This is a genomic window from Paenibacillus phoenicis, from assembly GCF_034718895.1.
GTDB lineage: Bacteria > Bacillota > Bacilli > Paenibacillales > Paenibacillaceae > Fontibacillus > Fontibacillus phoenicis.
In genome coordinates, this window is the sequence record NZ_JAYERP010000001.1 from 1,667,684 (window position 1) to 1,783,026 (window position 115,343).

125 protein-coding genes, 1 riboswitch and 1 other annotated feature (2 of these 127 running past the window's edge) are annotated in these 115,343 nt (G+C 51.9%); of the genes, 15 read left to right on the top strand and 110 right to left on the bottom strand.

The annotated features are described in order from the left end of the window. The 10 genes from rpsA to U9M73_RS07910 all read right to left on the bottom strand — a co-directional run. Positions 1-364, bottom strand: partial view of a 30S ribosomal protein S1 gene (gene rpsA / locus U9M73_RS07865; RefSeq protein WP_016311778.1) — the 5' end (the start) only. The gene continues 872 nt to the left of window position 1, outside the view; only the first 364 of its 1,236 coding nucleotides appear in the window; it begins with the start codon at positions 362-364; its stop codon lies beyond the left edge, outside the window. A 200-nt stretch (positions 365-564) separates the two neighbouring features. Next, positions 565-1,146, bottom strand: coding sequence for a lysophospholipid acyltransferase family protein (locus U9M73_RS07870; RefSeq protein ID WP_323076738.1), 582 nt, complete (start codon positions 1,144-1,146; stop codon positions 565-567). Between the two features lie 6 nt (positions 1,147-1,152). Next, positions 1,153-1,851: a (d)CMP kinase gene (gene cmk / locus U9M73_RS07875; RefSeq protein WP_009225862.1), complete on the bottom strand. Its 699-nt coding sequence runs from the start codon at positions 1,849-1,851 to the stop codon at positions 1,153-1,155. 115 nt (positions 1,852-1,966) lie between these two features. Next, positions 1,967-2,176, bottom strand: coding sequence for a hypothetical protein (locus U9M73_RS07880; protein ID WP_323076740.1), 210 nt, complete (start codon positions 2,174-2,176; stop codon positions 1,967-1,969). Positions 2,177-2,284: 108 nt separating this feature from the next. Continuing rightward, a complete protein-coding gene (locus U9M73_RS07885) occupies positions 2,285-2,938 on the bottom strand; it encodes a flagellar brake protein (RefSeq protein ID WP_323076741.1) in 654 nt (217 codons plus the stop codon). Positions 2,939-3,085: 147 nt separating this feature from the next. Next, a complete protein-coding gene (gene ypeB / locus U9M73_RS07890) occupies positions 3,086-4,453 on the bottom strand; it encodes a germination protein YpeB (protein ID WP_323076743.1) in 1,368 nt (455 codons plus the stop codon). Between the two features lie 80 nt (positions 4,454-4,533). Next, on the bottom strand, positions 4,534-4,686 hold the full coding sequence (locus U9M73_RS07895) for a hypothetical protein (protein WP_260071251.1): 153 nt from the start codon (positions 4,684-4,686) through the stop codon (positions 4,534-4,536). A 91-nt stretch (positions 4,687-4,777) separates the two neighbouring features. After that, positions 4,778-5,470 (bottom strand): glutamic-type intramembrane protease PrsW, encoded by a 693-nt coding sequence (gene prsW, locus U9M73_RS07900; RefSeq protein ID WP_260071252.1) that lies wholly within the window; start codon positions 5,468-5,470, stop codon positions 4,778-4,780. A gap of 85 nt (positions 5,471-5,555) precedes the next feature. Further along, on the bottom strand, positions 5,556-6,176 hold the full coding sequence (locus U9M73_RS07905; RefSeq protein ID WP_009225856.1) for a genetic competence negative regulator: 621 nt from the start codon (positions 6,174-6,176) through the stop codon (positions 5,556-5,558). A 201-nt stretch (positions 6,177-6,377) separates the two neighbouring features. Further along, positions 6,378-6,773 carry a hypothetical protein gene (locus U9M73_RS07910; protein WP_036645806.1) on the bottom strand — a complete coding sequence of 132 codons (396 nt, stop codon included), beginning with the start codon at positions 6,771-6,773 and terminating at the stop codon, positions 6,378-6,380. Positions 6,774-6,869: 96 nt separating this feature from the next. Between U9M73_RS07910 and U9M73_RS07915 the strand changes: the two genes are divergently transcribed. Continuing rightward, the gene (locus tag U9M73_RS07915; protein WP_323079091.1) at positions 6,870-7,769 is read left to right on the top strand and encodes a polysaccharide deacetylase family protein; all 900 of its coding nucleotides are present in this window, start codon (positions 6,870-6,872) and stop codon (positions 7,767-7,769) included. 55 nt (positions 7,770-7,824) lie between these two features. On the opposite strand, the gene U9M73_RS07920 is transcribed toward U9M73_RS07915, so the two are convergent. Together U9M73_RS07920 and U9M73_RS07925 are read right to left on the bottom strand one after the other, a co-directional pair. Continuing rightward, positions 7,825-8,493: a hypothetical protein gene (locus U9M73_RS07920; RefSeq protein WP_323076746.1), complete on the bottom strand. Its 669-nt coding sequence runs from the start codon at positions 8,491-8,493 to the stop codon at positions 7,825-7,827. Positions 8,494-8,510: 17 nt separating this feature from the next. Further along, complete coding sequence (locus U9M73_RS07925; RefSeq protein ID WP_260071254.1) at positions 8,511-9,104, bottom strand: CPBP family intramembrane glutamic endopeptidase; 594 nt, start codon at positions 9,102-9,104, stop codon at positions 8,511-8,513. 69 nt (positions 9,105-9,173) lie between these two features. Between U9M73_RS07925 and U9M73_RS07930 the strand changes: the two genes are divergently transcribed. Both U9M73_RS07930 and serA read left to right on the top strand, forming a co-directional pair. Next, positions 9,174-10,091, top strand: coding sequence for a hypothetical protein (locus tag U9M73_RS07930; RefSeq protein WP_009225851.1), 918 nt, complete (start codon positions 9,174-9,176; stop codon positions 10,089-10,091). A 181-nt stretch (positions 10,092-10,272) separates the two neighbouring features. Further along, positions 10,273-10,500 (top strand) — a binding site (T-box leader). A gap of 227 nt (positions 10,501-10,727) precedes the next feature. Continuing rightward, positions 10,728-12,317, top strand: a complete 1,590-nt coding sequence (gene serA, locus U9M73_RS07935; RefSeq protein WP_009225850.1) for a phosphoglycerate dehydrogenase — start codon at positions 10,728-10,730, stop codon at positions 12,315-12,317. Positions 12,318-12,443: 126 nt separating this feature from the next. Here serA and U9M73_RS07940 read toward each other — a convergent pair whose 3' ends face one another. The 17 genes from U9M73_RS07940 to ribD form a co-directional block, all read right to left on the bottom strand. Next, on the bottom strand, positions 12,444-13,883 hold the full coding sequence (locus U9M73_RS07940) for an ATP-binding protein (RefSeq protein WP_323076747.1): 1,440 nt from the start codon (positions 13,881-13,883) through the stop codon (positions 12,444-12,446). Beyond that, positions 13,884-14,600 carry a response regulator transcription factor gene (locus tag U9M73_RS07945; protein WP_323076748.1) on the bottom strand — a complete coding sequence of 239 codons (717 nt, stop codon included), beginning with the start codon at positions 14,598-14,600 and terminating at the stop codon, positions 13,884-13,886. 66 nt (positions 14,601-14,666) lie between these two features. After that, on the bottom strand, positions 14,667-15,932 hold the full coding sequence (gene ccsA / locus U9M73_RS07950; RefSeq protein WP_323076749.1) for a cytochrome c biogenesis protein CcsA: 1,266 nt from the start codon (positions 15,930-15,932) through the stop codon (positions 14,667-14,669). Next, complete coding sequence (gene resB / locus U9M73_RS07955; protein ID WP_323076751.1) at positions 15,929-17,599, bottom strand: cytochrome c biogenesis protein ResB; 1,671 nt, start codon at positions 17,597-17,599, stop codon at positions 15,929-15,931. Before resB ends, ccsA begins: the two co-directional genes overlap by 4 nt. A gap of 22 nt (positions 17,600-17,621) precedes the next feature. Further along, positions 17,622-18,149: a peroxiredoxin family protein gene (locus tag U9M73_RS07960; RefSeq protein WP_260071258.1), complete on the bottom strand. Its 528-nt coding sequence runs from the start codon at positions 18,147-18,149 to the stop codon at positions 17,622-17,624. Between the two features lie 463 nt (positions 18,150-18,612). Next, positions 18,613-19,359, bottom strand: coding sequence for a pseudouridine synthase (locus U9M73_RS07965; protein WP_260071259.1), 747 nt, complete (start codon positions 19,357-19,359; stop codon positions 18,613-18,615). 134 nt (positions 19,360-19,493) lie between these two features. After that, complete coding sequence (locus U9M73_RS07970) at positions 19,494-20,027, bottom strand: spore maturation protein (protein ID WP_009225843.1); 534 nt, start codon at positions 20,025-20,027, stop codon at positions 19,494-19,496. A gap of 6 nt (positions 20,028-20,033) precedes the next feature. Continuing rightward, positions 20,034-20,663 (bottom strand): nucleoside recognition domain-containing protein, encoded by a 630-nt coding sequence (locus U9M73_RS07975; RefSeq protein WP_260071260.1) that lies wholly within the window; start codon positions 20,661-20,663, stop codon positions 20,034-20,036. Positions 20,664-20,708: 45 nt separating this feature from the next. Next, a complete protein-coding gene (locus U9M73_RS07980; RefSeq protein WP_323076753.1) occupies positions 20,709-21,908 on the bottom strand; it encodes a D-alanyl-D-alanine carboxypeptidase family protein in 1,200 nt (399 codons plus the stop codon). Between the two features lie 139 nt (positions 21,909-22,047). Beyond that, complete coding sequence (gene ytfJ, locus U9M73_RS07985; protein ID WP_323076755.1) at positions 22,048-22,539, bottom strand: GerW family sporulation protein; 492 nt, start codon at positions 22,537-22,539, stop codon at positions 22,048-22,050. Continuing rightward, positions 22,512-23,195 carry a DUF2953 domain-containing protein gene (locus tag U9M73_RS07990; RefSeq protein WP_323076757.1) on the bottom strand — a complete coding sequence of 228 codons (684 nt, stop codon included), beginning with the start codon at positions 23,193-23,195 and terminating at the stop codon, positions 22,512-22,514. Before U9M73_RS07990 ends, ytfJ begins: the two co-directional genes overlap by 28 nt. Positions 23,196-23,398: 203 nt before the next feature. Beyond that, positions 23,399-24,064 carry an SMC-Scp complex subunit ScpB gene (gene scpB, locus U9M73_RS07995; RefSeq protein WP_323076758.1) on the bottom strand — a complete coding sequence of 222 codons (666 nt, stop codon included), beginning with the start codon at positions 24,062-24,064 and terminating at the stop codon, positions 23,399-23,401. Then, entirely contained in the window at positions 24,033-24,830 is a 798-nt protein-coding gene (locus U9M73_RS08000) for a segregation and condensation protein A (protein WP_323076760.1), read from the bottom strand. Before U9M73_RS08000 ends, scpB begins: the two co-directional genes overlap by 32 nt. 118 nt (positions 24,831-24,948) lie before the next feature. Further along, positions 24,949-25,416 carry a 6,7-dimethyl-8-ribityllumazine synthase gene (ribH, locus tag U9M73_RS08005; RefSeq protein WP_323076762.1) on the bottom strand — a complete coding sequence of 156 codons (468 nt, stop codon included), beginning with the start codon at positions 25,414-25,416 and terminating at the stop codon, positions 24,949-24,951. Between the two features lie 66 nt (positions 25,417-25,482). Next, the gene (locus U9M73_RS08010; RefSeq protein ID WP_323076764.1) at positions 25,483-26,724 is read right to left on the bottom strand and encodes a bifunctional 3,4-dihydroxy-2-butanone-4-phosphate synthase/GTP cyclohydrolase II; all 1,242 of its coding nucleotides are present in this window, start codon (positions 26,722-26,724) and stop codon (positions 25,483-25,485) included. 147 nt (positions 26,725-26,871) lie between these two features. Further along, positions 26,872-27,546 carry a riboflavin synthase gene (ribE, locus tag U9M73_RS08015; protein WP_260071264.1) on the bottom strand — a complete coding sequence of 225 codons (675 nt, stop codon included), beginning with the start codon at positions 27,544-27,546 and terminating at the stop codon, positions 26,872-26,874. Next, positions 27,546-28,667: a bifunctional diaminohydroxyphosphoribosylaminopyrimidine deaminase/5-amino-6-(5-phosphoribosylamino)uracil reductase RibD gene (ribD, locus tag U9M73_RS08020; RefSeq protein ID WP_323076767.1), complete on the bottom strand. Its 1,122-nt coding sequence runs from the start codon at positions 28,665-28,667 to the stop codon at positions 27,546-27,548. Before ribD ends, ribE begins: the two co-directional genes overlap by 1 nt. 292 nt (positions 28,668-28,959) lie before the next feature. Further along, a riboswitch (FMN riboswitch) is annotated at positions 28,960-29,122 on the bottom strand. Between the two features lie 188 nt (positions 29,123-29,310). Between ribD and tlp the strand changes: the two genes are divergently transcribed. Further along, positions 29,311-29,538, top strand: a complete 228-nt coding sequence (tlp, locus tag U9M73_RS08025) for a small acid-soluble spore protein Tlp (RefSeq protein ID WP_009225832.1) — start codon at positions 29,311-29,313, stop codon at positions 29,536-29,538. Positions 29,539-29,605: 67 nt separating this feature from the next. Here tlp and U9M73_RS08030 read toward each other — a convergent pair whose 3' ends face one another. The 6 genes from U9M73_RS08030 to deoD form a co-directional block, all read right to left on the bottom strand. After that, positions 29,606-30,043: a peptidylprolyl isomerase gene (locus tag U9M73_RS08030; protein ID WP_009225831.1), complete on the bottom strand. Its 438-nt coding sequence runs from the start codon at positions 30,041-30,043 to the stop codon at positions 29,606-29,608. 142 nt (positions 30,044-30,185) lie between these two features. Then, the gene (lysA, locus tag U9M73_RS08035; protein ID WP_323076769.1) at positions 30,186-31,514 is read right to left on the bottom strand and encodes a diaminopimelate decarboxylase; all 1,329 of its coding nucleotides are present in this window, start codon (positions 31,512-31,514) and stop codon (positions 30,186-30,188) included. Positions 31,515-31,626: 112 nt separating this feature from the next. Further along, positions 31,627-33,273: a spore germination protein gene (locus tag U9M73_RS08040; protein WP_323076770.1), complete on the bottom strand. Its 1,647-nt coding sequence runs from the start codon at positions 33,271-33,273 to the stop codon at positions 31,627-31,629. A 25-nt stretch (positions 33,274-33,298) separates the two neighbouring features. Continuing rightward, entirely contained in the window at positions 33,299-33,721 is a 423-nt protein-coding gene (locus tag U9M73_RS08045) for a stage V sporulation protein AB (RefSeq protein ID WP_260071267.1), read from the bottom strand. Next, positions 33,721-34,362 (bottom strand): stage V sporulation protein AA, encoded by a 642-nt coding sequence (locus U9M73_RS08050; protein ID WP_260071268.1) that lies wholly within the window; start codon positions 34,360-34,362, stop codon positions 33,721-33,723. Before U9M73_RS08050 ends, U9M73_RS08045 begins: the two co-directional genes overlap by 1 nt. A gap of 142 nt (positions 34,363-34,504) precedes the next feature. Then, positions 34,505-35,212, bottom strand: coding sequence for a purine-nucleoside phosphorylase (gene deoD / locus U9M73_RS08055; protein ID WP_260071269.1), 708 nt, complete (start codon positions 35,210-35,212; stop codon positions 34,505-34,507). 239 nt (positions 35,213-35,451) lie between these two features. Here deoD and chrB point away from each other — a divergent pair, with 239 nt between their 5' ends. Then, entirely contained in the window at positions 35,452-36,054 is a 603-nt protein-coding gene (chrB, locus tag U9M73_RS08060) for a chromate efflux transporter ChrB (protein ID WP_009225825.1), read from the top strand. Next, on the top strand, positions 36,051-36,593 hold the full coding sequence (gene chrA / locus U9M73_RS08065) for a chromate efflux transporter ChrA (protein ID WP_323076772.1): 543 nt from the start codon (positions 36,051-36,053) through the stop codon (positions 36,591-36,593). Before chrB ends, chrA begins: the two co-directional genes overlap by 4 nt. Before the next feature lie 78 nt (positions 36,594-36,671). Here chrA and sigF read toward each other — a convergent pair whose 3' ends face one another. The 13 genes from sigF to U9M73_RS08130 all read right to left on the bottom strand — a co-directional run bounded on the left by sigF (position 36,672) and on the right by U9M73_RS08130 (position 48,085). Continuing rightward, positions 36,672-37,427 carry an RNA polymerase sporulation sigma factor SigF gene (sigF, locus tag U9M73_RS08070; RefSeq protein WP_016311742.1) on the bottom strand — a complete coding sequence of 252 codons (756 nt, stop codon included), beginning with the start codon at positions 37,425-37,427 and terminating at the stop codon, positions 36,672-36,674. 11 nt (positions 37,428-37,438) lie between these two features. Continuing rightward, positions 37,439-37,867, bottom strand: a complete 429-nt coding sequence (gene spoIIAB / locus U9M73_RS08075) for an anti-sigma F factor (RefSeq protein WP_260071275.1) — start codon at positions 37,865-37,867, stop codon at positions 37,439-37,441. A 29-nt stretch (positions 37,868-37,896) separates the two neighbouring features. After that, a complete protein-coding gene (spoIIAA, locus tag U9M73_RS08080; RefSeq protein ID WP_260071271.1) occupies positions 37,897-38,250 on the bottom strand; it encodes an anti-sigma F factor antagonist in 354 nt (117 codons plus the stop codon). Between the two features lie 90 nt (positions 38,251-38,340). Beyond that, positions 38,341-39,531, bottom strand: a complete 1,191-nt coding sequence (locus U9M73_RS08085; protein ID WP_260071272.1) for a D-alanyl-D-alanine carboxypeptidase family protein — start codon at positions 39,529-39,531, stop codon at positions 38,341-38,343. A gap of 380 nt (positions 39,532-39,911) precedes the next feature. Then, positions 39,912-41,243: a pyrimidine-nucleoside phosphorylase gene (locus U9M73_RS08090; protein ID WP_009225819.1), complete on the bottom strand. Its 1,332-nt coding sequence runs from the start codon at positions 41,241-41,243 to the stop codon at positions 39,912-39,914. A gap of 21 nt (positions 41,244-41,264) precedes the next feature. Beyond that, a complete protein-coding gene (locus U9M73_RS08095) occupies positions 41,265-42,101 on the bottom strand; it encodes a purine-nucleoside phosphorylase (protein WP_009225818.1) in 837 nt (278 codons plus the stop codon). Between the two features lie 51 nt (positions 42,102-42,152). Continuing rightward, the gene (gene deoB / locus U9M73_RS08100) at positions 42,153-43,340 is read right to left on the bottom strand and encodes a phosphopentomutase (protein ID WP_260070656.1); all 1,188 of its coding nucleotides are present in this window, start codon (positions 43,338-43,340) and stop codon (positions 42,153-42,155) included. A gap of 33 nt (positions 43,341-43,373) precedes the next feature. Further along, positions 43,374-44,345 carry a site-specific tyrosine recombinase XerD gene (xerD, locus tag U9M73_RS08105; protein ID WP_323076773.1) on the bottom strand — a complete coding sequence of 324 codons (972 nt, stop codon included), beginning with the start codon at positions 44,343-44,345 and terminating at the stop codon, positions 43,374-43,376. Between the two features lie 106 nt (positions 44,346-44,451). Then, positions 44,452-44,688, bottom strand: a complete 237-nt coding sequence (locus U9M73_RS08110; protein WP_036645787.1) for a DUF4227 family protein — start codon at positions 44,686-44,688, stop codon at positions 44,452-44,454. 198 nt (positions 44,689-44,886) lie between these two features. Further along, a complete protein-coding gene (fur, locus tag U9M73_RS08115) occupies positions 44,887-45,360 on the bottom strand; it encodes a ferric iron uptake transcriptional regulator (protein ID WP_009225814.1) in 474 nt (157 codons plus the stop codon). A gap of 227 nt (positions 45,361-45,587) precedes the next feature. Further along, positions 45,588-46,214 (bottom strand): stage II sporulation protein M, encoded by a 627-nt coding sequence (spoIIM, locus tag U9M73_RS08120; protein ID WP_009225813.1) that lies wholly within the window; start codon positions 46,212-46,214, stop codon positions 45,588-45,590. A gap of 99 nt (positions 46,215-46,313) precedes the next feature. After that, positions 46,314-47,522 (bottom strand): endonuclease Q family protein, encoded by a 1,209-nt coding sequence (locus U9M73_RS08125; RefSeq protein WP_009225812.1) that lies wholly within the window; start codon positions 47,520-47,522, stop codon positions 46,314-46,316. After that, entirely contained in the window at positions 47,519-48,085 is a 567-nt protein-coding gene (locus U9M73_RS08130; protein ID WP_260070653.1) for an NUDIX hydrolase, read from the bottom strand. Before U9M73_RS08130 ends, U9M73_RS08125 begins: the two co-directional genes overlap by 4 nt. A 108-nt stretch (positions 48,086-48,193) precedes the next feature. On the opposite strand from U9M73_RS08130, the gene mciZ reads away from it, so the two are divergent. Together mciZ and U9M73_RS08140 are read left to right on the top strand one after the other, a co-directional pair. Beyond that, entirely contained in the window at positions 48,194-48,373 is a 180-nt protein-coding gene (gene mciZ / locus U9M73_RS08135; protein WP_009225810.1) for a Z-ring formation inhibitor MciZ, read from the top strand. Between the two features lie 3 nt (positions 48,374-48,376). After that, positions 48,377-48,940 carry a tetratricopeptide repeat protein gene (locus U9M73_RS08140; RefSeq protein ID WP_323076774.1) on the top strand — a complete coding sequence of 188 codons (564 nt, stop codon included), beginning with the start codon at positions 48,377-48,379 and terminating at the stop codon, positions 48,938-48,940. Positions 48,941-49,027: 87 nt separating this feature from the next. Here the strand turns inward: U9M73_RS08140 and U9M73_RS08145 are convergent, their stop codons facing one another. Further along, a complete protein-coding gene (locus U9M73_RS08145) occupies positions 49,028-50,158 on the bottom strand; it encodes a M20/M25/M40 family metallo-hydrolase (RefSeq protein ID WP_009225808.1) in 1,131 nt (376 codons plus the stop codon). Positions 50,159-50,233: 75 nt separating this feature from the next. Here U9M73_RS08145 and prli42 point away from each other — a divergent pair, with 75 nt between their 5' ends. Continuing rightward, a complete protein-coding gene (gene prli42 / locus U9M73_RS08150) occupies positions 50,234-50,332 on the top strand; it encodes a stressosome-associated protein Prli42 (protein WP_085982549.1) in 99 nt (32 codons plus the stop codon). Positions 50,333-50,353: 21 nt separating this feature from the next. Here prli42 and lipB read toward each other — a convergent pair whose 3' ends face one another. The 5 genes from lipB to lpdA all read right to left on the bottom strand — a co-directional run bounded on the left by lipB (position 50,354) and on the right by lpdA (position 56,050). Then, entirely contained in the window at positions 50,354-51,040 is a 687-nt protein-coding gene (lipB, locus tag U9M73_RS08155; RefSeq protein ID WP_260070649.1) for a lipoyl(octanoyl) transferase LipB, read from the bottom strand. A gap of 30 nt (positions 51,041-51,070) precedes the next feature. Further along, entirely contained in the window at positions 51,071-52,468 is a 1,398-nt protein-coding gene (locus U9M73_RS08160; RefSeq protein WP_323076778.1) for a dihydrolipoamide acetyltransferase family protein, read from the bottom strand. Positions 52,469-52,486: 18 nt separating this feature from the next. Then, complete coding sequence (locus tag U9M73_RS08165; protein WP_009225805.1) at positions 52,487-53,473, bottom strand: alpha-ketoacid dehydrogenase subunit beta; 987 nt, start codon at positions 53,471-53,473, stop codon at positions 52,487-52,489. 2 nt (positions 53,474-53,475) lie between these two features. After that, entirely contained in the window at positions 53,476-54,501 is a 1,026-nt protein-coding gene (locus U9M73_RS08170) for a thiamine pyrophosphate-dependent dehydrogenase E1 component subunit alpha (protein WP_036645781.1), read from the bottom strand. 127 nt (positions 54,502-54,628) lie between these two features. After that, a complete protein-coding gene (gene lpdA / locus U9M73_RS08175) occupies positions 54,629-56,050 on the bottom strand; it encodes a dihydrolipoyl dehydrogenase (protein WP_323076779.1) in 1,422 nt (473 codons plus the stop codon). Positions 56,051-56,212: 162 nt separating this feature from the next. On the opposite strand from lpdA, the gene U9M73_RS08180 reads away from it, so the two are divergent. Further along, positions 56,213-56,539 (top strand): DUF2627 domain-containing protein, encoded by a 327-nt coding sequence (locus tag U9M73_RS08180; protein WP_323076781.1) that lies wholly within the window; start codon positions 56,213-56,215, stop codon positions 56,537-56,539. A 61-nt stretch (positions 56,540-56,600) separates the two neighbouring features. On the opposite strand, the gene U9M73_RS08185 is transcribed toward U9M73_RS08180, so the two are convergent. The 34 genes from U9M73_RS08185 to U9M73_RS08350 all read right to left on the bottom strand — a co-directional run bounded on the left by U9M73_RS08185 (position 56,601) and on the right by U9M73_RS08350 (position 85,513). Then, positions 56,601-56,810: a hypothetical protein gene (locus U9M73_RS08185; protein WP_009225801.1), complete on the bottom strand. Its 210-nt coding sequence runs from the start codon at positions 56,808-56,810 to the stop codon at positions 56,601-56,603. Positions 56,811-56,838: 28 nt separating this feature from the next. Next, positions 56,839-57,786, bottom strand: coding sequence for a cation diffusion facilitator family transporter (locus tag U9M73_RS08190; protein WP_009225800.1), 948 nt, complete (start codon positions 57,784-57,786; stop codon positions 56,839-56,841). Positions 57,787-57,797: 11 nt separating this feature from the next. Beyond that, positions 57,798-58,106 carry an ArsR/SmtB family transcription factor gene (locus U9M73_RS08195; protein WP_009225799.1) on the bottom strand — a complete coding sequence of 103 codons (309 nt, stop codon included), beginning with the start codon at positions 58,104-58,106 and terminating at the stop codon, positions 57,798-57,800. A 241-nt stretch (positions 58,107-58,347) separates the two neighbouring features. Continuing rightward, positions 58,348-59,151, bottom strand: a complete 804-nt coding sequence (gene spo0A / locus U9M73_RS08200) for a sporulation transcription factor Spo0A (protein ID WP_323076784.1) — start codon at positions 59,149-59,151, stop codon at positions 58,348-58,350. A gap of 380 nt (positions 59,152-59,531) precedes the next feature. Then, entirely contained in the window at positions 59,532-60,863 is a 1,332-nt protein-coding gene (spoIVB, locus tag U9M73_RS08205) for a SpoIVB peptidase (RefSeq protein ID WP_009225797.1), read from the bottom strand. Positions 60,864-60,962: 99 nt separating this feature from the next. Next, positions 60,963-62,702, bottom strand: a complete 1,740-nt coding sequence (gene recN / locus U9M73_RS08210) for a DNA repair protein RecN (protein WP_323076786.1) — start codon at positions 62,700-62,702, stop codon at positions 60,963-60,965. A 30-nt stretch (positions 62,703-62,732) separates the two neighbouring features. Beyond that, positions 62,733-63,182 carry a transcriptional regulator AhrC/ArgR gene (gene ahrC, locus U9M73_RS08215; protein WP_009225795.1) on the bottom strand — a complete coding sequence of 150 codons (450 nt, stop codon included), beginning with the start codon at positions 63,180-63,182 and terminating at the stop codon, positions 62,733-62,735. A 59-nt stretch (positions 63,183-63,241) separates the two neighbouring features. Further along, positions 63,242-63,721: a hypothetical protein gene (locus U9M73_RS08220; RefSeq protein ID WP_028538372.1), complete on the bottom strand. Its 480-nt coding sequence runs from the start codon at positions 63,719-63,721 to the stop codon at positions 63,242-63,244. A 156-nt stretch (positions 63,722-63,877) separates the two neighbouring features. Further along, a complete protein-coding gene (locus tag U9M73_RS08225; protein WP_028538373.1) occupies positions 63,878-64,741 on the bottom strand; it encodes a TlyA family RNA methyltransferase in 864 nt (287 codons plus the stop codon). Positions 64,742-64,753: 12 nt separating this feature from the next. Next, entirely contained in the window at positions 64,754-66,664 is a 1,911-nt protein-coding gene (dxs, locus tag U9M73_RS08230) for a 1-deoxy-D-xylulose-5-phosphate synthase (RefSeq protein ID WP_009225792.1), read from the bottom strand. A gap of 176 nt (positions 66,665-66,840) precedes the next feature. Beyond that, entirely contained in the window at positions 66,841-67,716 is an 876-nt protein-coding gene (locus U9M73_RS08235) for a polyprenyl synthetase family protein (RefSeq protein ID WP_036645822.1), read from the bottom strand. Between the two features lie 47 nt (positions 67,717-67,763). Further along, a complete protein-coding gene (xseB, locus tag U9M73_RS08240) occupies positions 67,764-68,045 on the bottom strand; it encodes an exodeoxyribonuclease VII small subunit (RefSeq protein WP_009225790.1) in 282 nt (93 codons plus the stop codon). Then, entirely contained in the window at positions 68,020-69,402 is a 1,383-nt protein-coding gene (gene xseA / locus U9M73_RS08245; RefSeq protein ID WP_028538375.1) for an exodeoxyribonuclease VII large subunit, read from the bottom strand. Before xseA ends, xseB begins: the two co-directional genes overlap by 26 nt. 247 nt (positions 69,403-69,649) lie before the next feature. Then, positions 69,650-70,507, bottom strand: coding sequence for a bifunctional methylenetetrahydrofolate dehydrogenase/methenyltetrahydrofolate cyclohydrolase FolD (folD, locus tag U9M73_RS08250; protein WP_009225787.1), 858 nt, complete (start codon positions 70,505-70,507; stop codon positions 69,650-69,652). A gap of 42 nt (positions 70,508-70,549) precedes the next feature. Beyond that, complete coding sequence (gene nusB, locus U9M73_RS08255) at positions 70,550-70,999, bottom strand: transcription antitermination factor NusB (protein WP_009225786.1); 450 nt, start codon at positions 70,997-70,999, stop codon at positions 70,550-70,552. 288 nt (positions 71,000-71,287) lie between these two features. Beyond that, entirely contained in the window at positions 71,288-71,521 is a 234-nt protein-coding gene (locus tag U9M73_RS08260; protein ID WP_009225785.1) for a DUF2273 domain-containing protein, read from the bottom strand. A 14-nt stretch (positions 71,522-71,535) separates the two neighbouring features. Beyond that, positions 71,536-72,075: an alkaline shock response membrane anchor protein AmaP gene (gene amaP, locus U9M73_RS08265; protein WP_009225784.1), complete on the bottom strand. Its 540-nt coding sequence runs from the start codon at positions 72,073-72,075 to the stop codon at positions 71,536-71,538. Between the two features lie 105 nt (positions 72,076-72,180). Continuing rightward, entirely contained in the window at positions 72,181-72,588 is a 408-nt protein-coding gene (locus U9M73_RS08270) for an Asp23/Gls24 family envelope stress response protein (RefSeq protein ID WP_009225783.1), read from the bottom strand. A gap of 112 nt (positions 72,589-72,700) precedes the next feature. Beyond that, positions 72,701-74,044 (bottom strand): acetyl-CoA carboxylase biotin carboxylase subunit, encoded by a 1,344-nt coding sequence (accC, locus tag U9M73_RS08275; RefSeq protein WP_009225782.1) that lies wholly within the window; start codon positions 74,042-74,044, stop codon positions 72,701-72,703. Positions 74,045-74,131: 87 nt separating this feature from the next. Beyond that, a complete protein-coding gene (gene accB / locus U9M73_RS08280) occupies positions 74,132-74,629 on the bottom strand; it encodes an acetyl-CoA carboxylase biotin carboxyl carrier protein (RefSeq protein WP_016311706.1) in 498 nt (165 codons plus the stop codon). A gap of 164 nt (positions 74,630-74,793) precedes the next feature. After that, positions 74,794-75,585: a SpoIIIAH-like family protein gene (locus U9M73_RS08285; protein WP_009225780.1), complete on the bottom strand. Its 792-nt coding sequence runs from the start codon at positions 75,583-75,585 to the stop codon at positions 74,794-74,796. 62 nt (positions 75,586-75,647) lie between these two features. Beyond that, the gene (spoIIIAG, locus tag U9M73_RS08290; RefSeq protein WP_009225779.1) at positions 75,648-76,295 is read right to left on the bottom strand and encodes a stage III sporulation protein AG; all 648 of its coding nucleotides are present in this window, start codon (positions 76,293-76,295) and stop codon (positions 75,648-75,650) included. 20 nt (positions 76,296-76,315) lie between these two features. Next, a complete protein-coding gene (spoIIIAF, locus tag U9M73_RS08295; protein ID WP_009225778.1) occupies positions 76,316-77,155 on the bottom strand; it encodes a stage III sporulation protein AF in 840 nt (279 codons plus the stop codon). A 47-nt stretch (positions 77,156-77,202) separates the two neighbouring features. Then, the gene (gene spoIIIAE, locus U9M73_RS08300) at positions 77,203-78,399 is read right to left on the bottom strand and encodes a stage III sporulation protein AE (RefSeq protein ID WP_009225777.1); all 1,197 of its coding nucleotides are present in this window, start codon (positions 78,397-78,399) and stop codon (positions 77,203-77,205) included. 34 nt (positions 78,400-78,433) lie between these two features. Next, entirely contained in the window at positions 78,434-78,823 is a 390-nt protein-coding gene (spoIIIAD, locus tag U9M73_RS08305) for a stage III sporulation protein AD (protein WP_009225776.1), read from the bottom strand. An 11-nt stretch (positions 78,824-78,834) separates the two neighbouring features. Next, the gene (gene spoIIIAC / locus U9M73_RS08310) at positions 78,835-79,038 is read right to left on the bottom strand and encodes a stage III sporulation protein AC (RefSeq protein ID WP_009225775.1); all 204 of its coding nucleotides are present in this window, start codon (positions 79,036-79,038) and stop codon (positions 78,835-78,837) included. Positions 79,039-79,098: 60 nt separating this feature from the next. Next, positions 79,099-79,617, bottom strand: coding sequence for a stage III sporulation protein SpoIIIAB (gene spoIIIAB, locus U9M73_RS08315; protein WP_009225774.1), 519 nt, complete (start codon positions 79,615-79,617; stop codon positions 79,099-79,101). Next, positions 79,610-80,608 carry a stage III sporulation protein AA gene (spoIIIAA, locus tag U9M73_RS08320; protein ID WP_323076804.1) on the bottom strand — a complete coding sequence of 333 codons (999 nt, stop codon included), beginning with the start codon at positions 80,606-80,608 and terminating at the stop codon, positions 79,610-79,612. The genes spoIIIAB and spoIIIAA overlap by 8 nt, the downstream gene beginning before the upstream one ends. A gap of 128 nt (positions 80,609-80,736) precedes the next feature. Then, positions 80,737-81,003 carry a YqhV family protein gene (locus U9M73_RS08325; RefSeq protein ID WP_260070618.1) on the bottom strand — a complete coding sequence of 89 codons (267 nt, stop codon included), beginning with the start codon at positions 81,001-81,003 and terminating at the stop codon, positions 80,737-80,739. Between the two features lie 135 nt (positions 81,004-81,138). Beyond that, complete coding sequence (locus tag U9M73_RS08330) at positions 81,139-82,392, bottom strand: aspartate kinase (RefSeq protein ID WP_260070617.1); 1,254 nt, start codon at positions 82,390-82,392, stop codon at positions 81,139-81,141. A 200-nt stretch (positions 82,393-82,592) separates the two neighbouring features. Beyond that, complete coding sequence (gene efp / locus U9M73_RS08335; protein WP_260070616.1) at positions 82,593-83,150, bottom strand: elongation factor P; 558 nt, start codon at positions 83,148-83,150, stop codon at positions 82,593-82,595. Between the two features lie 164 nt (positions 83,151-83,314). Continuing rightward, positions 83,315-84,388 carry a M24 family metallopeptidase gene (locus U9M73_RS08340; RefSeq protein ID WP_036645773.1) on the bottom strand — a complete coding sequence of 358 codons (1,074 nt, stop codon included), beginning with the start codon at positions 84,386-84,388 and terminating at the stop codon, positions 83,315-83,317. Between the two features lie 52 nt (positions 84,389-84,440). Continuing rightward, positions 84,441-84,884: a type II 3-dehydroquinate dehydratase gene (aroQ, locus tag U9M73_RS08345; protein WP_036645771.1), complete on the bottom strand. Its 444-nt coding sequence runs from the start codon at positions 84,882-84,884 to the stop codon at positions 84,441-84,443. 68 nt (positions 84,885-84,952) lie between these two features. Further along, on the bottom strand, positions 84,953-85,513 hold the full coding sequence (locus U9M73_RS08350; RefSeq protein WP_323076805.1) for a YqhR family membrane protein: 561 nt from the start codon (positions 85,511-85,513) through the stop codon (positions 84,953-84,955). 184 nt (positions 85,514-85,697) lie between these two features. Here U9M73_RS08350 and U9M73_RS08355 point away from each other — a divergent pair, with 184 nt between their 5' ends. Next, positions 85,698-86,696: a DUF1385 domain-containing protein gene (locus U9M73_RS08355; RefSeq protein WP_009225766.1), complete on the top strand. Its 999-nt coding sequence runs from the start codon at positions 85,698-85,700 to the stop codon at positions 86,694-86,696. A gap of 5 nt (positions 86,697-86,701) precedes the next feature. Then, entirely contained in the window at positions 86,702-87,028 is a 327-nt protein-coding gene (locus tag U9M73_RS08360; RefSeq protein WP_036645769.1) for a hypothetical protein, read from the top strand. A 44-nt stretch (positions 87,029-87,072) separates the two neighbouring features. Here U9M73_RS08360 and U9M73_RS08365 read toward each other — a convergent pair whose 3' ends face one another. The 7 genes from U9M73_RS08365 to U9M73_RS08395 all read right to left on the bottom strand — a co-directional run bounded on the left by U9M73_RS08365 (position 87,073) and on the right by U9M73_RS08395 (position 93,848). Next, entirely contained in the window at positions 87,073-88,044 is a 972-nt protein-coding gene (locus U9M73_RS08365; RefSeq protein ID WP_323076806.1) for a patatin-like phospholipase family protein, read from the bottom strand. Between the two features lie 124 nt (positions 88,045-88,168). Further along, positions 88,169-89,806, bottom strand: coding sequence for a family 10 glycosylhydrolase (locus U9M73_RS08370; RefSeq protein ID WP_009225762.1), 1,638 nt, complete (start codon positions 89,804-89,806; stop codon positions 88,169-88,171). A gap of 133 nt (positions 89,807-89,939) precedes the next feature. Next, a complete protein-coding gene (mntR, locus tag U9M73_RS08375) occupies positions 89,940-90,365 on the bottom strand; it encodes a transcriptional regulator MntR (protein WP_323076811.1) in 426 nt (141 codons plus the stop codon). A 131-nt stretch (positions 90,366-90,496) separates the two neighbouring features. Continuing rightward, the gene (locus U9M73_RS08380) at positions 90,497-91,210 is read right to left on the bottom strand and encodes a cytochrome c biogenesis CcdA family protein (RefSeq protein WP_323076813.1); all 714 of its coding nucleotides are present in this window, start codon (positions 91,208-91,210) and stop codon (positions 90,497-90,499) included. Between the two features lie 26 nt (positions 91,211-91,236). Further along, positions 91,237-92,040, bottom strand: coding sequence for a metal ABC transporter permease (locus U9M73_RS08385; RefSeq protein ID WP_009225759.1), 804 nt, complete (start codon positions 92,038-92,040; stop codon positions 91,237-91,239). Positions 92,041-92,052: 12 nt separating this feature from the next. After that, on the bottom strand, positions 92,053-92,814 hold the full coding sequence (locus U9M73_RS08390) for a metal ABC transporter ATP-binding protein (RefSeq protein WP_009225758.1): 762 nt from the start codon (positions 92,812-92,814) through the stop codon (positions 92,053-92,055). Positions 92,815-92,849: 35 nt separating this feature from the next. Further along, positions 92,850-93,848, bottom strand: coding sequence for a metal ABC transporter substrate-binding protein (locus U9M73_RS08395; protein ID WP_323076814.1), 999 nt, complete (start codon positions 93,846-93,848; stop codon positions 92,850-92,852). 161 nt (positions 93,849-94,009) lie between these two features. Between U9M73_RS08395 and U9M73_RS08400 the strand changes: the two genes are divergently transcribed. After that, positions 94,010-95,335: an ISNCY family transposase gene (locus U9M73_RS08400; RefSeq protein ID WP_323076815.1), complete on the top strand. Its 1,326-nt coding sequence runs from the start codon at positions 94,010-94,012 to the stop codon at positions 95,333-95,335. A gap of 587 nt (positions 95,336-95,922) precedes the next feature. On the opposite strand, the gene U9M73_RS08405 is transcribed toward U9M73_RS08400, so the two are convergent. From U9M73_RS08405 to U9M73_RS08415, 3 genes are all read right to left on the bottom strand, one after another. Further along, positions 95,923-97,043 (bottom strand): IS3 family transposase gene (locus U9M73_RS08405; RefSeq protein ID WP_157274695.1). Its coding sequence is split into 2 segments (ribosomal slippage): positions 95,923-96,794 and positions 96,794-97,043, totalling 1,122 coding nucleotides; the frame shifts between segments, so codons are not numbered across the junction. Positions 97,044-97,281: 238 nt separating this feature from the next. Continuing rightward, positions 97,282-97,560 (bottom strand): hypothetical protein, encoded by a 279-nt coding sequence (locus tag U9M73_RS08410; protein WP_323076816.1) that lies wholly within the window; start codon positions 97,558-97,560, stop codon positions 97,282-97,284. Positions 97,561-97,637: 77 nt separating this feature from the next. Beyond that, a complete protein-coding gene (locus U9M73_RS08415; RefSeq protein WP_323076818.1) occupies positions 97,638-98,465 on the bottom strand; it encodes a hypothetical protein in 828 nt (275 codons plus the stop codon). A gap of 870 nt (positions 98,466-99,335) precedes the next feature. Here U9M73_RS08415 and U9M73_RS08420 point away from each other — a divergent pair. Further along, entirely contained in the window at positions 99,336-99,668 is a 333-nt protein-coding gene (locus U9M73_RS08420) for a hypothetical protein (protein WP_323076820.1), read from the top strand. Positions 99,669-99,685: 17 nt separating this feature from the next. Beyond that, positions 99,686-100,519: an IS4 family transposase gene (locus U9M73_RS08425; protein WP_323076821.1), complete on the top strand. Its 834-nt coding sequence runs from the start codon at positions 99,686-99,688 to the stop codon at positions 100,517-100,519. 138 nt (positions 100,520-100,657) lie between these two features. Here the strand turns inward: U9M73_RS08425 and tnpA are convergent, their stop codons facing one another. The 12 genes from tnpA to nagZ all read right to left on the bottom strand — a co-directional run. Continuing rightward, a complete protein-coding gene (gene tnpA / locus U9M73_RS08430; RefSeq protein WP_323079095.1) occupies positions 100,658-101,083 on the bottom strand; it encodes an IS200/IS605 family transposase in 426 nt (141 codons plus the stop codon). A 167-nt stretch (positions 101,084-101,250) separates the two neighbouring features. After that, positions 101,251-103,272 (bottom strand): methionine--tRNA ligase, encoded by a 2,022-nt coding sequence (gene metG / locus U9M73_RS08435; protein ID WP_323076822.1) that lies wholly within the window; start codon positions 103,270-103,272, stop codon positions 101,251-101,253. Between the two features lie 414 nt (positions 103,273-103,686). After that, positions 103,687-103,968 carry a membrane protein insertion efficiency factor YidD gene (yidD, locus tag U9M73_RS08440; RefSeq protein WP_028538267.1) on the bottom strand — a complete coding sequence of 94 codons (282 nt, stop codon included), beginning with the start codon at positions 103,966-103,968 and terminating at the stop codon, positions 103,687-103,689. 1 nt (position 103,969) lies between these two features. Beyond that, complete coding sequence (locus tag U9M73_RS08445) at positions 103,970-104,431, bottom strand: Fur family transcriptional regulator (RefSeq protein ID WP_016311681.1); 462 nt, start codon at positions 104,429-104,431, stop codon at positions 103,970-103,972. 151 nt (positions 104,432-104,582) lie between these two features. Next, positions 104,583-105,866: a cellulase-like family protein gene (locus tag U9M73_RS08450; RefSeq protein WP_036645275.1), complete on the bottom strand. Its 1,284-nt coding sequence runs from the start codon at positions 105,864-105,866 to the stop codon at positions 104,583-104,585. Between the two features lie 52 nt (positions 105,867-105,918). Next, the gene (locus tag U9M73_RS08455) at positions 105,919-106,722 is read right to left on the bottom strand and encodes a carbohydrate ABC transporter permease (protein ID WP_009225322.1); all 804 of its coding nucleotides are present in this window, start codon (positions 106,720-106,722) and stop codon (positions 105,919-105,921) included. Next, positions 106,719-107,657: a carbohydrate ABC transporter permease gene (locus U9M73_RS08460; protein WP_323076828.1), complete on the bottom strand. Its 939-nt coding sequence runs from the start codon at positions 107,655-107,657 to the stop codon at positions 106,719-106,721. Before U9M73_RS08460 ends, U9M73_RS08455 begins: the two co-directional genes overlap by 4 nt. Positions 107,658-107,726: 69 nt before the next feature. Further along, complete coding sequence (locus U9M73_RS08465; protein ID WP_323076830.1) at positions 107,727-109,121, bottom strand: ABC transporter substrate-binding protein; 1,395 nt, start codon at positions 109,119-109,121, stop codon at positions 107,727-107,729. Positions 109,122-109,196: 75 nt separating this feature from the next. Continuing rightward, positions 109,197-110,960: a sensor histidine kinase gene (locus U9M73_RS08470; protein WP_323076831.1), complete on the bottom strand. Its 1,764-nt coding sequence runs from the start codon at positions 110,958-110,960 to the stop codon at positions 109,197-109,199. Further along, positions 110,953-112,545, bottom strand: a complete 1,593-nt coding sequence (locus U9M73_RS08475; protein ID WP_323076833.1) for a response regulator transcription factor — start codon at positions 112,543-112,545, stop codon at positions 110,953-110,955. Before U9M73_RS08475 ends, U9M73_RS08470 begins: the two co-directional genes overlap by 8 nt. A gap of 153 nt (positions 112,546-112,698) precedes the next feature. Beyond that, positions 112,699-114,891, bottom strand: coding sequence for a stalk domain-containing protein (locus U9M73_RS08480; RefSeq protein ID WP_260070606.1), 2,193 nt, complete (start codon positions 114,889-114,891; stop codon positions 112,699-112,701). Positions 114,892-115,205: 314 nt separating this feature from the next. After that, positions 115,206-115,343 carry the final stretch of a beta-N-acetylhexosaminidase gene (gene nagZ / locus U9M73_RS08485; RefSeq protein ID WP_323076834.1) on the bottom strand. Its footprint extends 1,497 nt past the window's final position, so only the last 138 of its 1,635 coding nucleotides appear in the window; its start codon lies beyond the right edge, outside the window; the stop codon is at positions 115,206-115,208.

The following is a 115,343-nucleotide window of genomic DNA, read 5'->3' on the forward strand; positions in this document are numbered from 1 at the left end:
TAACTTCGAAGACTTCGCCGTTTTGGAACTTCTTCTCCAGCTCTTCCCAAGCGTTTTCGCTGTCAATCGCACGTTTGGAGAGCACCAGGCGTTCCTTCTCGTCGTCGATGCTGACCACTTTCGTTTCTACCTCTTGGCCTACTTGCACAGCATCCGCCGCATTGTCGAGATGTACGGAGGACAGCTCGCGAATAGGAATAACACCGTCGTATTTATATCCAATGCTTACATAAGCTTGGTTATCTTCGATTTTGACGATCGTTCCTTTGACGGTGTCCCCTTTTTTCAAAGAGACGATTTGCTCCATCTCATCCTGGCTAGCGACTTCCGCAGCCTCTTGAACATTTTTTGTTTCTTCCGACATGTCAATAACCTCCTCAATTCAAAAACCCATTTATTTAAACCCGCTCTAAAGGTTGTTCAAAAAGCCAGCTTTCGATCACAAAGTAAAAAATTGACTTTTTGAGCTTCCACTTGTAGCGAAGTTCAAAACAATCCATTAAGGTATAGCTTCCCAAATGTTATCAGCCTTCATGCATCCCATCTGGCAAAGGCATGAAAAAATTAACGCTTCTTCAGCTCGGCGATGCTGGCCATGATTTTCTCCGTAGCTCGCTCGGCTGCGTCAGGTCCGCCATTCTCCTTGAACTCCGTCAGATCAACCGGCGGTCCGTAAACGACGCGCAATTTCCGAAACAATTTATAAGTGCCAATAATCGCAACCGGAATCACCGCTGCGTCACTGCGAAGCGCGAACGTCGCCGCACCTTTCTTGCCGATCATATTCGCTTCGGCGTCTTTCACCCGACGGCCTTCCGGGAAAATCCCGATGACGTGACCGTTACGGAGCAAGGTCAGCGCGGTTTTGATCGATTCTTTGCTTACGCCCCCCCGCTTTACAGGGAAAGCTCCTAGCTGCCGAATCAGCCAACTGAAGCCGAAAATGTTGAACAATTCCTGCTTGGCCATAAAATGCACCTTGCGTTCCAACATGATGCCGATGGTCGGCGGATCAAGCAAAGTTAAATGGTTGGAGCACAAGAGCACTCCGCCTTCTTTGGGGATATGCTCCAAGCCGCTTACCTCAAAGCGATACAACAGCTTATAGAGGATGCGAAGCACACTTCGACAAAAACGATAGATCATCCAGGCTCAACTCTCACTTCCATAGGTTCTGCACATTGCTACGATGTGGTCGGCCACTTCGTCCAAGGACATCTGCGTCGTATCCAGCAGCTGAGCATCCTCTGCCTGCCGCAGCGGGGAAACCTCCCGCTCCCGGTCCAGCCGGTCTCGCTCTTCAATCGATCGCACGAGGTCATCGAAGGAAATCTTGTCCTGCTCCTTCATTTCCTTGTAACGCCGACGTGCCCGTTCCTCAACGCTCGCGGTCATGAACACCTTCACTTCCGCATCAGGTAATACGCAAGTGCCGATATCGCGTCCGTCCATGACGACGCCTTTGCGCAAAGCCATTTGCCGCTGCAATGAGACAAGCCGATCGCGCAGCCCCTCGATTTGCGCATATCGGGACACTTGGGCATTCACGGCTAACGAGCGAATCTCTTCCGTGACGTCTCGACCGTTCACCCGGACCTGTTGCCCCTGTTCTCCAGGCAGCAATTCGATATCCAATTCAGGTAAATGCTGCAGCACTTTGTCCACTTCGTCTGGTCCGATCCCTAGCTGCAGAAAATACCAAGTTGCCGCCCGGTACATCGCCCCGGTATCGACGTAGACATAATGCAGTCTACCGGCAACCATTCGAGCTATCGTACTTTTCCCTGCCCCCGCAGGACCGTCGATGGCGATGTTGATTTTCTCATGGGTTGTAGACGTCTCGCTTGCCAAAGGGGCATTCCTCCTCAAAACAAATCCTCAAGAAAAAAGCAGGCATTGCCTGCGACGTGAAAATTATACCACAGATAACAAAGGGATGCAAAAGAAACGCGCTTGCTTTTCCCGATTAATTCCCTTGTTCTCTGTGAATGGGCACCCCTTCATATTTGTCTGCAGAGGCTAGAACATATCGCAATTCTGGAATCCGTAGCAAGAGTTGAAACAGGCATAATGCTGCCAATAAAACCAGTAAACTCCGTTTTATCCATCTTTCCACCTTGTCCGAGAAAGACAGAAACAGTTCCGTATAAATTTCGTCGTCTTGCGTTTTTTTCATTTCGATTCCCTCCCTGGTTAGCCACACGAACACGGGTGGATTTCAATGCGTTAATGTATAGCTTATCCATATTGGGAAATCGGAAATACCTCCATTGAGCGGATGAAATCAGCGATTTTTGAAATCAAACTGTCGCTCGAAGCAATACCGAATCAGCTTTTGCCGTTCAAGGTCCGAAATGCTTACGAATTTCAGCATGACAATCGTGCGCCCGGTTTCCAGCTTCTTCATCCGAACAACTTCCGCTTCAAAAGGCACATGGTCGATCGTACCATTTTTGAACGGGATGAGCAGCCAGCAAAAGAGCAGATCCCCCTGAGCCAGCTTAAATTCGCTGCTGCAGCTGAAGGAGACCCCGCCGCCGCCAACATCCTCCGTATATGTTACAAAGCGCACGCCGTCCTTCATGAGCACGGCGATTTCCAATTTGGCGACCACTCGCAAAAAATTGCGCCGTTGGATTTTCGTAATCGTTTCCGGCTCAGGCTTGCAAATACGCACTAATTGAACAACGTCGTCGGCAAAACCGAGCACATATGTATTAAAGTAGTTTTTCACTCCGTTTTCTGTCAGGAAATACACGGATAATTCGTCCCCGATGTACAGCTTTCTGATGCGTCCGCTCCCGATCTCGATCGGCACTTCGATCAATAACGATTCTTCTTCCACGTCCGCGATCCGTGATTTACATTCCTTCTCATCATTCGGCTTCTCCACCGAGGCGACTTGAATGTATACAAGATCGTTCACTTTAGGAAACAAGCTTGCCACCGTCCTATGTCATGGTTGTACTTCTATCTTTTGATTATAGCACGGCGCGAGGCGGCTGGACTTAAATAATTCGTTGAAAAATCAAAAAGGAATCTTCCGGACAACCGGAACATTCCTTTGAAGTTGCCGCGCAGAGAATCAGGAAGACTTCGTTTCTCCTTGATTGTTGCGGCTGCGAATCTCTTCGATCATCTCTTCATTGCCGTTCTCAGCGTTGATGAAGATTTTGTACTGCGATCCGTTAATCGAACCGCCGAATTCGTAGGTGAGCACCTTCTCTGCTTGCTCGTTCTCGATGAGCGCGAGACGATGATATTTCTCTTTGTACTCCGGATTCAGAAATTTACGCGCTTGCTGCAAAGTCAGTTTAGGTTTTCCGACATTTTCCCGGTTTTCACGTTCATACACGTAGTCGCTGGCCTGCATCCCGGTCACCTGCCCGTTGTCCAGTGCAACTCGGATCGTGATTTTCTCCGGATAAATGAGCACGTCGCCTTGCTTGCTGACGAACGTGAAGTTCCCTTCATTATCGAACTCATCATAAGAAACGGCCGCTAGCCCCGGATACCCTTTGTTTTCCAGGAAATCTTTGGCCCGCTGTTTCGCCGTGCTCACATCCACCGCTTTCGGTCCGATGGGGCGATGGTAGACATAGGAGATCAAATGGCCGCCGTTCCGGGTAAAATCAAGCGACCAAGACTCGTCGCCTTTTTTGTTCTTCAGGTTGGCCGTATACGAGGCCCACTCCGTTCCTTTCCCGTTCTCTACGACTTGGATGTTCTCTGCGCTCTGCACGCCCGTAAAAGCCGCCGTTTTACGTTTAATTTCCTCAACGGTGATCGGACTACCGCCCAGCTTCTTCACCGAACGTTTATTGTACATGCTGGAGATGGACGGTCCCCAATCCAACTCTGGGTATTCGCCAACCTTTTTATCTACGGTTTTAAAGCCATCGATAATCGTATTGTCCCGCGGCTCCTTCTCGCTAGCCAGCGCCGTCTCGACGTCCATCCAGCGCAGGCGATTCGCGATAACCTTGTTTTGTACGCCTTGCAGGTCTTGGGCGATTTGCGCCGAGCTTTTGTACAGCTCTTTCAGATTTTTTAACTCGTTTTCGGTTAAAGGCTGCTTCGTCAAATCACGAATCGCGGTCTGGTACGAGAACTTCGCGATACGAGACAGAAACTCTTCCGTTTTATTAAACGGGAGCAAGGTTAACGGAAGCTGGTTGATTTCGTTTTGCGCCTCGCTCGTGATGCGCCATACGTTCACCAGCCCTTTACGTTGGGCACCGGTGGAGGCCGAATTTACCGCCAAGGTGTTGCCCAATTCCGTATGCAGCTTGTCCACGTGATAAGACAAATCATGGAACGCCCGCTGATATTGGTTTTCCGCCTTGATCAGAATCGAGTTTTTCTCCTGGTTCTCCTGATACCCCCACACCAGGGCGCCGATCAACAGCACGGCGGTCACTGGAAACAGAATCGCACTCAATCGTTTGTACATTGGGCTTAGCTCTCTCCCTTCTTCAACTAGGTTGGGATTAGTGTGACAAGAAGGAAAGAACTTTATGCATAATCTTCACCCTACTGAATCGCTTCTTCTTCGATCTCAAAGTTATGCTGATTATTGCATAGGCATTGCTTAAAGCCGGTTTCGATATGGCCGCGCTCTTTTTTGCCGCGCAACACAAACCGCTCGCCGCACGCTTTACAAGTAATTCGCACCTTGACGCGCACGAAAAAAGGCACCCCTTTCTAACGATCCTGCAGCCTACCTTAGCGTAAACATGCAAATTGTTAGAATCAGGATGCCCTATTCTGAGGCAAATTAATCTTGCCCCTTCGCCCCCGGCGTCAAACGGAACGGGGAACGGTTGTTGGCCCGATACATCTTCCCGAGCCCTCCGTACCAGAGGAAGGCCATAAGGGGGACGATAAACCAAATCCAATACTGCGTCGTATTGTTTAAGATCCAATCGTATACCCCATGCCAGAACAGCGGGAAGGCTAACGAAAAGATCAGGAACTTTCGAGTTTGCCCGCCGCTCGAGAATTTAGCCCGACCCAGGTAGTACCCCATCATCACCCCGAACATCGCGTGGCCGGATACGGGGAGTAGGGCTCGAACGAGCATGGTGCCAATCGAAGCGTGACTCGCAAAGGCATACAATACATTCTCAACCGTTGCGAATCCTAATGAAATTGCCGCCGCATATAAGATCCCGTCATACGGCTCATCAAATTCGGTATGGTTGTAAATCATATGAAATAATACGAACCACTTCAGCACTTCCTCTACACCGGCCGAAATGCCAAAAGCTGTAACCAACGGTCCTTCGCCCAGCCACATGGTTAACCCTCGCTGGATGATCAGGACCGGCAATACGATCAAGAAGCCAAGCAAAAACACCTTGATGACCATATGCAGCGGTTCCGCATCATACTTGTCCCTGAGATAAAAATACGTAAGCAGTGCAATACCGGGAGCAACCGCTGCGCTTAAAATCGAGAAAAAGAGCAACGGTTATCCCCCCTTATTGGCTGCTTCCGTTCTTTGTCTCTCTCTCTTCTGAATTGACATGGGTCTGCCTTCATACGAGACGTAATCAATCCTGGCGTTTGAAGTGGTTGCAAATCGTATCCACCGCATGATCAGCCATGATTAATTGCCCGTACTCTTCCAGCATCGCCGTAGTTACCGATGTCGCTTCGCCGAATTCAGCTAATACTGCAATCAGAGCAGGATGTTTGCCCTCCTCCAGTTCCTCCGGCTCCAGCTGAAGAACCCATTTTCCATTATATTTATACAGTCTGCCGGCATTGTGAAGCATCGACTTCAGCACGTGTGCCGCTTCGATTACATTCTCGAAATCGTCAAAGGAATACAGAATGGTATCACTTTGCTCCAACGTAACTTCCATCTCATAAACTTCTTCCGGCAGTTCATCCTCATAAGGCGAGCCAATCCCATGTTGATGGTGATCGTATTTGCCGCGCGTAACGATGACGACCATTCCTTGTGCAGGAAGGGCGAACACTTCCACAGCCAATGGCCCGGTGGCGTCAAAGCCCACTTCGTTATAAGCCTGATCCATCATTTCAGTGAACAGGTCATGGACTTTGGGAATTTCCTGCCACATGTCCTCTTTCTGTATACCGCGTTCGCTTAAATCGTCAAACGTGAGGAAAATCCGTATCTTATCCTGGCCTAGTCTTTCTATCTTCATACAGGATCCTCCTCTCTCTATACGTTGTTATAAAACAGATTATGAAACCTGCTGTCAAGTGTGCTGAAAATGGTTCTTTGTATGTATGTTATCACTTATTTCACCTAAATGCACGCTTTAAAATAGAACAAAAAAGAATCATTTTCCGTAACCCCATCAAGGGGGCAGAAAATGACTCTTGTGGTGGTGTTTTGAAACGGATTACAAACCTGGAACCGGGGTTTTCGCCTCTTTGAGGATGGCCTCAACTTCACGGCGCACATCGGGATCGCCTTTAATGAGGTCGGTCAGCTGCTTCAGACTGTATTCCTTCGAATGATTCGAACCGGCCGCTGATACCGTGCCGGAACTGGGATACACCTGGGCGTTGTCTGCCCCTTTAGCCTTTGTGACAGATGCAGACGCCGTATCTTCCGTTTTCAGCGCTGCCGAAATATCTTCGGTGGGGCTGTCGGTACGCTTTGAGGAGATCCCCGCAAACTTCAGGACCGAGCCTGCACCGCTCATCACGGACATCAGGCTTTGCTTCCGTCGCGAAGCCCACATCGCGGCGAAAACGCCAACCAGTAAACCGCCTAAAAATGAGGAAGATTTCACGTAAAAAACCTCCTTGGTTATGTTAAAATCATCTGTAGTGTTCGCGGATTCCCTTAAACTCATGCGGCATAAATACAGGAAAGCGAGTTGACTTCTTTGCTCCACAAGAAGCTCCTGCCCATCGCCGCCGCTTGTCTTATTCTTAGCTCATGCGGCCAAACCGATGCAACCATAACACCAGCCACATCTAACCAAAACACCGCTCCTTCTTCTGAAGCGACCGCGCCAGATGGCGCCAATGATGGCGCCAATGAATCCGGACAGGTTGGCGAACAGCCTGAGGACTCGTCATCATCAGCCGATGAACAGACCTCTTCTGAAGCGGCCGCACCTCCCCTGATGTACCACATTAATAAGGCGTATAACGTAGTGCCCAATGATGAGACCGTGGACAAGAAGGTGGTTCTCCTGACGTTTGACGACGGGCCAAAGGAGAAGGAAATGATTGACGGACTGATCGATACGCTGGATAAACACCAGGCTAAGGCGATCTTTTTTGTTAACGGGTACCGGGTTAAAGCGCATCCCGAGCTGCTGCAGCTAATCCATGACCGCGGGCAGATCATCGGAAACCACAGCTGGGATCACATCGACTTAAAGAAAGAGTCCGCGGCGAATATGCGCAAGCAAATTGAAGATGTGCAAAATATCGTAAAGGAAACCGTCGGCGAAGCGCCACGTTTCTTCCGTCCTCCCTTCGGTTCAGGGAACAAAACAACGCATCAAATCGCAGACGACAATGATCTCATTTACATGACTTGGTCCAACGGTTCCCTCGACTGGGACAGCAAAAACAGAAACAAGCCTGAGGCGGTCATCGCGAATGTGCTGGAACAGCTTCACGCTGGAAGCAACATCTTGATGCATGAGCTGCCTTGGACCGTAGAGGCGCTGGATGAATTGCTCACCCAACTGGAACAGAAAGGATATAGCTTTGTTGACCCCCGGAGTATCGGACCAGCTCCTGATCATGCAGATTCCGAAGCAGCAAAATAACAATGAATTCAAAAAACCGTCAGGAGATAACCTGACGGTTTTAATGTTGAGTTTTTTATAAACCATGGCTTTTTCCCCACGGCGAATCGCTTAAGCCCCACCATAACAGATAAATCAAAATAATAACAAAAGCATAAAGAAGCGAATTATAAAACCACCGGGTCATTTTAACACGTTGTGACGGAAACAGCTCCTTGCGTGTTGGCAGCTTGTCCAAATCGGGCTCTACCTCCAACAGGGTAGATAAAGGTCCCTGCGCATTACCAAAATGCTCGATACCATGCAGCGGATGGGAACCCTGCGTTGAGTTGAAGGATGACCGCTGAACCGGCTCTTTGAGTTTAGCTAATGCAGCAACAGCTGCAGATTCAAATTTACCGTCATCCGCCGCCTTCGTCTTGGGAGATCCGGGCTCCGTTGCAGCTTGCAGCGCATCCCTATCCTTCCAAACTGCAACCTCAGATTTACGCGGAATAAGCAGCCGGACCATCGTCTCATCGCCAATGACAGGCTTCTTCTGCACAGGAGTGGTTTCCTCATCAGCGATCAGGGAAAAAGGCTCCTTTTTCAGGCTGCTACGGGGTCGAACAGCGGCATACGTCGACTCGGCATTCACCGCCGCAGGCTCCGGCGTGAGTTCAGCCGTCGCCATGCCGGAGGCCAGATTCCGCGATTGTATGGAAGCATTGCGTTTCATTCGATTTTGCTGACCGTAACGGTCCATTCGGCTCAAATGCTCGTTCATGACTCCCTCCGAAATTTAATCACCATGCCTGATACAAGATCAATCAAGAAGTGACATAAGATCGGCGCCCAAAGCGTCCCCGTTTGTACATAAATAAATCCGAGGCCGTAGCTGCTCGCAAACACCCATGCCGTCGGAATCCAATGCCGAAGATATCGGACATGGATCGCTGCAAACAGGATGCTCGTCCAATACGGACCCAGCCCATACTGGATCGCCCCGCGGAACAACAGCTCCTCGCATACGGCAACAACCGCCGCGATCACGACGATATGCCAAATCGGTCGATGACGGAAGAGCAGGGAATTAATGCCCCCATCATCCATACTTTCCTCCGAGATGAACCGGGACAAGAGCATATCCGCCCCGAACATCACAGCCGCAAATCCTGCTCCCCAGTACACAAATTCGACACTATTCGGGAAATTGAACAGATGAAACGGATTTCTTTTCTGAAATAACAAGATCACAAGACCGATAAGTAATGTAAGCCCTTGCGTGAGATATAAATTAATGAGCAACAATCGATCGTTTAACTGACCGGGGTCGACTTTTTGTATTTTTACATCGCGCAATTTGAACTTTTTCATAGTTTTTGTCAAACCCTGTCCTTTATAATATTTTAACGCATTCAAATCAATATAGTAAGGAGCATAAGTATGATTCGAAAAAATAACACCAAATTTGAAATGCTGTTCTCGCTTGGATTTCTCGCCTTGTTGATTACCGCGTTTGGGACGTTCTTTCTTGGGCTCAATCTCGGGATCGACAAGACGGAAGCCAAATATGCGAATCTCAAAGCAATAACGTTTCGAGAGGAAAACGAGACCTCCTATCAGCAACAGGATTTGGTCACGTTCTACTATGTGGTATTCCAGCCATATCAGCAATTTAAAGAGGACTACCTCACGCTGATCGAAGACATCACCCACAGCTCCAAGCCGGTATCGTCGGACAAGCTGAAGGACATCCGCGATAAGGCTAAAGCCAGCTATGAACAAATTGCCGTACAATCCATCGCCGACTCCTCCCCCTTGCTCAAGGAGGCCCAAACCGACTATTTAAAGAGTCTGAAGCTGTTTGAGGAAAGCATGGACCAGATCAAATCTAAGGCAGGGAACAAGAAAGGCATGGAGCTGGCCAAAATCATCAATCAAGACGAGTTCACCGTGAACGCCAAAAAGTATGGGCTGCAGGCGCAAAAGAAATATTATGCCTCGATGCTGAAATGGACCGCCAAAACCAAAAGCGGCGTTTCTGCTGACTATACATACAAAGAGAACATCGGAACTAAGGAATGGTCCGGTTATTCGCTTGCTGTAAAAAATAAAGCCGTCACCGATATGATGGTGAACGAGCAGCTTTATGTATCCTATTTGCCGCAGGACTTCACGGCCAAAATCGATCAGTTGATCAGCAGCGGAAAAGCCGATGCGCTTAAATTGAACTCCATCGGCTCTATTGTTAAGGTTTTAATTGAAACGGATGCCGTGAAGAGCAAAGAATTTGTAAAATGGAAATCAACGTATTACGCCTCCGAATCGTTGCCGGAGCTGCCGTTCTTTGCGGAGAATTAAGCCATTTCGCTGTCCGCCGGAATCAGACGCTTTTCGACATTAGTAAAATCATAACCAAAATTTCGGACGGATTCAAGTTTGGGCAAAATCCGAACGACAAACACCTAACTTTGTAAAAATGTTCAGGTTGGTGTTGACACTTTGCCAAGGCCCGTGTTACATTATGAAAAATTACATCTCATGAAACACTTTGAAGGAAAGAAGCCTTCGGAAAGCTTCCAGAGAGTCGGTGGTGCTGCAAACCGGCAGCGGAACGAATGGCTTTAGCGCTCCTGAGTCGCTGCGTTGAAATGAAAGTAGGCGCAGCCGGTGAACCCGTTATCGTTCTTGTCAGCAATGACAACTGAGGCTGCTTTCTGCGAAGGGGCAGCGAATTAGGGTGGTACCACGAATAACTCTCGTCCCTTACTACGGAAGTAGTGTGCGGATTGAGAGTTTTTGATTTATTTAAATCCGTTTAAGCGACGCCAACTGCCTTCCAGGCGTCCTTGGGCACCTTGGTTCTTTGGTGCGGTGATCGGACACAGCGTCAATGAAGAAACTCAACCACATCAGCTTATGCTTCCGAAGATAGCAATACTTGCTATCTTTCAAGGAGGCCTTGCTATATAAAACTTTTAGGAGGGTCAAATCATCATGTTTAAAGTTTTAGTATCGGATCCGATCAGCGACTTAGGAATTCAGCAGCTGATGGATGCAGCCGACGTTGAGGTCGACAAGAAGCCAGGTCTCAGCGAAGATGAATTGGTGCAGATTATTCCGCAATATGACGGTCTCCTGGTCCGCAGCCAAACGAAAGTCACCGAAAAAATCATGGAAGCCGGAACCCGCTTGAAAGTCATCGGCCGCGCTGGCGTTGGGGTCGACAACATCGATCTGGAAGCGGCGACGAAACGCGGAATTATCGTCATTAATGCTCCAGACGGCAATACGATTACGACTTGTGAACATGCCTTTGCGATGATGATGGCGCTGGCCCGTCATATTCCGCAAGCCTATGCGAAGACGATCAAAGGCGAATGGGACCGTAAATTCCTTGGCGTCGAGCTGCGCAACAAAACGTTGGGCGTGCTGGGCATGGGCCGGATCGGCAGCGAGGTTGCGAAGCGTGCCAAAGCGTTTGGCATGGATATTCTCGGCTATGACCCTTTCCTTACTGAAGATCGGGCGGAGAAGCTGGGTGTGAAGCTGGCCACCGTGGACGAAATCATCCGGAATGCGGACTTTATTACCGTTCATACGCCGCTCACACCGGAGACGAAGCATATGATCGCCCGTCCTCAATTTGAAGTGATGAAGAAAGGCATGCGCATCATCAACTGCGCCCGCGGCGGCATCATTGACGAATTGGCGCTGGTTGAAGCGATCGATCAGGGGATCGTAGCCGGGGCTGCCTTCGACGTATTCGAGAAAGAACCGCCGGAAGCCGACCACCCGTTCCTTCATCATCCGAAGATCATCGTGACCCCGCACCTTGGCGCTTCTACCGTGGAAGCACAAGAGAATGTGGCTATTGACGTATCCGAGCAGGTGCTCCATATCCTGCGCAACGAACCGTTTAAGAATGCAGTTAATATGCCGCCGGTTGCAGCCAGCGTCATGAACAAGCTGCAGCCTTACTTCGGGCTCGGCGAGAAAATTGGTATTTTCCTGTCTCAATTGAACAATCAGGCTGTCAAAGAAATTCATGTCGATTATGCCGGTGATCTGGCGGAAGTGGATACGCAGCCGCTGACCCGTTACATTATCAAAGGTGTGTTGTCCCGTCATTTCGGTGGCGACGTGAATATCGTTAACTCGATGCACCTGGCGAAGGTCCGCGACATTAACGTAGTGGTATCGCAGGCTTCGGCTACCAAAGGCTTCACCAACCTGATCTCCGTGACGCTCAAGGCTCAGGACGGAGCGGAGCGCCGGGTCGCTGGTACGCTGCTGAACGGATACGGTGCACGCATTGTCCAAATCGACAAGTTCCCGGTTGATGTCGCGCCGGAAGGCCATCTCATCTTCATCTCGCATAACGACAAACCGGGGATCATCGGGCATGTCGGTACCTTGCTCGGGAAGAACGTTGTGAACATCGCCTCCATGCAGGTCGGACGTAAGCTGGTCGGCGGCGAAGCGATCATGGTTCTAACTGTGGATAAAGCAGTAACGAAGGAAGTCCTGGACGAGTTGACGAAGCTTCCGGAAATCAATAAAGCACAGCATATCATTTTCGCGTAACGGCGCGAATCAAGATAACACGAATATTCATGAGGCCGTAGATCAATCATTGTTCCACGATGAACAAGATTTATCTGCGGCATTCAACAAAAAAACATCCCTCTTCGCGAAGGATGTTTTTTGTTATCACGTAGTTTGTCCCGATTCGACAGGAAGCAAGAAATGAAATACGGTGCCCTTGCCGATTTCACTATCGGCCCAAATGGAACCGTGATGGGCTGCGATGATATTTTTGACGATCGAAAGCCCCAATCCCGTCCCGCCGTTCTCACCGCGAACCCGTGCTTTATCGGCTTTATAGAAGCGATCAAAGATATATCGCAAATCTTCGCTCGGAATGCCTACACCGGTATCCGATACGGCTACGTGAAGCTGCTTGCCCATTTCGCCGGTCTCCATATGAGCCTTGACCGTAACCTTTCCTCCTTCCGGCGTATGCCGGAAAGCATTGTCCAGCAGATTGGTCAGCACCTGCTCCAAACGGTCTTCATCGGCTTGCAGCTGCAGCTCTCCGTCTTCCAGCTCCAACACAAGCTCAACCCCGTTATCCTTGGCCCGGACCTGAAATTTACGGTCCACCCGCTCCGCCAATTCACGAAAGTCGATCTTGCGCATGACCATATCCGTATGACCTGCCTCCATCCGGGCCAGGTCCAACAAATCGCGAACCAGCCGTCCCATCCGCAGGGATTCGTCATAAATGACTTGGGCGAGCTCAGCGCTCTCTTCCGGCGAAGAAGCCATACCGTCGAGCAGCGCTTCACTGTACCCCTGCATCATCGAGAGCGGAGTCCGAATTTCGTGAGACACATTGGCCACGAAGTCGCGGCGCATCTTCTCCAAGTTGACTTCTTCGGTTACATCCCGAAGCACGGCAACGGCTCCGCGAACCTCGCCGTCCGAGGACAGCGGCGCCATATGTACGGACCATACGCCTTTCATAACGTGTACATTCATCTTCTGGTCGCTCTCTTGAACCAGCAAACGGCGGAACATCGGAAGCAGCGGTTGCGGAACCATCTGCCCTTCCCCGGCAGAGGCAGGTAAATCCTCCTCCCCATCCTCCGTCAGATCGCCCCAGAGCTGCAAAATCCGATCGCCCGGCGGGTTGGTCAAAATGACGGCGCCCTCGCGGTCCAACGTGATCACCGCATCATTCATGCTCCTTAGCACGCTGGAAAGATGTTCTTTCTCATGCTTTAAGCTGCGAATTGTATTTTCAAGCTCTTCCGCCATATGGTTAAACGTATTTGCCAGTTCACCAATTTCGTCGCTCGTACGCAGGGACAAGCGCGTATCGTACTTGCCCTTGCGCACCGAATCCGCAGCCCGGATCAACTGCTGCATCGGTTGCGTAATCTTCGTGAACAGAAACAAGGCAAAAAACGTTGTGAGCGAAAATCCGATCATCGAGACGATCACAAATAATCGTTTAACCGCTCCAGAGTTCGTAAAGTTCGTATCAATATAGGGCAGCAGGAACAGGCCCATCAACATCAGGACGCAGGCTACCAAGCAAATGATCGTAATCCACAGCTTACCAACGAGCGTTCTCCAGAAGTTCACTTACTTTGGAACCTCCAGCTTGTATCCGACGCCCCACACGGTCGTGATCATGGCGGCGGACTCCGGCGACACCTTGTTCAGTTTCTCCCGAAGCCGTTTCACATGGGTATCCACCGTACGCAAATCTCCGAAAAACTCGTAGTTCCATACGTCCTTCAGCAGCTCTTCCCGGGAAAACACCTTATCCGGCGATACTGCCAAATAATGCAGCAGCTCATATTCCTTCGGAGTCAGGCTGACTTCCTGCCCGTTTGCAGTCACCCGATGGGCATCATGCTCAATCACGAGATGAGGGAACACGATATTGTTGCTAGTTCCGCTTTCCTTCGTCAAATAAGCCGTTGCGGAAGCGCGGCGCATGATCGCTTTAACCCGGTAGATGACTTCACGAGGGCTAAACGGCTTCACGACGTAATCGTCCGCCCCAACTTCAAAGCCCTGTACGCGGTTGATTTCCTCGCCTTTGGCCGTCAGCATCAGTACCGGCGTTGCTTTTACTTGTCTCAATCGATTGCAGACCTCGACGCCGTCAATCCCCGGAAGCATCACGTCGAGCAAGATCAGACCATAATCGTTGGAAGTCGCCAATTTCAGGGCGGTCTCCCCGTCTTCGGCTTCATCGATTTCGTAGCCTTCTTTTTCCAAGTACATCTTTAGCAGCCGGCGAATCCGCTCCTCGTCATCGACTACCAGAATGCGGTTTGTTTGATCTGACATTTAACAACAACCCCTTCATCATCTTACCCAATCAGTTGAGCAGTCCATATGGTATTATTGCCTGAGTTAATCGGTACCCGCGTAGGAGTGCAGCCCCGCTATGATCAGATTTACCCCAACCAGTGTAAACATCACGACGAGAAATCCCAGAACAGCCAGCCACGAAGACTTGAGCCCCTGGAAGCCACGCGACAAGCGCAAATGGAGGTAAGCACTGTAAAATAGCCAGGTAATCAGCGCCCATACTTCCTTCGGATCCCAACCCCAGAATCTGCCCCAAGCTTGCTGCGCCCAGATCATGGCAAATACGAGCGCTCCCAGCGTAAAGATGGGAAATCCGATCGCAATCGCCCGGTAACTGATCTCATCCAAATCATCTGGGTCGATTCCCCGCAGTGCGGGCGATAACGCTGTGCCGAGCGGCTTGCGCAAAATAAATCGGAGCAGCAAATAAAGTACGGTACCAGTTAGTATTGCCCAAATTATTGTATTCAGTTTGCGGCCGGCCGTTTCCCCTCTCATCCAGGAAGGTGCATCAAACAAAGGCTTCTTCATGCCGAGGAACGGCTGAATGTGCTCCGGCTCGCTTTGATGCGGACCAACGATCGGTGGCAGATTATAAATTTCTTTATCTTCTATTGTACTATCCTGCTCCACTTGGGTGTCAATCGTTGTCTGATTTTGTACGAAGACAGCTTCATATCCGGCTGCCCGGAAGGCAAAGACGGATACAATGAAGCCCAATACTATAATAATAGAAAAAAGCGTAAATTCAACCCACCATTTTTGACGGCGGCCTGCCTTATCGGTCGCTTTAAAATCCACGGCCCTTAGCAGGTACATTAACCCTGCTACAAAACCAACGGCAAAGAACGCCTCGCCGGTAGCCGCCAGCGTTACGTGGATATAAAGCCAAATGGAACGCAGCGATGGAATCAGCGGCTGAACGTCCTGCGGGAATACAGCAGCGTAAGCCATAATGATAATCGCCAGCGGGAGTGCAAACATCCCAAGCAATATTTTGCGATAAATGATAAAGACAATGGTGAAGGCCACCATAATCATCATGGACAAGAACGTCATGAATTCGTACATATTGCTGACGGGTACATGTCCGCTATACGCCCAGCGGGTACCGCAATAGACAAGATGCGACAGCAACCCGAGCGAGGAAACGGCAAATGAAATGCGTCCCCATTTCTTCTCATGGCGCTTCGGGTCGCGGTTGCGCCACGTCTTGCCTGTTACGGCCACTACATAAAAAATAAAAGCCGCACAATAAAGCAAAAAGGCCGTCATAAATGCGACTCTGCTGATTTCCAAAAAGTTCATGGATGTTTCCCCCTATTTTCCAATGACTTCTCATCCGCTTCTACACCCATCGATTGGAGGAATGCGGAAACTTCGCGGCGCATGCCAAACCAATTCTTGGTCGTATGTCCGCCCAGCGTCAGCTGTCGGCCATCGACACGCAGCCATATGCGGCGATGCTGCCAGTAAAACCCTAAGACCAGTCCAAGCATTACGATCCCAAGACCCAGCCAAACGAACGGCATTGCCCGGTCAACCCGGATGTTCAAATAACTGGACGCTTCGATAAAGTCGACGTCTTCCATCCCAAGGACATCCAGCCGCAGCTTCGATTGTACGCCCCCAAGCTGCTCGTTAATCGCATCCTGCTGGAACCGCTCCTTGTCAACCTGTTTAGGAAAATAAATGTACTGTGCGCCTTCCTCCGGAAGATCCGGTCCTTTGATCAAAAATAAAAAGGCAGGCGCGTTAGGCTCGCCGGAAATGGATACCGGCTTTCCCTCGTCGTTCAGGGAAAAATCCATATATTTATTTTGCAGCGTTAACCGGTAAGGGCCAACTTCATACTCACGCTGGGGATTTCTCATGTCCAATTTGAATTTACCGTAGGATTTCCCGGTTTTGACATCCACTAAGGCTGGCTGCACCGATCTTAGCTTCGGCGTGAGATCAAAGTCGAACTGATACGCTTGAAGTCCTTTGTAACTGAGCGGATCGTTAACCCGAATGGCATGACGCTTGACTTCGCGAAGCTGCGGCTCCTTCGAAGGATCGTCGCAATCCGCCGTGCATTCATACAGTACGGCTTGGGTCTCAAACAGCTTCGGCACAACCTTGCCTCTGGCTTTAAATTCCTCGGACATTTCGTCCTCGCTGTAATATTCAACCGTAAACTTCTCATTTTTCAAATAAAGGTTCGTTTCGGGAATATGCGTGATTTCGCCTTCAGGGAACCAGTAATGTTTGTCCAGATGCAGACCCGGCAAACCGCGGAACAAGACCGCCAGGAGAAAAACGATCAGTCCGATATGAATAATGTAAGGGCCCCAGCGGCTAAACCGCTGTTTCTCTGCCAGCAAGGCGCTGCCGTCTGTATAAACCCGGTAATGCTTCTTTCGCAACGGTTGGACGGCTCGCTGAACCCATTCCGCGCCATCTTCGTTGATTTCCCCTTGATAAACGATTTTCTGCCGGGTGAGAAATTCCAGGTGCTTGCGCACTTTTTGCTTTGAAAGCGCTTTGTAAAGCGGAAGCACGCGATCCAAGCTGCAGATCACAAGCGACGCCCCGATCATAACCAGCAGCAAAACAAACCACCAGGATTCATACGTATGGGACAAGCCCAGCCGGTAATAAATTTCGCCGATCGTTCCGTATTTGTTCTTGTAATAGGTCGAAGGGTCGAAGTTAATGAAGTTGCTTTCCTGTTCAAATATCGTGCCTAACATCGCACCAATCAGTGTGATGATGATCAGATAAATCGCTACCTTGACGGAGGAGAAGAAGTTCCAGACCCGGTCAATGAAGTTGGGATTGGTCCGCTGCGACCGCCGGGCGACCCCGTCGTAACGCATCTCCAGCAGCCCGCCTTGCTGATCCTCCTCAAGCAGCGGTTTGCCGCAGGCTTCGCACAATACGGTTCCCACCCGGTTTTGGTGGCCGCATTCGCATTTTGTATTTTCGATCACCGATTATGTCCTCCTCTCGCCGTCAAAGCCCCACCAGCTGCTTGATTTGGTCATCCAACGTATCCAAATTCAGCTCGCCTTGATGAATGGAGGTAATTTTGCCGTTCTTGCCGATAAAGAACGTCGTTGGCATCGGCACGATGCCGTAATCGCGCGTTGTCGTATTGTCGGAATCAAATAAAATGGGAAAATCCACGCCCGTCTGCTTGACGAAATTTTGTACGGTCATCTCGTCTTCGCCCGTGTTGATGCCCAGGACGACGACGCCTTGATCGCGCCATTTTTCCCATTGGGCTTGTAATGCGGGCATTTCTTTCACGCAATAAGTGCACCAGGTAGCCCAGAAGTTCAAGACCACCGATTTGCCCTTATAGTCGTCTAACGTATGTACCTGTCCATCCAAACCGAGCAGTTTAAACGCCGGCGGATTCCCGCCTTGTTTAGGTTTATCGGCCTCGCCGCCGGACACTGCGGTCCCGATCGCATATCCGCCTAGGATGACGATCAACAGCAAGATGACGATTTGGATCGGCCGTCTCGCCTTCCCCATAGTTAACTTCCTTTCTATGAAAAATATCATGAAGTGTTGAACAAATCGTGAACACTCTATGAACATTATATCGGAATTCGCCGCAGTTTCAGCCCGGGGAAATATGAATATTATGTGACGCGCTAGAAATGAGGTGAAAATGCGATGAAAGGGCGGTAAGGTGAAAAGATTCGTATGATCCTGCTATCGCTTATAGGCCTTGATGTTGTTTGAACGACGGGTTTGCTACGACTGGGGCAACCGGGCAAAATGTTCTTACGATCGCTGTTGCTCGCGGAATTCTTAATCATAACAAGTTCAAGGTAGAATTCCGCTCACAAAGGCGAACGCTCCGCTTCTCCAGAATCATTTTCCCCTTTTGCCATTCTCCGTATTTTTGTTCAATCTACAAGGCAAGACCTTGACGCTTCGCTGTTCAGAATCGTTCCACCCTGTTGCCTTTCGCCTCCAGTTCACCGCATTTCTAGCGCTTTGGAGTGGGGGGAGTAGTGGTGCGGGCGAGTTTGTAGAGGCTGTCGACTTCTTCTTTGGTCAAATGGCGGTACAGGCCGCGTTTGAGGTTACCCAGAACCAAATCACCAAAGGAGATGCGCTTGAGCCGTGTCACCGGGTGCGAAATCGCATCAAACATGCGGCGCACCTGACGGTTTCGGCCCTCATGAATTGTGATCGAGATGGTTGCGTATTTCTCCTCCGGGTCGATGTCATAGTACTCGACCTCGGCTGGAGCCGTCATACCATCCTCCAACATCACACCTTGCTTCAGCTTGTCCAGCGCCGTACCGTGCGGCACCCCTTTGACCGTTGCGAGATACGTCTTCGGTACATGATGCTTCGGATGCGTCAGCAGATGCGCAAATTCGCCGTCATTGGTCAGCAGCAGTAAACCTTCCGTATCATAGTCGAGCCGGCCTACTGGATACACCCGCTCCTTGATTCCTTTTAAGTAGTCGGTGACGATTTTCCGGCCTTGGGGATCGGAAGCGCTTGTGATGACGCCTTTTGGTTTGTTGAACATCAGGTACAGCTTCTTCTCCGCGCCGATCGGCTTGCCGTCGACGGTAATGACGTCCACAGACGGATCAGCTTTCGTGCCCAGCGTCGTGACGGTCTCACCGTTGACTTGAACCTTGCCGCTTAGAATCAATTCCTCGCATTTACGGCGCGATGCCACACCGGCAGCGGCCAATATTTTCTGTAATCTTTCCATATTTGCATTAGTCACCTCATACACATGATACCCACCTCATGGAAAAATCACAATAGCGGCCCCAATAAACCGCAAAAACCGCCTCATCAGCGAAGGGCTGCGGGCGGTTCACAAACCTAAACGATATGTAGATATTAACCGAATAAGAGCAAGCAAACGACAATCGCTGCGATAAAGCCAACTACATCCGAAAATAACCCCACCTTTAGGGCATAACGTCCGTTCCGGATCCCCACGGCACCGAAATACACCGTTAAGACGTAAAGCGTCGTGTCGGTACTTCCTTGGATGGTGGAAGCAATCCGGCCGATCATCGAATCCGGACCATAGGTTTTGATCAGGTCCGTTGTAAATGCAAGCGAGCCCGTCCCGGTCAAAGGCCGGAGAAACCCAAGCGGCAACACTTCCGGTGGAACATGAAGCCAGGATAGAAAGGGGGTCATCCACCCGACAAAGAAATCGAGCGCCCCGGAAGCGCGGAATACGCTGATCGCCACCATCATGCCAACCAGATGCGGGATAATCCCGATGGCGGTCGAGAACCCGTCCTTAGCCCCGTCGACAAACGATTCGTAGACCGGTACTTTTTTGAAATAAGCATATAGCGGAATAAAGGCAATCATCACCGGTACGGCCCAAGCAGAAATAAGGTTCACCCAATCGAGCAAAGTGCCTCACCCTTTCAGCGAGATATCGGGTGGCGCCGAGACCTGCGGCGGAGTACGATAAGTGTTCCGTCTGCGATACCAGCGATCGGCAACGATGGCCGCCCCTGTGGCGATGGCCGTCGCAAGCAGCGTCGACCCCACAATTTCTGCCGGATTCGCAGAATGGAAGTTGATGCGGATCGCGATCAGCGTGGTTGGAATCAGCGTAATGCTGGCGGTGTTCAGTGCCAGCAGGGTACACATGGCCGGAGACGCCGTCTGTTTGTCCGGATTCAGCTCTTGCAGTGCCTGCATGGCGCGGATCCCCATCGGCGTAGCTGCATTCCCAAGCCCAAGCAAATTCGCGCTCATATTCGATAAAATATACCCCATGGCCGGATGGTTCTTCGGCACGTCGGGGAACAAATAAGCAACAATCGGCCCGAGCAGCTTGGAGATCGTCTTCACCAAGCCCGAATCTTCCGCCAGCCGCATGATCCCAAGCCAAAACACCAATACGCTGATCAAACCAAAGCATACGGTTACGCCGGTCGCGGCTCCGTCAAACGCCGCTTGCGTCACCGTGCCGATATCCCCTTTGATGGCTGCAAAGAGAAACCCGATCAAAATGAGCGCAAGCCATATTTTGTTGACCATTCTTCCTTCCCCTCCTTGGCCCAGTCCTGCCTATCTCCCTTAATCTCAAACGTCAAACAGCAAGGTTTGCAACACCTTCTTTAACGCCCCGGACCAATCGGAAGGTAATTGAATTACCTTATGGTCCGAGGCAAAACCAAAGGCTCCGCCGACATTCGGCTCGCTTCCCCTCTCCATGAGGGACGGGTTGTAGCTGACCTTATCGTAAACCGGCACCGTGCCGATTTCTTCTCCCTTTAATCGAACGCTGATTCTTCCGCGATAACCAAACGAGCCTGTGCGCGCCTCTACTAGCTTCAGCCTTCTCTCAATCTGACCGACTTCCTCCGGTGCCAACGCATATTTGAATTCCGCCCCGGTAACCAGGCTGTTTTCAATCTCTTGCCCTTTGCCGATCAACGTCGTCAGCGGAAAGTTAGCAAAACCGTAGTCCAACAGCTTGCGGTGATCATTCCAATCATCCCCGTCGTTTAATGTAACAACGGCGATTTGTTGTCCTTTTCGGGTCGCGGAGCTCACCAAACAGCGTCTGGCCGTCTTGGTATAGCCGGTTTTGACGCCGTCCGCCCCATCATAGAAGCGCAGCATCTTGTTCTTGTTCAGCCATTTATAATCCCACGGATCATTGGGATTTGGCGCGGTTTTGCTGGGCGTTCGGACGATCTCCTTAAAATGCGGATTTTTCAAAGCATAGCTTGTCAGCTTGGCCAAATCGTTGGCTGAAGAATAGTGCCCTTCGGCATCTAAACCATGCGGATTTTGAAAATGGGTATGCGTCAGTCCGAGCAGCTTGGCCTTTTCATTCATTAAATAAACGAAGCCTTCTTCCGAGCCGCCCACATGTTCAGCAATCGCTGTCGCGGCATCGTTGCCCGAACGGAGCATCAGCCCGTAGAGCATATTTTCCAGACTCATCTCTTCCCCTAAATGGAGATATAGGGATGAGCCTTCCTTCCCGTACGCGTTCTTCCCAACCGTGACCGTATCCGACAGCTTGCCGTGCTCGATAGCCACGATGGCGGTCATGATCTTGGTCAAGCTGGCGATCGGCAGCTCGTCATCTCCTTGCAAGCTGTACAGCAGGCGGCCCGAAGTCACGTCAATGACCGCAGCGGCCTGAGCATGGATCGATGGCGCAGCGGGAGCAGCTTGTACGGCCTGCGGATTCACCCAAGCGAGCAGCAGAACCGCGGCCAATAAGCGGCAAAGTGTGCGAAATCTGCGGTCATGTGAGTCTTTCTTCATAAGTTGATTCCTCCGGTAACAGGTACTGTAGCGGGTACTTGTTTACTTATATGCAATTTTCCAAGAGAGTATGTCCCACCTGAAATCAAGAAAAAGACCCCTCCCGGCAGCCCGGAAAGGATCAACGGTCAAAAAGCGGTTATGCAAAAGGATTGATGCCGGCTTGGACGGCCGATTCCTGCATCTGAGCGGCTTGTGCTGTTGCCATCGAGGCATTCGCAGATGCATGTTGGTTCGGGAACATGGACTGGATTCTGTCGATGACGCCAGGCAACGTATCGATGATTTTTTCGACAAGATGCGTTTGGTTATCCAGCGGTACAATGTGTACCCCCGGCTTCCCAACGACGAGGAACGCAATCGGATTAATCGATACCCCGCCGCCGCTACCGCCGCCAAACGGACGGGCTTTGCCGTGCTCGGACGAGCCTGTGGCCGATTTATTGTGTTCGTCATCGACAATAAAATCGCTCCCCCCGGCAGCAAAACCGAAGCCCACGCGGCTGATCGGCAAAATCACGCTGCCGTCCGGCGTTTCGACCGGCTCACCCACGATCGTGTTGACATCAACCATTTCCTTGATGTTTTCCATGGCGGTTTGCATTAGTCCTTGAATAGGATGGTCAGCCATTTTTTAACTCCTCCCTTCACTTTTAGCACGCGAACTATAAGTACCAGTCCAGCATAGATAGCATAACCGCAGCGAATTTGCGCTATGCAGCGGAATTCCGTGGAAAATAACGGCTTGCTGCCGAATACAGGAACCACAAATAATTTAGGTCTTTGCTTCAAAGTAATATAGCGGGTAAGCCAGCCGACAAGCGTCGCTTTAACTCCCCATATTGCCCCCGTTAATGTAGCGGTATGGGCCGCATCCTCTAATGCGATGTTCGTTGACCATTCCAGCTTGCGGAAGGAAACGCGGCGAAGTGTGGATTGAAGCCAGACCCGCAGCCCGCTGGTCGCCTGAAGCAACCGTTCGAACTGATCCATCCCAAGCTCGACCTTGTCCTTGTTCACCTCATGGTTGACGCTGGTGGATTCCTTTTGCAGCACGTTCTCTGGCTGATTTTTCTCGATCTGCACACCGTCACGCCAATTTTTGATCCGGATCGTAGGTACCTGGTAACGTAAGCGAACAAAGCCATAGAGCATCGTGACTTCCAACAACACCGTGTCATCCCGATTTTTCTTGCGCAGGGTCATATTGAACGTAATGGTAGACAGCAAAATCAAGGCAGCTATTAGCAGCAGCAGGATCAGGATGCCTCCGAGCCAAATCCACACGGGAAAGCCCTCCATACCTATCAGATAAAATACTCCATCGTAGTATGGCTATCCCAAAAGAAAATCATTCGATACGTTTCACGATTTAAGCAAAGTGTTCGATAACAAACTTAATGCGTTTTGGGGCCGAATAACAAACGATCCCGGCTCAATTTGAGCGGGATCGTCGGTTCGTTCTGCCTGCGGTTTCTTTGCGGATGTCCTCATAAATTCCCTGGTTCCGGATCATCGGGATATTCCTCCGGTGACTCCTCCTGCGCAACGAAATCCTGATTCACATCATCAAACGTCAGCTGTTGTTCCTCTAAGCGTTGGAACAGGAGTTGCGTTTCCTCCTCCAGCTCCTCGGCACTTTCGAAATCGGCCAAATCCGGCAAATCCTTTAAGCTGGCCAGTCCAAAATAGTCCAGAAACGCCTTGGTTGTCCCATAAAGAATCGGACGCCCGATCGCTTCAGCGCGGCCAACCTCCTCGATCAAATCCTTGTTCACCAGGGAATGAATCGCCCGCTCGGATTTGACCCCGCGGATTTCCTCAATTTCCACCCGGGTAATCGGTTGTCGATAGGCGATAATCGATAACGTTTCAAGCGCAGCCTGGGATAAGGTCGAACGCGAAGGCGAATAAGCCAGACGTTCGAAATAAGGGGCGTGCTCCGGAAGCGTCGCCAGCTGGTAGTTGCCGGCGATCTGCACGATTTGCAGTCCTCTGCCGGCTCGCTCGAAGGACGATTTCATATCCAGCAGGGCATCGGACACCACCTCTTGCCGCTGCTCCGTCACTTCGGCCAGCTGTTTGAGGCTTAAGCCTTCCTCGCCTGCCAAGAAGAGCAACCCCTCAATAATCGATTTCAATTCCTGAAAATTCATCGATACTTCCTTCCCCTCTCCACTCCATAACAATATCGTCGAATAGCCGGTTCTGATAACAGACGATTTGCTTCATCTTCATCAGTTCCAACACGGCCAAAAACGTAACGACGATTTCGTGCCGACTCATTTCCACATGCAGCAGCTTGGAAAAGAGCAACCTTCCGCCTTTACCCACATGCTCGAACGCGGCCACGACTTCCTTGAGCCGGTCCTTAACGGAAATTTCGTCGCGGTGAATCCGCGCCACCGTGTTGCGCTTGGCCGCCCGGCGCATCGCCTTCTGGAAGACGGCAATCAAATCGGCAGCATGCAACCCCTTTACCGGGTTCTCCTGCACAACCGGCATATACGGCGTCAAATCCTCCGGTTCTTTAGAGAAAATCAAGCTGCGTTCCCATTCGCGTTCATGCAAATGCGCAGCGATCCCTTTATATTTACGGTATTCGATCAGCTTGCGGATGAGCTCGTCCCGAGGATCCTCTTCCTCCTCAAACAAGTAATCGAAATCATCGTCCATTTCGATGACGGGTGGTTTCGGCAGCAGCTGCTTACTCTTGATCGACAGCAGCGTCGCAGCCATGACCAGAAACTCGCTGGTGACCTCCAGCTCAAGCTCCTGCATGTCTTGCAAATATTCGAGGTACTGATCGGTAATCTCACTAATGGAGATTTGATGGATATCAATCTCGGCTTTATCGATCAGATGCAATAGCAAATCCAGCGGCCCCTCGAAGGTTTCCAGCTTATACGTTACTGTCGTCAATGAACATCCTCCACCCGTATGCAAACATGTATGTACATAAGTTTACCTTAAAAATGGTTTGTTGCAAAAGAAAAATGTAGTACCCCTACGGCTCAGGGGTACTACATTAAGATAAGCATTATTGCAGCTGTTTCGTCAAGTTCGCCATTTCGATCGCTGCCAACGCCGCATCCCAGCCTTTGTTTCCAGCTTTCGTTCCGGCACGTTCGATCGCTTGCTCGATATTTTCGGTCGTTACGACGCCAAAGATCGTAGGTACGCCGGTTTTGAGGCCAACGGCGGCAACGCCTTTGGAAACCTCGTTGCAGACATAATCATAATGGGTGGTGGAACCGCGGATGACCGTACCCAGCGTGATGACTGCATCGTATTTGCCGCTCTCCGCCAGCTTCTGTGCCGCAAACGGGATTTCAAATGCACCGGGCACCCATGCGACGTAAATTTCTTCCTCTTTGGCTCCATGCCGTTTCAATGCATCCAAGGCGCCGGAAAGCAGCTTACTTGTAATAAATTCATTAAAGCGGCTGACCACGATCGCATATTTTAACCCTTCCGATACTAAATGCCCTTCAAATACGTTTGCCATGATTCATCAAACCTTTCTATTAGTGGAGTTAGATCATTGCTAAAGGGAAACTTCACTTCGCCGTATTTAGACGCGTGAGGAGGATTCATCCTGCTCCACATCGTCAAATTTGAGCAAATGCCCTAATTTCGCTTGCTTGGTATGCAAATACTTTGTGTTATCCTCGTTCTCTTTCATTTGAATCGGCACCCGTTCAACAACCTCCAGGCCATAGCCCTCCAGGCCTTTGATTTTCCGTGGATTGTTGGTCATCAAGCGAATTTTGCGGACACCCAGATCCTTGAGGATCTGCGCTCCAATTCCGTAATCACGCAGGTCTGCCGGAAATCCAAGCTTCAGGTTGGCATCCACCGTATCAAAGCCTTGCTCCTGCAGCTTGTAGGCCTTCAGCTTGTTAACCAAGCCAATGCCGCGGCCCTCCTGGCGCATATACAGCAGCACGCCTTTGCCAGCTTCCTCAATCTGGCGCAGTGCGGCTTCGAACTGCGGTCCGCAGTCGCAGCGGTGAGAGTGGAACACATCCCCGGTCAAGCACTCGGAGTGCACCCGCACCAGCACCGGCTCATCGCCGTTGATCTCACCTTTGACGAGCGCAACGTGTTCTTTATTATCCACGTCGTTCGTATAAGCGACGGCGCGGAATTCGCCGTAATCGGTTGGCATGCGCACTTCCACTTCGCGATTAACCAGCTTCTCCTTCTCATTGCGGTAATGGATCAGGTCCTTGACGCTGATCAGTTTAAGATCATAGGTTTTGGCGATCTCCACCAAATCCGGCAGCCGGGCCATCGTCCCATCTTCCTTGATGACCTCGCAGATGACGCCGGCTGGATAGGCACCGCACATCCGGGCCAGGTCTACTGCTGCTTCCGTATGGCCGGCGCGGCGCAGCACGCCGCCTTTCTTGGCGATCAGCGGGAACATATGGCCTGGGCGGCGGAAGTCCGATGGCTTGGCGTTGGGATCCATGATCGCCTTCACCGTCAACGAACGCTCATATGCCGAGATTCCCGTCGTTGTATCTTTATGGTCAATGGAGACGGTAAAGGCCGTCCCATGATTATCCGTATTTTGCGCCACCATCGGCTGCAAATCCAACTCCTCTGCCCGTTCCGCCGTAATCGGCAGGCAGACCAGACCGCGGCCTTGGGTGATCATGAAGTTGATCACTTCGGGCGTTGCCTTTTCAGCCAGTGCCACGAAATCTCCTTCATTCTCCCGGTCTTCGTCGTCGACGACGATAATGACCTTCCCCCGCATCAGTTCGTAAATCGCTTCTTCGACCCGGTCTAATACAATGTCACTCATCACTTTCCCCTCCTTAAAGTAAATGTTGATCGTCTGATGTAACAGAACTCTGAGACGTTATTCCTCAACACATTGGGCGATTTGCACTGCTAACGGAACTAGGAGGTCTTATTTAGCGCAGAGCTCTCCGTTCCGTTAAAATCAAATTTAAACGAACCCGTTCGCAGCCAGAAACGGGAGGTTGATTCCCGATTCGCCGCCGCTCGCTTCTTCCGTATCCTGACCGCCTCTGCCGTACTTGAGGAGATGATCCACGTATTTTCCAAGCACATCGCATTCCAGATTCACCGTATCTCCCGCCCGCTTGAAGGCGAGCACCGTCTCGGCTAACGTATGCGGGATGATGGATACCGTAAACGTCCCGCCTTCCGCTTCGACCACCGTTAAGCTGATCCCGTCTACAGCGATGGAGCCTTTAGGAATAATGTATTTGAATAAGGAAGGCTTACTTGGACGAATTTCAAACACGACCGCATTCTGATCCTGGCTCGTTCCGACAATGGTGCCGACTCCGTCGACATGTCCCTGTACGATATGTCCGCCGAACCGTCCATTCGCCGCCATGGCCCGCTCCAGATTCACACGGCTGCCTGGTTTCAAATCCTTTAGATTCGTGTTGCGGAACGTCTGCGGCATCACGTCTACCGTAAAGGAGGAAGCGTCAAACGAGGTGGCTGTCAAGCAGACTCCGTTCACCGAAATGCTGTCACCTAGCTTGATGCCTTCCGTCACAACCTTCGCCGAAATGTTCAGAATCATCGCTTCCCCTTTGCGGCTGATCGATTTCATCGTGCCGATTTCTTCCACAAGTCCTGTAAACATTAGTGATCTCCCTCCTTCACCTGCGCCCAGACCGGTACTCCCCGGATGCACACATTATCCCCGATTTGTTCGACTTCCATGTCGCGCAAGGTCACCGCATCCCGCATTAGATCATACCCGACAAAGCTAAAGCTCGAGGGCGCTTCAGCTCCTCCGATCAGCTTGGGAGCAAGGAAAAGCACGATCTCATCCACCAGCTGCTGCTCCAATAGCGAACCGTTTAGACGTCCGCCTCCTTCTACGAGTACAGAAGAAATCCCTCGCTGTCCGAGTTGAACGAGCGCGTTCCGTAGATCAACCTGCGGACCGCTGCCGCAGCGGAGAACTTCCGCCCCAAGGTGGATGAGGCGTGCTGCCTTGTCTGGATCAGCCTGTTCCGTCGTCACAATCCATGTGGGAGCTTGCCCATCCCGAAGGACTTGTGCCGTCTCTGGAATGCGGAGCGTCGAATCCGCGATGATGCGAATGGGCGACAATCCCGGAACGGATAACCGGGTAGTCAGCTGCGGATCATCCGCGAGGATCGTCGAGGCGCCTACCATAATGGCCTGATGGCGATGCCGCATCGTATGGACGATTTCTCTTGCTCCCTCGTTGGAGATCCACTTGCTGTCCCCCGTCCGGCTCGCCAGCTTCCCATCCAGCGTGCTGGCGGATTTGATCGTCACATACGGCATGCCGGTCGTGATGAACTTAATAAAGCGACGATTCAGCTTCAAAGCCCGTTCACGCAGCACACCAACTTCCACCTCAATCCCGGCGGCGCGAAGCAGCTCAATGCCTTTGCCGGCGACCAGCGGATTTGGATCTTCGCAGGCAACTACGACGCGCTGCACCTTCTCGTGAATCAAGCGCTCTGCGCAAGGCGGCGTTAACCCGTGATGGCTGCAGGGCTCCAAGGTGACATAAACGGTGCTGCCTTCTGCCTGGGAACCGGCCATGTTCAGGGCATGCACCTCGGCATGCGGAGTTCCCCGCTTCAAGTGCGTACCCAGCCCAACCAATGCCCCGTCCTTCACGACAACGGCACCAACGACCGGATTGGTCCCGGTTTGTCCCTGCGCGCGCTCCGCCATGTCCAGCGCTAGAGCCATGTAATATTCGTCGTCAATCACCTTCATCCGCGGTCCTCCTTACACCAATCCGTGAAGCGAAGAATACAAAAACAACCCTGCCGCAATCCGGCAGGGTTGAAATGAGAGTGGTTTTACGCATATCAAAAAGAGCACCTTCGTCTCCTCCCTGTCGCCACGACACAATCTGAGATCGTACAAGACGACAAATGGACCAAAACGAAAGCTTGGCAACGTCAAGACTCTTCACCATCGTATATATGTGAAAAATAGAACTTGATCGTTTGAAGCTCTTTAGGTATGAACACCTTCGCAAATAAAATAACGTACGTGCTCTCGCGTTTTCCTTCTCCCATCCAGACTATACTGTCGGTCCCGGAATCTCACCGGCTCAGCCGCATGCTTACGTAAGCGCTGCGGGTCACGGACTTGTGCTTCATCGAACGAGCGTCCAATGAGCCATCACCGTCGGTAGGGAATTTCACCCTGCCCCGAAGGATTGCCAAATATTAAATTTGCATGACTGCAAGACGAATGTTAGCACTAATTTTGCAAAAAATCAAGCACACCTGTCACAACGCCAGCGAACCTCCACCTAGCGGGTACTTGCAGATGTGCATAAAAACCGGCCTAAAGAGCTAACCTTAAGAACGATATCGTATGACAAATTCAATTCTCAGGAGGAATGAACGTGGCAAAACCGGATAATCGCTCCGACAATGTGGAAAAGCTGCAACGGAGCATCCAAAACACGATTAAGAATTTCCGTGAAGGACAAGATTACCTCAGCGAACATGCTGACGAAATCTCCCCTCAGGAGAAGAAGCAAATCGAGGAGAAGAACGAGAAACGACTGCACGCTATCGAAGGCTTACGCGAAGAGATCAAAGACGAAGCCGCTCACCAAAGAAAATCTTAATTCAATGAAAAGGGGCTCCGCGCCAAGACTAACTTGGATTTGCGGGGCCCTCTTACTTACTGGCTGATTAAGCTTCGTCCCAAACGGTAACTTCCTTCATTTTATCCCCAGGACGAATTTGGTCCACGTATTCCATACCCGAAATCACTTTACCGAAAACGGTATGCACTCCGTTCAAATGCGGCTGCGGCTCATAGACGATAAAGAACTGGCTGCCGCCGGTATCCTTGCCGGCATGGGCCATCGACAATACCCCGCGCTCATGCTTGGTCACGTTGGTATCTGTTTCGCATTTGATGGTGTAACCTGGGCCGCCTGTACCGTTGCCGATCGGGCAACCTCCTTGCGCGACGAACCCTGGAATCACGCGATGAAACGTAAGTCCGTTATAAAATCCGGAGTTGGCCAGCTTCTCAAAGTTCGCGACCGTTCCAGGAGCTTCCTCGGGCAGGAACTGAATTTCGACTTCTCCGCCTTTTTCCAAAACGATTTTACCTTTTTTCATATCAATGTACACACCCTTCTATATGAACGTCTGGGACAAACCTCTTACAGTTTACTAGAAAATCCGCGTACAAGCAAAACAAGGCCAAACAGGGAACGAATACACGCTCCCTCTCAGGCCTTGTTGCTTCAATCGCTCCTGCCTATTTCAGCGATGGCTGCTTCGCGATCCGTTCTGGAATCACGTCACATGCGACCAGATCCTGCAACGACTCGCGCTTCACGACAAGATCGCTGCGGCCGTCTTGCACGAACACGACCGCCGGACGACGGATCCGGTTGTAGTTGCTGGCCATCGCGTAGTTGTACGCACCGGTGCAGGATACGGCGAGCAGATCGCCGCTGTTCACCTTCGGCAGCTCTACGTCCCAAATCAACATATCGCCGCTTTCGCAGCATTTACCGGCAATCGACACGATCTCTTCATTGGCATCGTTGGCGCGGTTGGCCAGCATCGCCTCATATTTCGACCCGTACAGCGCCGGACGTGGGTTGTCCGTCATTCCGCCATCAACGGCCACGTATTTACGTACGCCAGGGATATCCTTGCTTGTACCTACCGTATACAGCGTCGTGCCAGCATCACCTACGATGCTCCGGCCCGGTTCAACCCAGATTTCCGGAAGCTGCGGATAATCAGCGAACTCCCGTTTCACTGCATCCGTAATCGCTCCAACATAATCGGACACCTTCAGCGGTGTGTCGCCTTCCGTATAACGAATGCCAAAGCCGCCGCCCAGGTTAACCACCTTGAAGATCACACCAAGCTGATCCTTCACCTGCATAGCAAAAGCCGCGACGCGCTCAACCGCCAACTGGAACCCTTCCACTTCAAAAATTTGCGAGCCGATATGCGAATGCACGCCAAGCAAATGCAGATTCAGGCTGCGGTTGGCCAAATCAACGGCTTCCAACGCCGAACCGTTGCCGATATCAAACCCGAACTTCGAGTCCGTCTGACCGGTTGAAATATATTCATGCGTATGGGCTTCCACCCCTGGTGTTACGCGCAGCAGGACATTGACCGTAACGCCTTTCTCGGCGGCAAGCGCCTGCAGCATGTGCAGCTCCGTAAAGTTGTCCGCTACGAAACAGCCAATCCCGGCGGAAATCGCCATTTCCAATTCATCTGGCGTCTTGTTGTTGCCATGAAAATGGATTCGCTGCGCAGGAAATCCCGCTTGAAGGGCCGTATACAATTCACCTTCGGAGACAACATCCAGGGACAAGCCCTCCTCCTCGGCCAGCCGGCACATCGCCATGACGCAGAATGCTTTGCTGGCATAGGCGACCTGGAAAGACAGCCCCGATGCCCGGAAAGCATCCATATATTCACGGCATCTTTGCCGCACAAGGGCTTCATCTACGATATACAGCGGCGTTCCGTAGGTTTGCTTCAGCTCGACCGTATCGCAGCCGCCGATTTCGAGATGGCCTTTTGCATTAATTTTGCTGGTACCGTGTAAATACATCTATGCAGTCCTCCACTTTCACAATTTTACACCAGTATAGCAAACAACCGGGAAACTGAAAAATGGATTTTTCGGAATATCATTTGTGTTATTTGTTAAACAAGCCTAAGCCTCACTTTTTGCCCGGCATTCGCGTGTTGTCGCGCGGTTTGTTGGAGGACGGTCTCTGCTTGGATGTCATGACCGGAACGCGGAATAATACCCCGGCCATCGCCTTTGCATTAAAAGGTATGAACGGCCACAAGTAAGACGAATTATTCGAGCGGCGCAGGGTCAGCAAAACGATAAATGTGGTGATCCCGACAATCAGCCCGCCGGCGCCGAAAATCGCCACGGCCACAAGCAAAGCGAGCCGCACGACGCGATTGGCCAGTCCCAACTCATAGCTCGGCGTTGCAAACATCCCGACGGCCGCTACCGCCATATAAAGGACAACCTCGTTGACGAACAGCCCCGTCTGGACGGCGATATCACCGATCAGGATCGCAGCGATCAAGCCCATCGCTGATGCCAGCGGCGTCGGCGTGTGCACAGCCGCCATCCGCATCAGATCGACGCCGAACTCGACTAACAGGAATTGGGCGATGAGAGGGATTTTGCCCTGCTCCTGAGGCCCGATAAAGGCAAGCCCCGCCGGCTTGAACTCCGGATGAACGACGATCAGCAGCCAAATCGGCAGCAGGAAGAGCGAGGCGAAAATCCCAAAGAAGCGGACCCAACGCAGGTAAGTCCCCATGAATGGGGTCTGCCGGTTCTCCTCCGCATGCTGGCATAGATCAAAAAAGGTCGTCGGCAATATCATCACGCTGGGCGATGTATCCACAAACACGACAACCCGTCCTTCGAGCAAATGCGAAGCAACGACGTCCGGACGTTCCGAGTAGCGTACCAACGGATACGGATTCCATCCTCGGTGAATGATCGCTTCCTCCAACTGCTTATCCGCCAGAGGTATCCCGTCGATGTTAACGGCTTTGATTTTCTCACGGATCGAATCGACTTGGGTCTTATCCACGATATCATCGATGTAGGCGATACAGACATCGGTGCGGGTCCGACGGCCAACGCTGACCATCTCCAGCTTCAGTCCTGGGTCACGAAGCCGGCGGCGGACCAAGGTAATGTTGGTCACCAAGGTCTCCGTGAATCCGTCCCGCGAACCGCGGACGACGCGCTCGAGCGAAGGTTCCTCTGGGCTGCGCGTCGGGTACAACCGGGTATCCATGATCAGCGCGGTTTGCTCGCCTTCGATAAACAGCGTGCTCATGCCGGTTAACGTTTTATTGATGGCGTCGCTCAGCTTCTCCGTTTTTTCCACCTGAATATGAGGAATATAGAGCTCGAAGAAGGATCGAAGCGCTCCGGTCGTTAAATTTTCCGGCGTCAAATACGTCAGCCGTTTAATGATCTCCTGCATGACGTCGGTTCTCGCAAACCCATTGATGAAGAGCAGGCAGGTGCGTTTGCCGCCGAAGGTCATGTCGCGGAACACAACGTCAAAGCTCTCTCCCGCTCCGATGACTTCCTTCAGCGTATGTTTCGTTGTCGTCAGACTGCGGCTGATCGCATCGCTTTGCTGCCAATAGATGACCGACTCCTCAACGTTATCGGACCGCTCCGCTTCGCGTTTCCGTCTGATCGCTTCCTCTTCCGGATAATTCTCCTGCAGAAAATTTTCTTCTTCCTCAGGCACGAAGTCCGGGATCGCCTGCGGCTGATCCATTCCGCCCTGCATCGTTTCCTGCGTATCCTGCTCCATCCACATCTACCTCCGTTTCTTCAAATCACGGTCTGTAAATAAACCACTCAAACAGGGAGCCCGCCATTTTGCCAAACACCATCGCGAGCAAGAAGCCAAACAGATATCGCTGCATATGCAGCCTCTTGGCTAATATGGGAAGTACGTTCAGCACCTCGGTCAAAGCCGCCGCCAGCATCCCCACGAATACGCCGTTAAACAAACCGACGATGCCGGTAATCAGCCATGGCCCGGCCACCTTCCAGTTCCAGAAGTCCGCTACCGTGCCAATCACCGCTCCGGCGATCATCGCCCCTTCATACCAATGCACCTTATCGTAGGAATTTGTCACCTGGGCCAGGCGCGGAATCATGTCGAGCACGATAAATAAGGCGATCACGCCTCCGCCAATAGCAATGCCGCCGGCCAGGCCAAGGAAGATCGCCAACCCCGCAGCAACAGGTGACATCAGCTTCGCTTCGCCGCTGAATCGGCGCGGTGCATTTTTTTGTACTCTTCAGCAACGACGTATTGGTTCAGGTTCTCCTGGTAGAGGAACATTTCAACTTCGAGCGGGGTGGGTTCCTCGTTCCATTTTTTCTTAAACAAATGATTAAAGAATACGATCATCCCAAAACCGATACCTACGGAATAGGCCCCTTGAAATAGATAAGGATGCTCGTCCTTCTCCCCCGTGATCATCTCCACGATCCGGACCTGAACCTCGGGCATGCTGACGTCGGCGTGAAAGTTCATGATGGTCAAGGCCGCTCCAAAGAAGAGCAGCAGCCATACTAAGGCAAACAGCAGCAGAGACGGCTTCTTCTCGGCTCTGACCATTTCCACGAGTACATGGGGCTCGCCAAGCAGCTCAATCCGCAGCCCGGGAAACTTCGTTTGGATCGCGGAAATGACCTGCAGCGTATCAATCACGATCAGATTCCCGTCACGTTGCTCCGGCCGGACCAACTCCAGCTCCAGCAGCTTGCCCTCCAGCTCCGGCTCTGCCAGCACTCGGGCTACGTCCCGCAGCCGGATCGGCACCCCGGCGGGAAGTCCGACCTGCTTGCGCAGACGCAAATAGACGATGGACGCGGACTCATTCTCCATGCTGACCACCCTTCCACTAGCGTATTGCCCATAGTATGCCAAGCGAGGGGGGGCTTTACTCTTACTCTTGCACGCAAAAAAAAGCATGGGACGATGCTTACGCATCCGCTCCCATGCTTGATTCGATTGAGCTCTTCTGGGATTACAGCGATGCTGCCGTATCCAGAGCCACTTCCATCATTTGCTTAAACGTCGTTTGCCGTTCCTCCGCCGACGTCTCCTCGCCAGTCAGCAGATGGTCGCTGACGGTCAGAATCGTCAACGCCTTCACGCCGTATTTGGCGGCCAGGGTATAGAGGGCGGTGGTTTCCATTTCGACTCCCAGCACGCCGTATTTCATCAGCAGCTGGGTCACACTCGTATCGTCGCGATAGAACATGTCCGAGCTGAAAATGTTGCCGACATGCAGCTTCAGCCCTTTTTCCACGCCGCGCTCATAAGCCGCCTTCAGCAACTCAAAGTTAGCGATCGGCGCAAAATCGTACCCGCTGAAGACATGGCGGTTCATGCTGGAATCGGTACAGGAAGCTTGAGCCAAAATAACGTCTCGTACGTGCACATGCGGCTGCATGCCGCCGCAAGTCCCCACACGGATCAGATTTTGGACACCGTACTCCTTCAACAGCTCATTCACATAGATCGAAATCGACGGGATGCCCATACCGGTACCCTGTACCGAAATCCGTTTCCCTTGATACGTTCCGGTAAAGCCAAGCATGCCGCGCACTTCGTTATAACAGATGACGTCGCTCAAATACGTCTCGGCGATAAATTTAGCCCGGAGCGGATCTCCAGGCAGCAGGATCGTTTCGGCGATTTCTCCCGGTTTCGCTGCGATATGTACACTCATGTTCTGGTATCTCCCTTGCTTCCAATTTTGGTATTGATATCAACGCTCTTTATTATATAGGATGCGACAACCATCGTACATGGATGCAATCACCGCAGAACCGTATTGATGCATTGATGCACCTGCCTCACGATGCACATTTTTTCGCCGCTTCCCTCTCCTTCCCCCTATAATAGGGTTGACTGGTTATTCTAGGATTGGGCGAAGTCGGGTAACTTAAGAACAAAGGAGGGAACCGCTTGAAACCTCATCTTAAAGATTATTTGGACCTGGGCGTATCCATGGTTAGAACCGGCGTGTTAGGTTACGGTGGCGGACCTTCCGTCATCCCCTTGATCCGGCACGATGCCGTCAAGCGTTATCAGTGGCTTGGCGATGAAGAGTTTGGCGAAATTCTCGCCATCGCCAACGCCTTGCCCGGCCCCATCGCAACGAAGATGGCCGCCTACCTGGGCTATAAGCGTAGAGGGGTTCTGGGAGCGTTCTATGCTGTGATCATGCACATCTTCCCCAGTGTCCTGGCGATGCTCCTGCTGCTCTCAGCTGTGAATCTTCTAGCTGGGTCTCGCGTCGTGAAAGGGATGATCGCGGCTGTCTCGCCTGTGATCGCCGTTATGCTCGGAGTCATGGCTTATGAATTTGCGAAAAAAGGAATCAAAGGGCTCGGCGTCATCTCCGGTATCCTGTTCATGCTCCTGGCCCTATTGCTGCTGGTGGTCTTGCAAGTTCATCCAGCGCTCGTGATTGTGCTGTTCCTTGGCTACGGTGCCGTACATTACCGAGCGATGGCGCGCTTCCGCAGCAAGCGTAAGCGACCGGACGGGGAAGGAGATGGCCCATGATCGATTGGCTGAACTTGCTGCTTGGCTTCCTGATCGCCAATTTGCTGGGCTATGGCGGAGGCCCCTCCTCCATTCCGTTAATGTACCAGGAGATCGTGCCCCACTATCATTGGCTGTCGGATGCGGAATTTTCCAATATGCTTGCCCTCGGCAACGCCTTACCAGGCCCCATCGCCACCAAAATCGCCGCCTACGTAGGCTTTGAGGTCGGCGGTTGGATCGGCCTTGGACTTGCGCTGCTGGGCACCGTGCTGCCCTCGGCGGCCGGCCTTATCCTGCTGCTCCGCCTGCTCGCCAAATACCGCCAGTCTAGCGTCGTCAAAGGGATGACCTTGCTGGTGCAGCCGGTGATCGCCATCATGATGGTCACCCTTACCTGGCGGATGGCCAAAGAGCCCTTAGACGATATCGGCATCTGGCAGACGCTGGCGATCGCTGCTATCGCGTTCTGGGCGATGGAGCGCCGCAAAATTCATCCTGCTCTTGTCATCGTGGCCGCGTTCATTTATGGCGGATTGGTGCTCCAGCATTACGTGTAAGCGCGACCTGCATAAATGCAAAAGCCCCTCGGTTCAGCGTGCCGTTTAAGGCAAATGCTGCCCGAAGGGCTTGCCAATTCATTGCGCGATCTGGTCGCGAATGCTCTGCAATATTTTTTTCTCGAGCCTGGACACCTGAACCTGGGATATCCCAAGCCGGGTCGCCACCTCCGATTGGGTCTGGTCGCGATAGTACCTTAGGTACACGATTAGACGCTCCCGGTCGGTTAAGCCGTCGATCGCTTCATGCAGCGCCAGCTTATCAAACCAGCGCTCCTGGGTCTCATCAGCGATTTGATCCATCAGCGTAATCGGATCGCCGTCATTTTCAAATACGGTTTCGTGAATGGATGCCGGCGGTTTGTTCGCCTCCTGGGCAAACACGACATCCTCGGGAGTAACTCCCAGCTCATCGGCAACTTCCTTCACGGTTGGAAGCCGGCCTAGCAGCTTGGACAGTTCATCCTTCTTCTTGCGAACCTTGTTCGCCATTTCCTTCAACGAACGGCTGACCTTCAGCGTCCCGTCATCGCGCAGGAAACGCTGAATTTCCCCGATGATCATCGGCACCGCATACGTAGAAAACTTCACATCATAGCTGAGATCAAACTTGTCCACCGACTTCAGCAGGCCGATACAGCCGATTTGAAACAAATCCTCGGGTTCGTATCCCCGATTCATAAACCGCTGCACGACGGACCAGACAAGTCGAATGTTGCAGTTCACCAGCCGGTCTCTGGCAGCGTTGTCCCCGGATTGACTCAGGGCGATCAACCGTTTCACTTCCGTGTCGTCCAAAAACTCTCTCGAGATTTGCTTCACTTCGGCATCCATAGCTTCAACCCCTAATTGTATAAAGCTTTCTTGGATACAATCCTCTTCTTCATCCGAATGCGCGTGCCCCCGCCAATCTCGCTGGTCACATCGAATTCATCCATGAAATTTTCCATGATCGTAAAGCCCATCCCCGAGCGCTCCAGTTCCGGCTTCGACGTATAAAGCGGCTGCTTCGCCAATTCCACATCCTCGATACCGCGGCCTTGATCCTCGATAATCAAAGTCACCGTATCGCCCTCAATAGAGGCGGAAATGGTGACGATCCCTTCCGGGTTCCCGTCATATCCGTGGATGATGGCGTTGGTGACCGCTTCCGAAACCACCGTCTTCAAGTCGGTGATCTCATCCATCGTGGGATCCAGCTGGGATACGAAGGCGGCGACGGTCACCCGGGCAAACGATTCGTTTTCGGACTTCGCGGCAAACTGAAGTTTCATGAAATTCCCGGCTTGATTCGCGTTGGTATTCACAGGGCCACCTCCAGTTCCGTCAGCGCCATATCCTCGTTTTCGAAGATGGACATAATCTTAAACAATCCCGACATTTCCAGCAGTCGATATACCGGCGGGTTGACGTCGCACACGACCATCTTCCCGCCCTTTTGCTTGATCAGCTTATATCTTCCGAGGATGACGCCGATGCCGGAGCTATCCATAAACTGCAGCTCTTTGAGGCTTAACACCAGATTGCGGCAGTTTCCGCGGGCAATTTCTTCATCCATCCGCATGCGGACGTTGTCCGCCGTATGATGATCCAATTCCCCGCTCAAGCGTACAATTAATGTCTCGCGGTGTCTTACCATTTCCACATGCAAATTCACGCCTGTTCACTCTCCTCCCTAGACATGAACACAACAATTCTACGACCTCAGGCCGGATTCCTGCCGCCTGACAAAACTAGAAGAAAAGCCCTATGAATCTACAAAAAACAAGTGTGCGGCGGTTCGCTTGAACAACGTCCACCAGCCCGCTTTATCAATGTCCGCAGGGGCGGTCAGCTCGAACTCAGTTAACGTGCGGCCATCCTGGTAGACGACCAGCTTGCCGATCGTTTGGCCGGCTTTAATAGGTGCCGCAAGCTTTTCCGGTGCGATCAGCTTTTGTGTGATACTGTCTTGCTTCACGCCTTTTTTGACCAACACGTTTAGCGGTTTGGCGGCGGTCAGCTCCAGCTGAGCGCTCATCCCCTTCTGCACCTTCACTTTGCCGATCGTTTCCCCCGCTTGATAAATCGGCAGCAGCGCGTATTGCGAGAAGGCGTAATCGAACATCGCCGAGACTTCGCTGTTCCGCGTTTTTGTATTCGGCTCGCCAAGCACTACGGCGATTAAGCGCAGTCCGTCACGTTTCGCGGTAGCGGCAAGGCAGAACTTCGCTTCCGAGGTATACCCGGTCTTCAGGCCGTCTGCCCCGCTGTAGAAGCGCACGAGTTTGTTCGTGTTCACGAGCCAGAACGGCTTCTCTGTTCCTTGGCGCAAATAATCCTGGTACGCGCCGGTATACTTCGTAATCTCCTCATGCTTCAGCAGCTCTCGGCTCATGATGGCGATATCGTAAGCAGAGCTATAATGGTCCGCCACCGGCAAGCCGTTACAGTTCGCAAAATGCGTATCTTTTAACCCGAGCTGCTGCGCCCGTTCGTTCATCATTTTGACGAACGCTTTTTCCGAGCCGGCGATTTTCTCGGCAAGCGCCACGGACGCATCGTTCCCGGACGCCATGGCCACGCCCTTCAGCAGCTCAGCCACGGTCATCGTTTCTCCCGGCTCCAGGAAGATCTGCGAGCCGCCCATAGATGCCGCATATTCGCTGGCAGTCACCTTATCGGTCAGCTTCAGCGTACCGTTATCGATCGCCTCCATCGTCAGCAGCATCGTCATGATCTTGGTAATGCTGGCGGGAGGCAGTTTCTCATGACTCTTCTTCTCGTAAATCACCGTGCCGGTATCGGCATCGATCAAGACGGCGGACAGCGCATTTTCCGCCAATGCGATTTCATCATCCCCGACGTGCGGTCCGCCATGTTCTGCGCTGGTGGTGGTCGGCCACACCGATACGGCCAATACGAACGCGGCAAACCAGGTCAACATCCGTCTTTTCAAGGTTTATCCTCCTTTAAGACATAAGTCTGGATTCTGCTAACCTAGTATCGGCATGAAAGAGGAATAATATTCCTGGCACCAAAAGAAAAAACGCCTTTCGGCGTTTGATTTCTTGGCGTTACATGCCACAACCCTTTGAATAAGGGAAGTTTTAGGCCTTATTTTGTTGATATGAGGCGTTGATTCGCAAATAGAGGAACTTTTTACCCTTATTCTTCGGATGGAAGCGGAAATATCCCCGTTTGATCGTCTGCAGCCCAAAATAAGGCCATTCCATTCCTCTATTTCTCCATAAATCCTTCGTTCAGCGAAAATAAGGCCATTTTATACCGCTATTTCGTCATGCAACTTTCGGCTGTCCGGTGCAAATTCCAAACCGCTCAGAACCGCTTGATCCCGTCCGGCGTCACCAGCGCAAAAACCAGCGGCCGGCGCGGCACCTTCGTGCTGGAAATGCCGTAAGCGTTTAGAATGCGCCGCTCCGCCTCCGCGAGGCCTGCTTCATGGCTGCGGTTCAGATGCAGCACCGCCAGCGTTTCGCCCGCCTCAACCGGATCGCCGATTTTCTTGCGCAGCTCTACGCCGGCAGCCAAGTCGATGACGGATTCCTTCGTTTCCCGGCCCGCCCCAAGCATCATGGCGGCGAGGCCGATCTCCTCAGCCTGAATCGATTCAACAAATCCGCCCGCGGTCGCCTTCACGTCCACCTTCAGCTCCGCTTCCGGCAGCAGCTCTGGATGGTCGATCTGCTCCGTGTTTCCGCCTTGCGCCGCAACCATTTGCTTCAGCTTCTCCAGCGCTTGCCCGCTGTTGATCTGTTCGACCAGCATGGCTTTAGCCTCTTCCTCGCTCGACGCCTTGCCGCCGAGAATCAGCATGTGCGACGCCAGGATCAGGCAGACCTCCTCGAGATCGGCCGGGCCTTCCCCCCGCAGCGTTGCGACGGCTTCCTTGATCTCCAGCGCATTGCCGATCGCGTGACCGAGCGGTTGGTCCATGTCGCTGATCACGGCAACCGTGCGGCGGCCAACCTGCGTGCCGATATCAACCATGGCCTTGGCCAGACGGATCGAGTCCTCCAGCGTCTTCATGAACGCGCCGCTGCCGGTCTTGACGTCCAGCACAATGGCATCTGCGCCGGCGGCGATCTTCTTGCTCATGACGCTGCTGGCGATCAGCGGGATGGAATCCACCGTCGCGGTGACATCCCGCAGCGCATACAGCTTCTTGTCGGCTGGTGTCATATTGCCGCTTTGGCCGACGACCGCGAGGCCAATTTCGTTCACCTGGCGGAAAAATTGCTCCTTCGTAAGCTCTACAGAGAATCCCGAGATCGCTTCCAGCTTGTCGATCGTCCCGCCGGTATGCCCCAGCCCCCGGCCGGACATCTTCGCGACCGGCACGCCGGCAGCCGCCACGAGCGGGCCCAATACGACGGTTGTTTTATCGCCAACCCCGCCAGTCGAATGCTTGTCGACCTTAATGCCACGGATGGAGCCGAGGTCAATCGTATCCCCGGAACCGGCCATCGCCATCGTCAGGTCGGCCGTCTCCCGGGCGCTCATCCCTTGATAATAAACGGCCATCGCCCATGCGGACATTTGGTAGTCGGGGATCTGCCCCTCGCTGTACCCTTTGACCAAAAAGCCAATTTCCTCGCTCGTCAGCTCCTGGCCGTCCCTTTTTTTACGGATCAGATCTACCGCTCTCATCGCTCCCTGCCTCCGTTCTTCTTAAGCTTCGCCAATTTCCGGGATAATGGACAATACAAGGCTTAGAAACTTCTCGCGCACGCGCTCGGTCGTCTCCATAACCTCCTGGTGGGACAACGGCTGGTCCAAAATACCTGCCGCCATATTGCTGATGCAGGAAATCCCCAGCACCTCGATGCCGGCATGGCGGGCGACGATCGTTTCCGAAACGGTGGACATCCCTACCGCGTCAGCACCAAGCGTCCGCAGCATGCGGATTTCCGCAGGCGTCTCATAGGTTGGGCCCAGCAAGCCGGCATAGACGCCCTCTTGCAGAGGCACTCCTTTGTTTGCAGCGACCTTCCGTGCGATCTCACGCAGACGGCGGCTGTACGCTTGGGACATGTCCGGGAAGCGCGGTCCCAGCTCCTCGTCGTTTGGACCTACCAACGGATTACGGCCTGTGAGATTCAGATGGTCGGAGATCAGCATGAGATCCCCCGGCTCATAGGACGTGTTCACCCCACCAGCCGCGTTCGTGACCAGCAGCGTTGTAACACCCAGCTCCTTCATGACCCGTACCGGGAAAGCAGTCATTTCCGGCCCGTATCCTTCGTACATGTGGAAGCGGCCTTTCATCAGCACGACCGGCGTGCCTTGCACCGTCCCGATCAACAGTTCACCCGCGTGGCCTTCTACCGTCGACTGCGGAAAGAACGGGATATCGCGGTAGCTGATGCTGACCGGCTCCTCAATATGATCAGCCAATACGCCCAATCCAGAGCCCAGAATTAATCCTACCTTTGGCGTAAGCGTCGACCGGGAACGGATATAATCCGCTGCCTCCCGGATCATGCCAATGTTTAATGTCGTCGTCATATCAAAATCCTCCTGGTTCACAAGCTATAGATGACAGTTGAACTTCTACTCTTAAACGAGTTCGTGTAAGAAGCTCTTTCCGTGCTCGGTTGCATGCACCCCGAAATTGTCGGCGATCGTCGCGGCCAAATCGGCATACGTTGCCCGGATGCCCAGGCTGCCCGGCTTTTTCAGGCTTGGCCCGTAAACAAGCAACGGCACGTATTCGCGGGTATGGTCCGTTCCGGCATGAATCGGATCGTTGCCGTGGTCGGCAGTAATGATCAGCAAGTCGTTCTCACCCACATTTTTCAACAAATCCGGTACCGCCGCATCAAACTCCTCCAACGCACGGGCGTAGCCCTGCGGGTCGCGACGATGGCCGTATAAGGAGTCGAAATCCACCAGGTTCGTGAACAGCATGCCGGTGAAATCCTGGCCGATCCGCTGCAGCGTTTCTTCGATCCCATGCTGGTTGCTCTTCGTTGGATACGAAGCGGTAATCCCTTCCCCGGAGAAAATATCGCCAATCTTCCCGATGGCTACCACTTCCTTGCCGGCATTTTTCAACGCGTTTAGTACTGTTGGTTCCGGCGGTTTTACCGCATAATCGTGGCGGTTTGGCGTGCGCTGGAAGTTGCCCGGTTGACCGATAAACGGACGGGCGATTACGCGCCCAACGGAATGCTCCGGCTCAAGCGTCAGCCGACGAGCGATTTCGCAAGCCCGGTACAGCTCCGGCAGCGGGATAATCTCTTCATGGGCCGCAATTTGAAATACGCTGTCCGCCGAGGTGTACACGATCCAGCTTCCGGTTTTCATATGCTCTTCCCCGAGCTCCACCAAAATTTCCGTACCGGAAGCCGGCTTGTTGCCGATGATTTTACGCCCCGTTTCCTGCTCGAAGCGAGCGATCAAATCACGCGGGAAGCCATTGGGATATGTTTGGAACGGAGTCTCGATCTTCAGACCCATCAGCTCCCAGTGGCCGGTCATCGTATCCTTGCCCGCAGAGATCTCAGCCATTTTACCGAAGTAAGCCAACGGCTCGTCCACTGGATCCAGATTCGGCAGCTCCGCGATATTCCCCAGTCCTAATTTTTGCAGGTTAGGCAGCTTAGTACCCGGTACGGTTTGCAAAATATGCCCCAGCGTATGCGCACCTTCGTCACCGAATTTTTTGGCGTCTGGCAGTTCGCCGATCCCCACGCTGTCGAGGACGATGACGGTCATTTTTCTAAAACGATTTCCATTTTCCATCTTCTATCACTCCTTTAATCTATGCAGCTATAGTTATCCCTTCCCAGAAGGAAAACCATTCTGACGATCCTTCGGGTCCCCTTCTTGTGCGGCTTCCGGCGCCATAGACTCCCGCATCGCCCGCGGATGAAAAGCGTCGTAGACCGTCTTCAGATTGGACCTTGAACGGCTTACATACATTTGAATCGTGGAAGCATCAGAATGCCCCAGCAGCTCCTGTACCGATCTCACGTCCGCCCCCCGCTCCAGCAGATGAACGGCGAAGGAATGGCGCAGCGTATGCGGCGTAATATCGGACGTAATCCCTGCTTCCTGGCCATACTTCTTCATCAGCTTCCAGAAGCCTTGGCGGCTAATCCGCCCGCCCCGACGGTTCGGGAAAAGAGCCGGGTTCTCCCTCTCATCCAGAATCAAATGGCTGCGTCCTTCCCTTAAATACAAATCAAGCCATTCCGCCGTGACTCCTCCAAACGGAAGAATGCGTTCCTTCCCCCGCTCCCCGGTGCAGCGGAGAAAATGAAGCTCCAGGTTCACGTCGTCCTTGTTCAGCGAGATCAGCTCGGATACGCGGATGCCGGTTGCATAGAGCAGCTCAAGCATGGCCTTGTCCCTTAAACCTAACGGCGTGTCGGGCTTTGGGGCTTCCAGCAGCCGTTCAGTTTCCTCCACGGTGAGGGTTTGCGGCGGTTTTTTTTCGACTTTGGGCATTTCCAGCATGATGAAGGGATCCTGCTCAATCCGCCGTTCCTGCAGTAAATACCGAAAGAAAGCGCGAAGGGTGACAGACACGCGTTGAATCGTTGCCGGCGCCTTGCCGAGATCTTTCAAGTAAGCGAAATAGAGCAAGATGCCCGCACGGGTTACTTGGCGATAATCGCTGATCTGCTTCGATTGCAAATAGCTTATGTACTGCTTGAGATCCCGCGCATAGGACTCCCGCGTTGCTTCACTTAATCCCCGTTGCCCGGCCAAAAACGAAATAAAAGAGGCCGCATCCCGTTCCATGCGCTGCGCCTCCTTTCTTGGTTATCAAATGCAATATCTTCAGCCATCCGCCTTGATTACTATTTCCACATCCCTGCGAAATTTCCCTGCTCCCCCTGACAATGAACTACTCTCCATACCAGAAAAATAATTTCAGCCGCTCCGTCATGGTCTCCATCATGTTATTTCCGGGTACGCCTTCATAAAATACTTTCACCGCAGAGCCTTCGGGAACGCGGTACTTGTCCTCACGAAATAGGTAATCGTCCAGCAGTCCTAGCGCCTTATAAAAAGTATACGCAAGTGCGACAAACAGGATCAAATATTTCCCTGTTCTGAGCCATTTTCGAAGCGAGATGACCATGAGCCCCACCCTCTCTATCATTTGTGGAGGCGCCCGATTATCTGCTAGGACGCCCTATGTATTAAGTATATAGAGAGAGACTAGGGAGTATGCGGAAATGACTTCATCGGTTATGCGGCTTATGCCGCGTTTCCCCTCGTGCGAGGCAACGTAAAAAGCTCCCTACGGCAGGGCCGTAAAGAGCTCGGCTTAACGAAGTTATTTCTTATTGTCTGTTCCAGGCGAATCGTTGTTCTTGTCCTTGCATCGGTAACAAATGCCTTGAAAATCCAACCGGTGATCCAGCACCGTAAAATTGAATTCCTTCTCCAAGCGTTCCTCGAGCGGTCCAAGCCAATCCTCGCGGATTTCATCCATTGCCCCACACTGAACACAGATCAAATGGTGGTGATGATGTTTGGTCGTATCGGTACGCAAGTCGTACCGGGCTACACCGTCGCCGAAGTTGATCTTCTCCACAACGTGAAGCTCGCTGAGCAATTCCAATGTTCGATAGACCGTGGCCAGGCCGATCTCCGGCGCCTTGTCTTTGACGAGCATGAAAACATCTTCCGCACTAAGATGATCGTCTTCATTTTCGAGCAAAACGCGTACCGTGGCTTCCCGCTGGGGCGTCAATTTGTAACCGTGGGATTGTAACTGCTGTTTGATTTTTTCGATCTTTGCTTCCATGTTATCCCTCCCCAGCCTTGCCGCACATCCAATAAGTTCATGACCACTTCTTTCATTATAGGGGGAGATATTCAACAAAGTCAAACATTTTGGTAGATTGCAAAATCTTGAGGATGGCACATCACCAGGATGTCACAATTTAATAGAACGTGCTAGGAAAAACGAATATCCCCCGACTAGGCCAGCAGCCAGGTGCGGGGGATTTATTTTCCTACACAAGCATGAATTCAAGCAATCAATGGCGTAACCCAGCTCATCATCACCGGAGTCACCCACGTTTCGAAGGAAGAGATGGCGAGTAGCACCGCAGCCATGGCCAGCGTCAGCCCTGTATACGACAGGAAAGGCCGGGTGGCTTGGCCGGGACGGCTCATTAACACACGCGAGCGAATGATGTTGAGCGAGAAGCTCACCGCTGCGACGCTGGCGATCAGCAGGGCCGGAATCACGATCAGATTGTGCGGCGCTACGGACACGAGGGCGAATAGCAGCCCCTTCCAGGTATATTGGCCAACCAGATAGCCAACTGTAAAGCCGATCAATACTCCTTTTAGAAAATCGAGAATTAAGATCCCTGGGAGTCCGATCACGGATAATCCCAATAGCCAGATCAAGCCAAGCCATTTTAAATGCAAGGCAGCGACTTGCCAGAACATCATCGGCTGAAACTCGAACCCGCCTTCATTGATCGATAGAAAGAAATCACCCAAATACCGGGAGATATCCTGTTGTTGTTCCAACGTTAATGCGTTGACCATCAGCGCGCCGAATACGACGCCCATTAAAAACAGCACGGAAACAAAAACATATAGCGGCGTTTGGTCTTTTAATGTATGACGAATGGGGTGCAGCATCGAATTTTGCCTCCTAGCTTGTTCTATAGGGTCTTATCCTATCCCTATGAACAAGCCTGCTCGCTTATGCCTGCCGCTTGCCGGACCACCACCTGCAGATTAAGACTTTTTCACTTTGCCATAGATTCCGCCGCCTCCGGCGCTAAGTTCGAGCCTACCGCTGCGGGCCATGCCAATAAGTTGGGCCAGTTCCGCTCCCACCGCTTCAGCCAGCTCCGCCTCCGGCACATGATGCAGGATGTTCATCTCCGTGCCGAACCGCTCCAGCAGCAGCTCTAATTTCGCCGGCCCAAGGCCGGGGATAAACTCCAGGGGAACCTGGTAATGATACGGCGGACGATGAAGCGGTACGCTGGGCTCAGATCGATCTGCGATTGAGCGGATGCGGTCAAGCACACCCCGCACCAGCTTCGGGCTGCCGCAATAAGGACATCGCTCCACGTTGGCTTCTGCCTCATCGATGATATAGTTGCAGTTGCTGCAGTAGGTCCGGTGGTATTTGCCAAGGCGGGGGTTCAGCCCGTAATTCCCGGCCACTAGGCGCCCCTCCTCGCGCCGCAGCGCCTTAGCGAATTCAAGATAGCTCGCTTCCTTCAGCCGCAGCTCATTGTATTCCCGCCCGATTTTGCCCAGCGAGTGAGCGTCGGAATTGGTTAAGATCGGAAAAGGATCGAGCTCGCTGATCAATCCAGCCATCTCCGTATCGGCGCTGAGCCCCAGCTCCACCGCGCTAATTAGAGAAAGATCCAACACATCCGACATCCGGGGGGCACAGCTTCCGTAAATGCTGCGATGCGGCGTGAAAATATGGGCGGGAATGATCATACCACCGCGGGCATACACCTCCTCCTGCAGCGTGACCGCCGGAGCGTACACGCGCTGCGAGCTTAGCCCAACATTCTTCATCCTTGGCTTCAGCCAATCCGTAAAGCCGCGAATCGTCTCCAGGTGCGGGAAAAAAGCAAGCAAATGCGCCGGCCCCATCCCCGGTTCACGGATTTCCAGCTCGCAGCCCAGCAAAATCGTCGTCCCCTGATAGGTGATGCCGCCATCCTTCAGTTCCTGCATCTCCCCCTGCTCCAGGCACCGGTCGATATCCTCCTGTACCCCGGGGGCATGACAGTCAATGATGCCAACAAGCCCGATGCCCTTGCGTTGCGAAGCCTCCCTGGCGATTCCAGCGAAGGTCAGATCACGGCTGCCGCTAATCTTCACCGGCTCCCCCCGCCCGGTTCGTCCGATGTGAATATGCAAATCGGCGAAAACGGTCGTAAGCGCGGCCGAGGTTGTTGTGGAGCTCGAACTCATGGTCTTGCCTCTGCCTGTGCGCGAGCATCCTTAAGCTGCCAAATATACACCGCCATAATCGTTTTGGCATCCGCAATCCGCCCTTCCGCAATCAGGCCAAGTGCCTCCTCCAGCGTCACTTCCTGAACCTCAAGGAATTCGTCAACATCCGGCGACATTTCTCCTGGACTCAACTGCTCGGCCAAATAGAGATGGATAATCTCATCTGCGAACCCCGGCGAAGTATAGAATGAGTGCAAATGCGTCAATTTATCGCAGCGATACCCGGTCTCCTCCTGCAGCTCACGGACCGCCGCTTCCGCAGGATCTTCCCCTGGTTCCAATTTGCCCGCCGGAATCTCCAATTCACACCGGCCCATCGCCTGGCGATATTGGTCCACCAGCAGCAATCGTCCCTCATGCACCGCCAGCACGGCGACCGCACCCGGATGCTTCACAATTTCACGGGTTGCCGTCGTTCCGTCCGGCAGCTTGACGGTATCAATTTGCAGGGAGATCACTCTCCCCTGAAAGACCGGCTCTGTCGAAACCGTGGTTTCCTTTAATTTATCGTTGGCTGCCATTTCTTTTTCCTCCCTTAATCGAGTCATCAACCGTTCCAACCATACATAACTTGTCCGCACCGGACATATGGTGTTATTATACCAAACCGTTCGGAAAGGAGCCCCCTTATGAAAAGCTATTTCACGGAAGACCGTGTACGCGCTCAGGGCAAAGCTTGGCAGATTCGCCTTCTGCTGTCCCAATGGAAAAAAGAATCAGGACGTGACGTAAAAATCACCGATTTGATTCATTCCTATCAAAATAGTTATTCAATTAAGGGAAATCCGGTTAATAAAAGGAGGGGGTGAATTATGCGCAGTCCTACCGGACAGCCTAAAAATATGGGAAAACTCGTAGAAATGATCCAGAACGCCGTATCCACAGGTCAGATTGACGTTGCTGAACAGCTGGCGGGGCAGATGGACAATTATTTGCTTAGCGAGCTGATCCAATCTTTATATAAAGAAGGTTATGTCGCACTAGCCAAAGAACGGCTACTGCAGATCGAACCTCGGTTGCTTCGCGAGCCCACTCCCCCCTTTTTGGAGCTAAGCCTGATTTGGGCGGAAATTTGCTACGATGAGAGACAATACGAAGAAGCCGCTCCCATCTTTGAAGCGCTTGCCGAGCGGAATCCCGATTTCGCAGCGGCTCGTTTCGGCGCAGCCTCCTGTTACTTGCAGCAGGCGATCGCCAATCTGGAGCGACGAATCCAACTGTATCACCCGCCTAAATCGGAGCAGGAGAAAATTTGCAAATATTTAGACGACTTCCACCAAGCTCTGAACTTAATTCAAGCTTCAGGCTGGCATACCGAATGGAGTCCTGTGCAGGTTCGTCACTTCCCGGCCAAACCGTCTACTCGACTGCATTAATGCGAACCAATCCGGGGAACAGCCGTCATCCTGCAAAAAAAGCCCGGTGCGAAATAGCGCACCGGGCATTCTGACATCCTTAAGGGATCAAGAAGAGGATACCGATTGACGAACGATCTCCAGCGCAAACTGCGCCGTTTTGACGAGATCGTCCTTCTTGATTCTTTCATTGGTTGTATGGATATCCTCATAGCCGATCGCCAGATTCACCGTTGGAATCCCCAGGCTGTTAAAGATGTTCGCGTCGCTGCCGCCGCCCGTCGTAAACGTCGTTCCCGCAAGTCCGAGCGCAGCCGCCGCTTGCTTAGCGATCCGCAGAACGGGAGCCTCCTCCGGGATCCGGAACGCCCGGTACAGCACCTCACTGCGGAATTCCCCCTTGGCTCCAAAGTCGCGGCATGCGGATTCCACCGCTTCTTTCATGTCCTGCAGCTGCTTATCGACCTTCTCCTGGGACATGCTACGCGCTTCGCCATATAAAATGACGTGATCCGGAACGATGTTCGTCGCGCCGCCACCTTCAAACTTGCCGATGTTGGCGGTTGTCTCCGAGTCAATACGCCCGAGCTTCATACGAGCCAGCGCCTTGCCGGCTACCTGAATGGCACTGATGCCGTCTTCCGGATTGACCCCGGCATGGGCCGCTTTGCCGTAGATCTCGATTTCAACCCGTGCCTGCGTGGGTGCGCCAACACAAATCGTGCCCACTTCACCGCCGGTGTCAATCGCGAACCCGAACTTCGAATCGACATACTGCGCCTCCAGCGCCCGCGCTCCGCGCAGGCTCGATTCCTCGCCAGCCGAGATGACAAACTGGATTTGACCGTGCGGAATTTGCTTCTCCTGCAGGACTTGAATCAGCTCCAGCAGCACCGCCACACCCGCTTTGTCGTCCGCTCCGAGGATCGTCGTGCCGTCGCTGCGAATCCATCCGTCCTCCCCAACAACCGGTTTAATCCCCTTGCCTGGGGTGACGGTATCCATGTGGCAGGTGAACAGGAAGGGTTCAGCGGACACGCCTTCACTGGCTTTTAACGTGGCGATCAGGTTCCCGGCGCCATGTCCCGTCACTGCCTGCGAACCGTCCTCCACAACGTCCAGTCCCAATTCGCTGAATTTCCGTTTTAACACATCGGCAATTTGGCGCTCATGCTTCGTTTCGCTGTCAATCTGCACCAGCTCCAGAAATTGTCCGATGAGGCGTTCCTCGTTAATCATTGGACTTTCCCCGCTTTCTTCGATACGATAATAAGAGTGAGAATAATATACGTTTAAGTCAAAGGAGTTACCACTATGCGTAAAAATCGGATGAGATTCGTCGTATATTTGATGTTGTTTGCCATGCTGGCTTCAACGCTGATCGCTTTCCTTGAGCCCTTCTTCATTCGATAATCAGCCCGCTTTGGGGGCGGATTAGGCCTCGACCCAAGCCCCCAAACGCCCAAATACCGCGTTAAACTTCGGTACGATCTCCTTCGCGACTTGCTCAACCGTAAATGAGCGGCCGGTCACGTCTTCCAACGAGGTCACCCCGTATTCTTGAATCCCGCAAGGAATGATTCCGCGAAAGCCTTCCTCTTGAATGCCGGACTTCACATTAAAAGCAAACCCGTGACTGGTAATAAAACCTCGATGATGCCTGCATTTGTTGAACTTTACGCCAATCGCGCAAATTTTCACGTCGCCAACCCACACCCCGGTGTACTCCGGTTTACGTGAGCCTTCGATGCCAAACTCCGCTAAATAATCGATGATCACCTGCTCCAGCTGGCGCAGGTAACCATGCAAATCCAGCCCGCGCCCGGCCTCTAACCGAAGCAGCGGATAGCCAACAAGCTGCCCGGGGCCATGATATGTAATATCTCCCCCGCGATCGATTTCAAACACGGCAATGCCCCGCTCCTGCAGCTGCTCAGGGCTAAGAAGCAAATGCTCAGGATGGTTCTGGGAGCCAATCGTATAGGTCGGCGGATGCTGCAACAGCAGCAGGTGTTCTCCCTGCTGCTGCGCATCCATCTCTTTAATGAGCCGTTTCTGCAAATCCCAGGCTTCCCCATATTCCATCATCGGATAATAGCGTACTGTCAAGCCTTCGTTCATCGCATTGTCGCCTCGATTCTCTCATTACGTTCAATACACCTGCGTGTCCAAATTGTAGCTTTCCATATTTTCCTTCACCCGCTGCATAAAGCGGCCGCAAATCACTCCGTCCAAAATCCGGTGGTCCAAGGACAAGCAGAGATTGGCCATCGAACGGACGGCGATCATATCGTTGATCACAACCGGCCGCTTCACGATCGATTCAAACGTCAGGATCGCGGCTTGCGGATAATTGATAATCGGCTGCGTCAAAATCGAACCAAAGGAACCGGTATTATTCACCGTAAACGTCCCGCCCTGCATATCATCCAGCTTCAGCTTGCCGGAGCGGACCTTCGTTGCCAGCTCCTCGATTTCCCGCGCCAGGCCGGCGATATTTTTCTGATCGGCCTTCTTGATGACCGGCGTCAGCACCGAATCCTCGGTTCCAACCGCCAAGGAGATGTTGATATCGCGTTTGACGATGATCTTGTCCACCGCCCACACCGAGTTCATGATCGGATAATCCTTGATCGCTCCCACAACCGCCTTCAGCAGGAAAGCCAGGTACGTCAGGTTGACGCCTTCCTTCTGCATAAATTCCTGCTTGATCTTGTTGCGCAGCTGCACCAGGTTGGTCACGTCGACCTCGATCATCATCCAGCCATGCGGAATTTCCGATACGCTTTGGCGCATCCGGGTTGCGATCGTGTTGCGGATCGGGGTTACGTCGATAAAATACTCGGAACGGTCGCCCCCTTCCACTTCGATGGTTGGGATCGGCGGGTTCTCCGTCAAGTGCAAGCCGGAATGGCGTACCGGTCCCGGAGCATCGTTGATTACGGCCGGGATGACGCGTTGCGGCGCCGGCGCAGCCGAAGGCGCTGCTTGCGCTGTCTGCGATGGCACGGACGGTGCTGCTGCCGGCGTCGTTGCCGGTGCTGCGGGTGTGGCAACACCCCCGCGACCGCCTTGCTCGATGTAAGCCAGCACATCCTTCCGCGTAATCCGTCCGCCAAGCCCTGTACCCGTAATTTGCCGTAGATCAATTCCGTGTTGAGCGGCCAGCGTCTGCACGGCCGGCGAATACCGGTGGCGCTGCGAGTGATCGGACTGTTCCCCCGTGCTTGCCGCACCGGCAGCCGGACGGGCAGCTTCGTTTACCGCTGGGTCGCCTGCTGGCGTATCAGTCGCATTCGCCGTCTCGATCCGGCAGATCACCGCGCCAACCTGAACCTCTTGCCCTTCCTCAGCCAACAGCTCGCCCATCACACCTTCGACCGTCGAAGGGATTTCCGCATTTACTTTGTCCGTAATGACCTCAAGAATCGGCTCATATTGCTCGACTGGATCCCCCGGCTTCTTCAGCCATTTCCCGATCGTAGCCGAGACGAGCGATTCGGCGAGCTGGGGTAATTGCACGTCTATCAATGTTTTATTGGATGACATTAGTATCCTCACTCCCAATCAATAAAGCGCCAATTGAAGCATCGCTTCTTTGACTTTGTCTTTGCTAAGCATAAAGAACTTCTCCATCGGAGGGCTAATCGGCATCGCCGGAACGTCCGGTCCGCACAGTCTTGCAATAGGAGCATCCAACTCGAACAGGCACTCTTCAGAAATAATAGCCGAAACTTCTGCACCAATACCGCCGGTTTTATTATCCTCATGGATAATCAGAACCTTGCCCGTCTTGCGGGCCGCTTCAATAATGGCTTCGCGGTCCAGAGGCTGCAGCGTGCGCAAATCAAGAATGTGGGAGCTGATCCCTTTCTCTGCCGCCAGCTCTTCCGCAGCCTGCATGGCAAAATGCAGCGGCAAGCTGTAGCCGATGACTGTAATGTCACCGCCTTCCCGCAGCACCTTCGCTTTGCCGATAGGGACGATATAATCGTCCTCCGGCACGTCTTCCTTGATCAGCTTGTAGCATTTCTTGTTCTCAAAGAACAACACCGGATCAGGGTCGCGAATCGCTGCTTTCAACAAGCCCTTGGCGTCATAAGCCGAATAAGGCGCAACGATCTTCAGCCCCGGTGTTCCAAAGAATATCGATTCCGGACATTGGGAATGGTAAAGTCCCCCAAAGATCCCGCCGCCGATTGGAGCGCGGACTACAACCGGGCAGTTCCAGTCGTTGTTGGAACGATAGCGGATTTTCGCCGCTTCGTTGATAATCTGGTTCGTTGCAGGCAGCATAAAGTCCGAATACTGCATTTCTGCGATCGGCTTCATCCCGTACATAGCTGCGCCAATCGCAACGCCGGCGATCGCCGATTCCGCAAGCGGCGTATCGATGACGCGCATTTCACCGAACTGCTCCTGCAGCCCTTTCGTTGTCGTGAACACGCCGCCCTTGACGCCGACGTCTTCCCCCAGAACAAACACGCTTTCGTCCCGCTCCATTTCTTCCTTCATGGCCAGACGAATCGCGTCGATATACTCCATCACCGGCATGATTATTGCTCCTCCCCTTCGCTGGCATATACATGCAGCAGCGTGTCTTCCGGCCGCGGGAACGGCGCGTTGTCAGCCGCTTCCACCGCTTCCTTCAGCTGTTGTTGGATATCCCGCAACAGCGCTTCGTCCTGCTCCTCGCTCCATATGCCGGTTTCGATCAGGTACGACTTCATTTTGGGGATACCGTCTTTTTTCCAATTCTCTTCCACTTCTTCCTTCGTCCGGTACGCCAGATCATTGTCCGACGTCGAGTGCGGAGACAGGCGGTACATCATCGCTTCGATCAGCGTTGGCCCTTCGCCGCGAACTGCGCGTTCCCGCGCTTCCTTCACAACTCGGTATACCTCCAGCGCATCGTTGCCATCTACGCGAACCCCCGGGAATCCATAGCCTTGAGCCCGATCCACCACGCGGCCGCCTAACTGCTTCTTCACCGGTACGGAAATGGCATATTGGTTATTTTCGCACAGGAAGATAACCGGCAGCTTCTGAACCCCAGCAAAGTTTAAACCTTCGTGAAAATCGCCCTGATTGCTGGAGCCTTCGCCAAACGTGACGTAAGAAACGATGTCCTTCTTTTGCATTTTCGCCGCCAAGGCGACGCCGACGGCATGGGGAACTTGAGTGGTTACCGGACTGGAACCGGTCACGATACGCAGCCGTTTGCTGCCGAAATGTCCCGGCATCTGACGGCCGCCGCTGTTCGGGTCACCCGCTTTGGCAAATGTCGAAAGCATCAATTCTGTCAGCGACATGCCAACGGCCAGCACAAAGCCGTAGTCCCGGTAGTAAGGCAGGAAATAGTCGCGCTCGCGATCCAGCGCAAAGGCCGCAGCAACCTGCGTGGTCTCCTGACCGATCCCAGAAACGTGGAAATTGATTTTCCCGGCCCGCTGCAGCAACAGGTTGCGCTCGTCGAATTTGCGTGCGGTCACCATATATCTGTACATCTCAATGACTTCTGCATCCGTTAGTCCGAGTTGCTTATGTTTTGGCTCGGTTTGAACTACACTTTTGGCATTCATGGGAGTTACCTCCTTTGATTGGGGCATTACATAGCTTAATATTAACACCAGGTACTAAGACTTGGAATAAGTTTATTATAATCGTTTTACAGTGAAAAAGAAAACATTCATCTTTTCGCCCGTTGCCTCAAGCGTTTAAGGAGTTCCCGTCCACGGCCAGTGCCGCTTCCCCGATAATTTCCGCCAGCGTCGGATGAGCGAAGGTCACTTGTCCAACTTCCCAAGGCGTCGCATCCAGCACCTGGGCCAGTGCCGCTTGGCTGATCAGCTCCGTCACATGCGGCCCGATCATCTGCACGCCGAGAATATCATTGGTGCGGGCATCGGCCACCATCTTCACAAATCCTTCGGTTTCGCCATGCACCAGCGCCTTCCCGATCGCCGAGAACGGAACCTTGCCGATTTTAACCTCCAGCCCTTTGGCCTTCGCTTCTTTGGCGGTGATTCCAACCGAAGCAACCTCGGGGCGGGTGTACACACAGCGCGGAATATGGCTTTCTTGATAACCGTGCGAAGCCTCCCCGGCTAAATGATGGACGGCAGTTAACCCCTCATGGCTGGCAGCATGCGCCAGTTGAAGACCGCCGATGCAGTCGCCAATGGCGTAAATATGCGGTTCCGTGGTTTGCATAAATTCATTTACCCGAATGAAGCCGCGTTCTAACCCGATGTCGGTATTTTCGAGTCCTATATTCTCCACGTTGGCCTGGCGTCCGATCGATACCAGCAGCTTGTCTGCTTCGAGGCGGATCGATTCGTCCCCTCGCTTCGCAGATATTTGTACCCGGTTATTGCCGATTTCTAAGGAACCGGGATCGACCGAAACCCCAGTGATCACTTGAATGCCGCGGCGTTGCAGCTGTTTCTGCAATTCGCGGGCAACGTCCTCGTCTTCCGCCGGCAGCAGCTGATCCGCTGCTTCCACCACGGTCACCTGCACGCCAAAATCGTTTAGCAGCGACGCCCATTCAACCCCGATGACGCCGCCTCCCACAATCAGCATCGAGCCGGGAAGCTCGGATAGCTGCAGCGCTTCATCGCTGCTAAGAATATAATTCCCGTCCGGCTCAAGCCCCGGCAGCATCCGTGGTCGAGATCCTGTGGCGATGATCAAGTTGGTTGGCACAACCGTCTCCATTTCACCATCCGGAAGTTCCACCGCAACAGCTCCGCTTTTTGGAGAGAAAATCGACGGCCCAATCACCCGCCCATTCCCTTGGATGACACGGATTTTATGTTTACGCATCAAATATAGGACCCCTTTATGCAGTTGATCCACGATGCTTTGCTTTCTTTCCTGCACTTTCGGGAATACCAGCGTCACGCCGTTAGTCTCAATGCCGTAGCTTGCGCTATCCTTCATTTGCGCGTAGAGCTCCGCACTGCGCAGCAGCGCTTTGCTTGGGATACAACCTCGATGCAGACAGGTCCCTCCCAACTTGTCCCGCTCAATAATTACAACGTCTTTCCCCAGTTGCGCGGCGCGAATGGCTGCGATATATCCGCCAGTCCCTCCGCCCAACACTGCTACATCACAAGTAATTGCCATAATCGATCTCCACCCATTCTATCAATTCAGTCACTTTCCCCTATTTTACCTTGTTTTTCCGTTATTACAAATCAAAGCCGTAAATAGACATCCCCTCAGGAAAAAGGTATGATATTTTTAACAATACATAGCCATTTCGAGAGGGAAAGGAAGATCTAGCTCATGAAGCTCAAGCTGTCCCGGTTTATCGCGATTATTTTGCTGGTGGTCCCCGGCATTGCAGCGATGATCGGATTTATAAAAATCAAAGACACCTTATTTGATTATATGTCAGCACACGGCGACGATTCGTTAACTCGCGTCACGTTTGATTGGTTAAACTTCGGGCTAGGCGTTGTTTTGTTTGCAGCCGGCGCCGGATTTTTGGGCGGGTGGATCTTCTTCCGGGACCGCAAGCGGAATTACGTAGGGCCAAGATTTCGCAAAAAGGACGATGCCGCCAAAGCCGCCGTTAAAGAACCAGAACCCGCCGTGGTACAGCATGACTAACCTCAAGGTTCTTATGAAAAAACCTCTTTTGCCTTGTCTCGGCGTAAAGAGGTTTTTTAGCTTATTCGTATAACGCTTCCTTCAGTTTGGTCGACATCCGCGAGCTTTGCTGGGAATTCGCGCGAAGCAATGCCTTGCGTAATCTGACGTTTTCTGCACGAAGTTGTTCATAACGTTGAATTAGCTCCAGAAGGGCCTGCCGTTTATCTTCTTCCAAATCCGTGCCCTCCAGCAATTCCCGGTAAGCCGCCGGCTCAAGATCGTTAGTCATATGACGCTCATCCTTTCTTCTGATGGAATTATACCATAAGCTCCCGGTGCCGGATGTGCGAGGTTTCCACCTGAATGGTGGTGTGGCCGATGTGGAACGTCTTCTCCAAAGCGGTAATCGCTTCCTGCAACACGATTTGGCTCTGGCTGCCATCCTCAATCGTCAAATGACAGCTTAACGCATCCATCCCCGAAGTAATGGTCCAAATATGCAAATCATGGACTTCAACAACCCCCGAAATCCCTTCGAGACACTGCTTCACCTGACTTTGATCGATCGACGCCGGCGAGCCCTCCATCAAAATGTGCACCGATTGGGTGATGACGCCCCAGGCTCCGCGCAGGATCAACAGAGCGACGAGAACACTGATGATCGGGTCGAAAATATACCAACCAAACAACGACATCAATATCCCCGCGAAAATAGCGCCAATCGACCCCAAAGCGTCTCCAAGCACATGCAGGTAGGCGCTTTTCAGGTTTAAGTTGCCTTTGACGTCGCCTTTCTTCAGCAATACCGCCGCGCTTGCTAAATTCGCAAACAAACCGATCACCGCAATCACGATCATCGTATTACTGGACACGGTCGGCGGATCAAGCAAACGCCCGTAGGCTTCCCAAAAGATAAACCCGGCGATCACGAACAAGGCTGCCCCATTGAGCAACGCGGCCAGGATCTCCATACGGTGGTACCCGTACGTATTCCGCTTTGAGGCGGGGCGAGCGGCAAACCAAAAGGCAATCAGGCTGAGCAGCAGCGAGCTGGCGTCACTTAGCATATGACCGGAATCGGACAATAAAGCGAGGCTGTCTGTAATCAAACCGCCGCAAAATTCAAGAACGGCGATCGAAGCCGTAATGAGTAGAGCGATCCACAGCCCCTTCTTATTCCCCGAACGTGCCGCATGATGATCGTGGAAATGGCCGGCATGGCTATGGTCATGATCGTGGTGATGGTGAGCGTGATGATGTCCCATGGATCTCCCTCCTATTCGCAACAAGCGTGTTGAATCGCCTGTTTCAAGAGCGAAATCACATGCTCGTCGTCACAGCTGTAGTACACCGTATTGGCCTCCCGACGGAACTTCACCAGCCGCAAATTTCGCAGCAGACTCAGTTGGTGGGAAACCGCCGACTGCGATAAATTCAACACTTCCGACATATGCGTCACGGAACATTCTTCTTCCGACAGCAAATGAAGAAGTTTGATTCGGGTCGGATCGGACAATGCTTTAAAAATCGTAGAAACCTTCTCCAGTGTATCCGGGCTCAGATCGATGTGTAACTTTTTTTCCACCTGGTCGTTCCCCTCTCGAATAACAGTATATGAACATATGATCATATATAGGATAATCCTAAAGGGACTTTATTGTCAATCAGCAAGTGCGGATACCATCTCAGGCAAAATAAAAAACGGCCGCATCCCGGCATACACCGAGAGGGACCGCCCTTCATTTAACCCTTTTGGATCACTGCATAAGTGAACGACCAACGGCTTAATTTCTCCCGTCGTTATCACCATTCGTGTCCTCAGACTTTCAAGACACCTTATGCTCGATCCGCAGTTTATCCGCTACCATTGCGATGAACTCACTATTGGTCGGTTTGGATTTGGAGATATTGATCGTATAACCAAAAAGATGGCTGATGGAATCGATGTTGCCTCGGGTCCAAGCGACTTCAATCGCATGACGAATCGCATGCTCTACTCGGGATGGCGTCGTTTTGAATTTCTCCGCGATCGCCGGATACAGTGTTTTCGTAATGGCGCCTAAGATTTCGATGTTGTTGTACACCATCGTGATCGCTTCGCGTAGATATTGATATCCTTTAATATGCGCCGGAACTCCGATTTCATGTATGATCGATGTGATGTTCGCATCGAGGTTCTTCCCTTTGCCCAGAGGCACCACATTCGATTTGGCAAACGAAGTAGAAGGTGCACTGTTGCTTAAGGTTTGGACACCCACGAGCTGACGGATGCGGTTCGCCAACACTTCCATGTCAAAGGGTTTCAAGATGTAGTAAGAAGCTCCAAGCTGAACGGCACGCTGCGTGATGTTCTCTTGACCAAAGGCGGTCAGCATGATGATTTTAGGCTGAGGGGTCAGGTTGAGGTCGCGAATGCGCTCAAGCACACCGAGTCCGTCCAGATGGGGCATAATAATGTCCAGGATCAACACATCGGGAACTCTTGCTGCTTGATCAATCATCTCCAGTACTTCTTCCCCGTTATAGGCGATTCCTGAGACGACCATATCGTCTTGCTCCGAAATGTATTCCGCGAGCAAATTCGTAAATTCACGATTATCATCTGCCAACAACACTTCGATTTTCTGCACTGCCTACTTCCTCCTTCAGGTAATTGGATAGGTTTATTCATTGCTTCTCTTCTTACCAGAATAAGGATTCGACATGCAAAAGTAAATTCCTTCTGTCGAAAATTATTTTTATTTATTTTTTTGCATGATTGATATATAATAAATTATTTATTTACATAAAACGATCTCGTTCGGATTCATTCGACAAATGCATACAGATTCCAAGCCGGGTTTGTCGACCTTTGCTTGAGGAGTTTCACTTCCTCAAGATAAGAAAAACGTCAATCGACGTACATTCAATGTAGACAGACCGCGTTTAGCCGAAGTTTTTCTTGCGATATCAGGATGCCAATCCCCGTAGTTTATACTTTCTGATATCTAAAAAAATCTTAAGGCAGCGTTTAGCTCGCCTTAAGATTTTGCATCGTGTCTTTGGGGCTTTGTAAAATACCGGCATCCTGCAGCATCCATTCGATAAAGCAACCATATCCTGATTTCGGGTCGTTGACGAATACATGAGTCACAGCGCCGATGAGCTTGCCGTTCTGAAGAATCGGACTACCGCTCATGCCTTGAACGATGCCGCCGGTCTTCTCCACGAGACGCGGGTCGGTAATGCGGATAACTAATCCTTTGGTTTCCGGTACACTCTGCTTGGAAACATGGACGATCTCGACTTTAAACCGCTCTATGCGTTGACCTTCGACAACGGTCAGAATTTCTGCCGGTCCTTCCTTCACTTCTTCTGCAAAAGCGACGGGAATCGGTTTCTCATAGAGGCTATGCTCCGGGTTTTGCGACATCTTCCCGAAGATCCCAAAATTCGTATTGCGTTCGATATTGCCTAGGGTTTTCCCTTCTTTTAGAAAGTGAGCACGCTTCTCCCCGGGTTCACCGCTCTCGCTCTTGGAGATGGATGTGACGCTGGATTGCAGGATTTGCCCGCTGCCGACGACGATCGGCGTTTGGGTATTCATATCGGTAATGATGTGGCCGAGGGCTCCATAAACGCCGTGATCCGGGGCATAAAACGTCAAGGTCCCTACCCCTGCAGCAGAATCACGGATATACAAACCGAGTCTCCAAGCCCGATCCTGCTGATCATATGCCGGCTTTAAGGACGTTGTGAGTTCCCTATCGTTCCGCATATAGGTGATCTTAAGGGGCCGTTGATGTTTGCCCGCTTCGGCGGCAATTTCAGCTACTTCGCGGACATCGTGGAGCTTCATTCCGTTAATGTGGGTGATCAAATCACCGGCTTGAATTCCGGCCGCTTCGCCGGGTGAAACTTTGCTGGTATCTGTTACAACTTGATGATGCCCGACCACTAAGATCCCGGCGGATTTCACCTTGACACCGATGGTTTGTCCGCCGGGAATCACTTTAAGGTCCGGAATGACATTGACCTTGACGGTCTTTAGAGGAATTTGACCGAATAATTTCATGCGGAGGTTGGCTTCTCCACTCCGAAGCGACGAAAGCTTGAGCGGATGTCCTAATGATACTTTCATGGATGGGTTCGCCTGCCCGTTGACCATCACTACATCAGGCCGATCCACACTGACTTCAGCCTGTACGGGCAAAGCAAATGAAATTTGTGTTCCCTGACCCTGAAACAGGCGTAACTCGTCCGGCAGTACGGGAAGCCGCCCTTCAGCGGCAGACGTGCCGAGAAAACAAAAGAAGAAGGCAAGAAAAAGACCGAGCATTCGATTCCTGAGGTTCGGGTTCAATGGCTGTCACGCTCCCTTAGCTTCTTTCGCTTGACGAAACGGTGGTCGCCAATTGCGTACCTATAAGATACCCCGGGTCAGGTGTTTTATTACTGTCAATCATTGTGCCAGACTTAGTAAAACATCCTTTTGTGCCTGCGCCAGCTTCAGCATTTCTTGGGCATGATGCTGGGTCTTTTCCGTGATTTCTACCCCGCCGAGCATGCGGGCCAGTTCATTTACCCGTCCCGCTTCATCTAAGGAAGCAACGCGTGTCATGGTGCGGCCGTCTTCAACGACTTTCTCGATGAGGTACTGCCGATCCGCCATGCAAGCCACTTGCGGCAGATGAGTGATGGCGAAGACTTGGCACATCGCAGACAATCGCGACAACTTATCGGCAATCGACTGAGCCGCTCGTCCGCTGACGCCAGTATCAACTTCGTCGAAAATCAGTACAGGAACCTGTTCATGCCGGGCAAATATGCTCTTTAGTGCCAGCATTATGCGGGACAGCTCACCGCCGGATGCGATCTTGCTAAGCGGTCGGAGCGGTTCTCCGGGATTTGGCGAAATGAGGAATTCAGCATTGTCGATACCGTGTTTGCCGGGACGGATCTTCTTTCCTTCCCATTCCAATCCGTTGGCATCCTCTATGAGGCTTAACTTGACTTCGAGGGAGGTTCGACCCATTTGCAGGTCCTTTAGCTCCGTCTCGATCTGAGCGGCGAGCTCAACAGCCTTCTGCTGCCGTACAGCACTTAACTCAAAAGCCTGCTTCATCAGCCGCTCGGTTAATTTCTCCCGTTGCACCTGCAGCTGCTCCAGGCGTTCATCCTTATTCTCCAAGGCATCCACTTCCTGGCGAATCTTCTCATAATACGCAAGGATCCCTTGAATGTCATCACCGTATTTACGGCGGAGCGTCGAGATCAGGTCCAGGCGTTCCTCGACTTCTTCCAGCCGTTCAGGATTAAACTCGATCCGTTCGCGATAGTTCCGCAGGCTAAAGGACGCATCCTCCAGTTGATAATAAGCGGATTGAAGCTGCTCCAGGAGCGGAGATATTCCTTTGCTGTCATATGCGGATACTTCACTTAGCTTCGAGACAGCCTTCGCAATCGCATCCAGTCCCTGAGGGCCATACAGCAAATCATAGGCTTTCGAAATGGACTCCATCATTTTCTCGCTATGGGATAGCTTGACCTTTTCCTCCGCGAGTAATTCATCTTCACCCGGTTTTAACTCGGCTGCAGAAATTTCACTCAGCTGAAAACGGTATAAATCAAGCATTTGCAGCGCCTGTTGGCTTGTATTGCGCAGCTCGTGATATTCCTTGTCGATCCGTACGAATTCGGCGTAGGTCGCTTGGTAAGCCGCCTTCACCGGATCAACCGCCTCTGCCCCGTAGGCGTCCAGCAACTCTAAATGGCGTTCCGGTCGAAGCAGGGTTTGGTGCTCATGTTGGCCATGCAGGTTAATCAGCTTCTCCCCAACCTCACGCAGCATGGATAAATTCACGAGCTGTCCGTTAATGCGGGCTGAGCTCTTGCCTTGGACACTGATTTCCCGGCGAATAATCAGAAGCTCTCCGGGATCTCCCGCGATGCCGAATCCTTCCAGGGTTGTCCAAACCGGATGTCCTGCTGGCAGATCGAAGGAAGCCTCCATCTCGGCTTTATCACAACCATAACGGATTAAATCGGCTGACCCCCTGCCGCCGGCAATCAAGCTCAGGGCATCAATGATGATTGATTTGCCCGCCCCGGTCTCCCCTGTCAGGACATGAAAGCCGGAACCAAACGATACATCGACCGCTTCAACCACTGCCAGATTACGAATGGATAAATGAACCAACATCCGGGCAATCCTCCCCTACTCCCAACTCAATTAAGATATGTATCCCATGATCTGATCAATCAGATACCGGCTATAGTCCTCGTTGCGGCAAATCAGTAAGATCGTGTCGTCACCGCAAATTGTGCCAAGCAGATCCGGCCATTCCATATTGTCCAGCAGCACGGCTACCGAATTCGCGGTCCCCGGAAGACACTTCATGACAACCAAATTGCCGGTATAGTCGATATGCACGAAACTGTCGACCAGCGCCCGTTGCAGCTTCTGCACCGGATTATAACGCTGAGCCGTCGGCATGGAGTACTTGTACCTGCCGTCGTCCGTAGGCACCTTAATCAGCATTAATTCCTTAATGTCGCGGGAGACCGTCGCTTGAGTGACTTGATACCCCGCCTCGCGTAATGCTTCTACCAGCTCATCCTGGGTTTCGATTTCCCTGGCCGAAATGATTTCCCTTATCTTGATATGTCTATGCCCCTTCATTCTGCCCTCCATTAGCCTTGTATGGTCGTATTTAGTCGTATTTATCAGTATTTATCGGTTTAGGCGGATTCATCTTCTTCATTATCGTCCGTCGTTAGGGATATGACCTTCAGTTCCCCTTGCTCCGGATCTACGTATAACACGCCAGCGCATTCCGGATATAACAGCAGGAACGGCAACAGGTCCCGGCGCAAACCGCTACCCGTCCATTCCACCGGGCGGCGTTCCCGCGCAGTTCTAACAAGATAGAATTCCCCATTCTTGACTGCAATATAGTCAATAAAGAGACGGCTGTGCAGAAGTTCTCCGTCCACACGGAAGGTGAGCGGAACTTTCAGTTTATCGCTGACGACTTCGTACCCTGCTTCTTCCAGCATGTCCACCGCAGGGTGCTCTATAATCTCCTCATTCATCTCAAATCCGATGCCGGATCGTAAAGAAAACGGCTTGCGGACCCAGGAACGAAAACCGCGGTATAGCAAATACACGCCGATTCCCGCGATCACTACCATCAGAAGACCGTCCGAATAAGCTCCCACCGATATCACCTCATCCCTTATTTCGACGCTTCCGCGATTAGCTCCTGTCTAGAGAAGCACAAAATTTAGAAGGGAATGAGGACAACATCAAGGTTTTGATTCCATTATAGGGAACAAGCGTTCGATTTGCAAGATGCTGCAATGAAAAAAGACCCATCACTTGGATGGGCCTCCTGTAAAGGTGTTTGATGCTTCATGAACGACGCTGGCCGCCAGCTCGCGGATCCGTGTAAGCTGATCCACATCCTGCTCCTCTGCCGTACCAGCCGCAGCTTCTTCTTCCAATCTGAGATGAGCTAAAAATTCGATGTTCCCTTCCCCGCCGGTAATCGGAGAGAAGGTCAACCCGGCCACCTCATAGCCTTGCTCCACCGCAAAGCTCAGCACGGTCTCCAACACTTCCTGGTGTACTTTGGGATCGCGGACGACCCCCGATTTACCAACCTTTTCACGACCAGCCTCAAACTGCGGCTTAATGAGCGCAGCGATGTCCGCCGGCCGTTTCAACAACGCAAGAAGCGGCGGCAAAATGATTTTTAGCGAAATGAAGGAAACGTCGATACTGGCAAAATCCGGCGGAGGACCGTCCAAATCCTGCGGCGTCATATAACGGAAGTTGGTGCGTTCCTTGACGTTCACCCGCGGATCGTTGCGTAGCGACCAATCCAGCTGATTGTATCCGACGTCAATCGCGTATACATACTCAGCACCATGCTGTAAGGCGCAATCCGTAAATCCGCCGGTCGAAGATCCGATATCTAGCATCGTACGACCGGTCAGATCCAGGTTAAACTGCTTGATCGCTTTTTCCAGCTTAAGTCCGCCCCGGCTGACATAAGGATGGATCGCTCCCTTGACCGACAACACGGTATCCCGGGGAATCTTCGTCCCCGCCTTCTCGATCCGTTCCTGTCCGCCAAACACCAGTCCGGCCATGATCGCGGCTTTCGCCTTTTCTCTGCTGTCAAAATACCCCTGCTCGACGAGCAGGACGTCTACGCGTTCCTTGGAAACCGACATGCCAATCTCCCGTCAATAATTTACTTTCTTGCCTAGCGTTAAATGTGGTTCGCTCCGTAGTTTGTGTACCTCACGAACGACGTTCTCGGCGGTCAAGCCGACTTCTTCCAATTGCTCCTTGATGCTGCCGTGCTCGATAAACCGGTCGGGCACGCCCATCAATCGGATGTCCAGACCCGTGATTCCTTGCTCTGCATAGAACTCCAAGATCGCACTACCCAAGCTTCCCGCCTGCGAAGCTTCCTCCAGCACGATCATGGTCCCGCTGCTTTGCGCGAGTTGAACCAGCATCTCTCCGTCCAGCGGTTTTAAGAATCTGGCGTTCACCACCGCAGCGGACACGCCTTCCCGCTTCAGCCTTTCCGCCGCTTCTTCGGCAACCTGCACCATCGGGCCAACCGCAACGATCGTCAGGTTGTCGCCTTCCCGCAGCAGCTCCCACGTGCCGATCGGAATGGGCACCAGCTCTTTGTCCAGCGGAACCCCCGGTACGTTGATCCGCGGATAGCGGTAAGCAATCGGCCCGTCGTTATATTCCAGCGCCGTCTTCATCATGTGGCGCAATTCATTTTCATCCTTCGGCATCATTAATACGATATTTGGAATATGACGCATAAAAGCGATATCGTAAACCCCTTGGTGGGTCTCCCCGTCCGCTCCTACGAATCCAGCCCGGTCGATGGCGAACATCACGTTGGCGTTCTGGCGGCAAATATCATGCACGATCTGGTCGTAAGCCCGCTGCATGAACGTGGAATACACCGCATAGACCGGCTTCAAGCCTTCCATCGCCATGGCGGCGCACATCGTCGCGGCATGCTGCTCGGCGATACCGACGTCAATCATGCGTCCAGGAAAACGTTCGCCGAATTTCACCAATCCGGAACCGCCCGGCATCGCCGGAGTCACCGCCACGATCCGTTCGTCCTGTTCGGCCAGCTCGATCAAGGTCTGTCCGAACACCTCCGTGTACATCGGATTCCCAACAGCCTTCAGCACTTGGCCGGATTCGATTTTGTACGGCGTGATGCCATGCCATTTATGCGAATCCTGTTCTGCCGGGGTATAGCCTTTGCCCTTGGTGGTCAGAACGTGCACCAAAACTGGTCCGCTGACGTTATTGGCCTGCTTGAAGGCATCGATAAGGCCCGGCAAGTCATGGCCGTCAACCGGTCCCAGGTATTTGAATCCGAGCTCTTCAAATAAGACGCCGGATACCATCAAATACTTCAGGCTGTCCTTCACCCGCTCCACGGTTTTGGCGACTTTGCCGCCAATGGCCGGGATTTTCTTCAGCAGTTGCTCCACTTCGTCTTTGGCCCGCAGGTAATTGCGGTCTGAGCGGATTTTGGTCAAGTAGTTATGCAAAGCTCCGACATTTGGCGCGATCGACATCTCATTGTCGTTCAAGACCACCATCAAATCTTTCTTCTCATGGCCGATATGGTTCAGCGCTTCAAACGCCATCCCGCCGGTTAACGCACCGTCCCCGATGATCGCAATCACGCGGTTCGATTCGCCCTTCATATCCCGGGCCAGCGCCATCCCCATAGCCGCTGAGAGGGAGGTGCTGCTGTGCCCTGCTTCCCACACGTCATGCACGCTCTCGCTCCGTTTGACGAACCCGCATAATCCATGATGTTTACGAAGCGTGTCGAACTGGTCCTTCCGCCCGGTTAGTATTTTATGTACATAGGCTTGGTGTCCTACGTCAAAGATGAGTTTATCCTGCGGACTGTTGTAGCAATAGTGCAGGGCGATCGTCAATTCCACCACGCCCAAATTCGAAGCCAAATGCCCGCCGGTAACCGACAGCTTCTCGATCAAGAACTGGCGGATTTCCTCAGCGAGCGGCGTCAATTGCTCCAGGGACAAGTTTTTCAGATCGGCAGGCTCATGTATTTGCGAAAGCAGCACAGCCATTCCCCGCTTTCCTAAATGTATGGTTCAAAAAGCCGGCATCTAAGTCCGGCCTTTTCTTGCACATGTTGATAATAGCCTTCATTATACCATATGTCATCATGATGTCGAAATCACTTGCGGCGGATAGGTAAGTCATTTTTCCCTGATTTCGACCAACGCCTTCGATGGGAAAGTGACTAGTGATCGCGGCGAAGCAGCAGATCGGCAATTTCCAGCAGCCGCTGCGGGTTCGGAATCGCTCCGTTTTGTAACGCCTGCTTCGCCTCACTCGTCAGCCGTTCGACTTCCGCCCGGGAAGCCTCGATGCCGATAAAGTAAGGATAAGTCACCTTCTGTTGGATGACATCGCTTTGCGTTTTTTTGCCGAGCTTGCTTTCATCCCCGATCAGATCCAGGATGTCGTCCTGAATTTGAAACGCATGCCCCAGCGCCCGTCCGTACCGCTCCAAAGCCTCAAGCTGCTCTGCATTTCCCGAAGCGATATGTCCGCCCGCTCTGACCGAAAATACGATCAGATCTCCGGTTTTGTGCTCATGAATGTAGCGCAGCTGGTCGAGATCGGTCACTCCCTGCTCGCCTTGCATGTCGGCCACCTGGCCGCCCACCATGCCGCCCGGCCCGGCAAACCGCGACAATTCCTCCACGATCGCTAAGGAAGCCTCGGCCGGCACCCCTTGCTTGCGGCTCGCTTGAACCACGCTGTAAAAAGCATGCGTCAACAGCCCATCCCCGGCCAAGATGGCCATCGCTTCTCCAAACACTTTATGATTCGTTGGTTTCCCGCGACGGAAGTCATCGTTGTCCAAGGCCGGGAGATCGTCATGGATCAGCGAGTACGTATGTACCATTTCCACGGCGCAGGCGACGGGCATTGCCGCATCCCGGCTGCCGCCGAGCGCCTCCGCCGCAGCCACGACGAGCAGCGGCCGAAGCCGTTTCCCACCCGCCATCAGCGAATAATCCATCGCCCGGCTTAGCGTTTCCGGCACCTGCCATGCCGCCGGAAGGCTGGAGGACAAGCGTGTGGACACGGCTTCAGCAATCTCCTTCATGTATGCCTCTATCGATAATTGCTGCTGCAACAAGATCACCGCTCTCCTCAGAAGTCCAAACTATCGCTTAACGGCGGCTGAAACGGCTGCTTCTCTACCGCCCCGTCTTCTTCAACAATCATTTCGATCTTACGTTCCACCTGTGCCAGCTTTTGACCGCAGATTTGCGAGAGCCGCATGCCCTGCTGAAACAGATCAATCGCTTTCTCCAACGGCACGTCTCCGCGTTCCAGCTGAGACACGATGTCCTCCAGCTGGTTCATCGCATCTTCGAAATTTAGTTCCGCTTGCTGCGCCTCTGCATTAAGCTTGGTTTCCTGTTCCTTCATCTTCCCCCGCTCCTTCCGGCCTCATGCCCCAAACTTGACAATCTAGTTCTCCGTCCGTCACCTTCACCGTTATCCGGTCGCCCAGTTCGACGTCCGATAACGACTTGATGATCCGTTCTCCTCGTTCATCGTAGACGAGGCTATAGCCCCGCGCCATGACTTTAAGCGGGCTTAGCGCATCCAGATGGCGAATGCCCGAGGCCAGCTGGCTGGACTTCTCCCGCAGGATGCCCTGCATCGCTTGCCGCAGCAGGCGATCCGCCTCCCGCCGCCGGCGTCCCGCGAACTGCAGCGCATCCCGTGGATGGAAGCGCAGCAGACGCTGGTGCAGGCGGTCTTGCGCCGCGCCGGCCAATTGCAGGCGCGTCTGCATGTGGCCCGTCAGCCGCGAGGACAGCCGGTCCAGCCGCTCCGCGTGCTGGAGCAGGCTGCGCCGCGGCTGCGTCAGCGCCGGCGAGCGTTGCAGCCGGCGCAGCCGTTCGCGCGCCTGCTGCAGGCGGTGCTGCAAGCTCTGCTGCAGCACCTGTTCTCGCTGGCGCAAGAGCGCGCGCAGCTCGGCCGTGTGCGGCACGGCCAGCTCGGCAGCCGCTGTGGGCGTGGCAGCTCGCAGGTCGGCGACGAAATCGGCGATAGTGAAGTCCGTCTCATGGCCCACGGCCGAGATGACGGGAATCGCCGATTCATAGATCGCCCGCGCGACCTGCTCCTCGTTGAACGCCCACAGCTCCTCGAGCGAGCCGCCGCCGCGGCCGACGATGAGCACGTCGGCCTCGCCCATCGCGTTCAGCGTTCGGATCGCTTTCACGATCGACGGCGCTGCCCCCTTGCCCTGGACAAGCACGGGGTACAGGATCACTGCTGCCTGCGGATAACGCCGCCCCAGCGTCGTTAAGATGTCGCGGACCGCCGCTCCGGTTGGCGAGGTTACCACGCCGATCGTCTTCGGGAACCGCGGCAACGGCCGTTTGCGTCCCGGCGCGAACAAGCCCTCCGCTTCGAGCTTCTGCTTCAGCTGCTCAAAGGCCAGATACAGGCTGCCTACGCCGTCCGGCTGCATATGCGTCACGTAGAATTGATACTGGCCATCCCGCTCGTAGACGGAAACATTACCGCGTGCAATCACGCGCGTGCCTTCTTTAGGTCGGAACGGCAGCCGCTGGTTATACGATGCGAACATAATGCTTTTGATCCGGCTGTCCGCATCCTTCAGCGTGAAATACATATGCCCGCTGGAATGATGCGTGAAATTGGAAATTTCACCGCGAATCCAGACGTCGGTGAGCACCTGATCCGATTCCAGCTTCATCCGGATGTAGCGGTTTAATTCCTTGACCGTCAAAATCCGTTGCTGATCCAAAGGTGCCGCCTCCTTTCCGAGAATAAGGGCAATGTATACCCTTATTTGCTTCTCGTTGTCGCTGCTGATGAAGATAAGGGAACTTTTTTCCGTTATTTTATCGCTGTTGCCCCTATATGCGGGGTTTTCCACCTATCGCCCAGCAATAAGGCCAAAAAAGTCCTCTATTTTCCCAAAATGCCATCATCAGAGCGAAATAAGAACGTTTTGTTCCCTTATTTGAACCCAGTTATTCGACAACTTTAGCTTAAGCCAGCCCTTGCAGGCGTTTGGCTGCAATCAGCGTATTTTGCATCAGCATCGTAATCGTCATCGGGCCAACGCCGCCAGGTACGGGTGTGATCGGTCCGGAAATCTCTTTAACGTTCTCAAAATCCACGTCCCCGGCCAGCTTGCCGTTTACCAGTCGGTTCATCCCGACATCAATGACCACGGCGCCTGGCTTCACGTAAGAAGCATCCACAAAGTTCGCGCGCCCGATTGCAACCACAAGAATATCCGCGAGGCGAGTCAACTCTTTCATGTTCGCCGTACGCGAATGACACATCGTTACTGTGGCGTTCTCCCGTTGCAGGAGCAAGGAAACCGGCTTGCCGACGATGTTGCTGCGGCCAATGACAACCGCATGCTTCCCGGCGATCTCCACGCCTGTGCGTTTGATGAGTTCAATCACCCCCGCCGGCGTACACGGCAGCAAGCTGTCGTCGCCGATCATCAGATTCCCGACATTCATCGGATGGAATCCGTCAACGTCTTTCTCCGGCGAAATGGCATCGATGACCGCTTTCTCATCAATATGCTTGGGCAACGGCAGTTGCACCAGAATCCCATGGATATTCGCCTGATGGTTCAGCTTGTCCACCAAAGCGAGCAGGTCCTCTTGCGGCGTTTCCGCCGGGAGGCGATGAACCTCCGAATAGTAGCCCAGCTCATGGCAGGCTTTCTCCTTGTTCCGCACATATACCTGCGAAGCCGGATCTTCCCCGACGAGCACGACCGCCAGTCCCGGCGTAAAGCCTTGCTTCGCCAGCTGTTCTACCTCTGCGCGCAAATCCTTGCGGATATCCTCCGAAATTTGTTTACCGTTAATGATTGGTGCTGTCATGCTCGTCCGCTCCTCTTCCTTAAATTAAAATTGAAAATGGAATTATCGTTTGTTCTTCAATTGATCGATGTCTTGAATCATCTTCCCAAGTACGCCGTTGACGAATTTGCCGGATTCCGGGGATCCAAAATGCTTGGCCAGCTCGATCGCTTCATTTACAGCGACTTTCCCCGGCACGTCATCGCGGAAGATCATTTCATAAGTTGCCAGACGCAACACCTGCCGGTCCACCTTGGACAAGCGGCTGATTTGCCATCCCTTCAAATAATCCTCCAGCAAGCTATCGATCGCATCCTTCCGGCTCCAGGTGCCGTTGACCAGCTCCAGCGCGAAAGCCCGTGTCGCATCTACATCCGACAGCTCGACCTCACCTTCGTTCTCTTCCATCGCTTCCGTCAGCAGCATCGTTACCGCTTCGTTCGCGTCCACCTCGTTCATTTCCATCTGGTACATGCTCTGCACCGCAATCTCTCTCGCCAAACGCCGTTTCATCTGCTTCCTCCTAACCAATTTCTACGCTTTACTCTTCCATCATGGCTTACCTTTAAGTTGCTATGCTTCAAATCCTATCTTTCAGTTCTTACCCCTAAGCATAGACCAAAACCGGCTCAAACATCACCGGACATTTAACAATTCACGACTCTCTTTAACACAAAAAAAGACCCGTAATAGGCTTACTCCACAAAAGGGGCAAGAACACGTTCCTAGCTCTTTTCCGGAGTAAGGATATCACAGGAAGCGGTAATGAGGAATTCAAAATTCAAAATCCCATTTAAAATCTCATTTAAAGGGACGCCAACGCGTGGACAGCCATTCCCAAATCGTGCCCCAAGGTAAGAGCGGGCCTCCCTCCAAGTCCTTCTGCTTACCAATCGTATACCCGATAAATAGCAGCAAGGCGCAGAACAACATATTCCAGAATCCGAAAAACAGATAGATCGGGCATAAAAACACGGCCGCCGCTATCCCGAGCAGGCGTCCTTTGTGACTCTCCCACAATTGTTTCCAGAACACCCCGCTGCTCACCCCTATTCAACCCGGCCTTTGAGAACCGGGGAATGGACCAGATTGGCAATGTACACCGATACGTAGGAAACAGGAATCCCGGTAATTTCCTCGACGCGGTCATGGACTTGTTTCTGAACTTCTTCCGTCAACGCAGGGATCGACGTCTCCCCGTCCACAAGCGCACGCACAACGATTTCAAGTCCGGATTCCGTAATCCGAATCCGCGTCTTCACTTCCTTGATGCCACGCACGCGGGAAGCGGCTTTGTAAGCCAAGTTCTCGATGGTGTCCACCGAGATCTGGATATCGCCGTATTCATTGCGTTGGTCAATCGAGGTCGCCGAGCTGCGGTCTCTGCTGACGGATATGTAAAACACACGAATGCTGATCAAGAGCAGCAGGATTGCCGCTACCCAAGTGCCGATATAGATCGGTTGCTGCTCCAGGACCTTCAATTCCAGAGGAACGGCGTCCGTGAGCACGAGAATAACGAATACGGATAGGATGGCAATGCTTAAGCTGTAAATAAACATCAAAATTCGATCTAAAATTTTGGCCACGACAGGTATTGCCTCCTTAATAAGAGGGTTGCTTCAGCTTGTCCCAGCTGAAAATTACAGTAAACCCCTGACCAAGGAAGCGGTCAAGGGGTTCATGACAAATCGTTATTTCACGCGATGGGTCGCTTCCACTTCTTCCACACGTTCGGCTGCTTTGAAAATGACGTCGTGAATATGTACGTTCACTTCAACGACATTCAGTCCCGTCATGTTTTCGATGGAGCGTTTCACATTACGCTGGATTTCCGAGGCGACTTCCGGGAGACGGTTGCCGTATTCGACGATAACGGATACGTCCACCGCAGCTTCACGTTGACCGACTTCCACCTTCACACCCTTGGAAAGGTTCTTTCTTCCCAATAGTTCGGCGATCCCGCCGGCAAATCCACCGCTCATTCCGGCAACCCCCTTCACCTCGACGGTAGCCAGTCCAGCAATCACTTCGATGACTTCGGGGGCAATTTGAATTTCACCAATATCCGTACGTTCGAATTCCGTTGGCAATGTGCTCATTCTATTCATCCACCTCTCAATAAGTATGACGCTGCTCTAACGATAGATACCGCGCACTTATTATACATACTATATCATTTTGGGTTCATTATGACAAACGCGAGGCGGCTTTCTATATCTCGTTTTCTTCCAAAAATTTGATATCAAAGTCACCTTTAATAAAGGTCGGATGCTCCAGCAGCTTCTGATGGAAAGGAATCGTGGTATGAATTCCTTCGATGACGAATTCGGACAATGCCCGTTTCATCTTCGCGATCGCTTCCTCCCGTGTCGGTCCCCAAACGATCAGTTTCGCGATCATCGAATCGTAATGGGGCGAGATCATGTACCCTGGATAAGCTCCGCTGTCGACGCGAACACCCGGTCCGCCCGGAGGCAGATAGAAACCGATTTTCCCCGGAGACGGCATAAAGTTGCGGGTAGGATCCTCCGCATTAATCCGGCATTCGATCGACCAACCGTTCAGCTTAATGTCCTCTTGGGTGAAGGATAGCGGATTACCTTCGGCCACAGAGATCATCTCTTGAATCAAATCAACGCCGGTGACCATCTCGGTAACCGGATGCTCAACCTGAATCCGCGTGTTCATTTCCATGAAATAAAACTGTCCGTCCGGACCCAGTAGGAACTCCAGCGTTCCCGCACCGGAGTAGTTCACCGCCAGCGCGGCCCGAACCGCCGCTTCTCCCATCTCTTGCCGCTTCTCTGGCGAGAGCACCGGGCATGGCGCTTCCTCGAGCAGCTTCTGCCGACGGCGCTGAACTGAGCAATCGCGTTCACCCAAGTATACAGCGTTACCGTGTTTGTCGGCGATGATTTGGATCTCCACATGCTTCATGCCGGTCAAGTATTTTTCGAGATAGACACCGGCGTTCCCAAACGCTTTTTGCGCTTCTTGCTGCGCCGTTGTAATTTGCTTAATCAGCGATTCCTCGTCCTCGGCAATCCGAATCCCTTTGCCTCCGCCGCCGGCGGTCGCTTTGATGATGACCGGATAACCGATGTCCCGAGCAACCATCACGGCTTCTTCGAGGTCCTCAATCAATCCGTCCGAGCCCGGAATGACGGGCACGTTGGCCTCTTTCATCGTTTGCTTCGCCATCGCCTTGTCCCCCATGCGGGTAATCGCTTCCGGGGAAGGGCCGATAAACGTAATATTGCAGGAGCCGCAGATTTCCGCGAAGTCGGCATTTTCGGCCAGGAACCCATACCCTGGATGAATCGCGTCGCACTCCGTCAACGTCGCTACACTCATCAAATTGGTCAGATTCAAATAGCTGTCCTTGGACGGCGTAGGTCCGATGCAATAAGCTTCGTCGGCCAAACGGACGTGCAGCGAATCCTTGTCCGCTTCGGAATAGACCGCTACGGTAGAAATCCCGAGTTCACGGCAAGCACGAATGATCCGCACAGCAATCTCGCCGCGGTTAGCAATCAATATTTTATGAAATTTCATGAGATACTCGTATCCTCCTTTGGAAAGCTAGGGTAACGGCCCTTGAAGCTGCAACATGCGTGATGCGTTAAGGGCGTATTCCTTGGTTTACTCCGGCTTCACCAAAAAGAGAGGCTGACCGTATTCGACCATCTGCCCGTTCTCCACCAGGATGTCGATGATTTCGCCTTTCACTTCCGCCTCCAGCTCGTTCATCAGCTTCATCGCTTCAATGATGCAGACCGTCGTCTTCTCGCCGACTTTGTCGCCGATATTTACGTAAGGCTGAGCTTCCGGCGACGAGGCACGATAAAACGTCCCGACCATCGGCGAAACAATGGTATGTAAGTTCGCAGCAGGTGCAGCCGATGGGGCCGAGTCTGTCGCTTGAGGAGCCGATACCGTTTCTTGCGGAGCCGGAGCCGATGCGGCAGCTTGGACATTTTGCGGTACAGCGGCAACAACCTGCGGCTGCACGTGAACAACTTCACTCGCGCCGTTCTTGCGAATGGACAAGCGAGCGCCTTCATTTTCGATTTCTAGTTCATGCACGGACGTTTGGTCCAGCAGCTCGATCAATTCTTTAATTTCACTCAGCTTAAACATATCTTCACTCTCTCCTTCAGCTTTGTAGGAAAAGCCTTGGCCTTCAACCATAAGCCTTCTCGGCTCATAACTTTATGTATTATATCATAATCGATCAAAATGGAAAGAGTCCAAGTTGCCTCGGACCCTTCCCTCCTCGGTTGCTATTCGACTGTGCTATAACCTTATTGTTTTACGTATTGCACGCTGACTTTATCCTGGGATACGCCCAGTTCCTTGATCACGAGGTCCATGATGCTGACGGCTTCTTTCGCTTCCATCTTCTCGCTGATCACCACGACTTTATATTTGTCGTCCGCTTCTTGTACGACGGCATTGGCATATTGCTGTTTCAATCTTTCTTCGATGTCATAGATTTTCGCTTCTTTCTCTTCCAAAGCGCTTAATTCTTGTTGAGCCATTGCAGCTTCTTCAAGGGATTCGTTTTCGTTGATCGTTTTCATCAGCTCTTCTTGCTTCTTCACGTTATCCTGTGCACGAGCGAATTGGTAAGCGTTCAGCGTGTCCGAAGAAGAGACGCCTTGAGCTTCCAGCTGACTCAGCACATCTTCATCCGTTGTGGCTTCCTTCTGGCCGTTGTCCGCAGCTGCGGTATCTTCCGACGCCTTGCCAGCATCGGCCGTTTGCGTATCCGTGGAGGTTGCGGTATCGCCGTCTTTGGCCACATCCGTATTTTCGCTCTTGCCCTCTTCGGCGGATTGCTCGGTTTGATCGTCAATCGCTGTATCGTCCGTGATTGTGCTGCTGTTTTCACTGCCGTCCGTTGTCACTTCCGAAAGGATGACATCATCGCCGTCTGTGCTTCCATTCATGCCGTTATTTGTCGCAGTCACCTGTTGTCCGTCTGCTGTTGTCGCAGGTTGCGGTCCTTCTTCCGTAAATAAGTAGTAAGCGGATAAAATCACCATCAAGCTCAGCATGGAAACCAGCCAAATCGTTTGTCTTTTGGATTTCATATTGGATTTCCTCCTCAAAAATGTATTCGAACGAAACGTTTCCTTAAATTTTGATTGCTTCCTTATTGAGATTGCTTGCGCGGGACGACGGAGATCCGGTAAGCCGGTACGTTTAAGCCCTTCTCAACCGCATCGACGATCAAGCTTTTCACCGTTTTGTTCTCAGCTCCCCGGGCGACGACCAGCACGCCACGAACCTTAGGCTTGATCTTCTTGGTGACGATCGGCTGCTCGCTGCCGGAAGCCTCGTAGGTGACGATCTGTCCGTCACGGGTATATTGGGTGATATGGCGTTTTCCCCCACCCGCATCGCTTTCTTCCGTTAGCTCCTGCGAATCTTTGATGTTTCGTTGGACCACGATTTCCTCGGTCGAATCGATGGTGACCAGCACATCCACCGCACCGACGCCCACGATTTTCTCCAAAATCTCCTTGGTTTTGCCTTCGAGCGCCGTTTCGATGCTGCTGAATTCATCGTCGCCCGTGACGCCCGCAGATCCGGTCGATCCGGAAAGGTCCTGCATCATCGGCGGTTCGCGGCTCCCTTCGCCGTTGTTATCCAGCTGCTTCACGTTAACGAAGGAGTTAAACAACATGATGGCGATCCCAACCAACCCGAGGATCAACAGCCAACGAAACGTACTTGCGGTTTTTTTGCCATCCGTACCCTTGCCTAGCCATTGCTCCAGTTTCTTCAGCCATCCCGGCACTTTCTTCACCTCCCGGCGTGTTAATCATTTAGATGCTCGGCCCTAAGGACCGTGATTGCCTCTCGATCAACGCCCCAGTTCTCCTGGAGCAGCTCTTCGATTTGCGAGACCAGCCGGTCTGCCGCCGGCTCGGCATCGCCTGCGGACGTGCCGCCGATTTTGCCATCTTCCCCTGAAGGGTTCCCGTCCAACGACTCTTCAGGGGAACTGGCCATCGCCGCTTGGCTCTGCGCTTCGGATTCCTCCTCAGCGTCCCCGGTCTTGCCGGAATTGCTTGTGTTTACGCTGATTTTTATTTTTTCTACCGGTGCGATCGATACCTCCGGCCCTCTTCCGGCTGCATCGGCTTTTGCTGTTTGCTCTTCCGACTTCACCTGCGCCATGACGACCTCTACTGAGGAAATAACCGGCTCTGCGGCCAGCGGACGGATTCCGCCGGCTTCGGATTTTTCCGCGGGTTTGGTTTTCAGCTTGACGGTTACCCGTTCAACTTGCCGTCCTGTCGAGCGCTCGATTTGTTGCTTCATTTGCCTTGCCGCCTCCTCGCCTGCCCAGGCCAACGCTTCGGACTCCTGCTTTTCCCTCAGCTTCTCGCCCTGCTGTAGGATCGCTTCCGTGCTTTGAACCTGGGAATGACTCTCTAGTCCGTCCCAGCTCGTCGAGAATGCTGCCTCCAGCTGGTCTTTGGCATCGGCTGAGAAGAAACGCATGACTGGGGATATCAACGTTAGCAGGATCAGCAGGCTGACCACGAATCTGACGTAACGCTCCATCGCGCGGTTGGGCAGCAGCAAATCGATAAACACGGCGATTAACACGATGAAGATGATTTCTCTCAGCCACTCCGCCAGCCAGTCCACGCATGATCACCACCCCTTGTAATTCGTTTGGGCCCCTTTAGGACGTCTCACCTCATCATCACGGTGATGTTCCCGGCGGTCAGCATGATCGTTATCGCCAGGAAGAACATCATGCCCACCGCGGCCAGCGCTGCGAAGACATACAACATGCTCTTGCCGATCGTCTCCAGGCATGCGATGACCGGCGAATCGCCAAGCGGCTGCATCACCGCCGCAGCCAAGTTGAAGATTAGTGCCAGCGTAATGATCTTGATCGCCGGAAAGGCGCACAGAAACAGCAGAATGATCACCCCGACCAGACCGATCGAATTCTTGACGAGCAGGGAAGCGGAGATGACCGTGTCCGTTGCATCGGCGAACACTTTGCCGACAACCGGGACGAAGTTACCGGTCAGATATTTGGCCGCTCGCAGGGTGACCCCGTCCGCCACGGATCCGGCGATCCCTTTGACCGAGATGACGCCGAGAAAGACGGTGAGCAGGATCCCAAGCAAAGCCATGCTCACGGTACGCAGTAAATTGGCCAGCTGGGTGAGCTTATACTTGTCGGACAACGAGCTAACGATGTGCAGCACCGCCGAGAAGAACAATAGCGGGAATATGACCGTATGCACCGCCGTCCCCACCGCATGGACCATAAATACAACCAAAGGGTGGGTCACCGTTACCGTTACCGCATTGCCTAAGGAAGCCAGCAGCGTGAACAGCAGCGGCACCATCGCCATCATAAAGTCGATCATTCCGCTAATCGCATTCGTCGCATAGGTGATCGCCACATGAAAGCTGTTGATTGCAAGCACCAAAATCACCATATAGCAGATGGAGTAGGCAACTTTACTGACCTGCTTGCGCTCGAATGCGGTTTGCAAGGTTTCCAGAATCATACTGAATATGGAGAGCAGCACGATGGTCACTAAGATGTGTCCGTTATACAGCACCTCGTGCCACATATATCGCATCAGGCCGCTTAGCCCCGCCTTCAGACTAAAGCTCTGGTCCTGCTGCAGAAGCATATCCATAAAGGAAGGAAGCTTCTGATCCGGGAAAAACCCGCCGTACTCCTTCATCAGCTGCTGCCAATACGTTTCGACCTGATCGGTGGGAAGCTCCTTGGCTTGGCGTTGGATCCAGTTGTCCCCTTCCCCTTCGGCGGAGGCGATGACGGGCATGTACCCAAACAGCAGGACCCCTAAGACGATCAAGAGCAGCGTAGAAGCGCGCCATCGTTCAATCGTTGCTGGCATAAGTCTTTCTCCCCAATCTGATGCAATGCGCCTGCTAAGCCGGCAGCAGCTTGATGACCGTTTCGATAATAATGCTGATAATCGGAATGGCAAGCACCATGATGAGCACTTTGCCCGCCATTTCGATTTTGCTGGCGATGCTCTCCTGACCGGCATCCCGGACGATCTGTGCTCCAAACTCGGCGATGTAGGCGATCCCGATAATTTTCAGGATCGTCTTCAGATAGATCATCTGGACGCCGGACTTGTTGGCCAGATCCTCCAGCACCTCGATGATCCCGCCGATTTTTCCGATCAGGTACAGGAAGATCAGAACGCCCGTGCTTGCGGCAATCAGGAAAGCGAACATCGGCTTTTGTTCCTTGACGACCAGAACCAGCACGGTTGCGATGAGCCCGAGCCCTACAACTTGGATAATTTCCACGGAGCGCTCACCTACTGGAATAAAAAGATTGATTTGATTTCCTGAAACAGACTGTCAAGCAACCGGATGACCATGAACAGGACGACCACAAACCCGATCAGCGTCACCCAATGCGCCATGTCCTCTTTGCCCATCTGCTTCAATACCGTATGGATCATGGCAATGATGATACCGATGCCTGCAATCTGAAAGATGGCGTTCACTTCTATGTTCATTGATTTGGCACCTCACTAACGATTTCACAGGCGTCAATCAGCCGTGGAGGGAAATGGTATTCAGTAGAACAAAATGACGATGAACGCTCCGCACAAAAGCCCCAAGCTTCGATACATTTTCTCATAGCGGGCCTGTTCTTCCCGTGCTGCGGATTCCTCGCTCTCCAGCTGCCGTACGGCTGTGGCGATATGACCGAGTTGATCCTTCCGGTCGCTTGTCCCGAGCGTTAAGCTAAGCTGCCTTATGACCTCTTGCTCGGGCGCCTTCATCGCGGTATAGCTCCACAGCTTCGTTACGGCTTGTTCCAGACTCTCCTGGGCGGTTAGCGGGTGAGCGGAACTCATATGGTCCGCCGCACGAACGAAGATCGCTCGGATCGGCTCGCCGCTTTGCTCGCCGATTCTTCGGAGGGCGTCCGGAAGCGGTGTAAAGCCGTACATGATCTCCGTCTCGAGCCGCTTTAATGCGAGGATCAGCCTCCGGATTTGGCTTGGCCGTGCCGCGAATTGCCTGGCTTGCAGCCAGCCTGCCATGGTGGCAGTCAGCAGGACGAGTGCAGCTCCAAACATCTTAAGCATGCTCTTCCCTGCCTCTCCATCCGGGGGCGGCCGCCGGGATGCCGCGGCGTTTGCCGTCCCACAGCTTAAAGGCAAGTCCCTTATCCGTCCGCGCGATCACCGCATACATTTGGAAGAAGGAGCTTTCCGCCAGCCGGGACAATGCCGGGCGCGCAGCCAAATCGTCCACGCTTGAACCATGCGCCGTGGCGATGACGCGGACGCCGGCGTGCAGCGCTTCAGCCAAAGCCTCGGCATCCTCCGGTCGACCGATTTCATCGACGATGATGACATCTGGCGACATGGAGCGAATCATCATCATGATTCCTTCTGCCTTCGGGCAGCCGTCCATCACATCGGTTCGCGGACCCATGTCAAAGCCGGGCACTCCCCGCTTGCTGCCGGCAATTTCGGAGCGCTCGTCGATGACCGCAACCTTTAGCCCCGGCCAGGAGGCCTCGGGATGTCCCCAGGTTCCGCTGCTAATCTGGCGCGCTAAATCGCGAATCAGCGTCGTTTTTCCTTGCTGGGGAGGAGACAGGATTAAGGTGTGATACACCGTTTTTTGCCTGAAATCGAGTAGCCTCGGCAGGATCGGATCGGCAATGCCTCTAATTTCTCGGGCAATCCGCACGTTAAACCCGCTGATGTCCCGCAAGTGCTCCACCCTTCCTCCGCTGAGCAAGGTTCTCCCGGCTAGTCCGATACGATGGCCGCCGGCGATCGTGATAAACCCTTTGCGGAGCTCTTCCTCCATCGTATACAGCGAATGATTGGTGATCAGGTCAAGCAGCCGTTTGCCGTCCTGCTTGCCCGGTTTGTAAGCGGCGTCCGGATTCCGCGTCATCTCCCCGTCCGGCGTTAGAAAATAGTAGCGGCCACCCGTATTAATCTCCAGCGGTCGTTCCTCGCGTATGCGGATTTCTTCCAAAGCCGGAAAGATAGAAGGCGGAAGCTTCAGCAGCAAGTCCCGGAGATTGTCGGGAAATACGGTCAACCAACTCTGGTTCATAGGCGTACCCCCAAAACTCTTACTTTCATGCATGTCCATACCGCCTGGTTTGCTTTCTCTTATTTGGATTGTTTTTTGCTATATCACATGTGTATGCTTGTACTTGATCAATATGCTAGGGAACTCTATCATTTCTTCAAAATGCCGATTAAGAGACAAGTCACCCCGCACCCGATCCATGCCATCTTTCCCCACGACAATTTGTCGGCCATCCCGACAAGTCCAATGGACGTGGTGACAAGCAGAATGGTCGGGCCGACGAACGCCAGCGCCGAATTTACGGCCAGCGCCTTATCTACCCTGCCCAGCTTCAGCATAAGCAGCGCTGCTAGAATTTCGATCGTACCCGAAAAAATTCGCAAGGCCGCCATGCTTGTCACGAATTTATCAAGCATATATACCTCCTTCTTGTCCCATCTGTTCTCTTAACGATATGCCTGAAAATCTCTATTTATTAAAAAAAAATCCCCCGAAGCGATTCGCTTCGAGGGATTCCTTTTTTCCCGTTCTTAAGTTGCTTGTTATGCGGATTAACGCCGCTCCTGCGGACCGCCAACAAATGCGGTGGTCTCCGCATCCAGACCATATGCCGTATGCAAGGCCTTCACGACATCGTTCAGCTTGCTTCCTTCAATCACGCAGGACACCTTAATTTCGGAGGTGCTGACCATCTCGATATTGACGCCTTGCTTGGAGATCACTTCAAACATTTGTGCCGCAACGCCCGGATGGCTGACCATCCCTGCGCCTACGATCGAAACCTTCACAAGCCCTTCCTGAGAGGTGACCTTCTCGTAAGGCAGCTCGTTACGGATCCCTTCCAACACCTTCACTGCCTTGTCGCAATCGGACAGAGCTACTGTAAAGGAGAAATCCGCTTTACCATCCGTTACGCCGCTTTGGACGATGATGTCCACGTCGATCTTGGCCTCAGCCAGAGAGCCAAACACCTTCGCCAGTACGCCGGGCACGTGCGATACGCCCAATATGCTGATTCGGGCCACGTTCTTATCATACGCGATCCCGCTGACTACCACACCTTGTTCCATATTGACTTCCTCCTTCACGACCGTACCTTCATGATTGTTAAAGCTGGAGCGGACGACGAGCCGTACATTATTGTGCTTCGCATATTCCACCGCACGGGGATGCAGAACCGCCGCGCCTAAGTTCGCGAGCTCAAGCATCTCGTCGTATGAGATTTCGTTCAGCTTGCGGGCATTCTTTACGATCCGCGGGTCGGTAGAATACACGCCGTCCACATCGGTATAAATCTCGCAATAATCCGCCTTTGTCGCCGCAGCCAAGGCAACGGCCGTCGTATCCGAACCGCCGCGCCCGAACGTCGTAATCTCCCCGTCCTCAGTCAAGCCCTGGAAGCCGGCAACGATGACGATATATCCCTCTTCCAACGACTTGAGCACCCGCTCCGGCTTAATATCGGTAATGCGTGCTTTGCCATGCTCCGCCTCCGTGCGGAAGCCCGCTTGCCAACCGGTATAAGAAACGGCCTTGGCGCCCAGCGCATCGATAGCCATCGCCATCAACGCGATCGAGATTTGCTCGCCGGTCGTCATCAGCATATCCATTTCCCGCAAAGGTGGGTCTGGATTGATCAGCTTCGCCTGATCGATCAAATCGTCCGTCGTATCGCCCATCGCGGAGACGACCACCATCACCTGATGCCCTTCCTGCTGTTTGTTCACAACACGCCGGGCGACGCGTTGTATGCGCTCCGTATCGCCTACGGAACTGCCTCCAAATTTCATCACGTATAAAGCCAAGTCAGACCCTCCCTAATGGTGCTCCAAATCGGAGCATTCAGCCCATTGAATCCAGTAACGCTTTAAACCAGTATAATACGAAAGACCCGAAGTTCGTCAATGGTTTTGCCGATATTAACAAAAATTCCTCCACCCAGGAAGGTGGAGGATGCCCGTTGGTACAAGACTCCGCCTGGAGCGGAGCCTTGACTACTGAGAGATTAAGCCCGCGAAATATATTTACCATCGCGTGTATCGATCAAGAGTACGTCGCCTTCATTAATGAAGAGCGGTACTTGAACGTTCAAGCCGGTTTCGACCTTGGCGTTTTTGGTTGCGCCGGTAGCCGTGTTCCCTTTGATTCCGGGTTCCGTTTCAATTACCTTCAGCTCGACGCTGTTCGGCAGGTTGATCCCGATAATTTCGCCTTGGTAGCTGACGATTTTTACGTTCATATTTTCTTTCAGGAAATTCAGTTCCCATTTCAGTTGATCCGACGTCAACGTAAATTGATCGTAGGTTTCATTATCCATGAACGTATGCTCTTGGCCGCTGGCATACAGATATGACACGTCGCGGTTTTCAATCATAGCCCGGCTGATCGTTTCGCCGGCACGGAACGTTTTCTCTACAATGTTGCCGTTCCGCAGATTTTTCAGCTTGGAGCGGACGAACGCTGCGCCTTTACCCGGTTTTACGTGTTGGAACTCCAGCACCGTATAAATGTCGCCGTCCACCTCGACGGTCAAGCCTGTTTTAAAATCGTTTACTGAAATCACAAAAGTACCTCCTCAAGTGGGTTAACACCTATATTAAAATTGAAAAATACCCAAAATTCAAGCTGTTCACGTAAGCTGCTGTTCCCCCACGATTGGAGTCCTTGCGAAACCACTTACTACAGCCGGGCATCCGGCCTTTCTGAAAGACCGGCGGCAACCCTATTTTAGCCTAGAGAAATAAAATCCTTCGTCGATTCCGTCAACCGGCGGATTCCGGTTTCCGTGATGACGACATCGTCCTCGATGCGGACGCCGCCGATTCCCGGCAAATAGATCCCCGGTTCAACGGTAACGACCATCCCCGGTTTTAGCACCGTGTCGCTCGCTTTGGAGACGCGCGGTGCCTCATGCACTTCCATTCCGAGGCCGTGTCCGGTGCTGTGTCCGAACTGTTCGCCGTAGCCGTAACGGGTAATCACGTCGCGCGCCAAAGCATCAGCTTCCCGTCCGGTCATCCCTGGACGAAGGAATTCCAGCGTATGCAGCTGGGCTTCCAGGACGATATCGTAAATTTCACGCAGCTTGGCGCTTGGCGTTCCCAGGGCTACCGTCCGCGTAATATCAGAGCAATACCCCTTATACAAAGCGCCGAAATCCATCGTGACCAGTTCGTTCGCCTGCATAATGCGTTCGCTGGCTCTCCCGTGCGGTAATGCGGAGCGTTCTCCCGAAGCCATAATCGTATCAAACGAAGGACCGGTGGCGCCGTTCTTCTTCATGAACGTTTCCAGTTCCAGAGCGGCATCCCACTCACTCATTCCCGGCTTCAGAACGTCGAGCATATGCAAGAAGGTCCGGTCCGCCAACTCAGCCGCTTCCTTCAGGATAGCCAATTCTTCGGCATCCTTGAAGATCCGCAGTTCTTCGACCAACCCGCTGAGCGGAACCAGCTTCACCGGCTTCAGCTCGCTTTCATACGTCCGGTAGGTGGCATACACCAACTGATCTTCTTCAAAACCAAGCCGTTCAATACCCTCTTGCTTTAGCAAGCTTTGAATGGTTCCGGTAACCGAAGCCCCGTGATCCACAATTTCGAACCCGGGCGCCTGTTCCGCAGCTTGGGTTAAATAGCGGAAGTCTGTGAGCAACCAGGCCTTCTGATGGGTAATCAGGACATAGCCGGAACTTCCGGTAAATCCCGTCAAATAGCAGCGGTTCACTTCTCCGGTGATGAGTACGGCTTCGATTTGCTGCGATGTCATCGCCTCGCGGAGCCGGGCTACACGTGTACTCGCCATAACCAACTCTCCCTTATTATAGAGGTAGTAACCTTCTTTATGATCTCTCCGTTTATTTTGCCCGCTCCAAGTGGCGTTTTAAGGCCAGTAGTCCCATTTCATATCCGTAGGATCCGAATCCAGAGATTTGACCGACAGCGATCGGCGCGATGACCGAATGGTGTCGGAACGCCTCACGGGCGTGGATATTGGACAAATGGACTTCAATCACGGGGATATTCACAGAAGTCAAGGCATCCCGAAGCGCATAGCTATAATGCGTGAGTGCACCTGGATTCAACAGAATTCCATCCGTATTTCCGTAGGCGGCATGAATCCGGTCGATCAGCTCGCCCTCGTGGTTGGACTGAAAGAAGGATAACTCCAGCCCGTTTGGCGCAGCCAGTTCCTTCAGATTGTCTTCGATATCAACCAGTTTCTCGGAACCATAGACGCCGGGCTCGCGCACGCCAAGCATGTTTAAATTCGGTCCGTTCATCACCAAGATGCGGTACATGGCGGCTCCCCCTTTCCGAAAAATAACCAAAAACAATTTTAACATAGGAAGGAGTCGCTTGAGAAGCTTTAACTTTTTGATCCGCCCTCCATAGAAAGTGCCTGCTCGCGGGCTTTTTGGGGTTCACGTGCGCGCTCGTCCGTGTATTCCTCGGCCGTGGTATAACCGATGAACAGTCCCCACAGCAAATACAAACAAAACTCGCTAATGATCGTCGTCCGCGACAATTCGCGCAGCGGGGGAATCAGGTCGAGCAACGGACCCAGCACCCCAAATAAAATGCCCCACCATACGATGCCGTATAAAATCCCCGGACTTGGCCCCTTTAGCTTGCGGAACGCCAGCACATAAATCAGCGTCGCCAGAATGGATAATCCGATAAACGACAGCCAGCCCAAGTAATACCCGGCCTGACTATGCAAGAACGAGTTTTTGAAGAACGGCTCCAGCAGATAGCCGGGCAGCACCGAGGTAAAGCTCATATAAAAGAATACCCCCTTCACGCCGCCCCAAATTAATCCGGCAAACAAACCGATCTCCAGCGAGTACAGCCAGATGTTGGTGTGTTCCCGGCGTTGCTGACGCCACGGTTGAACCCGGCTTTGCGTCTTCTCCTTGTCCGCTTTCATTCGCATCCTTCCTTTCCAAAGGAATATTTTCATGCGTTTTTTTGAAGATTAGTATGTACATTTCCAAAACGACTAATCCAACTAGAATTTGCCCGCAAAGTCCGTTACAATGGAATCATTACAAATCTTGATGTCTTTCCGCTAATGCCAAACCAAACTTATATATATTAGGAAGGTGAAAGTTTTGCCTGAACAATCAACACCGACGATTTACGGCGGCCAAGCCGTTATAGAAGGCGTTATGTTTGGCGGGAAATATGTCAATGTCACCGCCGTACGCCGAAAAAACGGGGAAATCAGCTTCTTGGAAGTCCCCAAGGAAGATAAGGAATGGGTCAAGAAGCTGCGCAAAATCCCGCTGATCCGCGGCATCGTCAGCATCGTTGACGCAAGCGCCAAAGGCTCCAAACACCTGAACTATTCGGCAGAGGCGATGGCCGATGACGAGATGGACCCCGAAGAACGCGCCAAACAGAAGGAAAAAGAAGAATCCGGCTTTTCTCTCACCATGCTGCTTGGGGTTGCAGTCGTGGGGATTTTGTCCTTTATCGTAGGAAAGCTCATTTTTACATTGGTGCCTGCGCTCTTGGAGCAGTACTTGTTCCAGCACGCTTTTGCCAGCCAGACGCTGCACTCGCTTATTGAAGGTGTCATTAAGATCGTTCTGCTGCTCGGGTATCTGTGGCTCATGTCCCAGACCCCTGTCATCAAACGGTTGTTCCAATACCACGGAGCGGAACATAAAGTGATCTCCGCGTATGAAGCGGGAGAAGAATTAACCCCGGCCAATGTGCAAAAATACTCACGCCTGCATTACCGGTGCGGCAGCAGCTTTATCATCTTAACGGTGATCGTTGGCGTTATCATTTATTCCCTGCCGATATTCAGTTGGGACACGGTTTGGGAACGGATCTACATCCGGATCCTGTTGCTCCCGCTTGTGATCGGACTTTCCTTCGAAATGCTGCGGTTCACTAACGCGGTTCGCGACATTCCGGTGCTGCGGTTCCTTGGATATCCGGGGCTTTGGCTGCAGTTGTTGACAACAAAGGAACCGACCGACGATATGGTCGAAGTATCGATCGCTTCCTTTAACCGCATGCGCGAGCTGGATGCGCAATTGGAACAGGTCGGCGTTATTGAGACGCCGGTGGGCACATCTTTGGATCCCTTGAAAGGATGAGTAACATGAGAAAACAAGGCATCATGTTTTGGATCATCGTCCTTCTAGTCGCGTTCTACATTATTGATGGTTTGTTTATCAGACATCAAATCGAGTGGAGCAGTATCATTGTTCCGGTGGCTGTCTTTGGCATCGTCTTCCTGCTTTATAAATACCCGCCGCGGAAATACCGGAAGGCACAGCAGCCCAAAATCAAGCCTTCCGCACGTACGATGGCCAAAGTGGCCGCAGAACGGAAGCCAACCCGAACGGAGAAGCGCAAGACTTATCCGTTTCAAGTTATCGAAGGCAACAAAGGCAAAAACGACGACGATTTGACTAAATATCATTAAATTGCAAAAGGACGGAACCGCTGCGGTTCCGTCCTTTGCTTTTATTAGAACGCACTATTCGCTTGTTGGTACTTCTTAAACTGCTCCTCGTAAAGCTGCAGATTCCAATTGGCGAAAAACCGGTCTCCCGCCAGAAACCCGGATTCAAACAGCAGCCGGCTTTCTTCCTCGCTGATATCAAATTGCGTTGTGCCGATGCCCAGCGTCGGAATCTTCACGGTACGATAGCGGTTGGATTGCTCGATGTACCGTTCATCATGGGCGGACAACATCGTCTCCACGATCGCCTGCAGCATCGTAAACGGTCCGGTGATTCGATGCGGTTTATTCGTATTTTTGCCGACCATTTGAAAGCCGACCGTTGGAATGAGACGCCCGCCTTGCCGCGGCTCTTCCCGATCAAACAACCATAGCGGAAAATTGCTGAGCAAGCCGCCATCCACAATATGCAGAAATTGCTCGGTGAACGGCTTCCCTCTGGCCAGCTTCGGCGGCAACCGCAGCAGCACCGGATCAAAGAAATACGGAATGCTGCAGCTCATGCGAACCGCCCGGGCGACCTCAAACATCGCCGGGTCGATGCCGATCTTTTCCAAGTCGTCCGGCAATACCATGATTTTACCGCTGGTGATATCCGAGGCGATAATGGTCAGCTTCCCCGGCGCCAAGTCGCCAAACGTCCGGATGCCCTTCGCAAGTAAAATTTGGCGGATCCACTCCTCCAACGTTTCCCCGGCATACAAGCCTTTTTTCAGCAGGACCCGGAGGGCCGGACCAATCAATGCCAAATTAAAAAGGGGCGCTCTCTTCAGAAATTTCGTGAAGGACGTCGTCATAATCAGTTCTTTCATTTCGTCTGCGGTGTAGCCTGCAGCAATCATCGAAGCGACGATCGAACCGGATGAGGTTCCGGCCACCCGATGAAACTGCGCTCCGTGCTTTTCTGCTGCCCGGACCGCACCAGCCAACGAAATTCCTTTGACCCCGCCGCCCTCAAACACTCCGTTAATCAGCATCCGGCGCCTTCCTCCCAACCCACATTCAGCTTACTGCTTATGTATGTTGGGAGAGGCTGTACGTATGACTAAACAAAAAGACACATCCGTCAAGAGACGAATGTGTCGTGTACACCTAATCCTGTCAAGGCTGCACTCCATAATAAGACTGCAGCAGCGGGATCAGTCCCAGCGGGTTCTTGCGCAGGTCCTTGGCGCTAAAGAAGATGCTGCCGCTGATCTCGGGAATTTGACGGTTGTATTCGAGCTGATTGATGATTTCCTGTGCGCTGGACCAGCCGATCTCCGGCGTCCCTAGCTTATACGGCGCATGGCCGATGTACAGCTTCACGTTAGTCCCTCTTACCTCTTGGGCCCACCAGTCGGCCAGCAGGTCATAACGGACTTCCTTGCGCGTCATGCTCCAATACAGTTGTGGAGCGACGTAATCAATCCACTCGTTCTTAATCCACGTCCGAACGTCGGCATAAGTGCTATCGTACGCCGTAACACTAGCTTTCGTATCGGAGCCGGTCAAATCGTTTGACTTGTTCCGCCAAACTCCATACGGGCTGATGCCAAAAGAAACATAAGGCTTAGACGCTTCAATCCGTTGGCCTAATTTTTGCACGAACTGATTGATATTATCCCGGCGCCAGTCGCCTTTCGTTGCAATCTTCTTGGAGTTATAAGACTTAAACGTAGCGTCATCCGCGAATTTCTTTGAAGTCGTTTCTCCGGTCGGATAGAAATAATCGTCCAAATGAACTCCGTCAATATCGTACCCGTTCACGACTTCCATAATCGCACTGATGACGTGATCGCGCGCTTCCGGAATCCCCGGATTAATATACAGCTTGCCGTCGAACTTCACGATCCATTCCGGATGTTGGTTTGCGACATGATTGGCCGGAAGCTTGCTCGCATCGCTGCCTGTGCTGGCGCGGAACGGATTAAACCAGGCGTGGAATTCCATGCCGCGGCGGTGCGTCTCTTCGATCAGGAACTGCAGCGGGTCGTATCCCGGATCTTTGCCGGCGGTTCCCGTCAAATAAGAGGACCACGGCACCTGGGACGACGGATAAATCGCGTCCGCTGACGGGCGCACCTGAACGAACACTGCGTTCATTCCCATCGCCTGCACTTCGTCCAGCAGCTGTACGTATTCGGCTTTCTGGGCCTCTACCTTGCCGTACGAGCTCTTGCTCGGCCAGTCGAGATTAGAAACCGTGGATACCCAAACACCGCGCAGCCCGTTCGACGTATCAACTGCCGGCGGCTGAGGCACATCGCTTTGCGGGTCCTCCCCACCTACGCCTGGTTCCGGCTGAGTTGCTCCGGAGCCACTCAACAGGGTGATCGTACGGGTCTGCCCGTTCCAATTGACGGCAATACCAAGTTGCTCGCTGACAAAGCGCAGCGGCACCATCGTCCGGCCGGAGTTAATTTCCACGGAAGCTTCCAGGTTGATCGTACTTCCGCCGACTTGAACTGCAGAAGAACCTAACGTCAGAACGATGGTACTGCCATCTTTTTGAATCGTTGCGGTTTTATCGGCTTGGGACCAGGCTACCCGGGCTCCCAGGTTCTCGCTGATGGCCCGAAGCGGGACCATGGTGACATTCGCCCCGGGCTTAATGTACGGCGAAGCATCGGTGGACAACACCTCACCGTCGAAAATAATCCGAATATCGGTTGCGGCTGCGGCCACCGGCGTATTCCCGGTATAAGGCCATAGGAAGAGCAACACTAGGATAGGAATAAACCATTTGCGAAATTTCATCAGTATCCTCCACATCATCGTTATGTACGGACGAACCGTGCTACTTTCTTAAACGTCACGCGGAGGTCAAGAGTTGCGCTCTTCAGGACAAAAAGAAGAAGCATCTGCCTTCACCGAAAGACAGATGCTTCTTCTACGATTCGTTGATCAGTTCCTGATGGACCTTTTCCAGGTCGCGTATCCGTTTGCTGTCCCGTTTGAAATATTCCACAAGCGTCGCAATTCGCGTGATGGAATCCCAGCTCAAATGATGTTCAATTCCTTCGACGTCTTTATAGATATTCTCGTGATCGACGCCGATCATCCCAAGAAACTCCTCCAGCAACTGATGCCGGTCTACGAGCCGTTTGCCGATTTTTTTCCCTTTATTGGTCAAAACAAGGCCCCGATATTTCTCGTAGATCAAGTATTCATCCTTGTCCAATTTCTGAATCATCTTCGTAACGGAGGAAGGATGAACCTCCAAACCTTCCGCGATATCGGACACGCGTGCGTATCCTTTCTCGTCGATCAGTTTGTAAATACGCTCCAAATAATCTTCCATACTGGGCGTTGGCATCTATCGATTCCCTCTTTTCCATGAGTTGACGCGGACAAACCTGTACGCATGTTAAACATTACTCTGTTAATGATACATGTTCTGATTGTCCGTTGGCAAGTGCACATCGGAACACTTTCCTTCGTCTCCCCCTAGAACTTCAACCATTCAGGCGTAATTTGCTGCAGCCAAATCGTGATTTGGGCCATACGGTTCGTAAACAGCAGCACGCCCATCAGCAGCATCAGCGCGCCGCCGATTTTCATCATGATGGCGGAATAGCGGAGAATCCATTTTGTCGATCCGATAAAGAAAGCCAGGACAAAAAAAGGCAAGGCAAACCCAAGCGTATAGGCGGTGATCAGTCCAATCCAGGTTCCCGGCCCCGTTACGGCTAATGCGATAATCGCCGCCAGAATCGGGCCAACGCAAGGCGACCAGCCCGCGGAGAAGCCAATGCCAAAAATAAACGAACCGATGTATCCGGCCGGCTTGAATTTCAAATTCATTTTCCGTTCCTTTAGCAGAAACTGCGGCTGGAAGATCCCCATGAGAAACAAACCCATACAAATGATCAAAATGGCGGATAATTGCCGGATCAATCCGCGATATTGATTAAAAAATTCACCAAACAGACCGGCGCCGAAACCCAGCGTATAGAACACAACGGAGAAGCCGAGGATAAACGCCAGCGTATGCGTCATCGTCCGGAAGCGAACGTCCCGTTTGCTTTGCTCCGTCTTTAATTGCTGCACGGACATCCCGGTAATATATGACAGGTAAGACGGATATAAAGGCAGGCAGCAAGGCGAAATAAAGGAAGCGACCCCCGCGCCGAAGGCAATCCCGAGATGGATGTCAGCCATAAGTACCCCCTATGTACCCTTGCGGGCTAGGCAGAGAATCCCCGTTTGCCCAGCAAAGTAAGTATCAGCATGCAGATCAGAAGCAGCACAATCGTCGCGCCCGGAGCCAAATTCCAGACACCCGCCACAATCAATCCGGCTATGACCGCGATTTCCGCAATGATCACGGAGAATACCACGGACATTTTAAAGCTTCGGGCGATGAGCAGGCTACAGGCAGCAGGAATCGTCAGCAACGCCGAAACGAGCAAGGCGCCAACGATTTTGATGGCGGTGCTGATCACCAATGCCGTCATAACCGTCAGCAGCAGGTTCAGCAGCTTCACCGGAATCCCGCTTACCGAAGCGGCATCTTCCTCAAAGGTTAGCAGGAAAAATTCCTTGAAGAAGGCAACGACAACGATCACCACCACCAGGGTGACGCCAAAAGCTACATATAAATCTGTTGTATCCAGCGTATAAATGCTGCCAAACAGATAGCTGACCACATCCGTATTGTAACCCATCCCCAGCGTAAAGAACAGGGAGGCCAGCGCAACGCCCCCGGACATGATAATGGCAATCGACAGCTCGGCGTAACCTCGATACGCTTTACGCAGCTTCTCGATGGCAAACGAGGCGACGACGGCAAAAGCGAGGCCAACCCCAACGGGATAGACCCCAAGCAAGAAACCTAAAGCCACCCCGGCGATAGTAACATGGGCCAGCGTATCACCGATCATCGAGAGACGACGCAGCACCAGAAAGATCCCGATCAAGGGTGCGGTCAATCCGATCAACAGGCCGCCAGCCAGCGCTCTTTGAAAAAAATCAGCGGATAATATCTCCAAAATAAACAACTCCTAAACCAACGAATGCTGCAGATCCGGGATCGCGCAGTCCTGCTCGTGCGAGTGGCGCACGTAAAATTTGATCGCCCCACACTGCTTGCGGGGTTCCTGGCCCAGCTTCCCTTCGATCATGCCGATATCATGGGAGACCATCAGAAACGTCATGTGATGATGGGCGTGCATATGAAAAATCAATTCAAAAAAATCGGCTTGCGTCTGAGCATCAATGCCGACGGTGGGTTCGTCCAAAACGAGCAAATCGGGTTTGTTCACGAGCGCCCGCGCCAAAAATACCCGCTGCTGTTGGCCGCCGGAAAGCTGGCCGATGCGCTTATGCTGGATATCACCGATCCGCATCACTTCCAGCGCATCATCACACTTGCGCTGTTCCTCACGGCCGATCCGGCGGAACAGCTTCTTGTTATTGTATAGGCCGGACAACACCACTTCGCGGACCGTCGCCGGAAACAGGGGATTAAAGGCGTTCTTCTGCGGCACGTAGCCGATCCGCTCCCAATCGCGGAAGCGCCGGATCGGCTCGCCGAACAAGCGAATTTCCCCTTCGGTTGGCTGCAGCAGACCGACCATCATCCGCAGCAGCGTGGTTTTCCCCGCGCCATTGGAACCGATCACGCCTACAAAATCCCGCTCGCGGACGACAAAGCTGAAGTCGGAGATCACTTGTTGTTCCTGATACGCGAAGGAAACGTGGTCAAGCTCGATTACACTGTCATGACAAACGGCATCCTGTGCCGTAGTTGCGTCGGATTTCATTTACTTAGCGTCCTTCCGGTACATATAGTTTCTTCTTATTGTAGAGCTTGGATCAGATTTTGCAAATTTTTCTCCATCAACGTAAAGTAATTATCGCCAGCTTGGGCTTGGGCTTTCGTCAGTCCTTCCACGGGATTGAGCACCAGCGTATCCACACCAGCTTCGGAAGCCAGCGTCTTGGCTAGTTTATCCGAAACGAGCTCTTCGAAAAATACATAACGAATGCCCTTCTCCTTCACCAGCTTCGACAATGCCACCAAGTCCTGAGCCCGCGGCTCAGCCTCCGGTGACAGCCCCATAATCGCATGTTGGGTTAGTCCGTAATCCCGGCACAAGTAGCCAAATGCTTGGTGGGAAACCACAATTTCCTTCTTAGGCAGCGAGGATAATTGCTCGGTGAACTTGGCATCCAATGCCTGCAGTTGACCCAGCAGTTCCTGATACCGGGCTTCATAAGCCTCCCTGTGCTCCGGATCTACCTCGATATAGCTGTTCTTGATATTCTCCGCCATGATGATCGCGGATTTCGGGCTAACCCAGGTGTGCGGGTCCACTTGATGGGCCGCCGTTTCCTCCTCATGGTCCAAGTCTGTTTCCGCTTCATGCCCGGCTTCTTCGCCATGCCCGTGACCGTCATCGCCTTCCGCTTCGATCAAATCGATCCCTTGGCTGACTTCCACGGTTTTGACTTTGGCATCTGCACCTAGGCCCTTCAGAAAGTTCGGAACCCATCCCTCCAGCCCAGCGCCGTTATACAAAAACAGCTGAGCTTTGGACGCATTTAAAATATCCTGGCTGCGCGGTGTCCAATCATGCGGCTCAACGCCGGTCGGCAGCAAATTGATGACGTTCGCTTCTTCGCCGCCAATCGTCTTGGCAAATTCATAGATCGGATAAAAGCTGGTGATCACGTTCACTTTGCCTTCTACGATCGTTCCGCTGCTTGCGTTCTTCCCGCAGCCTGCTAGAACGAACAGTAACGTAAGCCCCGCGGCTGCTAAGACGAACCCTCGCTTAAATCTATGTATAAACATCAATAACTCCCTCTCTTAATCGTAATGATTACCAACAAGGATTATAGGACCCTCCTCTTGGAATGTCAACCTCTATTATTCTTCCTGTGTTGTTCTTCTGTGATAATGTCACCCTATAACTGTTCTGAGATAATGTCACTATGGGACAGGAGACATTAACTTTGACAAGAACAGAACTAAAGAAGGTAGTTGTGGTGGAGAAAGTCCTTGAGGGACATATGACAAACAGAGAAGGAGCAGCAGCCCTAGGGCTGACGGAGCGGCAGATTATTCGACTGAAGAAGAAATATTGTGTTGAGGGAGGAGCGCAGGGAATCATTCATAAAAATCGAGGAAGGAAACCGGTATATGCTTTAAGCGATGAACTAAAGGAACAAGTTGTCACCTTATATCAGACGAAGTATCACGGTAGTAACAGTTGTCATTATGCGGAGTTGTTAGAGGAACATGAAGCGATACAAATTAGCCCCTCGAGTGTGCGTAGAATCCTGCTGGATCAAGGGATAAAACAAGTGAAACCAAGACGGCGCAGTAAAGCACATCCGCCTCGTCAACGTAAGGCTCAGGCCGGAATGCTATGGCAAATTGATGCGACACCTTATGCCTGGCTTGAAAACCGGGCCCCCGCCTTTGCACTACACGCAGCCATTGACGATGCGACAGGCATTGTCGTCGGTGCCGTATTCCGTAAGAACGAGTGTCGTGAAGGCTACTTCTTGGTGATGCAGCAGGGCATTGAGCAATATGGTGTACCCCTTGGTTTATACAGTGATCGGCACACCATCTTCCGATCGCCGAATGAGAAGCTCACCGTGGAGCAGGAGCTTGCCGGAAAAACCAAACCTCTATCCAATTTCGGTAAAGCCATGGCTGACCTACATATTGAGCATATCAAGGCGATTACGCCTCAAGCCAAGGGACGTATAGAAAGGCTCTGGAAAACGTTCCAGGACCGTCTGGTGATTGAACTGCGGCTCTTGGGTGTGAAGTCGATGGATGAAGCAAATAAGGTGCTTCCTCTTCTGCTCGACAAGCACAATCGCAAGTTTGCCGTTCTGCCGAAGGAAGCTGACTCGGCTTATATACCACTTGACTCTGCCGTCCATCTTGGGCATATCTTCACGGTTCGTGAATATCGCCAAATGGGTACTGGCAACACGCTTTCATACAATGGAAAGATCTACACTCTCGCCAAACCGATTCCTCTCCGACTTGATGCCAAGTCTACAGTCGAAGTACGTGAGACTTTAAACGGTGAAATTCTGTTGTGGTACCAAGGACAAGCCTTACCTTTAAAAAGGACGGAAAAACCTCAACGAGTGGCTGAAGAAACAAAAAAAGCGAGTTCTGCGCAGCCACGCAAACCCGCTGTAGATCATCCGTGGAGATCCACGGTAAACACCATGGCTAAGCTTAGCACAAAACGAAGCTCATTCCAAGATGCTATATACTCACAGCATAACAGCTATGCGGAGACCTCCTGGTAAAACAGAAGGCTCATACAAATAAAGTGACATTTTCATAGCACAGTTAAGGTGACATTTTCACAGACGATTGACACCATTAATTCAAAGTTTCAATAATTAGGAAGAGTAGTCCGTACATCAATTGGCCCGCAATTTCGAGACGACAGTCAATTTTAAAATAAAAAGATAAGTTATTTTATGTGATATATACATTTAAATTCCAATTGGATTTATCCGTCAAGGAAAATAAGTTGCCCACTTTCATCGGTCCGAGCCGGGTGCAGGAGAAGCACCTTGCTCAAAATCATTACCAGATTGGACCCTGACTATGACGGAACCGTCGAATTAACTGGGAACCCGTTAAGGGGCTTTCAAAAGATAAAGGCTTTACCTTTCAGGAACTCAGACTGTTCCCTTGGCTAACGGTCGTGGGAATATCGCGGCGGACTTAAACCTTCGGGATCAAACCGTACGGAAAAGGTCATTGAGCTGATCAGGGTCTTTAAGCTGAACGGTTTCGAGAAAACTTATCCTAAACAGTTATCGGGCGGAAAGTCGCAAACTCTCCTATCCGTGCAACCGGACAATACTGGATTGTCAACAGTAAATCAGACAACTTTATTAAGGGCTTCTTGACGATACTGAACAGGTGTCAGGTATCCCAGTGTTCCGTGAATCCGATGCTTGTTGAACCAGTTGATGTAATCGTACAGTTCCACCTCTAGATGAAGAAGGCTGTGGAAGCTCATCTGGTTAATGAACTCCGTTTTCATAATTTTATAGGTAGCTTCAGCCACGGCATTGTCATAGGGACAGCCTTTCATGCTGAGAGATCGACCGATTTTAAAGGTCTCCAATAGCTCGTCCATCTTTTCGTTTTTAAACTCACTACCGCGGTCCGTATGAAACCACTGGATTTGACGCAGATCACCTTGTACGGTAGAGAAGGCACGGGAAATCAGAGCCGCATCCTTGTTTGGGCCCGCACTATGCCCGATGATTTCTCGATTGAACAAGTCGATCAGCACACAAATGTAATGCCACTTGTTTTGAACCTTTACATACGTTAGATCGCTAACGACGAAGCGCTTTGCTTCTGTCTGCTCAAACTCACGAGCCAGCACATTTGCCGTCTTTGCTTCATTGGAGGCCGCTTTGTGGGGCTTATACTGAGCGATCGTGTAGGTGGAGACCAACCCCTGCTCCTTCATAATGCGGCCAATGCGACGTCTAGATACAACTATTCCTTGTTCCTTTAGCTTGGCTTTAATCTTGCGCGTGCCGTAGGCTTTGCGGTTCTTGTGGAAGATCTCCACAATCGTTTCTGTTAGTTCATCTTCCTTCGCTCGTTCCTTTGCTTCATAGTAGAACGTACTCTTTGCAATTTGTAGGACGTCGCACATTGCTGATACCGAGTATTTATCACGGTTGTTCTGGATGATAGCTACTTTCGTCCCATGATCAGCGCGGCTTGCTTTAAAATATCGTTCTCCATCTTAAGTCGTTGAATCTCTTTACGTAAAGTGATGAGTTCATTTTCTTCGAAAGAGCGATTGTCCTTCTCCTTGAAGGAGCCTGTGGTCTGGGCTTGCTTGATCCAGCGGTCTAAAGCAGACGCAGTGAGGTCATATTCCTCCACAATCGCTGCGCGGGATTTCCCGTTTTCATAGAGCTGCACCATTTGCTTTTTGAACTCGGTTGTAAACGTGCGTCGTGGTTGTTTAGGCATTGTTGAGATCCGCTCCTTAACATGATAGGTCTATTCTACAAGCCCTTATTTTTATTGTCCAACTAAGTGTAGCCGATCCAATACTAACGTTCCAGTAGTATAGGCTGCGCATTCTCGAAGCGTTGGAGCATCCGAAGAAGAACGAACCCGATTAGGAAATTTGAGAGATAATTGGAAAGCCGTCCTCGGAATAGGGGACGGCCTTGTATAATTTTACACAATGTAATTACAGACTAAATTAGTCTACTAATAATGCAACAAACACAAACAATACATAAAATAATATTAACGTTATAATAACAATTAAAGGAATAATCCAAATGAATTTAGATTTAAATAGATCCAATACTTTGTCCCACCGTTTTAACAATTTTTGACGAAAAGGCAATAACTCATACTCTAATTTATCTAAAACTTTTCCCACTTTTTCTTCATCTATAGTAAGAAGTTGATGATTCCATATATATTCATAACGGGCTCTTGTCTCTTCTTTAGCGGAGCTGTCTTTTAGCAACACTGTTAGGTCCCCCACAATATTTATAATAACATAAAGATCTGGAGAATAGAGTAATCATTCTCCAGATCTAATAATTTTTAATTACCGTAAATATGACCTCGTATACTTACGCTATTTCCAACATCTTCGTTAGTAGCTTTCAAGTGAACTCCACTATATGTTGTCGAACCTGTTGTGATAGTAATGTAAAAGGCTTCTCCATTCCAGTAATTCCAACCTGTATAGAAGGTTTGTCCGTAAACATCATCACTAAATAAGCCTTTCTTTACTACGCTATAACGTACAGTAGTGTCCGAGACACTTCCAGGAATTTGTTGCCATCCTGTAACTCCTACAGCATTTTCGGTCATATCAAATTTATCGCTATAAGTCGATTCCCCTACTTTCAGTAAAGATGCGCTATAACTTCCTAGATGAGTAGAGGCAAGTGGTGAAACTACGGCTGAATTCTGATACTGGATTAATTTTTCCACCTTTTTACTCATTGTCTCCTGCCCGTTGATCACCAACTTCCAACTGTTATCCTTATAAATAACTGGATAAGATACCGTATTTTTTTCTCCACCATCCTTTCTAGTTAATTCTACTAGCGCTGTATAGCTACCATCTGAGTTGGGGGTTAAACTCTTAAGATTAACATCCGAAAATGGGTTGCTAATCAAAGCTTCTTTATACTGACTTAACTGTTCCTCAGTAGTACTAAATCTTTCATCAACGACCCAATTTACTGCTTTGGCAATATCTCCTTCTTGTACAGCCTTAATATAATTGTTTACAGATTGTTCTGCTAATTCTTTACTAGAAATGCTTTCCGCATTTGTAATTCCAGTAAATAACGAGATTGTGAGAAGAGGGACCAATAATAGTGACTTTTTCACCTTACCTTTTAAACTCAAAGTTCTCATAATTAAATCATCCTCTCTTTTTTATTTAATGGGTTGTTAAGTATGAGAGAGATATAAAGAGTCATATAATAAATTACTAATATAAAATTGAGGGGTATAAAACAAATAAGGCCATAGACCCTTACTAATATCCAACTCTCACAACCTACAATCCATCATCGATATAAATATAGTATATTTTGGTATATTTGTATACTATTTTATTGCTAATTTTGGGAATTTATTTATAATAATCGCAACTAACTCAATATCGAGTGAGCCCATGAGCATTTGCATGGACCTCCCATAAATCAGTACATGCGGATCATCGCAAACGGCTCCTCCATGGCTCCCCCATTGAGGACGAGTTTTTTGTTAATTGTATAAAAATTATATATAGTCCCATTTCTTCAAACCACTTATTAGGCATGAAAAATTGGGCATAGGTGGAGCGTGAGCTTCTCTTGCTATCATTCTGAATCCCGGAAGTCCTTTATTTTTCCATCCTCGTCTTCTCATTTCCCGGTGTAGCTTCATTATTCCCCCCAACATCGCCTTAGCCTTCTTCGTATCCATGCGTCCATGTCACTAGTCATAACCACCGGCTTAGCCGGTGGCTTCCATCAGCCCTGTACTAGCAGGCGCCTAAGAAGGCGCATTGAAAGTCTGCCAACCGCGAGCGGTCTCGGGCTTGCCCCTCAAAGGGGCTTTTTATTTGCCCCTTCCTACCGACTCACCCGTAAACGGGTCGAACAGTTCTTTCATCGTGAGTTGTTCGTAGTTCTTATCACTGGCGTTGCATTAAAATTCGCAGACAAAAAAGAAGACATCTCCTATTGTTGAGTTAACCACGCGTTATCCATAAAACGCCTCAACAATAAGGAGATGACTATGGATAACGTACCGAATCAAACCGTCATTTGTCAATGTCTGAAACTGTTAAATGTGGATTCTTCCCGGGATGCAACTTTAGACTATCAGTCTCGGAAATTATTTGTCTGCGCTTCGACGCTCTTGTTTATCGAAGCTCAGTTGCACCAGCGCAGTTCTTACAAAGTCATGTCAGAGCATTTAGCCGCCAATCGCGAATTTCAGAAACTGCTGAAACTCGAAAGCATAAGTGCTGCCCAGTTATCGCGGAAAATGAAGCGGCTGCCTATGGCCAACCTTCAAACCCTTTTTTCTCGATCATCGAGCAAATCAAGCAAAGAACAAAGGATTTAAAAGGGGTGACTCCTGGCATGGGTAAACTCAAACTCATCGATTCGACGGGGATTACCTTGCCGCCTATTCTCGCGAAATGGTGCTACTGCTCAGAGACGAATCACGGCGTGAAGATGCACACTTCCTTGGTCGTCATGGATTCCAAAACCATGTATCCGGACAAAATCATCGCTTCCACCAAGGACGTCGCGGACCATGAAGTGGCTCTGGAATTTACGATCGCCAAAGCCGCGACTTACGTGATGGATCGCGGCTACCAAGTATATTTTCAGAAATGGCTAAAGGACAAAATCAAGTTTGTCTGCTGCGTCAAGGAAAATAGCCGATTAACGGTCATCCGAGAAAGGGAACTGCCCAAAAGACAGAAGGGATTCATCCGAGATGCCGACGTGAAACTTCCGGACTTTCCCTGGATCTTTCGCTTAATCGAGTTTTGCGATGACCAGAAGCGAACCTATTGTCTTGTAACGAATCGCTTCGACTTGTCTGCGCACCAAATCGCTGAGGTTTACCGAAATCGCTGGCATATCGAGTTGTTTTTCAAGTGGGTCAAACAGCATATTCGATTGGTTAAACCGCATGGTTATACGCCCGAAGCGATATGGAACCAAATGTATATTGCTTTGATCGCCTATGCGTTATGTTTACTTGTTAAACTAACTCTGAACTGTAAGAAATCAGCGTGGGATCTGCTCCAACTGATGCGAATCTATGCGGAAAAACCATGGGACGATTTTTTAGTAGCGATCTACCGCAAGCCAACGCGAACATCGAAGGGACGACCTAAGCGAAATGGTAGGCCCCCGAAAAAGGCAACGAAGTCAATGGAGCCGAAACTGATCGTACGTTAATGACAAATGAAAATTAAAAAAAATGGATAACTCGTGGATCTATTCCCCCTTAGCCATTTTAGTTTATCCAGAGGAAACAAAGATGCAAAAATATTCATTTTATTGATATCAGTTCAATTCTATCGTGACGAAAATTACTTAATGCAACGCTAGTGAGTTCTTATCCTCTGTTAGTTGATTCCGAATATATTCGGCGATCGCCTTCCTGTTTCGTCCTACCGTATCCACAAAGTACCCACGGCACCAGAATTGGCGATTCCCGTATCGATACTTCAGATTCGCAAATTTATCGAAGATCATGAGCGAACTTTTTCCCTTTAAATACCCCATAATTTCCGATACACTCAACTTCGGCGGAATGCTCACCAGCATATGGATGTGATCCGGGCACGCTTCTGCTTCATGAATCTCCACTCCTTTGCGCTCACATAGCTCTCGAATGATTTTTCCAATCTCTCGCTTCAACTTCCCGTAGATGACTTGGCGTCTGTACTTTGGTGCAAATACAATATGGTATTTGCAGTTCCAGCGCGTATGTACTAGACTGCTCTTGTCCTCCTTGATTTGATGTTGCGGTTGGCAGACCGGCTACTATCTTATCATAAAGGTCAAGGGATTTTTACTCATAGCTATAAGCTTTCCTGAACCCCCAGTCGAACTGGGGTTTTCTTACACAAAAAACGAGCGAGGAAACTTAGAGTTTCCTCGCTCACATGAACTTAAATCAATAGCTATTTCACGATGGCGCCATTTGGCATCGTATCCGGCACCGTCGCCAGCGTCAGCTGATCGCCTTCCGAAGCGGCGAGGATCATGCCTTGCGACAGCTCGCCGCGCAGCTTCACCGGCTTCAGGTTGGTCACGCAAATCACTTTGCGTCCAACCAGCTCCTCCGGCTTGTAGAACTTGGCGATGCCCGACACGACCTGGCGCTGCTCATAGCCTAGATCCAGCTGCAGCTTCAGCAGCTTGTCGGCCTTCGGCACCGGCTCGCAGGCGAGCACCTGCGCGACCCGCAGCTCTACCTTGGCGAAATCGTCGATGCCGATTTCGTCCTTCGGCTCCGGCTTCTCCACTGCCGGTGCCGGCGTCGACGCCGAAGCGGCGGCCGGGGCGGCAGCCTCAGCCGCCGGCGTACCCCCGGTCATCGAGTTCGAAATAAACTCGATTTCCTGCTCTGCGTCGAGCCGCGGGAAGATCGGCTCGCCTTTGACGAGCTTCGTTCCGGCCGGGATCAGGCCAAACGTCTTGGCGCTCTCCCAGGTCGTCAGCTCCCCGGGAGCGATGCCGAGCTGCGCCCAGATCTTCGCCGGCGCCTGTGTCAGGAACGGCTGCAACAGGATCGAGGCGATGCGCAGCGACTCGGCCAGATGCGCCATGACCGAAGCGAGCTCGCCTTTCTTCGCTTCATCTTTGGCCAGCACCCACGGCTGCGTCTCATCGATGTATTTGTTCGTGCGGCTGATAAACGCCCCAATATGGGTGAGCGCCACGGAGAACCCCATGTTCTCCATAACCTCCTCTACCTTGCGGACCGTATCCAGCGCCGCTTGCTCCAGCTCCGCATCAAACGCCGTGGCGTTTGGCTCATAAGCCGGCACCTCGCCGCCAAAATATTTCTCCATCATCGCCACCGTACGGTTCAGCAGGTTGCCAAGGTCGTTGGCTAGATCGGAGTTCACCCGCTGTACGAAGCTTTCCGGCGTAAACGAACCGTCCGAACCGAACGGCACCTCACGCAGCAAATAATACCGGGTAGCATCAAGCCCGTAACGGTCGATCAGCACGTTTGGATCCACGACGTTGCCCTTGGATTTGGACATTTTCCCGCCCTTCATCAAGAGCCAGCCATGGCCAAACACCTTCTTCGGCAGCGGCAGCCCCAGCGCCATCAGCATAATCGGCCAGTAAATCGTATGGAAGCGCACGATTTCTTTCCCCACGAGATGAACGTCTGCCGGCCAATACCGCTCAAACAGCTCTTGATTGTCCGTGCCGTAACCAAGGGCCGTGATGTAGTTGGACAACGCATCGATCCACACGTACACGACATGCTTCGGATCGCCTTTGACCTTCACGCCCCAGTCGAACGTTGTGCGCGAGACGGCCAAATCCTCCAGCCCCGGCTTGATGAAGTTGTTGATCATCTCATTCTTGCGGGACTCCGGCTGAATGAAGTCCGGGTTTTCCTCATAGAACTTCAGCAAACGATCCACATACTTGCTCATCCGGAAGAAATAACACTCTTCCTTCACCAGCTCTACCGCATGGCCGCTCTCCGGGCTTTTCCCGCCGATCACTTCGCCTTTTTCATTGCGGATGACATCCACCAGCTGCGATTCCGTATAATACGTCTCGTCAGGAATGCTGTACCAGCCTTCATATTCCCCTTTGTAAATATCCCCTTGCTTCAGCAAACGGTCAAAAATCGCCTCCACGACCTGCTTATGCCGCGGCTCCGTTGTGCGGATAAAGTCATCGTAGGAAATGTCCAGCTTCTCCCACAGCTGCTTGATCCCCGCCACGATCCCGTCTACGAACTGCTGCGGGGTTTGGCCTTTTTCCTTCGCTTTCTGCTCGATCTTCTGTCCGTGCTCATCCGTCCCCGTCAAATAGCGGACATCAAAGCCGCGCAGCCGCTTGTACCGCGCCATGGCATCCCCCGCCACCGTCGTATAGGCATGGCCGATATGCAGCTTATCGCTTGGATAATAGATCGGCGACGTAATGTAAAATGTTGGTTTGTTGGACATCGCGATTCATCTCCTTTTATTTCATGACAAATACGACAAAAAAACTCCCGCCCCATATGGGGCGGGAGAGTTCTCACGCGTTACCACCCAATTTCCCCGCTCCTTCACAGGCTGCGGGCTCCGTTGGTCGAAATTCGACCGTCCGTTAACGCCGGACTCTACGCCATCTCCTTACCGAAGCGCTGCGCATAAAGCGCACGCTGCTCGGCTCAAAGACGGTTCCTCCCGGACCATATTCCAAAGACGCTCCAGACCGGTTTGCAGCTCCCCCGGCTCTCTGTGGCTGGATCCAATCCTTGTACTCATCCGTTCACTGGAAAGTATTGAGGTTGAGGTTGTTCATTTCAAACTTTATATTAAAAAAATTTCCAAACCGTGTCAAGCCGCGCTGGAGTTGGTCTCGCACAAATGCGATTAGGCTTGTCCGCCGCTCAGCGGAGGCGTGCCTTGCTCTCCCCCGCGCTTCTTCTCTACCTTAGGGGGAACCGGATCATAACCGCCCGGATGAAACGGCTGGCATTTCACGATCCGTTTGGCCGCCAGCCAAGACCCTTTCAGCGGGCCATGGACCTCAATCGCCTCCAAAGCATATGCCGAGCAGGTCGGATAAAACCTGCAGGTTGGCGGCTTGAGCGGCGAAATAAACTTGCGGTACACGTGGATCGGCGCCTGAAACGTTTTGCGGACGAGCCCCATCTCAGTGCACCTCGTGTTGCTCCGGCGCGGCATCCTGCGGCTTGCCGTCCGGCCGGCAATTTTTGCAATACCCAAATACCTCAAACTTATGCTTCACAACCTGGAACTGCTCCGGCGCATCGGTCAGCGGCATCGGGCAGAAATGAATCGGATACGTCTTCTCACATTGCAAGCAGATCATATGATGGTGATGATGCCCTTCACTGCTGCAGCTGGCTCGGAACTTCAAACCGTCCTCAAATACGACCTGCTCCAACACCCCCAGCTCCTCCATCACCCGGAGGTTCCGGTACACGGTATCAAAGCTAAGGCCGCTGTATTCCTTACCCATATATTCATAGACGTCCTTAGGGGTCAAATACCCGTCCCGCTCAGCGAACAGTTTGGCCAAGCTTTTGCGTTGGTCGGTAATCCGCAGTCCCCGGCTGGACATCACTTTTATAATCTCCTCGGTCGACAGCATGTGACATTCCTCCCGTCTGCACCTTCGTTCCATGCGTCTCTTCTAATAATGCCCCAAATTCACAGCAGCGTCAATTCGACGGGATCCAACTCCGCGAAACGTAAAAAAGCCCCTTTGCCTTAAAGAAGGCAAAAGAGCGTTAGCGTCTATCTCAACTGTTCAAAATAAACCGGTTCCACTTCTGCTGCCAAGCGACGTCGGACCAAAAGGGATGATGAGGAGCGCAATTGGAGCAGAGCACCATGCCCCAAAAGCCGTGCTCCATCCCTTTTCGTATGGCGTATTCCGCAATAGCTTTGCCGATCGGACCTTCCTCAAATTGGGCGAACAGCGGCGTATAGCCGACATATCCTTCGCCTATAACAACCGGAATGTCGTGCTTCTCTGCCCAATCCGCGGTTTCCTGAAACCGTTCGTCCACCTTCTGCAGCATCGCCTGCTTATGTGCGCCGTAATGCTCATACAAGTATAAATCCCATTTCACCGGGTCGCACCAGTCATGGACGTACATCAGCTTTAGTCCGACCGGATTTTCATGCATTCGCCATTCCTCGCCGACGGGCAGCCGATAGTCCTCAAACGGCGGAGCATCATCTCTTAGTAGAGATCGTACCAAAGCATTAGGAAATTTAATATTCGGATTACGGATCCCTGTCTCCTCCATCAACTGCTGCAATACGCCGTTAATATACATATGAAAATGGGCGACCTCCTCGTTACCCGGCACACTGTCTTTGGAATAGGGTTCGTTCAGCGTGTAGCAGCCGGTGATCCGAAGATCGGCATGCTGCTCTTGTAAATAGGCAAGCGCCTCCTCCACATAAGACTTCGTATACCGGATCAGCTTGCCAAGCTGCCGGGACGGGATACCCGCCTCCAACGCCATCTGACTCAACCGCCCAAACTCGATCTCATTATGCAATTCCACGTAAGCGATGCGGTCCCCAAGCCCAGCCGCTTTGACGAAGCGGATCAACTGATCCATCGACAAGGCCAAAGCCATAAATCGTTCCTGCGGCGGAATCGCCTGCAGCGCTTCGAATAGCTCCGGAGTTTTCAGGAAGCTTGGGCTCTGTTGATACTCCCAAGAAGATAGGATGATGAACATGTCATATTGCTTTGCCAGCGTGAACAGATTTAATAAATGCTGGTGACCATCGATTTCCGCACCACCCTTGCAATTATACCAGCGTGTCCTGACTCCCACTGAGCCAAGATTGGAGAAGGCCAATCGCCCATGGCGCGGGCCGTCCGCCTTAAACAACAGGCAGGGCATCGCGCAGATGCGAATCGTATTGTAGCCCCTTTCCACCGCCTCCTTGAAGCATTGCTCCAAATCGTGAAACGGCTCACCCGGCATCGTCATCGTATACCAGGAGAAATCCCACATCGTTATGGTCAGTTTGCGGGGAAGATGCGTGCTGATCTTGTACATTCGATTCACCTCTTAGATTAGAAGCTTGATTCCGACGGTTCCGCTTTGCCCCTTATCCCTTCACGGCCCCTGAGGTAATCCCTTTAATGAATGAGCGGCTGCCAAACAGGAAGATGATCAGAACAGGCAGCGTCGACAACCCCAGCGCCGCCATTCGGGCACCATAATCGGTCCGGTGGACAAACCCCAGCGTTGAAACAAACAGCGGGATCGTATAGTTATCGCTGTTATTGATCGTAACTAACGGCAGCAAGTAGTTGTTCCATGACCAGAGAAACACCAGCGTCGCCAACGTGGCCAGCCCCGGCTTAATTAACGGGATAACGATGTTAAAGAAGATTCGCGGCTCCGATGCCCCGTCGATCCTCGCGCATTCGATGACTTCATTTGGCACCGTGTCCTTGATAAACTGCACCATGAAAAAAGCGCCAAACGACCATGCGCTCCAAACCAGAATGACGGAGAGAAGCGTATTGCCGAACCCCAGCGTTCTCATCTCGATGACGTAGCCAATCAAGCCAACCTGGCTGGGGACCATCATCGTAATGATAATGAAATAGCGAAGAAAGCTCCTCAGCTTAAATTGGTATTTAGCTACCGCATAACCGATCATCGTAGCGGTGAAAACGCCGATAAAAACTGCGGATACCGAAACGATCATACTGTTCAAGTAAACCTGTACGAAGTTGGTCTTAAACACGGTTTTCAAGTTTTCCAGCAAATAATCGGAAGGAATCAACGGCAGGCCTTTGAAAATGTCTTCAGAATAATACGTCGACATCATCAACATCACATAAAAAGGGAACAGCGAAGCGAGGGTAACTAGGCTGAGAAACGCCCATTTTACGATCTTCATTCCTGATCCCCCTTCCCCATGGAGAGCTTATAGCTGGCGATTGAGAAAACAACGATCAGCATGAACAAGGCATAAGCGATCGTCGCACCATACCCAAAACGAACATTCATAAACGAATCGTTGACGAACTTCCAGATGATCGTCAGCGCCGCATTGTCCGGTCCGCCAACCTGGCTAGCCGTCCAGCCGCCGTACAACAGCTTCGGCTCGTCAAACAACTGCAGGCTTCCGATGATTGAAGTAACAATGAGGAACACGGAGATATTTCTAAGCAGCGGCAGCGTAATGCGGGTGAAGGTATGAAGCGCTGTTGCTCCATCCACCTTCGCTGCCTCGTAGACATCTTGGGAAATGGCCGTCATCCCCGCTAAATAGATTGCGATAAAGTAACCCAAATTCCGCCACACGATCATAATTGCGATGATGATCCGGGACAGCCAGGGGTCCTGTAACCAGTAGATCCCGTCCTTAAGCAAGCCCATCTTTACGAATAAGGCGTTGATGATCCCTGTCTGCCAGTCAAACATAAAGGAGAAAATGAAGCCTATGGCGACAGGCGTAGTAATATAAGGCAGAAAATTCGCCGTTTGAAAAAACATACGCCCGTTGACCATGTTAAAAATGAGATAAGCCAGAAGCATGCCGGATAAGATCAGGGTCGGTAACGACATCAGCATGATGACGACCGTGTTGTAAATCGATTTGTAAAACAACGGATCTTTTGTAAACAGCGTCACATAATTGCTGAATCCGACAAACCGTTTCTCGCTGACACCGTTCCACTCGTGAAAACTGAGGAAAAACGAATATACGACCGGATAAAACTGAAACGCCAAATACAGAAGCACGAACGGAAGCGAAAACAAGTATGGCCACAGCCGAAGTCCAAGCCGCTTCCTCGGCTTGCTGTTGACGACCGTTTGGGCATTCATCATGGTTGGTCCCCCTTTCAGGAATCAGTTGGGGTGAGAAACGAGACGCTCTCACCCCGGCAATCCTCCCGATTAGTTAATCGTTGCCTCAGGGGCCTGATTTTTGACAGCTTCCTTGAATTGCTCCAGAGCGCCGTCCACACCGATGCTCGTATCCTTCATCCACAGCGGGAATAGCGAATTAAACGCCGTCTGCACAATCGAATCGTATTTCGTTTGGGTCGATCCCGTCACTTCTGGCACGATGTCGTCGTAGAACGTCAAGCTCAGGTTTTGATTAAAGAACTGATCCAGCTCGGTTCCTGCCTCAAGCCAATCGCGATGCTCTTCGAAGAAGCTCTTGATCCCTGGCATATTCCCCAGCTTCTTGTAGTTCGTTTCCATCCCTTCGGTGGACAAATAACAGAAGTAAATGTAAGCCCAGGCCGCTTCCTTGTTCTTGCTGTTCTTATAGACACTGACAGAGGTTCCTCCGTACGTGAAGCCGCCTTCAGGCGCGGCCATCAAGCCCCAACGCCCGATGCCGTCCGGATCATTAGCCTGCACATTCCATTTGGGACTCCACGGCGCCATCGGGTAGAAAATATTATCGCCTTTCGCAAACGACGCGTTCCATCCCGGGGTATACCCCTCGTATTTGCCAAGAATTCCGGCGTCCCGCATGGCGAACAGCTTCTCGAACGGCGCCTTCATTCGCTCCGTCAACTCAATCGTGGATCCATTAATGTATGGCTGTTCGGTCTGCCCTTTCAACACGCGGTAGGCGTCGTCGAAACTGGCGATCATCGTAACCGCACCGCCGCTTTTTTGTTTGACTTCGATCCCTTTTTGGATGAAGGCATTCCAATCCGGCAACAGCTTGGACAATTCGTCTGGATCGTCGGTGCCCAGGTATTCCTTGGCCAGGTCTCTCCGGTACCCGAGTCCAGCCGGTGTAATCGATTGATCGACGCCAACCAGCTCGCCTTTGGTGTTCGAGAGAAGCGGCGGCAAATAATCCAGCAGCTGGTCCTTGGAGAAGTGATAAGGAGCTTGCTCCAGATTGTCGAGCACATCGAGATCAAACAACTGCCCGCGGAAGTTCATTTCGCCCAATATGACATCAGGCACCTCAGAGCCGGATGCAATCCCGCTTTGCAGCTTTTGCATATAATCGTTATTGTTGACGACGGTGTATTTCACTTTGATATTCGGGAAGACTTTGTTGAATTCCGGCACCATCGTGGTCAGGAAGGCTTCATCCCAATCCCATACGACGATTTCTCCTTCAATGTTTGTGGGAATCCCGCCGAGTGAAGGAGCTTCCCCTTCGGCGTTGGACGAAGTCCCACCCGAATTCGACGGTGGCTCACTTGTGTTCCGATTGGCGGCAGAATCATTCTTCGCGCAACCAGCCAATACCGCCGCGATCATCATCGCCAACACCAAGAGCGTCACCCAACTCTTTTTCAGACGCTTGTTCTTCATATTTAACCCCTCCCACAGTCTGTTTGTATCCGCTTACACCGTGATCTTATCATCGCTAGCGATGGGGTTAAAATCTCACAACCCGGTTATTTTACGCATAAATCGGCTGTCTTCCGCGGTGGAGTCCCCGTCCTCGATGGTGAAAGGGAGGCGAATCCTTACTTCCGTTCCTTCGCCCGGAAAGCTCTTGATCTCGAGGCCTGCCTGCACACCATAGTGAAAATTCAGGCGTTCGCGAATATTTGTAAGTCCGATTCCCGTGGAGGCATTCTGGATTGGCAGTACCGTTTGGGATGTGCTGATACCGATGCCGTTGTCGAGGACGGACACCTCGATAAACCGATCCGATCTCCGTGCAGAGATCCCGATCCAACCTTGCCGTTCGGAGGGGAATATCCCATGATAAAGCGCGTTTTCAATAAGCGGCTGCAGCATCATCCTTAGGACCATGCAGGGCAAAAGCTCTTCCTGAATGTCCCATTCGATTCGAAAACGTCCGGGATAACGGCAGTCCTGGATGGCAGCGTATTTATTCACCAGTTCTATTTCATCCTCCAGGGTCGTAAACCAGGCATCATCGCCGATTTTGATCGTGTTTTGCAAGAGATGGATCAACGAGGCGGTCATGTCGGCCACCTCCTTCGTCCGCCCTGCATGTGCTAAATAAATTACGGTATTTAACGTGTTATAAATAAAATGAGGGTTCATCTGCGACAACAAGAGCTGGATCTGCATGTTGCGTTTTTCCTTCTGTTCTTGCACGAGCGATTCGATCAGCGATTTCAAATCCTTCATCATCCGGTTAAATCCAAGCCCCAGCAGCTCCATTTCGTCTCCGCTTCGGATCTGCAATTCGATATTCAAATCGCCTGCGGACACTCGTTTCATCGCTCGGACCAGCTTCGAGATCGGCCGGGTCAGTTGCACGAGCAGAGGAAGCAGGATCATCATCACCACGATGAGGCTTACGGCCACAATCAGCGTGTAATAGAGCAACAGCTTGTTAACCCGCTCGTACAAGCGTGATTTGGAGATCACCGCAACTTGTCTCCAGTCCTCCTCCACGGAATCATCAACAATTTCGATATATTTTCCCCCTTCCGAATCGGTATCGGTCCAACGAGTCTCTCCGGGGTTGCTGTCGAACAATGGAACGCCGTCCTGATTTAGTAGAAGCAGACGTTCGAAATCCTTATTGCTCTGTTCAAATAAGCTCGCCAGATCTTTTTGATTGAAATCCAGCACGAGGTAATACCGCTCGTCGCCATCGTCCTTAAAGTTCCTGTAATTTACGACATAACTGATCACCTGTTGCCGACGGTTGAGAAAAATAAAATCATGCGGATCCGAAAAACGCGATTCGCTGCGTCCCATCCGGTAATCGGCAAACCAAGCCTGATTCAGATAGTCTTTGTAGTAGCTGTCATACCCTTGGTAATTGGAAAACACCTCGCCGTCCGGCCGGATAATCATCACGTTTAACAAGCTAGAGTTCATGACGGGAAACAGCTTCAGCTTCTCTCTAACCTTATTTTTCTTGAAGTAGCTCTGCTCGTACGTATCGTTTGGATCTTTGACCATCAACGCATTCACCTCGGAATCGCTGATGATATATTCCGCGGTTTCACGTAATTGCTCCTGCATACGATTGATGAAAGAAGATGTCTGTTCCAGTTTCGTCGTATTGTCTCGGACGGCTTGTTCCCGCATGATATCCTTGACATACGAATAAGTGACCCAACTGCTGGCCAATAGTGACGAGGATAGGATCAGAGCGCATACGGCAATAATTTTGGTGCGGATCCGAGCACGCATTTTAAATCCGGATAAGTTACTCATCGTGATATTGCTTCCTTTCCGAATACTCCAGAGGATGCTGTCCGGTCACACGTTGAAACACTTTACTGAAATAATGGCTATTGCGGTAACCCACTTTTTCCGCCACCTCATACAACTTGTATTGCCCTGTCGCCAAGTAACGCTTGGCTTTCTCCATGCGAACCTCCGTTAAATAGTCCAGGATCGTACGGCCGGTTTCGTTTTTGAAGCAATGCCGCAAATGATCGCCGCTGATTGCGAGATGCGCGGCAATTTTTTCGGTGCTTAAATCTTTGGCATAATGCCGGTTAATGTATTGGATCGCTTTCCTGACCTTCGCTGAATAGACGTCCCTGTGCTCGTCCTCCATCGCGGCTCGGAACTGGTTTTTAAACCAACGCGCAATGCCGGACACCGAAGTCCAATCATCAGAACCCTCAATCTCCCTGTACGGTTCATCGCGAAAAGCAGACCTTCCCTTGCTCATGCGAAGCCGATCCAGCTCCTTGGACAATTCATTACAGAGCATCCGCAATTCCTCAAGTCGGGCCATTTTCTTGACGAGGGTAAACATGGCGTCGATCTCCTCTTCGACTTCGGCAAGGCGATGCTCCTCCGTATAATGACGTAGTCGGTGGATCCACGCTTCCCAATCTGTCTCTTGGCTATCCGCTGCTGAGATGGTGCCTTCCTTTTCTTCGGAATACATCAGCACGCTGTCCATCCCAGTAAAAATACGCAGATCCAGCGCCCTATCCGCCCACGCCGCGGCAGCGAACAGCCCCGTTGCCTCCTGAAACACGGACGAGCACGCGACGGATACCGTTCCCCCTATAGAAGAAACATGCTCGGAATACGCTTGTTTCAAATGCGCGCTCCACTGAAAAAGTTCCTCATGCAGCTGCCTTCGGCTGACCATGCCGTCAAATCCAAGCAAAACGCCGATCCGGGTTCCCTCCGCCGCAATGGTAAACGTCTCAATCCAACGATATTTCGTTCCGTCCTCGACCCCCCATGGCATCTGAATCCCCGTATCTCGTGTGACCATAGGTCGACCCACTGCCGGATAAGGGGTATCGAACTCTAAAGCGATGTACACATACTGGGATCCAAACGAGGCCATATAGTTAGCAAGCGCTTTCAATTCTTCGTTTGAAAGTTCTTTTCCTGCCTTCGCCTGCTCAAGCAATGTCTTGCTCATTTTTCTTTGGATTGCCTTATCCTTATCGATGGTATCCCGGAGCTTCTCCAGTTCCAGCGTTAAGGTCTCCGGCGTTAATTCGTGCTTGACCCAGTAATCATGTACGCCAATCCGCAGTGACTGTTTTACGTATTCGAATTCCTTATAGGAGGTAAGAATCACGATCTTGGCTTGACTCCCGGCTTCCGCCAGCCTCTCGCTCAGGATCAAGCCATCCATGCCAGGCATCCGAATATCCACAAAAATCAGATCCGGTTTCAGCTTGGCCGCCAATTCCAACCCTTTCCGCGGATGAACGGTTTCTCCGGCTACGGTAAACCCTAGGCCTTCCCAATGGACCAAACGCTTCAAGTGCTCGATGGCCAAAATCTCATCGTCGACAATCATCACCTTCAGGTGGTTCATAATTACCCCCTCCTTTTCCTTGCTTTCTTTCAACTTACAGGAGAAAGCGAATTCGCACAATTGATTTCATGCGCAACTTGATGGAGGATCTACTGTTTTTGGACGCAAAAAAAGCACGGCGCTCTCGCGCCGTGCTTTAAAGTACATTTCTGTTTATTCGCTCTTCTTCTCCGGCAATTGCTGGAACAGCAGGTTGACGGACAAGTTGCTGCCCGGAGCTGCCGTGAAGACCAGATCTACAGTTTGCTCGCGCTCACCGGTGCGGAACAATACCGCGTTCTCGTTAGGCGCACTAAGTGAGCCGGAGGATGGTAAGCTGACAATATTTCCGTTGACCATAATTCCGCCCATATAATGGCCGCCGCGCGGGTTAAACGTGATCAGCGTGTTAGGCGCAACCCGATACAGCTTCACCTTGTAGAGAACGCCGAAGTTTCCGGCATTCATGCGATACTCTCCGGTTGGACCATCGTATCCGATCAGGAATGGATCGCTGGAGTTGTCGCCGATGAGCAACCGGGACGGCGTATTGCCGATCAGCTCGGTCACTTCAATATTGCGAGTGGCTTCCATATAAGTGCCGCGGTTATGGATATCAGGCTTTAAGACACTGAGATAAGGCAACGTCTTAAATGGATCTTGATCCTGATCAACCATCATGACGGTATAATTTAAGGTATGATCGCTATACAAATCCGCAAACAGGGAGATGACATCCCCTTGCTTCATCGCCGTAGCGCTCAGCTCATTCAGGATAATCTTGCTTTCTCCAGGAGCAAACCAAGTATCCTTATATTTGCTGCCGGTTTGCATTGATTCGTAATAGCGCATGACCGAAGCCTTCCCCGCAGCTGTTGCATAACTGCTTGGACCGCCAAATCCAAGGTTGCTTTGAGTCAAACGCGTCGTTTCGCTATTGTTGTTCGTGGCGATGACGTACATTTTCACCGGTTTCCCGGTCGAATTGGCGTGGTGGATCATGAAGCGCGTATTCCCAATCGCCGATTCCTTATACAGAATCCCTTTGGAATACACCGTTTCCGGGCTGTTGCTGCGGATCAACGTGACCGCATCGGAAGTGAAGGCGTATCGGATTCGCTCCCAGCTTGGCACCTGGGTCCCGTCAAACGTATATTCTTCCCCGACCGGAATAAACAGCTTATTAAATTCGTCCCGCGTGTAGAGCGTCTCGTTCGTAATCGTAATCGTCTTCTCCACGGTCGAGTACAAGCCAAATTTATTGACAACCTTCAGGCGGATCGTCATCTGGCCCGGGGTGAAGAACGCCATCTCTTTATTTTCCCAAATGCGCTCGGTGATGCCCACTTCATCCGTACTGAGGTCGGTATACGTGATCAATTCACCCATTTTGTAGGTGTCTTTGTCTGTCGTAAAATTCGCTACCGGCGGTGTATGCGGCTTGTCTACATGAATCGTCAGCGTAAACGGATTACTCCACTGGCCGCTGGAATCCTGCACCCGGTAAGTTACGGTGTAATCCCCCGGCGTCATGAAGACATCCTGGCGTCCAATCCATTCCTCGTTCACGATCGGTAGCCCGATTGGCGAAGTCGCATTGGTGATATATTGAACCTGTGTTTCCCCGGCGATGACTTCTTTGTTGCCGATGCTAAACGAAGCGACCGGCAGCGTGTTCAAATTCACGATCACCCGTTTGCCAACCGCATCATAGGAATACGAGATGTTTAACGCCTTCGTGATCGCCGTTAACGGCACCATGAAGTTGTTTTGCGCAGAATAGGATTTCCCCCGCATCGTCTGCGTCACACCGTTAACCTTATAATAAGTCGTATTCAGCTTAAACCGCAGCTCGTCGTTGCCTCGTTTAATGATCGTTTCTTTCGTTGTATTGTCAAAAGACAGCTGGAATCCTGCACGCTCCACAATGGCCCGGATAGATATGTAAGATACGCCGTCTTTCACTTCCATCGGATAACCGGCAAGGTATTCCTTCCCGTTCTGATACATCTTCTTGCTGTTCACCATCAGAATCAGTTGGCCGGAGTTGCTTTGGCTCTGCATGCTTGGGTCTGCAGGCGTCGTCACCGGACTTGTTGGCGGTACCGTTTCATCTCCGGTTTCCGTCCCTTCCTGACCCTCTTCTGGAACCGTCTCTCCTGTCGTTCCATCGTTTGTTCCTTGATCTGCAGGCAGATCGCCAGGCTGCACCACATCGGTTGTTGTCCCGTTCACTTCTAACTGTTGTGTTCCGGTCTGTGGTTCCAGACCGTTTCCTTGCCCGATTTCCTCCGCGCTGGCTGGAAGCACCATAGCCACTTGCGATGCGACCAACATCGTGGTGATCAACAATCTCTTAAATTTCATGCCTTAACTCCCTTACTCTCCCATTTTGTGTTACTCCCTTTAACTCACACTGTATTAAACGCATGGATAAAAGAAAAGTTGCTGACAAATCAAAACAATATATTAGCAAACTCCGTCGTTCGTTGCCCGATTTTATTATTTTTTGACAAATCTCCGTAAGAAAAACGTCTGTCGACGTACATTCAAAGTAGACAGACCGCGTTTAGCGGAAGTTTTTCTTGCGATATCAGGATGCCAATGCCCCGAAGTTTATACTTTCTGATATCTTAAAAAACGCCCGGAAATCACTCCCGGGCGCTCCTATGAAATTTGGATTAATCCTGGTTTAAGCTGACGGGCAATACTCCCTGCGGCTGCAGCTCACCGACCAGAACCTTGGCCGCGACATCCAACGAAAACGGACGATTTTCATATAAGCAGAGATAGGTCTCGATCTCAGGAAACGCGTTTAA

Excerpts from the sequence above, each read along its gene's own strand:
- accB (WP_016311706.1), bottom strand. The coding sequence starts at position 74,629 with ATGTTTAAGCTGAGTGAAATTAAAGAATTGATCGAGCTGCTGGACCAA.
- spoIIM (WP_009225813.1), bottom strand. The coding sequence starts at position 46,214 with ATGCTGCACCCCATTCGTCATACATTAAAAGACCAAACGCCGCTATAT.
- U9M73_RS07880 (WP_323076740.1), bottom strand. The coding sequence starts at position 2,176 with ATGAAAAAAACGCAAGACGACGAAATTTATACGGAACTGTTTCTGTCT.
- U9M73_RS08045 (WP_260071267.1), bottom strand. The coding sequence starts at position 33,721 with ATGTCACCTGTTGCTGCGGGGTTGGCGATCTTCCTTGGCCTGGCCGGC.
- xerD (WP_323076773.1), bottom strand. The coding sequence starts at position 44,345 with ATGGAACGGGATGCGGCCTCTTTTATTTCGTTTTTGGCCGGGCAACGG.
- U9M73_RS08395 (WP_323076814.1), bottom strand. The coding sequence starts at position 93,848 with ATGTTTATACATAGATTTAAGCGAGGGTTCGTCTTAGCAGCCGCGGGG.
- U9M73_RS07920 (WP_323076746.1), bottom strand. The coding sequence starts at position 8,493 with ATGGACCGTTACGGTCAGCAAAATCGAATGAAACGCAATGCTTCCATA.
- U9M73_RS08160 (WP_323076778.1), bottom strand. The coding sequence starts at position 52,468 with ATGTCATCCAATAAAACATTGATAGACGTGCAATTACCCCAGCTCGCC.
- U9M73_RS08445 (WP_016311681.1), bottom strand. The coding sequence starts at position 104,431 with ATGCTGTCGACCGAGGAGATTATAAAAGTGATGTCCAGCCGGGGACTG.
- U9M73_RS08380 (WP_323076813.1), bottom strand. The coding sequence starts at position 91,210 with ATGGCTGACATCCATCTCGGGATTGCCTTCGGCGCGGGGGTCGCTTCC.
- U9M73_RS08170 (WP_036645781.1), bottom strand. The coding sequence starts at position 54,501 with ATGAATGCCAAAAGTGTAGTTCAAACCGAGCCAAAACATAAGCAACTC.
- U9M73_RS08145 (WP_009225808.1), bottom strand. The coding sequence starts at position 50,158 with ATGATTAACGAGGAACGCCTCATCGGACAATTTCTGGAGCTGGTGCAG.
- U9M73_RS08130 (WP_260070653.1), bottom strand. The coding sequence starts at position 48,085 with ATGGCAGCCAACGATAAATTAAAGGAAACCACGGTTTCGACAGAGCCG.
- U9M73_RS08180 (WP_323076781.1), top strand. The coding sequence starts at position 56,213 with ATGAAGCTCAAGCTGTCCCGGTTTATCGCGATTATTTTGCTGGTGGTC.
- U9M73_RS08235 (WP_036645822.1), bottom strand. The coding sequence starts at position 67,716 with ATGAAGGAGATTGCTGAAGCCGTGTCCACACGCTTGTCCTCCAGCCTT.
- ytfJ (WP_323076755.1), bottom strand. The coding sequence starts at position 22,539 with ATGGCTGACCATCCTATTCAAGGACTAATGCAAACCGCCATGGAAAAC.
- U9M73_RS08095 (WP_009225818.1), bottom strand. The coding sequence starts at position 42,101 with ATGACGACGACATTAAACATTGGCATGATCCGGGAGGCAGCGGATTAT.
- U9M73_RS08415 (WP_323076818.1), bottom strand. The coding sequence starts at position 98,465 with ATGAGAACTTTGAGTTTAAAAGGTAAGGTGAAAAAGTCACTATTATTG.
- lysA (WP_323076769.1), bottom strand. The coding sequence starts at position 31,514 with ATGTATTTACACGGTACCAGCAAAATTAATGCAAAAGGCCATCTCGAA.
- spoIIIAE (WP_009225777.1), bottom strand. The coding sequence starts at position 78,399 with ATGCCAGCAACGATTGAACGATGGCGCGCTTCTACGCTGCTCTTGATC.
- mntR (WP_323076811.1), bottom strand. The coding sequence starts at position 90,365 with ATGCCAACGCCCAGTATGGAAGATTATTTGGAGCGTATTTACAAACTG.
- ribE (WP_260071264.1), bottom strand. The coding sequence starts at position 27,546 with ATGTTTACAGGACTTGTGGAAGAAATCGGCACGATGAAATCGATCAGC.
- U9M73_RS08480 (WP_260070606.1), bottom strand. The coding sequence starts at position 114,891 with ATGAAATTTAAGAGATTGTTGATCACCACGATGTTGGTCGCATCGCAA.
- U9M73_RS08420 (WP_323076820.1), top strand. The coding sequence starts at position 99,336 with ATGGATAACGTACCGAATCAAACCGTCATTTGTCAATGTCTGAAACTG.
- recN (WP_323076786.1), bottom strand. The coding sequence starts at position 62,702 with ATGTTGGTTCATTTATCCATTCGTAATCTGGCAGTGGTTGAAGCGGTC.
- U9M73_RS08270 (WP_009225783.1), bottom strand. The coding sequence starts at position 72,588 with ATGAGCACATTGCCAACGGAATTCGAACGTACGGATATTGGTGAAATT.
- U9M73_RS07980 (WP_323076753.1), bottom strand. The coding sequence starts at position 21,908 with ATGAAGAAAGACTCACATGACCGCAGATTTCGCACACTTTGCCGCTTA.
- scpB (WP_323076758.1), bottom strand. The coding sequence starts at position 24,064 with ATGAATTTTCAGGAATTGAAATCGATTATTGAGGGGTTGCTCTTCTTG.
- folD (WP_009225787.1), bottom strand. The coding sequence starts at position 70,507 with ATGACAGCACCAATCATTAACGGTAAACAAATTTCGGAGGATATCCGC.
- dxs (WP_009225792.1), bottom strand. The coding sequence starts at position 66,664 with ATGGCTGTGCTGCTTTCGCAAATACATGAGCCTGCCGATCTGAAAAAC.
- nusB (WP_009225786.1), bottom strand. The coding sequence starts at position 70,999 with ATGAAACGGCGTTTGGCGAGAGAGATTGCGGTGCAGAGCATGTACCAG.
- U9M73_RS08110 (WP_036645787.1), bottom strand. The coding sequence starts at position 44,688 with ATGGTCATCTCGCTTCGAAAATGGCTCAGAACAGGGAAATATTTGATC.
- U9M73_RS08465 (WP_323076830.1), bottom strand. The coding sequence starts at position 109,121 with ATGAAGAACAAGCGTCTGAAAAAGAGTTGGGTGACGCTCTTGGTGTTG.
- ypeB (WP_323076743.1), bottom strand. The coding sequence starts at position 4,453 with ATGTACAAACGATTGAGTGCGATTCTGTTTCCAGTGACCGCCGTGCTG.
- U9M73_RS08010 (WP_323076764.1), bottom strand. The coding sequence starts at position 26,724 with ATGAGTGACATTGTATTAGACCGGGTCGAAGAAGCGATTTACGAACTG.
- prli42 (WP_085982549.1), top strand. The coding sequence starts at position 50,234 with ATGCGTAAAAATCGGATGAGATTCGTCGTATATTTGATGTTGTTTGCC.
- U9M73_RS08475 (WP_323076833.1), bottom strand. The coding sequence starts at position 112,545 with ATGAACCACCTGAAGGTGATGATTGTCGACGATGAGATTTTGGCCATC.
- U9M73_RS08140 (WP_323076774.1), top strand. The coding sequence starts at position 48,377 with ATGCGCAGTCCTACCGGACAGCCTAAAAATATGGGAAAACTCGTAGAA.
- U9M73_RS08455 (WP_009225322.1), bottom strand. The coding sequence starts at position 106,722 with ATGAAGATCGTAAAATGGGCGTTTCTCAGCCTAGTTACCCTCGCTTCG.
- U9M73_RS08185 (WP_009225801.1), bottom strand. The coding sequence starts at position 56,810 with ATGACTAACGATCTTGAGCCGGCGGCTTACCGGGAATTGCTGGAGGGC.
- U9M73_RS07925 (WP_260071254.1), bottom strand. The coding sequence starts at position 9,104 with ATGAAAAAGTTCAAATTGCGCGATGTAAAAATACAAAAAGTCGACCCC.
- aroQ (WP_036645771.1), bottom strand. The coding sequence starts at position 84,884 with ATGTACCGCATCTTGGTGATGAACGGACCGAATTTAAACATGCTTGGC.
- U9M73_RS08090 (WP_009225819.1), bottom strand. The coding sequence starts at position 41,243 with ATGAGAGCGGTAGATCTGATCCGTAAAAAAAGGGACGGCCAGGAGCTG.
- metG (WP_323076822.1), bottom strand. The coding sequence starts at position 103,272 with ATGTCCAACAAACCAACATTTTACATTACGTCGCCGATCTATTATCCA.
- yidD (WP_028538267.1), bottom strand. The coding sequence starts at position 103,968 with ATGGGGCTCGTCCGCAAAACGTTTCAGGCGCCGATCCACGTGTACCGC.
- xseB (WP_009225790.1), bottom strand. The coding sequence starts at position 68,045 with ATGAAGGAACAGGAAACCAAGCTTAATGCAGAGGCGCAGCAAGCGGAA.
- U9M73_RS07960 (WP_260071258.1), bottom strand. The coding sequence starts at position 18,149 with ATGGGGAAGGCGAGACGGCCGATCCAAATCGTCATCTTGCTGTTGATC.
- U9M73_RS08225 (WP_028538373.1), bottom strand. The coding sequence starts at position 64,741 with ATGTCGGTTTCCAAGGAACGCGTAGACGTCCTGCTCGTCGAGCAGGGG.
- U9M73_RS08425 (WP_323076821.1), top strand. The coding sequence starts at position 99,686 with ATGGGTAAACTCAAACTCATCGATTCGACGGGGATTACCTTGCCGCCT.
- U9M73_RS08365 (WP_323076806.1), bottom strand. The coding sequence starts at position 88,044 with ATGCTGATTAACGGAGTGTTTGAGGGCGGCGGGGTCAAAGGAATTTCG.
- spoIIIAA (WP_323076804.1), bottom strand. The coding sequence starts at position 80,608 with ATGAACCAGAGTTGGTTGACCGTATTTCCCGACAATCTCCGGGACTTG.
- chrA (WP_323076772.1), top strand. The coding sequence starts at position 36,051 with ATGATCGATTGGCTGAACTTGCTGCTTGGCTTCCTGATCGCCAATTTG.
- accC (WP_009225782.1), bottom strand. The coding sequence starts at position 74,044 with ATGAAATTTCATAAAATATTGATTGCTAACCGCGGCGAGATTGCTGTG.
- spoIIAB (WP_260071275.1), bottom strand. The coding sequence starts at position 37,867 with ATGAAACTTCAGTTTGCCGCGAAGTCCGAAAACGAATCGTTTGCCCGG.
- U9M73_RS07945 (WP_323076748.1), bottom strand. The coding sequence starts at position 14,600 with ATGTCAGATCAAACAAACCGCATTCTGGTAGTCGATGACGAGGAGCGG.
- spoIIIAC (WP_009225775.1), bottom strand. The coding sequence starts at position 79,038 with ATGAACATAGAAGTGAACGCCATCTTTCAGATTGCAGGCATCGGTATC.
- ccsA (WP_323076749.1), bottom strand. The coding sequence starts at position 15,932 with ATGAACTTTTTGGAAATCAGCAGAGTCGCATTTATGACGGCCTTTTTG.
- U9M73_RS08340 (WP_036645773.1), bottom strand. The coding sequence starts at position 84,388 with ATGGCGAGTACACGTGTAGCCCGGCTCCGCGAGGCGATGACATCGCAG.
- U9M73_RS07905 (WP_009225856.1), bottom strand. The coding sequence starts at position 6,176 with ATGAAGATAGAAAGACTAGGCCAGGATAAGATACGGATTTTCCTCACG.
- U9M73_RS08050 (WP_260071268.1), bottom strand. The coding sequence starts at position 34,362 with ATGGAGAATGAGTCCGCGTCCATCGTCTATTTGCGTCTGCGCAAGCAG.
- U9M73_RS08370 (WP_009225762.1), bottom strand. The coding sequence starts at position 89,806 with ATGAAATTTCGCAAATGGTTTATTCCTATCCTAGTGTTGCTCTTCCTA.
- U9M73_RS08040 (WP_323076770.1), bottom strand. The coding sequence starts at position 33,273 with ATGGAGCAGGATACGCAGGAAACGATGCAGGGCGGAATGGATCAGCCG.
- U9M73_RS08165 (WP_009225805.1), bottom strand. The coding sequence starts at position 53,473 with ATGCCGGTGATGGAGTATATCGACGCGATTCGTCTGGCCATGAAGGAA.
- U9M73_RS08030 (WP_009225831.1), bottom strand. The coding sequence starts at position 30,043 with ATGAAAAAAGGTAAAATCGTTTTGGAAAAAGGCGGAGAAGTCGAAATT.
- U9M73_RS08470 (WP_323076831.1), bottom strand. The coding sequence starts at position 110,960 with ATGAGTAACTTATCCGGATTTAAAATGCGTGCTCGGATCCGCACCAAA.
- spoIIIAB (WP_009225774.1), bottom strand. The coding sequence starts at position 79,617 with ATGCTTAAGATGTTTGGAGCTGCACTCGTCCTGCTGACTGCCACCATG.
- U9M73_RS08190 (WP_009225800.1), bottom strand. The coding sequence starts at position 57,786 with ATGGGACATCATCACGCTCACCATCACCACGATCATGACCATAGCCAT.
- sigF (WP_016311742.1), bottom strand. The coding sequence starts at position 37,427 with ATGGATGCCGAAGTGAAGCAAATCTCGAGAGAGTTTTTGGACGACACG.
- fur (WP_009225814.1), bottom strand. The coding sequence starts at position 45,360 with ATGGAAGCAAAGATCGAAAAAATCAAACAGCAGTTACAATCCCACGGT.
- U9M73_RS07870 (WP_323076738.1), bottom strand. The coding sequence starts at position 1,146 with ATGATCTATCGTTTTTGTCGAAGTGTGCTTCGCATCCTCTATAAGCTG.
- U9M73_RS08350 (WP_323076805.1), bottom strand. The coding sequence starts at position 85,513 with ATGAAAGCGGACAAGGAGAAGACGCAAAGCCGGGTTCAACCGTGGCGT.
- U9M73_RS08285 (WP_009225780.1), bottom strand. The coding sequence starts at position 75,585 with ATGAAATCCAAAAGACAAACGATTTGGCTGGTTTCCATGCTGAGCTTG.
- deoB (WP_260070656.1), bottom strand. The coding sequence starts at position 43,340 with ATGGAAAATGGAAATCGTTTTAGAAAAATGACCGTCATCGTCCTCGAC.
- ribH (WP_323076762.1), bottom strand. The coding sequence starts at position 25,416 with ATGGCAAACGTATTTGAAGGGCATTTAGTATCGGAAGGGTTAAAATAT.
- ribD (WP_323076767.1), bottom strand. The coding sequence starts at position 28,667 with ATGAAGGTGATTGACGACGAATATTACATGGCTCTAGCGCTGGACATG.
- U9M73_RS07930 (WP_009225851.1), top strand. The coding sequence starts at position 9,174 with ATGATTCGAAAAAATAACACCAAATTTGAAATGCTGTTCTCGCTTGGA.
- U9M73_RS07965 (WP_260071259.1), bottom strand. The coding sequence starts at position 19,359 with ATGGAAAGATTACAGAAAATATTGGCCGCTGCCGGTGTGGCATCGCGC.
- lipB (WP_260070649.1), bottom strand. The coding sequence starts at position 51,040 with ATGAACGAAGGCTTGACAGTACGCTATTATCCGATGATGGAATATGGG.
- serA (WP_009225850.1), top strand. The coding sequence starts at position 10,728 with ATGTTTAAAGTTTTAGTATCGGATCCGATCAGCGACTTAGGAATTCAG.
- U9M73_RS08390 (WP_009225758.1), bottom strand. The coding sequence starts at position 92,814 with ATGAAATCCGACGCAACTACGGCACAGGATGCCGTTTGTCATGACAGT.
- U9M73_RS08125 (WP_009225812.1), bottom strand. The coding sequence starts at position 47,522 with ATGAGTTCGAGCTCCACAACAACCTCGGCCGCGCTTACGACCGTTTTC.
- U9M73_RS07975 (WP_260071260.1), bottom strand. The coding sequence starts at position 20,663 with ATGGTCAACAAAATATGGCTTGCGCTCATTTTGATCGGGTTTCTCTTT.
- U9M73_RS08460 (WP_323076828.1), bottom strand. The coding sequence starts at position 107,657 with ATGATGAATGCCCAAACGGTCGTCAACAGCAAGCCGAGGAAGCGGCTT.
- lpdA (WP_323076779.1), bottom strand. The coding sequence starts at position 56,050 with ATGGCAATTACTTGTGATGTAGCAGTGTTGGGCGGAGGGACTGGCGGA.
- U9M73_RS08325 (WP_260070618.1), bottom strand. The coding sequence starts at position 81,003 with ATGCTTGATAAATTCGTGACAAGCATGGCGGCCTTGCGAATTTTTTCG.
- U9M73_RS08450 (WP_036645275.1), bottom strand. The coding sequence starts at position 105,866 with ATGTACAAGATCAGCACGCATCTTCCCCGCAAACTGACCATAACGATG.
- U9M73_RS08360 (WP_036645769.1), top strand. The coding sequence starts at position 86,702 with ATGAGAAAACAAGGCATCATGTTTTGGATCATCGTCCTTCTAGTCGCG.
- mciZ (WP_009225810.1), top strand. The coding sequence starts at position 48,194 with ATGAAAAGCTATTTCACGGAAGACCGTGTACGCGCTCAGGGCAAAGCT.
- deoD (WP_260071269.1), bottom strand. The coding sequence starts at position 35,212 with ATGAGTGTACATATCGCAGCGAAACCGGGAGAAATCGCCGAAACGATC.
- ahrC (WP_009225795.1), bottom strand. The coding sequence starts at position 63,182 with ATGAAGGGGCATAGACATATCAAGATAAGGGAAATCATTTCGGCCAGG.